The sequence below is a fragment of the Paracoccaceae bacterium genome (assembly GCA_012103375.1).
In the GTDB taxonomy this organism is placed as follows: Bacteria; Pseudomonadota; Alphaproteobacteria; order Rhodobacterales; family Rhodobacteraceae; genus WLWX01.
This window is the reverse complement of record WLWX01000001.1, coordinates 3,015,621-3,130,963: the sequence shown is the minus strand read 5'-3', so window position 1 is coordinate 3,130,963 and position 115,343 is coordinate 3,015,621. Positions and strand designations below refer to the sequence as shown.

General features: G+C 60.3%; 103 protein-coding genes, 1 tRNA gene and 6 pseudogenes (2 of these 110 cut by a window edge). 61 read left to right on the top strand and 49 right to left on the bottom strand.

The features are described 5' to 3' along the window. From GKR99_15960 to GKR99_15945, 4 genes are all read right to left on the bottom strand, one after another. Positions 1–188, bottom strand: the start of a protein-coding gene (locus GKR99_15960; protein NKB28957.1) for an NYN domain-containing protein. 535 nt of this gene lie to the left of the window's left edge; the window shows 188 of its 723 coding nt (coding positions 1–188); its start codon is at positions 186–188; the stop codon falls past the left edge of the window. Beyond that, entirely contained in the window at positions 188–682 is a 495-nt protein-coding gene (locus GKR99_15955) for a GNAT family N-acetyltransferase (GenBank protein ID NKB28956.1), read from the bottom strand. Before GKR99_15955 ends, GKR99_15960 begins: the two co-directional genes overlap by 1 nt. A 116-nt stretch (positions 683–798) precedes the next feature. Beyond that, on the bottom strand, positions 799–1,212 hold the full coding sequence (locus GKR99_15950) for an SRPBCC family protein (GenBank protein NKB28955.1): 414 nt from the start codon (positions 1,210–1,212) through the stop codon (positions 799–801). Between the two features lie 87 nt (positions 1,213–1,299). Then, positions 1,300–2,412 carry an S-(hydroxymethyl)glutathione dehydrogenase/class III alcohol dehydrogenase gene (locus tag GKR99_15945; protein NKB28954.1) on the bottom strand — a complete coding sequence of 371 codons (1,113 nt, stop codon included), beginning with the start codon at positions 2,410–2,412 and terminating at the stop codon, positions 1,300–1,302. A 4-nt stretch (positions 2,413–2,416) separates the two neighbouring features. On the opposite strand from GKR99_15945, the gene GKR99_15940 reads away from it, so the two are divergent. Continuing rightward, a complete protein-coding gene (locus tag GKR99_15940; protein NKB28953.1) occupies positions 2,417–2,776 on the top strand; it encodes a hypothetical protein in 360 nt (119 codons plus the stop codon). 1 nt (position 2,777) lies between these two features. On the opposite strand, the gene GKR99_15935 is transcribed toward GKR99_15940, so the two are convergent. Continuing rightward, the gene (locus GKR99_15935) at positions 2,778–3,203 is read right to left on the bottom strand and encodes a cytochrome c (GenBank protein ID NKB28952.1); all 426 of its coding nucleotides are present in this window, start codon (positions 3,201–3,203) and stop codon (positions 2,778–2,780) included. A 402-nt stretch (positions 3,204–3,605) separates the two neighbouring features. Between GKR99_15935 and GKR99_15930 the strand changes: the two are divergent. Then, positions 3,606–5,206: pseudogene (locus GKR99_15930) on the top strand (DNA polymerase Y family protein). Positions 5,207–5,312: 106 nt separating this feature from the next. On the opposite strand, the gene dnaE reads toward GKR99_15930, so the two are convergent. After that, complete coding sequence (gene dnaE, locus GKR99_15925) at positions 5,313–8,489, bottom strand: DNA polymerase III subunit alpha (GenBank protein NKB28951.1); 3,177 nt, start codon at positions 8,487–8,489, stop codon at positions 5,313–5,315. Positions 8,490–9,082: 593 nt separating this feature from the next. On the opposite strand from dnaE, the gene GKR99_15920 reads away from it, so the two are divergent. After that, positions 9,083–9,784, top strand: coding sequence for a restriction endonuclease (locus GKR99_15920; protein NKB28950.1), 702 nt, complete (start codon positions 9,083–9,085; stop codon positions 9,782–9,784). A gap of 97 nt (positions 9,785–9,881) precedes the next feature. On the opposite strand, the gene GKR99_15915 is transcribed toward GKR99_15920, so the two are convergent. The 3 genes from GKR99_15915 to GKR99_15905 form a co-directional block, all read right to left on the bottom strand. Further along, complete coding sequence (locus tag GKR99_15915) at positions 9,882–15,161, bottom strand: hypothetical protein (GenBank protein NKB28949.1); 5,280 nt, start codon at positions 15,159–15,161, stop codon at positions 9,882–9,884. Then, on the bottom strand, positions 15,161–16,906 hold the full coding sequence (locus GKR99_15910) for a BamA/TamA family outer membrane protein (GenBank protein ID NKB28948.1): 1,746 nt from the start codon (positions 16,904–16,906) through the stop codon (positions 15,161–15,163). The genes GKR99_15915 and GKR99_15910 overlap by 1 nt, the downstream gene beginning before the upstream one ends. Positions 16,907–17,091: 185 nt before the next feature. Next, positions 17,092–18,453 (bottom strand): mechanosensitive ion channel, encoded by a 1,362-nt coding sequence (locus tag GKR99_15905; GenBank protein ID NKB28947.1) that lies wholly within the window; start codon positions 18,451–18,453, stop codon positions 17,092–17,094. 281 nt (positions 18,454–18,734) lie between these two features. Between GKR99_15905 and GKR99_15900 the strand changes: the two genes are divergently transcribed. The 8 genes and pseudogenes from GKR99_15900 to GKR99_15865 all read left to right on the top strand — a co-directional run bounded on the left by GKR99_15900 (position 18,735) and on the right by GKR99_15865 (position 25,662). Next, entirely contained in the window at positions 18,735–18,821 is an 87-nt protein-coding gene (locus GKR99_15900; protein NKB28946.1) for a hypothetical protein, read from the top strand. A 56-nt stretch (positions 18,822–18,877) separates the two neighbouring features. Continuing rightward, the gene (gene leuC, locus GKR99_15895; GenBank protein ID NKB28945.1) at positions 18,878–20,281 is read left to right on the top strand and encodes a 3-isopropylmalate dehydratase large subunit; all 1,404 of its coding nucleotides are present in this window, start codon (positions 18,878–18,880) and stop codon (positions 20,279–20,281) included. Positions 20,282–20,371: 90 nt separating this feature from the next. Next, positions 20,372–20,977 carry a 3-isopropylmalate dehydratase small subunit gene (gene leuD, locus GKR99_15890; protein ID NKB28944.1) on the top strand — a complete coding sequence of 202 codons (606 nt, stop codon included), beginning with the start codon at positions 20,372–20,374 and terminating at the stop codon, positions 20,975–20,977. A 266-nt stretch (positions 20,978–21,243) separates the two neighbouring features. Then, positions 21,244–22,041: pseudogene (locus GKR99_15885) on the top strand (hypothetical protein). After that, positions 21,957–23,189: an endonuclease/exonuclease/phosphatase family protein gene (locus GKR99_15880; GenBank protein NKB28943.1), complete on the top strand. Its 1,233-nt coding sequence runs from the start codon at positions 21,957–21,959 to the stop codon at positions 23,187–23,189. Before GKR99_15885 ends, GKR99_15880 begins: the two are co-directional and overlap by 85 nt. A 136-nt stretch (positions 23,190–23,325) precedes the next feature. Next, complete coding sequence (leuB, locus tag GKR99_15875) at positions 23,326–24,435, top strand: 3-isopropylmalate dehydrogenase (protein NKB28942.1); 1,110 nt, start codon at positions 23,326–23,328, stop codon at positions 24,433–24,435. Between the two features lie 103 nt (positions 24,436–24,538). Further along, complete coding sequence (locus GKR99_15870) at positions 24,539–25,570, top strand: EamA family transporter (protein ID NKB28941.1); 1,032 nt, start codon at positions 24,539–24,541, stop codon at positions 25,568–25,570. 15 nt (positions 25,571–25,585) lie between these two features. Next, positions 25,586–25,662, top strand: a tRNA-Pro gene (locus GKR99_15865). Positions 25,663–26,108: 446 nt separating this feature from the next. On the opposite strand, the gene GKR99_15860 is transcribed toward GKR99_15865, so the two are convergent. Beyond that, entirely contained in the window at positions 26,109–26,807 is a 699-nt protein-coding gene (locus GKR99_15860) for a hypothetical protein (protein NKB28940.1), read from the bottom strand. 374 nt (positions 26,808–27,181) lie between these two features. Continuing rightward, a complete protein-coding gene (locus GKR99_15855) occupies positions 27,182–27,409 on the bottom strand; it encodes a hypothetical protein (protein ID NKB28939.1) in 228 nt (75 codons plus the stop codon). On the opposite strand from GKR99_15855, the gene GKR99_15850 reads away from it, so the two are divergent. Beyond that, a complete protein-coding gene (locus tag GKR99_15850; protein NKB28938.1) occupies positions 27,373–28,386 on the top strand; it encodes an alpha/beta fold hydrolase in 1,014 nt (337 codons plus the stop codon). The genes GKR99_15855 and GKR99_15850 overlap by 37 nt on opposite strands. 96 nt (positions 28,387–28,482) lie before the next feature. On the opposite strand, the gene GKR99_15845 is transcribed toward GKR99_15850, so the two are convergent. Then, positions 28,483–28,626, bottom strand: coding sequence for a hypothetical protein (locus tag GKR99_15845; protein ID NKB28937.1), 144 nt, complete (start codon positions 28,624–28,626; stop codon positions 28,483–28,485). A gap of 180 nt (positions 28,627–28,806) precedes the next feature. Between GKR99_15845 and GKR99_15840 the strand changes: the two genes are divergently transcribed. After that, entirely contained in the window at positions 28,807–29,142 is a 336-nt protein-coding gene (locus GKR99_15840; protein NKB28936.1) for an AMP-binding protein, read from the top strand. A gap of 39 nt (positions 29,143–29,181) precedes the next feature. Continuing rightward, complete coding sequence (locus GKR99_15835; protein NKB28935.1) at positions 29,182–30,192, top strand: AMP-binding protein; 1,011 nt, start codon at positions 29,182–29,184, stop codon at positions 30,190–30,192. Positions 30,193–30,204: 12 nt separating this feature from the next. On the opposite strand, the gene GKR99_15830 is transcribed toward GKR99_15835, so the two are convergent. Continuing rightward, positions 30,205–31,163, bottom strand: a protein-coding gene (locus GKR99_15830) for an IS630 family transposase (GenBank protein NKB28934.1) whose coding sequence is annotated in 2 segments (ribosomal slippage) — positions 30,205–30,819 and positions 30,822–31,163 — 957 coding nt in all. Because the reading frame shifts where the segments join, the coding sequence is not laid out codon by codon here. Here GKR99_15830 and GKR99_15825 point away from each other — a divergent pair. Beyond that, a complete protein-coding gene (locus tag GKR99_15825) occupies positions 31,162–31,323 on the top strand; it encodes a hypothetical protein (GenBank protein NKB28933.1) in 162 nt (53 codons plus the stop codon). The genes GKR99_15830 and GKR99_15825 overlap by 2 nt on opposite strands. Positions 31,324–31,607: 284 nt before the next feature. On the opposite strand, the gene GKR99_15820 is transcribed toward GKR99_15825, so the two are convergent. Further along, positions 31,608–32,141, bottom strand: coding sequence for a hypothetical protein (locus GKR99_15820; protein NKB28932.1), 534 nt, complete (start codon positions 32,139–32,141; stop codon positions 31,608–31,610). Between the two features lie 221 nt (positions 32,142–32,362). On the opposite strand from GKR99_15820, the gene GKR99_15815 reads away from it, so the two are divergent. The 6 genes from GKR99_15815 (at position 32,363) to GKR99_15790 (ending at position 42,537) form a co-directional block, all read left to right on the top strand. Beyond that, positions 32,363–33,055 carry a hypothetical protein gene (locus GKR99_15815; protein NKB28931.1) on the top strand — a complete coding sequence of 231 codons (693 nt, stop codon included), beginning with the start codon at positions 32,363–32,365 and terminating at the stop codon, positions 33,053–33,055. 66 nt (positions 33,056–33,121) lie between these two features. Next, the gene (locus GKR99_15810; GenBank protein NKB28930.1) at positions 33,122–34,507 is read left to right on the top strand and encodes an IS1182 family transposase; all 1,386 of its coding nucleotides are present in this window, start codon (positions 33,122–33,124) and stop codon (positions 34,505–34,507) included. 261 nt (positions 34,508–34,768) lie between these two features. After that, positions 34,769–36,034 carry a hypothetical protein gene (locus GKR99_15805; GenBank protein NKB28929.1) on the top strand — a complete coding sequence of 422 codons (1,266 nt, stop codon included), beginning with the start codon at positions 34,769–34,771 and terminating at the stop codon, positions 36,032–36,034. A 24-nt stretch (positions 36,035–36,058) separates the two neighbouring features. Further along, positions 36,059–37,063, top strand: a complete 1,005-nt coding sequence (locus tag GKR99_15800; GenBank protein NKB28928.1) for a hypothetical protein — start codon at positions 36,059–36,061, stop codon at positions 37,061–37,063. A 267-nt stretch (positions 37,064–37,330) separates the two neighbouring features. After that, positions 37,331–41,641, top strand: a complete 4,311-nt coding sequence (locus GKR99_15795) for a hypothetical protein (GenBank protein ID NKB28927.1) — start codon at positions 37,331–37,333, stop codon at positions 41,639–41,641. Then, positions 41,641–42,537, top strand: a complete 897-nt coding sequence (locus GKR99_15790; GenBank protein NKB28926.1) for a hypothetical protein — start codon at positions 41,641–41,643, stop codon at positions 42,535–42,537. Before GKR99_15795 ends, GKR99_15790 begins: the two co-directional genes overlap by 1 nt. Before the next feature lie 87 nt (positions 42,538–42,624). Here the strand turns inward: GKR99_15790 and GKR99_15785 are convergent, their stop codons facing one another. After that, positions 42,625–42,858 carry a hypothetical protein gene (locus GKR99_15785; GenBank protein ID NKB28925.1) on the bottom strand — a complete coding sequence of 78 codons (234 nt, stop codon included), beginning with the start codon at positions 42,856–42,858 and terminating at the stop codon, positions 42,625–42,627. Between the two features lie 443 nt (positions 42,859–43,301). On the opposite strand from GKR99_15785, the pseudogene GKR99_15780 reads away from it, so the two are divergent. Both GKR99_15780 and GKR99_15775 read left to right on the top strand, forming a co-directional pair. Continuing rightward, a pseudogene (locus GKR99_15780) lies at positions 43,302–44,448 on the top strand (IS3 family transposase). Positions 44,449–44,605: 157 nt separating this feature from the next. Further along, positions 44,606–45,688: a hypothetical protein gene (locus tag GKR99_15775; protein ID NKB28924.1), complete on the top strand. Its 1,083-nt coding sequence runs from the start codon at positions 44,606–44,608 to the stop codon at positions 45,686–45,688. A 201-nt stretch (positions 45,689–45,889) separates the two neighbouring features. Here GKR99_15775 and rhmD read toward each other — a convergent pair whose 3' ends face one another. The 5 genes from rhmD to GKR99_15750 are packed head-to-tail and all read right to left on the bottom strand — an operon-like array spanning position 45,890 to position 50,268. Continuing rightward, positions 45,890–47,077 carry an L-rhamnonate dehydratase gene (rhmD, locus tag GKR99_15770; GenBank protein ID NKB28923.1) on the bottom strand — a complete coding sequence of 396 codons (1,188 nt, stop codon included), beginning with the start codon at positions 47,075–47,077 and terminating at the stop codon, positions 45,890–45,892. Next, entirely contained in the window at positions 47,074–47,391 is a 318-nt protein-coding gene (gene rhaM / locus GKR99_15765; GenBank protein ID NKB28922.1) for an L-rhamnose mutarotase, read from the bottom strand. The genes rhmD and rhaM overlap by 4 nt, the downstream gene beginning before the upstream one ends. 4 nt (positions 47,392–47,395) lie before the next feature. Further along, positions 47,396–48,199 carry an FCD domain-containing protein gene (locus GKR99_15760; protein NKB28921.1) on the bottom strand — a complete coding sequence of 268 codons (804 nt, stop codon included), beginning with the start codon at positions 48,197–48,199 and terminating at the stop codon, positions 47,396–47,398. Between the two features lie 15 nt (positions 48,200–48,214). Next, on the bottom strand, positions 48,215–49,090 hold the full coding sequence (locus GKR99_15755) for an amidohydrolase family protein (GenBank protein ID NKB28920.1): 876 nt from the start codon (positions 49,088–49,090) through the stop codon (positions 48,215–48,217). A 5-nt stretch (positions 49,091–49,095) separates the two neighbouring features. Further along, positions 49,096–50,268 (bottom strand): L-rhamnonate dehydratase, encoded by a 1,173-nt coding sequence (locus GKR99_15750; protein ID NKB28919.1) that lies wholly within the window; start codon positions 50,266–50,268, stop codon positions 49,096–49,098. Between the two features lie 269 nt (positions 50,269–50,537). On the opposite strand from GKR99_15750, the gene GKR99_15745 reads away from it, so the two are divergent. The 6 genes from GKR99_15745 to GKR99_15720 all read left to right on the top strand — a co-directional run bounded on the left by GKR99_15745 (position 50,538) and on the right by GKR99_15720 (position 56,853). Then, positions 50,538–51,509 (top strand): aldo/keto reductase, encoded by a 972-nt coding sequence (locus GKR99_15745; protein ID NKB28918.1) that lies wholly within the window; start codon positions 50,538–50,540, stop codon positions 51,507–51,509. Then, the gene (locus GKR99_15740; GenBank protein NKB28917.1) at positions 51,506–53,017 is read left to right on the top strand and encodes an ATP-binding cassette domain-containing protein; all 1,512 of its coding nucleotides are present in this window, start codon (positions 51,506–51,508) and stop codon (positions 53,015–53,017) included. Before GKR99_15745 ends, GKR99_15740 begins: the two co-directional genes overlap by 4 nt. Further along, on the top strand, positions 53,014–54,000 hold the full coding sequence (locus GKR99_15735) for an ABC transporter permease (protein ID NKB28916.1): 987 nt from the start codon (positions 53,014–53,016) through the stop codon (positions 53,998–54,000). The genes GKR99_15740 and GKR99_15735 overlap by 4 nt, the downstream gene beginning before the upstream one ends. Continuing rightward, entirely contained in the window at positions 53,997–54,986 is a 990-nt protein-coding gene (locus GKR99_15730) for an ABC transporter permease (GenBank protein ID NKB28915.1), read from the top strand. Before GKR99_15735 ends, GKR99_15730 begins: the two co-directional genes overlap by 4 nt. Positions 54,987–55,039: 53 nt before the next feature. Continuing rightward, positions 55,040–56,035, top strand: coding sequence for a substrate-binding domain-containing protein (locus GKR99_15725; protein ID NKB28914.1), 996 nt, complete (start codon positions 55,040–55,042; stop codon positions 56,033–56,035). Positions 56,036–56,097: 62 nt separating this feature from the next. Next, positions 56,098–56,853: an SDR family NAD(P)-dependent oxidoreductase gene (locus GKR99_15720; GenBank protein ID NKB28913.1), complete on the top strand. Its 756-nt coding sequence runs from the start codon at positions 56,098–56,100 to the stop codon at positions 56,851–56,853. A 198-nt stretch (positions 56,854–57,051) separates the two neighbouring features. On the opposite strand, the gene GKR99_15715 is transcribed toward GKR99_15720, so the two are convergent. After that, positions 57,052–58,266: a 2-isopropylmalate synthase gene (locus tag GKR99_15715; protein NKB28912.1), complete on the bottom strand. Its 1,215-nt coding sequence runs from the start codon at positions 58,264–58,266 to the stop codon at positions 57,052–57,054. A 128-nt stretch (positions 58,267–58,394) separates the two neighbouring features. On the opposite strand from GKR99_15715, the gene GKR99_15710 reads away from it, so the two are divergent. Next, a complete protein-coding gene (locus GKR99_15710) occupies positions 58,395–59,060 on the top strand; it encodes an FCD domain-containing protein (protein NKB28911.1) in 666 nt (221 codons plus the stop codon). A 72-nt stretch (positions 59,061–59,132) separates the two neighbouring features. Here GKR99_15710 and GKR99_15705 read toward each other — a convergent pair whose 3' ends face one another. From GKR99_15705 to GKR99_15680, 6 genes are read right to left on the bottom strand one after another with little or no spacing between them, the layout of a single operon-like run. Then, positions 59,133–60,002: a hydroxyquinol 1,2-dioxygenase gene (locus GKR99_15705; protein ID NKB28910.1), complete on the bottom strand. Its 870-nt coding sequence runs from the start codon at positions 60,000–60,002 to the stop codon at positions 59,133–59,135. Between the two features lie 10 nt (positions 60,003–60,012). Beyond that, positions 60,013–61,320 carry a TRAP transporter large permease subunit gene (locus tag GKR99_15700; protein ID NKB28909.1) on the bottom strand — a complete coding sequence of 436 codons (1,308 nt, stop codon included), beginning with the start codon at positions 61,318–61,320 and terminating at the stop codon, positions 60,013–60,015. Beyond that, positions 61,317–61,874 (bottom strand): TRAP transporter small permease subunit, encoded by a 558-nt coding sequence (locus GKR99_15695; GenBank protein NKB28908.1) that lies wholly within the window; start codon positions 61,872–61,874, stop codon positions 61,317–61,319. Before GKR99_15695 ends, GKR99_15700 begins: the two co-directional genes overlap by 4 nt. A 16-nt stretch (positions 61,875–61,890) precedes the next feature. Next, complete coding sequence (locus tag GKR99_15690; GenBank protein NKB28907.1) at positions 61,891–62,970, bottom strand: C4-dicarboxylate ABC transporter; 1,080 nt, start codon at positions 62,968–62,970, stop codon at positions 61,891–61,893. A 29-nt stretch (positions 62,971–62,999) separates the two neighbouring features. Continuing rightward, the gene (locus GKR99_15685) at positions 63,000–63,455 is read right to left on the bottom strand and encodes an OsmC family peroxiredoxin (protein NKB28906.1); all 456 of its coding nucleotides are present in this window, start codon (positions 63,453–63,455) and stop codon (positions 63,000–63,002) included. A gap of 8 nt (positions 63,456–63,463) precedes the next feature. Beyond that, positions 63,464–64,123 (bottom strand): malonic semialdehyde reductase, encoded by a 660-nt coding sequence (locus GKR99_15680; GenBank protein NKB28905.1) that lies wholly within the window; start codon positions 64,121–64,123, stop codon positions 63,464–63,466. Between the two features lie 170 nt (positions 64,124–64,293). On the opposite strand from GKR99_15680, the gene GKR99_15675 reads away from it, so the two are divergent. After that, positions 64,294–64,680 carry a hypothetical protein gene (locus GKR99_15675; protein NKB28904.1) on the top strand — a complete coding sequence of 129 codons (387 nt, stop codon included), beginning with the start codon at positions 64,294–64,296 and terminating at the stop codon, positions 64,678–64,680. A gap of 12 nt (positions 64,681–64,692) precedes the next feature. Then, positions 64,693–65,970, top strand: a complete 1,278-nt coding sequence (locus tag GKR99_15670) for a decarboxylase (protein ID NKB28903.1) — start codon at positions 64,693–64,695, stop codon at positions 65,968–65,970. A 196-nt stretch (positions 65,971–66,166) separates the two neighbouring features. Here GKR99_15670 and GKR99_15665 read toward each other — a convergent pair whose 3' ends face one another. From GKR99_15665 to rplK, 7 genes are all read right to left on the bottom strand, one after another. Continuing rightward, positions 66,167–66,979, bottom strand: coding sequence for a substrate-binding domain-containing protein (locus tag GKR99_15665; GenBank protein NKB28902.1), 813 nt, complete (start codon positions 66,977–66,979; stop codon positions 66,167–66,169). 135 nt (positions 66,980–67,114) lie between these two features. After that, on the bottom strand, positions 67,115–68,500 hold the full coding sequence (locus GKR99_15660; protein NKB28901.1) for an IS1182 family transposase: 1,386 nt from the start codon (positions 68,498–68,500) through the stop codon (positions 67,115–67,117). 97 nt (positions 68,501–68,597) lie between these two features. Next, positions 68,598–69,170, bottom strand: coding sequence for a peroxidase-related enzyme (locus GKR99_15655; GenBank protein ID NKB28900.1), 573 nt, complete (start codon positions 69,168–69,170; stop codon positions 68,598–68,600). Positions 69,171–69,384: 214 nt separating this feature from the next. After that, positions 69,385–69,741 carry a hypothetical protein gene (locus GKR99_15650; protein ID NKB28899.1) on the bottom strand — a complete coding sequence of 119 codons (357 nt, stop codon included), beginning with the start codon at positions 69,739–69,741 and terminating at the stop codon, positions 69,385–69,387. An 18-nt stretch (positions 69,742–69,759) separates the two neighbouring features. Next, a complete protein-coding gene (locus tag GKR99_15645) occupies positions 69,760–70,266 on the bottom strand; it encodes a hypothetical protein (protein ID NKB28898.1) in 507 nt (168 codons plus the stop codon). Positions 70,267–70,444: 178 nt separating this feature from the next. Then, complete coding sequence (gene rplA, locus GKR99_15640) at positions 70,445–71,146, bottom strand: 50S ribosomal protein L1 (protein ID NKB28897.1); 702 nt, start codon at positions 71,144–71,146, stop codon at positions 70,445–70,447. Between the two features lie 3 nt (positions 71,147–71,149). Beyond that, a complete protein-coding gene (rplK, locus tag GKR99_15635) occupies positions 71,150–71,578 on the bottom strand; it encodes a 50S ribosomal protein L11 (protein ID NKB28896.1) in 429 nt (142 codons plus the stop codon). Between the two features lie 289 nt (positions 71,579–71,867). Here rplK and GKR99_15630 point away from each other — a divergent pair, with 289 nt between their 5' ends. The 4 genes and pseudogenes from GKR99_15630 to GKR99_15615 all read left to right on the top strand — a co-directional run bounded on the left by GKR99_15630 (position 71,868) and on the right by GKR99_15615 (position 73,988). Further along, on the top strand, positions 71,868–72,341 hold the full coding sequence (locus GKR99_15630; GenBank protein NKB28895.1) for a hypothetical protein: 474 nt from the start codon (positions 71,868–71,870) through the stop codon (positions 72,339–72,341). A gap of 207 nt (positions 72,342–72,548) precedes the next feature. Beyond that, positions 72,549–72,803, top strand: a pseudogene (locus tag GKR99_15625) (IS5/IS1182 family transposase). 55 nt (positions 72,804–72,858) lie between these two features. Beyond that, entirely contained in the window at positions 72,859–73,146 is a 288-nt protein-coding gene (locus GKR99_15620; protein ID NKB28894.1) for a transposase, read from the top strand. After that, entirely contained in the window at positions 73,092–73,988 is an 897-nt protein-coding gene (locus GKR99_15615; protein NKB28893.1) for an IS3 family transposase, read from the top strand. Before GKR99_15620 ends, GKR99_15615 begins: the two co-directional genes overlap by 55 nt. On the opposite strand, the gene GKR99_15610 is transcribed toward GKR99_15615, so the two are convergent. Continuing rightward, positions 73,985–75,775: an STAS domain-containing protein gene (locus tag GKR99_15610; GenBank protein NKB28892.1), complete on the bottom strand. Its 1,791-nt coding sequence runs from the start codon at positions 75,773–75,775 to the stop codon at positions 73,985–73,987. The genes GKR99_15615 and GKR99_15610 overlap by 4 nt on opposite strands. 302 nt (positions 75,776–76,077) lie before the next feature. Here GKR99_15610 and GKR99_15605 point away from each other — a divergent pair, with 302 nt between their 5' ends. Beyond that, complete coding sequence (locus GKR99_15605) at positions 76,078–76,917, top strand: hypothetical protein (GenBank protein ID NKB28891.1); 840 nt, start codon at positions 76,078–76,080, stop codon at positions 76,915–76,917. A 72-nt stretch (positions 76,918–76,989) separates the two neighbouring features. Here the strand turns inward: GKR99_15605 and GKR99_15600 are convergent, their stop codons facing one another. From GKR99_15600 to GKR99_15555, 10 genes are all read right to left on the bottom strand, one after another. Continuing rightward, on the bottom strand, positions 76,990–77,427 hold the full coding sequence (locus tag GKR99_15600) for a molybdenum cofactor biosynthesis protein MoaE (GenBank protein NKB28890.1): 438 nt from the start codon (positions 77,425–77,427) through the stop codon (positions 76,990–76,992). 1 nt (position 77,428) lies between these two features. Beyond that, positions 77,429–77,677 (bottom strand): molybdopterin converting factor subunit 1, encoded by a 249-nt coding sequence (gene moaD / locus GKR99_15595; protein ID NKB28889.1) that lies wholly within the window; start codon positions 77,675–77,677, stop codon positions 77,429–77,431. Further along, positions 77,677–78,366: a CDP-diacylglycerol--glycerol-3-phosphate 3-phosphatidyltransferase gene (gene pgsA, locus GKR99_15590; GenBank protein ID NKB28888.1), complete on the bottom strand. Its 690-nt coding sequence runs from the start codon at positions 78,364–78,366 to the stop codon at positions 77,677–77,679. The genes moaD and pgsA overlap by 1 nt, the downstream gene beginning before the upstream one ends. 18 nt (positions 78,367–78,384) lie before the next feature. Beyond that, the gene (gene uvrC, locus GKR99_15585; protein ID NKB28887.1) at positions 78,385–80,259 is read right to left on the bottom strand and encodes an excinuclease ABC subunit UvrC; all 1,875 of its coding nucleotides are present in this window, start codon (positions 80,257–80,259) and stop codon (positions 78,385–78,387) included. 295 nt (positions 80,260–80,554) lie between these two features. Beyond that, entirely contained in the window at positions 80,555–81,334 is a 780-nt protein-coding gene (locus GKR99_15580) for an SDR family oxidoreductase (GenBank protein ID NKB28886.1), read from the bottom strand. After that, the gene (locus GKR99_15575; protein NKB28885.1) at positions 81,331–82,266 is read right to left on the bottom strand and encodes a calcium/sodium antiporter; all 936 of its coding nucleotides are present in this window, start codon (positions 82,264–82,266) and stop codon (positions 81,331–81,333) included. Before GKR99_15575 ends, GKR99_15580 begins: the two co-directional genes overlap by 4 nt. A gap of 172 nt (positions 82,267–82,438) precedes the next feature. Further along, positions 82,439–83,239 carry a S49 family peptidase gene (locus tag GKR99_15570; protein ID NKB28884.1) on the bottom strand — a complete coding sequence of 267 codons (801 nt, stop codon included), beginning with the start codon at positions 83,237–83,239 and terminating at the stop codon, positions 82,439–82,441. Positions 83,240–83,287: 48 nt separating this feature from the next. Beyond that, a complete protein-coding gene (locus tag GKR99_15565; protein ID NKB28883.1) occupies positions 83,288–84,049 on the bottom strand; it encodes an ABC transporter permease in 762 nt (253 codons plus the stop codon). Continuing rightward, complete coding sequence (locus GKR99_15560) at positions 84,046–84,975, bottom strand: ATP-binding cassette domain-containing protein (protein NKB28882.1); 930 nt, start codon at positions 84,973–84,975, stop codon at positions 84,046–84,048. Before GKR99_15560 ends, GKR99_15565 begins: the two co-directional genes overlap by 4 nt. Before the next feature lie 115 nt (positions 84,976–85,090). Next, positions 85,091–86,215, bottom strand: coding sequence for a cycloisomerase (locus tag GKR99_15555; GenBank protein ID NKB28881.1), 1,125 nt, complete (start codon positions 86,213–86,215; stop codon positions 85,091–85,093). Between the two features lie 184 nt (positions 86,216–86,399). Between GKR99_15555 and GKR99_15550 the strand changes: the two genes are divergently transcribed. The 18 genes and pseudogenes from GKR99_15550 to GKR99_15465 all read left to right on the top strand — a co-directional run bounded on the left by GKR99_15550 (position 86,400) and on the right by GKR99_15465 (position 104,327). After that, positions 86,400–86,732 (top strand): hypothetical protein, encoded by a 333-nt coding sequence (locus GKR99_15550; protein NKB28880.1) that lies wholly within the window; start codon positions 86,400–86,402, stop codon positions 86,730–86,732. A gap of 105 nt (positions 86,733–86,837) precedes the next feature. After that, positions 86,838–87,878 carry an NAD-dependent epimerase/dehydratase family protein gene (locus GKR99_15545; protein ID NKB28879.1) on the top strand — a complete coding sequence of 347 codons (1,041 nt, stop codon included), beginning with the start codon at positions 86,838–86,840 and terminating at the stop codon, positions 87,876–87,878. A 117-nt stretch (positions 87,879–87,995) separates the two neighbouring features. After that, positions 87,996–89,450 carry a nucleotide sugar dehydrogenase gene (locus GKR99_15540; GenBank protein ID NKB28878.1) on the top strand — a complete coding sequence of 485 codons (1,455 nt, stop codon included), beginning with the start codon at positions 87,996–87,998 and terminating at the stop codon, positions 89,448–89,450. Between the two features lie 19 nt (positions 89,451–89,469). After that, the gene (locus GKR99_15535) at positions 89,470–90,456 is read left to right on the top strand and encodes a glycosyltransferase (GenBank protein NKB28877.1); all 987 of its coding nucleotides are present in this window, start codon (positions 89,470–89,472) and stop codon (positions 90,454–90,456) included. Beyond that, positions 90,453–91,598: an aminotransferase class I/II-fold pyridoxal phosphate-dependent enzyme gene (locus GKR99_15530; protein NKB28876.1), complete on the top strand. Its 1,146-nt coding sequence runs from the start codon at positions 90,453–90,455 to the stop codon at positions 91,596–91,598. Before GKR99_15535 ends, GKR99_15530 begins: the two co-directional genes overlap by 4 nt. Next, positions 91,591–92,937 (top strand): O-antigen polysaccharide polymerase Wzy, encoded by a 1,347-nt coding sequence (locus tag GKR99_15525; protein NKB28875.1) that lies wholly within the window; start codon positions 91,591–91,593, stop codon positions 92,935–92,937. Before GKR99_15530 ends, GKR99_15525 begins: the two co-directional genes overlap by 8 nt. Further along, positions 92,937–94,058, top strand: a complete 1,122-nt coding sequence (locus tag GKR99_15520; GenBank protein ID NKB28874.1) for a glycosyltransferase — start codon at positions 92,937–92,939, stop codon at positions 94,056–94,058. The genes GKR99_15525 and GKR99_15520 overlap by 1 nt, the downstream gene beginning before the upstream one ends. Beyond that, the gene (locus GKR99_15515) at positions 94,055–95,179 is read left to right on the top strand and encodes a glycosyltransferase (GenBank protein NKB28873.1); all 1,125 of its coding nucleotides are present in this window, start codon (positions 94,055–94,057) and stop codon (positions 95,177–95,179) included. Before GKR99_15520 ends, GKR99_15515 begins: the two co-directional genes overlap by 4 nt. Then, a complete protein-coding gene (locus GKR99_15510) occupies positions 95,176–96,378 on the top strand; it encodes a glycosyltransferase (protein NKB28872.1) in 1,203 nt (400 codons plus the stop codon). The genes GKR99_15515 and GKR99_15510 overlap by 4 nt, the downstream gene beginning before the upstream one ends. Then, the gene (locus GKR99_15505; protein NKB28871.1) at positions 96,375–97,469 is read left to right on the top strand and encodes an oligosaccharide flippase family protein; all 1,095 of its coding nucleotides are present in this window, start codon (positions 96,375–96,377) and stop codon (positions 97,467–97,469) included. Before GKR99_15510 ends, GKR99_15505 begins: the two co-directional genes overlap by 4 nt. 45 nt (positions 97,470–97,514) lie before the next feature. After that, positions 97,515–97,838, top strand: coding sequence for a hypothetical protein (locus GKR99_15500; GenBank protein NKB28870.1), 324 nt, complete (start codon positions 97,515–97,517; stop codon positions 97,836–97,838). After that, positions 97,835–98,488 (top strand): hypothetical protein, encoded by a 654-nt coding sequence (locus GKR99_15495; GenBank protein ID NKB28869.1) that lies wholly within the window; start codon positions 97,835–97,837, stop codon positions 98,486–98,488. The genes GKR99_15500 and GKR99_15495 overlap by 4 nt, the downstream gene beginning before the upstream one ends. A gap of 1 nt (position 98,489) precedes the next feature. Continuing rightward, entirely contained in the window at positions 98,490–98,642 is a 153-nt protein-coding gene (locus GKR99_15490; GenBank protein ID NKB28868.1) for a hypothetical protein, read from the top strand. Positions 98,643–98,775: 133 nt separating this feature from the next. After that, positions 98,776–99,801 (top strand): hypothetical protein, encoded by a 1,026-nt coding sequence (locus GKR99_15485; protein ID NKB28867.1) that lies wholly within the window; start codon positions 98,776–98,778, stop codon positions 99,799–99,801. Then, positions 99,798–101,504: a carbamoyltransferase gene (locus GKR99_15480; protein ID NKB28866.1), complete on the top strand. Its 1,707-nt coding sequence runs from the start codon at positions 99,798–99,800 to the stop codon at positions 101,502–101,504. Before GKR99_15485 ends, GKR99_15480 begins: the two co-directional genes overlap by 4 nt. Continuing rightward, a pseudogene (locus GKR99_15475) lies at positions 101,501–102,243 on the top strand (glycosyltransferase). Before GKR99_15480 ends, GKR99_15475 begins: the two are co-directional and overlap by 4 nt. 15 nt (positions 102,244–102,258) lie before the next feature. Next, positions 102,259–103,380: a GDP-mannose 4,6-dehydratase gene (gene gmd / locus GKR99_15470; GenBank protein ID NKB28865.1), complete on the top strand. Its 1,122-nt coding sequence runs from the start codon at positions 102,259–102,261 to the stop codon at positions 103,378–103,380. A gap of 2 nt (positions 103,381–103,382) precedes the next feature. Next, complete coding sequence (locus GKR99_15465; protein ID NKB28864.1) at positions 103,383–104,327, top strand: NAD-dependent epimerase/dehydratase family protein; 945 nt, start codon at positions 103,383–103,385, stop codon at positions 104,325–104,327. Here the strand turns inward: GKR99_15465 and GKR99_15460 are convergent. The 3 genes from GKR99_15460 to GKR99_15450 all read right to left on the bottom strand — a co-directional run bounded on the left by GKR99_15460 (position 104,309) and on the right by GKR99_15450 (position 107,554). Then, on the bottom strand, positions 104,309–105,769 hold the full coding sequence (locus GKR99_15460; protein NKB28863.1) for a hypothetical protein: 1,461 nt from the start codon (positions 105,767–105,769) through the stop codon (positions 104,309–104,311). The two genes, GKR99_15465 and GKR99_15460, sit on opposite strands and share 19 nt — an antisense overlap. After that, complete coding sequence (locus tag GKR99_15455; protein NKB28862.1) at positions 105,769–106,032, bottom strand: hypothetical protein; 264 nt, start codon at positions 106,030–106,032, stop codon at positions 105,769–105,771. The genes GKR99_15460 and GKR99_15455 overlap by 1 nt, the downstream gene beginning before the upstream one ends. Before the next feature lie 109 nt (positions 106,033–106,141). Further along, entirely contained in the window at positions 106,142–107,554 is a 1,413-nt protein-coding gene (locus GKR99_15450; GenBank protein ID NKB28861.1) for a mannose-1-phosphate guanylyltransferase/mannose-6-phosphate isomerase, read from the bottom strand. A 226-nt stretch (positions 107,555–107,780) separates the two neighbouring features. Here GKR99_15450 and GKR99_15445 point away from each other — a divergent pair. Next, a pseudogene (locus tag GKR99_15445) lies at positions 107,781–109,126 on the top strand (sugar transporter). Positions 109,127–109,150: 24 nt separating this feature from the next. On the opposite strand, the gene GKR99_15440 reads toward GKR99_15445, so the two are convergent. Next, positions 109,151–111,277 (bottom strand): polysaccharide biosynthesis tyrosine autokinase, encoded by a 2,127-nt coding sequence (locus tag GKR99_15440; GenBank protein NKB28860.1) that lies wholly within the window; start codon positions 111,275–111,277, stop codon positions 109,151–109,153. Between the two features lie 191 nt (positions 111,278–111,468). On the opposite strand from GKR99_15440, the gene GKR99_15435 reads away from it, so the two are divergent. The 5 genes from GKR99_15435 to GKR99_15415 form a co-directional block, all read left to right on the top strand. Continuing rightward, entirely contained in the window at positions 111,469–112,299 is an 831-nt protein-coding gene (locus GKR99_15435; protein NKB28859.1) for a serine/threonine protein phosphatase, read from the top strand. A gap of 155 nt (positions 112,300–112,454) precedes the next feature. Next, the gene (locus GKR99_15430; GenBank protein ID NKB28858.1) at positions 112,455–113,216 is read left to right on the top strand and encodes a glycosyltransferase; all 762 of its coding nucleotides are present in this window, start codon (positions 112,455–112,457) and stop codon (positions 113,214–113,216) included. After that, on the top strand, positions 113,213–113,524 hold the full coding sequence (locus GKR99_15425) for a lipid A biosynthesis protein (GenBank protein NKB28857.1): 312 nt from the start codon (positions 113,213–113,215) through the stop codon (positions 113,522–113,524). The genes GKR99_15430 and GKR99_15425 overlap by 4 nt, the downstream gene beginning before the upstream one ends. Continuing rightward, the gene (locus GKR99_15420; protein NKB28856.1) at positions 113,493–115,013 is read left to right on the top strand and encodes a hypothetical protein; all 1,521 of its coding nucleotides are present in this window, start codon (positions 113,493–113,495) and stop codon (positions 115,011–115,013) included. The genes GKR99_15425 and GKR99_15420 overlap by 32 nt, the downstream gene beginning before the upstream one ends. After that, positions 115,006–115,343, top strand: partial view of a phosphatase PAP2 family protein gene (locus GKR99_15415; GenBank protein NKB28855.1) — the start only. Its footprint extends 358 nt past the window's final position; 338 of the gene's 696 nt are visible here — the first part of the coding sequence; its start codon is at positions 115,006–115,008; the stop codon falls past the right edge of the window. The genes GKR99_15420 and GKR99_15415 overlap by 8 nt, the downstream gene beginning before the upstream one ends.

Here is a 115,343-nt window from a genome sequence, read left to right as displayed (position 1 = left end):
ACAAGCCCCAGATCGCGCACCACCTTGGTCCAGTTGTTCAGCCGCCCAGACGACCAGTCCCCATAAACCCGGCGCAGCGCCGGTTCCCCGAACGAGGTGATTTCCTTCAGGATCGCCCCGGCGTATTTCGCCGGAATGTTGTCTGCGTCGATAAGGACGGCAAATAGGCGGCGGGGGGCGTCAGGCATCAGGCCTCCAAAAGCGATTTGTGCAGGATCAACGCATCGACATAGCCCTGTTCGGGGTGCAGGAACACCCCCGGCAGACGCCCGGCCTCGACAAATCCGGCGCGCTTCCACAGACGGATTGCGCCTTCGTTGGTGACAAGGACCAGATTGAACTGCATCGCCCGGAACCCCAGCACCCGCGCGGTGTCCTGCGAATGGGCCAGCATCGCGCTGGCCACCCCCATGCCGGGCGCCGCACTGGCCGTTGCATAGCCGCAGTTACATACATGGGCCCCACCGCCGCGTTGGTTGGGGCGAAGGTAATAGGTGCCGACAATCTCGCCGCCCACCTCTGCCACGAAGCAGTGGCTTTGCGTCCAATAAGCCAGCGCCTCGTCCCCGCTGATTTCGGGTTCAATGGCATAGGTATCCCCAGCCCGGAACACCGGGCGCAGGATGTCCCAGATGGCGGCGTGATCGCCCGTGGTTGCTTTGCGAATAGTCAGCGCACTCATGCAGCATCATCCGGGTGGCCACCAGGATCGCGCAGTACACACACGATCCCGGCGGCAGGGATAACAGAAATTGCGGCGCAATCAGAAATGGTTGCCTGATTGCGCCGCCTCAGAGGTCAGCCTCCGAATTTTTCGGTCAGGGCCGCAAAACCGGCCTCATAGATGCCAGAGACGGCCCCTTTTGCATCCGGTTCCGGTGCGCCCGCTGCATCGAAATTCGAGCTCCAGGTAACCATGCAGCCCTTTGCGCAGGGTGCAACACCTATGGTTGCCCTGTAGTTGGCAATAGGCAATGGCCCAACTTCAAGGATTTCATATCCATAAGACATGCCATCCCCGCCGAGCGATTTCTCAAGGATTTCGGCGCCTCCACCAAGATCTAGCCGCCTAAGCTCGGCCCCGTCTTGCATTTCCTGAGCAGAGCCCTGAACCGCCGGATGCCAGTCCGGCAGGGCCTGAAATCCTCCAATCAGCCCCCAGACGTCTTCCGGTGACGCGGCAAGCTCAAGACTTCGCGTTACATGTGCCATTGTAGATTCCTTTTCAGTTTTTCTGCGGCATTACTTCCGCCAGGAACACTCATGAACAAACCTGCGAGTCTGGCCCTGCCGATCAGGTCAATAGACCACCACGCTGCGAATACTCTCACCCGCGTGCATCAGATCGAACCCCTTGTTGATGTCGTCCAGGCCCATCGTGTGGGTGATCATCGGATCAATCTCGATCTTGCCGTCCATGTACCAGTCGACGATCTTCGGTACATCGGTGCGCCTGCGGGCACCGCCAAAGGCCGTGCCGCGCCAGACCCGGCCGGTGACCAGTTGGAACGGACGGGTCGAGATTTCGGCACCCGCCGGCGCGACGCCGATGATAACCGACTCACCCCAACCCTTATGCGCGGATTCCAGCGCGGTGCGCATCACGCCGACGTTGCCGGTTGCATCAAAGGTGTAATCCCCGCCGCCGCCGGTCAGTTCGACCAGATGGCCGACCAGATCACCGTCGACCTCGGAGGGGTTCACGAAATCGGTCATGCCGAAAGCCTCGGCCATGGATTTCTTGTCGTCGTTCAGATCAACGCCGACAATCTGATCCGCCCCGGCCAGCCGCAAACCCTGCACCACGTTCAGGCCAATGCCGCCCAGGCCGAAGACAATCGCGCGGCTGCCAATCTCGACCTTGGCGGTGTTCATCACCGCCCCGATGCCGGTGGTCACGCCGCAGCCGATGTAACAGATCTTGTCGAACGGCGCGTCCTTGCGCACCTTGGCCAGAGCAATCTCGGGCAGAACTGTGTGGTTCGCGAAGGTCGAACAGCCCATGTAATGCAGGATCGGATCACCATCGAGCGTTGTGAACTGGCTGGTCCCGTCGGGCATCACGCCCGCACCCTGGGTCGAGCGGATCGCCTGGCACAGGTTGGTCTTCGGGTTCAGACAATACTCACACGTCCGGCATTCCGGCGTGTACAGCGGGATCACGTGATCACCCTTCTTCAGCGTCGTCACACCCGCGCCAACCTCGACAACCACCCCGGCGCCCTCATGTCCCAGAATGGCGGGGAACATCCCCTCAGGATCGGCACCTGACAGGGTGAATTCATCCGTATGGCAAATGCCGGTGGCCTTGATCTCGACCATCACCTCTCCGGCCTTCGGGCCATCAAGGTTCACTTCCATGATCTCCAGCGGTTTGCCTGCCTCGATCGCAACTGCTGCACGTGTCCGCATCTGAATGCCCTCCGGTAATTGTTCGCTTGGCGAACCTGATGTATCAGGGACAATATTGCAACGGGTCCTAACAAGGGGAAGTCTGGTGAAAACAGCGTGGTGTGGGTTGATTGTGGCGGCAACGGTTCTGGCCGGTTGCGCGCGTGACGAAGCGATCGAGATTGTCGAGGATAATACCCCCGACACATGCGGGGCCGATCTGTTCCCGCTTGGTATCCACATCGACAATGCCGGCGACGCCGAACGCAGCAATGAAACGCGCGTGATCCGCCCCGGTGATGCCGTGACAACCGATTTCAGCCCGGCGCGATTGAACCTTGTGGTTGATGGCCAAGGTCTGCTGACCGAAGCCTATTGCGGCTGAATTATTCGCGATACGCCTTGTGACAGGCGGTACAGGTCGCACCCACGGCGCGGAAGGCGGCGATTTGCTCGGCCCGGGTGTCTGCGCCCTGCACCATCGCGGCCGCGTCGGCCAGCGCCTCTGACATGGCGACAAAATCGCGCCAATTGGCCCAGATGATCGAGCGTGCCTCGGAAACCGGGTCATCCTCGGGCGCTTCGAACAGCCCGGCAATGGCGGCGGCTTCCTGACGCATTTTGGCGGCGGTCTGGGCGATGGATCCCGGGGCCGCACCGGCCTTCAACCCGGTTCCGATGGATTTGGCCTGTGCCGCCAGCCGTGTCATCCCGTCCATTCGCGCCTTGACGGTTGGGTTTTTTACATTGGTATGCGCCAGCGCTGCGGTCGCAATCCCGATGCCCAGAACCAGTGTCAAAATGCGCTTCATGCCTTATCCCCGCCATACCGCCAGCCCACCCCTTCTAGAGCAGACTCGACTCGTGGTGAATTCACGGTTACGTATGAGAACGTTTCAGGAACATCTGCTGCCGCGATGCCAAACCGTCGTATCCTTTCGCTGTGGTTCCCGCGTCTGGGGGCCGAACGCCTGCTCAGGGCGGATTGTGTTGAAAAACTCCGTTTTAGGGCCTGAACGATGATTTTTCTTTCCATGCAGCCCGATCCTAAATTTTTGGCGCGGGGGTCGGCCCAAATCGCCTACATGCGCTCACGCGCAGCCATGCGCTGTCTCGTGGTCAAAGCTTTCCGACTATTTCGCTTCATAGGTTTTCGCAAGAAATCCGCGACGCTCTGATTTCGGAGTTTTTCAACACAATCGGCGGAACGCGGCATGCGCGATGCCCCCTTTGCCGTGGTGGGCGAACGTAAGAATGCGCAGGTACTGACCTCAGTTTCCGCCATCGGCGCGGGCGAGGGGTTGCAGCCGGGCCAGCCGCTGCGTGATGCGCTGGCGGTCTGCCCGTCGCTGGTCACCCGGTTGGAAAATCCCGCGGCCGAGGCAGCGTTCCTGACCGGCCTCAGGCGCTGGGCGGGCAAGTTCTCGCCCTGGGTCGGGGTCGCGCCGCCCGCCGGGCTGGTCATCGACCTGACCGGAAGCGCGCATCTGTTCGGGGGTGAGGTCGCGCTGCTGGAGCTGTTGGAAAATGACTGCGCCGCCCTCGGCCTCAGCCTGCAGGCCGGGATCGCCGATACCGTGGGCGCGGCCTGGGCGCTGGCGCGGTTTGCCGGGCAGCCGGGACAAACCGCCCGCAATGGCGACGCCATTGATATCGAAGCCCCGGCCACCCGCGCCCGTGCCGTCAAGCGACGCAACTGGGAACGCGGCGGCCCCGCGCCGCGCCCTGCCGCCCCGACCAACCGGCAGGCCCGGATCGCGTCCCCCGGCCAGACCCGCGCCGCCCTCGGGCCGCTGCCGGTGGCGGCGCTCCGGCTGGAAGAAGACGCGGTGATCCAGCTGACCCGCCTTGGCCTGCGCCGGATCGACGACCTGATCGGCCAGCCCCGCGCCCCGCTGGCGCGCCGCTTCGGCACCCATATGGTGCGCCGCCTGGATCAGGCGCTGGGGGTGGAACCCGAACCCGTCAGCCCGGCAAAACCACCGCAGCATTTCGCCGTCCGCCTGACCCTGCCGGACCCCATCGGGCTGGAATCCGACATCATGGCCGGGATTGACCGGATGCTGCCCCAGCTTGCCAAACGTCTGCGCGACAAGGGCCGCGGCGCGCGCCGGGTCCGCCTGCAGGCATTCCGCTCTGACCAGTCGATGCAATGGGTCGAGGTCGGCCTCGCCCGCCCGGCCAGCGCGCCCGACCGTCTGCGTCCGCTCTTGATGCTGAAACTGGGCGAGATCGACGCCGGTTTCGGCATCGACATGCTGCGGATTGAGGCGACACAAACCGAACCGCTCCACGACGACCAGCACAGCGGCCATATGGACGCCGCCAACCGCGCCAGCGCACGGCTGACCCGGGACACCGCGATTGACGACGTGGTGGGCCGGATCGGCGCGCGGGTGGGGCTCGAGGCGATCACCCGCCGCCACCCCGGCGACAGCAACATCCCCGAAAAGTCCAGCCAGACCCTGGCCGCCGCCTGGTCCGAACCCGCCACCAACTGGAACAAACCCAAGGTGGCGCGCCCGCTGATGATGTGGCGCGCCCGCTGATGATGTGGCGCCCCGAACCGGTGATGGCCGAGGCGACCCCCGCCCCGCCAATCGCCTTCCGCTGGCGCGGGCGCGACCACCACATGCGCGCCGCCATCGGCCTCGAACGCATCGCACCCGAATGGTGGCTGGATGATCCCGACTGGCGCAGCGGCGTGCGCGATTACTGGCGCGTCACGACCGAAGGCGGCGACCGCCTGTGGCTCTACTACGCCCACGGCGCTACGATGTCGGCGGGCTGGTTCTGCCAGGGCAGCTTTGCCTGAAGCCCCGGATGTCTTTTCGCCAAAAATACTCCCGCCGGAGGCATAAAAGCTCTTTTGCGCAACAGCAGCAGAACAAGCTGAAATCGGCGGTGCCGGCGCCCTCAGCTCATCTGACTGGCCGAACTCTTGCCGCCCTCCGCCCCATCTCCCAATAATCGTTGCGGGTCAGGGCGACGTCGCGCAGGGATCGCGCGCCGGGGGCAGACGGGGCCGTGGCGGTCGCGTCCAGCTTTGGCGCGCCCGGCGTCAGCAGATGCCGCAGGAAGGCCATCGGGTGGGCGCGCAAACTCAGCCGCATGGCGACGTAATCCTCGACCACCTCCTCGCCCAGCGTCATCGCGGGCAAATGGGCGGCGGGCTCAATAATCCCCTCTCCATCCATATCGCCCGCAAACAGCGGCAGCGGTCTTTCCGCGCCAATCGCGCGCGCCTCCCACAGCGCCTCACGCCGGTTCAGGCCCAGCGGCGCGAAGGCGTCCGCCTCGGCCAGCAGGCGCAGCAGGCGGGGCGGGGTTCCGGCGCGCCGCCACAGGTCTTCGACCGTCAGATAGCCATTGCCACGGGCGGCAGAGATCCAGTTCGCCTCATCCTCCGCAATCCCCTTGATCTGGCGAAACCCCAGCCGCACCGCCAGCCCACCCTGCCCGTCGGGTTCCATCACGTTGTCCCAGAAACTGTCATTGACCGACACCGGGCGCACCGTGACCCCATGTTCGCGCATGTCGCGCACGATCTGCGCCGGGGCGTAAAACCCCATCGGTTGCGAATTCAGCAGCGCACAGCCGAAGACGCCGGGATGATGGCGCTTGATCCAGCCGCTGGCATAGACCAGATGCGCGAAGCTGGCCGCGTGGGATTCCGGGAAGCCGTAGCTGCCGAACCCCTCGATCTGCGAAAAACAGCGCGCCGCGAAATCCTCGTCATAACCATTCGCCTTCATGCCATCCATGAACCGGCCCTGAAACTCACTGACGTTCCCATGCTTCTTGAACGTCGCCAGCGACCGGCGCAGGCGGTCCGCTTCCTCGGGCGAGAACCCCGCGCCGATGATCGCGATCTGCATCGCCTGTTCCTGAAACAGCGGCACGCCCAGCGTCTTGCCCAGAACCTGGCCGAGCGCGTCCGAGGGGAAGCTGACCTCCTCCTCCCCGTTCCTTCTGCGGATATAGGGGTGCACCATGTCCCCTTGAATCGGCCCCGGTCGAATGATCGCCACCTCGATCACCAGATCATAGAAACAGCGCGGCTTCATCCGGGGCAGAAAGTTCATCTGCGCCCGGCTTTCGATCTGGAACACCCCAATCGTGTCCGCCGCGCACATCATGTCGTAAACCGCCGGATCCTCGGGCGGCAGGTTGGCCAGCGTGTGGGCCGCGCCGTGATGTCGTTCCAGCAGGTCGAAGGCCTTGCGGATACAGGTCAGCATGCCAAGGCCCAGCACATCGACCTTCAGGATGCCAAGCGAGTCGATATCATCCTTGTCCCAGGGGATGACGGTGCGATCCTCCATGGTGGCGTTTTCAATCGGCACCAGTTCGTCCAAACGCCCCTCGGTGATGATGAACCCACCGACATGCTGGCTCAGATGGCGCGGAAACCCCTGAATTTCATAGATCAGCGCCATGGTCTGCTGCAGCCGCCGGTCGGCGGGGTCGAGGCCGATTTCACGCAACCGTTCATCCTGCAACCCGTCCGCCCCGAAGAACCCCCACAACTGCGAGGATAGCGCCGACAGCGTGTCATCGCTCAGGCCCATGGCGCGCCCGACCTCTCGTATCGCCCGCTTACCGCGATAATGGATGACGGTCGCGCACAGCCCCGCCCGGTGGCGGCCATAGCGTTCATAGATGTGCTGGATCACCTCTTCGCGGCGCTCATGCTCGAAATCCACATCGATGTCGGGGGGTTCGTCGCGTGCCTCAGACACGAAGCGCTCGAACACCATGGTGCCAATCTCGGGGGAAACACTGGTGACCCCAAGGCAATAGCAGACCACCGAATTCGCCGCCGAGCCGCGCCCCTGGCACAGGATGTTGCGGGACCGGGCGAAGGCGACGATATCGTGGACGGTCAGGAAATAGGGTTCGTATTCCAGCTTGCCGATCAGGGTCAGCTCATGCTCCAGCATCGCCTTGACCCGGTCCGGCGCGCCACCGGGATAGCGCCATTTCAGCCCCGCCCGCGCCAGCCGGTCCAGCCGGTCGGACGGTGTTTCCCCGTCGCTGATCTCCGAGGGGTATTCATAACGCAGCTCATCCAGTGAAAACGTACAGCGGGCGGCGATCTGGCCGCTGCGATGGACGGCAGCTTCGTGGGTTTTGAACAGCCGCAGCATCTCGGATTCCGAGCGCAACCGGCGTTCGCCATTGGCCAGCGCGGCGCGGCCAAGCTGATCCACCTTCACACCCTGACGGATCGCACTCAGCACATCGGTCAGGCGGCGCCGCGCCGCGCGGTGCATCAGCGGCGCGGATGAGGCGACTGTGGGGATGCCAAGCGTTTCGGCCAGCGCCGCCAGCCGATCGAACCGCGCCCCATCCTGCCCGTCATACCCCGGCGCCATCAGCAGTGTGGTGCTGCCCGCAAAGCGGCGCGTCATCCGGCGCGCTTGCCCCAGCCAGTCGTGCGCGCCGGGTTTCGGGCCGGTCGCCTGTGGCGGATGCAGCAGAAGTTCCGACCCCGCGCCCCAGTCCAGCAGATCGGCGACGCGCAGGGCGCACGACCCCTTCTCGGCCCGCAATCGCCCGAGTGAAAGCAACCGGCACAGCCGCCCCCAGGCGGCGCGGTCGCGCGGGATCATCGTGACGCTCAAGCCATCCTCGGTCACAATCCGCGCCGCCGGGATCAGGCGCGGGGCCGTGGTCAAGGGCTGGGGCGTGGTTGAGGGCGGGGGCGTGGTTGAGGGCCGAACCGGCGGGGCAACGGGGGCCGCAACCTGTGTCGTGCCCAACCCCGGCACCAGCGTCGCCCCATCCGGTTGCGCCCCCGGCTGCGGCAGGCTGCCCCCACCGGGATAGCGTTCCTGCGGCACCGGCGGCGTCCAGGGCGCAGGGGCCGGCAGCGCCGGAGTGTCCTGCGCCGCCTCCTCAGCCTCCAGCCGCAAGCGCCGCGCCACCTCGCGCGCTTGCGTATGGGCGCGCACGATGCCCGAGACGCTGTTGACATCCGCAACCGCCAGCGCGGCCATCCCTATGGCGGCGGCGGCTTCGATATATTCCTCAGGATGCGCACCCCCGGTCAGGAAGGTGAAGTTCGAGGTGGCGCTGAGTTCGACAAAAGCCATATCAGCCCCCCCGCCCGGTCGGGCGGTTCCAGCGCGCACGCCCCCACCGGGCCCGCGCCCCCCGCGCGCCCCGAAGCATGTCATGCCCTGCCGGACCCAAGCCAGGAATTGATGCGGGCCGCGCCGCCCCCGTGGGGCGGGTCCGCGCAGTCTGGCGGTGCCGTCGGGCAGAAGGGGTGGTCTGACGCAGATCACTGAAAAACGAACATGCCCCGCGGCCCCCGCCCGGCCGGGGGCTGTGGTGCGCGTCATTGGCCCTGGCACGCACCACACCTGGCCCGCAGGTCCGAACCCGCGCGCCCAGCTCCGCCCCATCCGGATCACGCCCGGCAGGGGTTCGCAACAAACAGCCCCCCGCAGCACATTGACCGGGGCGCGCGTCATCCGCCCCACCCCACGGCCGCCCCCCAAAGCCAGCGCGTCCGACAGCATCCCCGGCCATCGACCCGGCGCATCCTGCCACAGGGCACCGGACGCCGCTCGGCGCGCATGACCGGGTGCAGAACCCGCACCGCCCGACGCGCCGCCTTGCTGACAGAACCGGCCCGCTGCCACTGCTTGCACAGGATATGCCCGCGTTCCAGCCTGGCCCGATGGCCAACGCCGTGTTCACCCATGCCGACGGGTCGATCTATGACGATCTGCCCGAACAGCAGTACCATTTTCCGCAAACCTACCTGCGTGCCGTGACGGCGGCGGTGGGCGACTGGATTGTCTATTACGAACCCCGCCGGGTGCAGGCCGGATCGGACCGCGCCGGCGGGCGGCAGGCCTATTTCGCCACCGCCCGCGTGACTGGCATCGACCGGGATGTTACCCGCGACGGGCATTACTATGCCCGCATCGCCGATTATCTGCCGTTCCCGAACCCGGTGCCGTTTCGTGACGGCGCGCAGTTCCACGAAAGCCTTCTGCGCCGCCCGGACGGGCAAACCAGCAAGGGCGCCTTCGGACGTTCGGTCAGGCACGTCCCCGCGCCCGAATTCGCCGCGATCCTGACCGCCGGTTTCGCAGGCCGCCCCGAGGTTCAGGCCGCCCATATCCGCCCCGTGGCCGATGGCGGCCCGGATGTGGTGCGCAATGGCATCGCGCTCAGTGCCACGGCGCACTGGATGTTCGACCGGGGGTTGATCTCGGTCGATGACGATCTGCGCATTCTGGTGGCCGACGACCACCTGCCCGAAGCCGCCCGCGCCCGGATCCTGCCGGATCGACGATTGCGGGTGCCAGACGCGGCCTTCCTGCGCCCGCACCGCGCCTATCTGGCCCATCACAGGGCACGTTTCAAAGGCTGACGGGCCGGACACGTATGAAGAATCAACTGACATGCATGTCAGCATATTCCCTTTTTGTTCTCATTTCGAGTCCGCACAGAAAACGCCCGAAAGCTTCTCAGTAATCCTTTTCGAAGAACACGCCCAAACGCGACTCACCGCCGGTATCCACCGAACCTTTCAGCGTCAGATCATCGGACAGGTTCAGCCGGATGCTGAGGTCGGTGGCCTTTTCGCCAACCGTCACCTCGGCATAGGCACCATCGGCAACATACTTGCCAGCCCGCACCGCCGCACCGCCTTCGACGTCTTCGGCGATATCCAGGTAATCGACCCCAAGACCTTGACGCAGCCCTGCAATAATGCCCGATCCCGCCTCCGGTCCGCCCAGTTGCATTGCCGAGGTTCCGATCCGCGCGGCCTGAAGCAGGGTCAGGCTTTCTGCGCCATCACGATACAGAAGCCGTGCGATGATCTGGTTCTCCGGCAAGTCCGGGACCGAGGCGAAGCGAATGCGTGGCGCGCTCACCGGGCCCTCCAGCACCGCGCTGAGGTCGGCGTCACCGTCGCGGATATGCGCCGACATCCGCACCACCGGCAGAAAACTACCCTCCAGCCGCAGCGCCCCCTGCGTCAGCGTCAACTGCCGCCCCAGCAGATCGAACCGCCCGCTGATCAGACCCAATTGCCCCACCGGCGTCACTGCCAGCGTGTGACCTGTCAGCCGCACCTGCCCGCCGAACTCGGTATCCAGCCCAAGGCCCCGCACACGCACATCCCCCGGTGCATTCAGCAGAATATTGAGGTCGAACGGAGGCCGCCGACCAACCCCGGAGCCATCGCCGCGCGGGTCAATCTGCAAAAGGCCCGCCGCCGCGCGCGTTCGCCGCACCGCTGCCAGTTCGTTCAGATGCCCGATCACGGGGATCGGCCCGCGTACGCCCAGCGAACTGGTCGGAAACCGGATCTCCGTCGGCCCCAGATCAACCGCGCCGTCGATACGCCCGCCATTCAGCAATGGACCGCTCAGCGTCACGGATCCGCTCAGCGTCGTATCAAACAGCGTCGGGTCGCGCAGGCGCGCCTTGTCCAGCGCCAGTTCCAGCCGTGCCGGAAATGGTGCTGTCAAAGCTACCGGCCCACTTGCCCGCACCGTCCCGCCGCCGCGCACCGCGCCCGTCGCCTCGACCCAGGCACGCCCGCCGCCAATATCGGCGCGATAAGTGCCGTCAAACACCTCGAAATGCAGCTTTGGTGCAAACACCCTGAGGCCGTCGCCGAACACAGTCCCGGACACGCCCGAAATGCCGCTGTGGTCATCAAATGCCAGATCGAAATTGGCCAGCCCGGTCACGGACCGCGTCCCGATGAACCGTTCGGCGAAATCCAGCGGGCCACGCCCGCGCGCCTGGAATGTCGACCCATCGCGCAACAACCGCCCGTTGATCCGCGCATTGATCCCGCCCGGACCCTGCGCCTGAAGATCGGCCAGCCAGATGCCGCCGTCCAGCTCGCTCAGCGTGCCATTGGCCGTGGCCGGGCCAGACAGGGCCGACAGGAACGGGGCGATGTCCTTCAGGCGCGCCTCGACCTGCAAAGCCTGCCCTTCGCCCCGCGATTGCCCACTGGCCGAAGCGGTCAGCATCGGCGTTTCGACCTCGGCCGCGCGGATTGAAGTGCGCCCATCCGCGCGCGCCGCGTCGATGCGGAACACCGCACGCCCCGCGACCAGCCGGTCCAGCAACCCACTGTCCAGTTGCAGGTTGTGCCCTGCCCCGCTGGCCTGGATATCAAACTTTGACAGGTCCAGCGCCACATCACCGCGCGCTGTTGCTGCCAGATCACCGAGCAGGGGGCGCCCGACAAGGTCGGCATACACCGACAGATCTTCGACGCTCAGCGCGGCTTCGCCCGACAAGGTCGGATTGTCCTGGCGGTCTGTCAGCTGCCCCGAAGCTTGCAGCGTTGCCCCCGGACCAGTTCCCGCAACCTCCAGCCCGACGCTACCGTCTGTCGCCCCTTCGAACCGCCCGGCCAGCGCCAGCGGCGGCAACGCTGCGCGATCCGTGAAGGCACGCGGATCAATCTCTGCTGCAAACCGCAAATCACTGTCGGCCCCGTCAAGCGTGCCCTGCGCATCCGCCGTCAGGCGATCCGACGCGATGTCTAATTTGCGCACGACGAACCCGTCCGCCCCGCGTTCCAGCGATGCCAGCACATCCGCCCGCCCCGCCAGCATCCGGTCCAGAGGCGCAATACCGACGGCAAGATTGGTCGTGGTGCCGTCCAGATCGACGGCAAACGCCGCCCCATCAAGACGTGTGCGCCCCGAAGCGTTCAGTGCCACTGATCCGCTGAGCGGTCGTCCGGCAATGCGCGCGAAGGCCGCCAGCGACCGGGCCACGATCCGTGCCTGACCGGCAAACGCGGCGTTCCCTTCCGGGGTTTCAAGGCTGCCCTCGGCCGAAATCTCGGCCCCGGCCCCGTTGCCGGTCACGTTCAGATCATAGGTGTCCCGCGCCGTCTGAACTGCCGTGCCGCGCAGCTGCAGCGGCCCGGACACATTGCGCAGCAACAACGCTGCCTCTTTCACGGTCGCATCAAAGCTGAGGTCTGTCGCCTCGGGCGCGATCAGGCCCGCGCCTGTCATCGCGACCGCGTCACTGGCCAGCAGGGCGTCCTGAAACCGCAGATTATCGCCATCGCGCTGCACGCGGGCGTCAAGCCGCACGCGCCCTTTGAGCAGTCGATCCGCCACACCCAGCCCCACGTGCAGGTCCGCGCCAATCGCCCCGACGTCCAGATCAAAAGCGCTCAGATCAACACGCACCCGACCTTCGGCTGTCACGTCAGCCTCGCCCGAGATCGGGCGTTTGGCCAGCGCCGAAAAGACCGAGATGTCGGCGCTGTCAACCTCGGCCGTGCCAACGAACAACGGCACGTCGTCCAACTCGGTCAGCGCACCAACCGCGATCAGCCCGAATGAGTCTCCGCCACCCGATACGTTGACGTCCAGCCGGTCCGGTTCGGTCTGCGTGACATGGCCGCGCAAATTCACGGGCCCCGCCAGCGATTCAACGACCAGCCCCGCATCCTGCAATCGCGCATCCAGCGTCACCTCACGGCGGTCCCCTTCCAGCACGCCGACGGCACTGGCGGTCAGGATCGGCGTGATCACCGCGAAACTGTTCAGCTCGGTCCGCCCCGGCGCAAGCGACAGCCGCGCCGACACCGTCGCATCGCCCGCCAGCATCGGGTCGATCCGGTTGTTGCCGACCCCGACATTGCGCCCGGTTCCGTTTAGCGTGACGGAACCTGAATAATCCTCGGTCTCGATCCGGGTTTGAACCGAAAGCTCGGCCGCGCCGGTCAGGTCCAATCCGCTGAGCGGGGCAAGGACCGACAGATCGCTGGCCACCAGTACCGAATTGGCCGTCAACATCGTCGGCGTTCCCGGCCCGCCAAACGTGCCCACAGTCGTCAGTGTCGATTCCGGCCCGGTTCCGGTGATGTTGAAGCGGACCTGCTCCAACTCTTCAACCAGCACCCCCTCAAGAACCACAGGCCCGCTGAGGCCGGTCACCAGCCGCCCCGCATCATCCAGATTGGCCGTCAGATTGATCTCGGTCGCATCGGTGCGCAACACGCCGGTGCCTTCGGCGCGGATTGCGTCGGTTTCGACCAGAAACTCATCAATCGTGGTTCCGGTCTCGTCACGGACGGAATGCAGGCGCAGCGCGGCGCCGCCAACCAGCAACTGATCGGCCAGCTTCTGGTTCACCGTCAGATCCTGCGCCTCTCCGGTCATCAGGATATCGAAACGCCCGCCCAGCAGATCGCCATTGCCAATGATGCTCAGGTCCGCCGCCCCGCCGATCGGCCGTCCTGCCAATCCCGAAAACGCCGCCAGATCGCGCGCGGCCAGCGTGGCGGCGCCATTCACCTGCAAATCGCGCCCGACACCGGCCACTTGACCAACAATATCCAACGTATAGCTTTCCCCGTCGATCCTGAGTTTCTGAAGTTCGACGGGCTGACCTTGCTGCCAGGCCACATCCATGTGGCCCGTCACATTCTGCCCCAGCGCCTGCTGCACATTCGCACTACCCAGGTTGAGCGCGGTCGCCTCAAAATCGAACGCGCCGGTGACGCGGTTGCGCAGGGTCTGTTCGACCAGCACATCGCTGATCGTCCCACCGCCAATCAGCGCTAGACGCTCGGCAGTAAAACTGGGGCGCGAAAAGCCGGTCATCACCGCCTCGCCCGACCAGGCCTCGCCCCGCGTGGCGTCGAAGTCGACGTCCAGCCGCATATCCTCGACCATCGTCGGACGGCCCGGCAAAGGCAGCAGTACGGATGAGCCATCAGCCGAGGCAATCCGCCCCTGCAACACCATTTTCGTCGGGATCCGCTCCGGATCCAGTTCCAGTGATCCGCCCAGCGCAATCTCGCCCGCGTTGATCTGCATCCGGTCGATGTTGAGCGATCCATCCAGCCGCGTGGTTCCCGCAAATGACAGGATCACGTCGTCGCCGAAGAAATCCCGGAACTGGGGCGCGAAGATCGGCGCGACGTCGCCGGCGATATCGGCGCCAAAACGACGCTTGGCCTCATTGTCGGCGACGTCGTCGCTGGCGAAGGTCTTGAATGTTCCTGCAAGCCGCTCAACCCCGTCTGTTTCCAGCCCGATCCGGGCGGTGAAATCATCCCAGGGCGCGTTGCCCTGCAACGCCAGCCGCACCGATGGACGCTCCGGGATCCTCAGCGCGTTTGCGGCCACGCCGTTGGCATCCTCGGTCAGCAGGAAGTCGAGGTTCAGGATCCCGCTTTCCTTGGAGTACTCCGCTTCAAGCGTCATTGCCCCGACGCCATCGGTACGCAGAACCTGCAAATCAGCCGAGCCGTTGCCACCAACCAGCGAGACAGATCCGTTGATGCTGACCGTCGCGGCGGTGCCGTAAAACGCCTCCTGCAAGACAACCCGTTGCGTCGCAATCCTGTCGATCTGCATCGACACTGGCAGGTCCGGCAGCCCCAGCCCCGAGGCTTCGGGCGGAATCGTCCCGTCGCCCTTGCCGGGGCGGCGCATCAGCACGATCTCATCCGCGGCCAGTTCCTGAATGATAAGCTGCCCGGTCAGCAACGCCGAGCGATCCCAGTCGATCACTGCATTGCGCACGGTCACCCAGTCGCCAACCTCATCAGCAATGGTGATCTCGCGCACCGTGGCGCGGGTGCTCAGCGCGCCTTGAAACCCTCGGATGCGGACCTGACGCGCATCTTCGGACAAGACATTTTGCAGGAACCGCGCCAATAGGCCCGGACCGTCATCATCGACCTGCGCGATCAAGCCCATCGGCCAGAGCGCAACAATCAAAAGGGCCAGCAGCCGGCGCATCAGAACGCCTGCCCGAAGCCGAGGTAGAAGAACAGATCGCCACTGTCGCCACCGCTGACCGGCGTGGCGATATCCAGACGCACAGGGCCAAAGCGCGTTTCATAACGCGCGCCGATCCCGGCCCCGGCGTGGTCCTTGCCCGCGCCGTCCAGCCAGCCCTCGCGATAGATTGCGCCGTAGTCGGCGAATCCGACCAGTTGCAATTTGTCGGTAACCTGTACCCGTGCCTCACCCGAAACGGTCGCGAATGACGCGCCGCCACTGCTGACGCCGCCGCCCAGATCGAAATCCAGCGATTGATAGCCCTGCCCGCGCACCGTTTCCTGCCCGCCGGAATAAAACCGGTCGTCGTTTGGAACCTCTGGCAAATCCGCCCCGGCGATGGTCCCGAACTGTACCCGCCCGGCCAGCACGACACGATCCGCTGCGCCGACACCGCGATAGCTGCGCCCATCAAACTCCAGCCGCGCGCCACTGGCTGATCCGTCCAGACCGACAAATGGCGTCGCCTCGGCATAGACATAATGCCCGGCGGTCGGGCTCAGCGGATCGCTGCGGGTGTCATAGGTGGCCGTGATCGGAAACCGCAGATGCGTGTAATCAATATCGCCCGAACCATCCTCGACCGAGACCCAGCGCAACCCGGCCCCAGCCGACACCGTCAACTCGGGCGAGATGATGCGGTCCAGCCCGAAGGTGACCTCGGCACTGTTGGCCGTGAAGTCCGGCTCTTCCAGATGCTCCAGCTCGGCCGTGGTGAAAAACGTCATATCCGGGTGATAGGTGCCGGGGCGGCGGAAATCGCCGCGCAGCACCCAATCGGTGCCACCGGTCGCGCCGTCGATGCTGGATACCTCGCCCTCGATCCGCAACCGTTCGGCGCCGCCAAACAGGTTCCGGTGCATCCAGAACGCCGACATCATTGCGCCATCGCTTGACGATACTTCGGCCCCAAAGCCCAATCGGCGCGGTTTCGCGTCGATAAGTTGCAATTCATGGTCCAGCGTGTTGCCGGGGCCAAGGCTGTCGGCCTCCTGAAAGCGCACCGCCCGAAATGCGCCGGTGCGGCGCAAGCGCGCGGCGGCAACTTCGGTTTCGGCTGGGCTGAACACTTGCCCGGTCGGAAAACCGGCAATCTGGGCAATGCGTTCGGCGCGCACGTAGGACGGCGCGCTCAGGTGAAAGGTACCGAACCGGACCAGCGGCCCCGGCGCCATGGTCAAGTCGACCGCAACCGTGTCACCATCATGCTGCGCCATGATCCGCTGATCGGCCACATCCGCCTTGGCGTGGCCCTGATCGCGCCAACCATCAATGGCCGCGCGCGCCGACAGACGAATGGCCCGCCAACCCGCTGGCGCGCCGACACGAAACCCCGCGTCCAGATCCGTAGCCGGTGCCACAGGCGAAACCTCGGTTCGGCTGAATGTATAAAGCGGGCCGGGATCGACCGAGACGTCGATGCGTTCAATCGCGCCAATCCGCTGCGCCGGGGATATCGTTGACACCTCGACCCCGTTCAGTCTGATCGAGATCACGCCACCGTAAAACCCGTGCTCATAAAGCGCCGCGATCAGGCGCTGATAATCGGCCCGTGCGGTTGCCAGCAACGCATCGGGATCAGTCGCCCCCTCGGCCTTGGCCACCAGCAATACGCTTGAGGCGCGCAGCGCAACCTCCAGGTCATCCGGCGCGCCCGCAGTGTCAAACGTCAGCTGTTCAAACGCGCCGCTGGGCGGGGCCACCAGAATGCCAAGCGAACAGGCACCGGCAAGGAGCGTTCGGCCCCACCGGTGTTTTTTCTTCCCAGCGATAGGACCCGTGGTTGCCCCCACGGTCGCACTCGTCACGCCAGATCGTCCTCCTGTCACCGGACGTTTCTATACGACTGGCAGATTTGCGCCACAGATCAATGCTGTCACAGGCGAAATCAGGCCGGGTTTTTCCCAGCGCCCGAAGACGTGGCCAGCGTGCTGCCCTCCAGCACTTTGACCTCGCGCTGCGGGAAGGGGATCGAAATACCGTGTTCCTGAAACGCATCCCAAAGCGCCAGATAGACATTGCCGCGAATATTGGTCAGCCCGCCGGTCGGATCGGTGATCCAGAACCGCAGGATGTAGTCAACGGAACTGTCGCCAAACCCGACGATATGACAAACTGTTGGCCTATGGCTGAGCACCCGGTCGCATTTCTGCGCCGCCTCGATCGCGATCCGGCGCACCGCGTGCGGATCGTCGTCATAGGCGGTCCCGAAATAAATATCGAGGCGCACGAACTGGTTCGAATGGGACCAGTTGACCACCTGCCCGGTGATCAGATCCTCGTTCGGGATCAGGTATTCCTTGCCGTCGCGGGTGACCACGCTGACATAGCGCGCGCCCAGCGCATTGATCCAGCCGAAAGTTTCGCCCAGCGAAATCACGTCGCCCGGCTTGATCGACTTGTCCAGCAGGATGATGATGCCAGACACCAGGTTCGACACCACCTTCTGCAATCCGAAACCCAGCCCCAGGCCGATGGCACCAGACAGCACCGCCAGCCCGGTCAGATCGAACCCGACCGCCTTCAAGCCAATGAAGAACGCACCACCATAAAGCGAGATTTGCAACGCCTTGGTGGTCAGAACCTGCATCGAGGGCGAGATTTCCTCGACCTGTTTGATGCGCCCTGACAAACTTTGCGAGACCAGCCGCGCCCCGACAAACAGCACGCCGGTCACCACCAGCGCTTTCAGAATTGCCAGCGCTGTCAGGCGAAAATCGCCGAATTTGATGGCGGCGCTGTCCAGTACGGCCGCCGCATCCTCGGTCAGGCCCAGGATATAAAGCGTGACCCAGATCCACAGCCCCCAGCGTACCATGGTCCGCAGCGCGCTGTTGCGGATCAACCGCGCCGCCAGCACCACGCCCAGCCAGCCCAGCGCCAAAGAGGCGGCGATGCCGATCAGATAACTGCGTGACGGCCAGGTCACCTCGCGCATCGCGGTGACAACGGCCCAGAGGACGATCACCAGGAAAATCAACCGCAGCCGGCGGTGAATGGTCAAAAGCACCCGCAGCCGCCACTTTGGCCAACCCTCCAGCGTGCGCATCCACGCGTGCATTTTCGGGCCAACCCAGCGGCGCAGCAATTCGGCGATCACAAAGCAGACGACAATGATGGCCAGCTGATACAACTGCCACGGCCGCAGCAGGCCTTGCGCGAACCCTTCAGCATCGCCTGCAAGGTCCATCAGCCGATCCAGAATTGGCGTCAGTGCCGGTTGCGCCTGTGCCTCGGTTGTCGGTTCCATTCTCGCGCTCCAGTGCCTGATGCCAATCTGCACGGGCTGGGGGCTGCGAACAAGGCATTCACCATGACATCGACGCGGCCTTGCGCGAATTTCTTTGAACCATCCGGCAACCCGGCGCGACCTATTCCCGAACAGCGCGCGCAAAGGAAGCAGAGCCTGCGCGCGCCAAAGACCCGGTTTCCACCTCCCACTCTGCCACCTTGCCCCGGACGCGCCCAGCGCCCGGGGCTTTTTTCTTCCCGGCTTGAGGTTGCGCAGCCACCGCTGTACACCTGCGCCCCATGACAGCGATATTCGATATGGATGACCGCGCCCGCCTGCCCTGGCGGTTTTTCGGCGCGACCTGTTCAGTCCTTGCACGGGGCTGACCTGCGCACGCCCGACGACACCTGATTTTTCGACATTCTGAACGGGAGTGGACCAAATGTCCCCCAAGACGCTCTATGATAAAATCTGGGACGACCATGTCGCCCATGAAGCCGACGACGGCACCTGCCTGTTGTATATTGACCGCCATCTGGTTCACGAAGTGACCAGCCCGCAGGCGTTCGAAGGGTTGCGGATGACGGGGCGCAAAGTGCGCGCTCCGGAAAAGACCATTGCCGTGCCGGACCACAACGTGCCCACAACGCCGGGGCGCGATGACCCCAAGAACATGACCGAAGACAGCGCCATTCAGGTTGCCGCGCTCGACAAGAACGCGCGTGATTTCGGCATCCATTACTACCCTGTCAGCGACGTCCGTCAGGGCATCGTCCACATCGTCGGGCCGGAACAGGGCTGGACCCTGCCGGGTACGACCGTGGTCTGCGGAGACAGCCACACGGCGACCCACGGGGCCTTTGGCGCACTGGCCCACGGCATCGGCACGTCCGAGGTGGAACACGTCCTGGCCACCCAGACGCTGATCCAGAAGAAATCGAAGAACATGAAGGTCGAGATCACCGGCAAACTGCGCCCCGGTGTAACGGCCAAGGACATCACGCTTTCGGTGATCGGTGAAACCGGTACCGCCGGCGGCACCGGATACGTGATCGAATATTGTGGCGAGGCGATCCGTGATCTGTCCATGGAAGGGCGGATGACAGTCTGCAACATGGCGATCGAAGGCGGGGCACGCGCCGGGCTGATCGCGCCGGACGAAAAGACGTTCGACTACGTCAAAGGTCGCCCGCACGCCCCGAAGGGCGCCGCGTGGGAGGCTGCGCTGACCTATTGGAAGACCCTGTTCACCGACGAAGGCGCGCATTTCGACAAGGTGCTGACGATCAAGGGCGAAGATATCGCCCCCGTCGTCACCTGGGGCACCAGCCCGGAAGATGTCCTGCCGATCACCGCGACAGTCCCCGCCCCGGGTGATTTCGAAGGTGGCAAGGTTGAGGCGGTGCAACGCTCGCTCGACTACATGGGGCTGACGCCTGGCACCCCGCTGAGTGAGATCGAGATCGACACCGTCTTTATCGGGTCGTGCACCAACGGTCGGATCGAAGACCTGCGCGCCGCCGCCGAGATCATGAAGGGCAAGAAGATCGCGGTGAAACGCGCCATGGTCGTGCCCGGTTCCGGCCTCGTGCGCGCCCAGGCTGAAGAAGAGGGTCTGGCCGATATCTTCAAAGAGGCCGGGTTCGAATGGCGGCTGGCAGGCTGTTCCATGTGCCTGGCGATGAACCCCGACCAACTGGCCCCGCAGGAACGCTGTGCGGCGACCTCCAACCGCAATTTCGAAGGCCGTCAGGGCCGGGGTGGGAGGACGCACCTCGTCTCACCGGGAATGGCCGCAGCGGCGGCGATTACCGGGCGGCTGACCGATGTACGCGAGGTGATGTGATGCGCGCGACACACACGCAAAACTCATATGCCGTTCATATGGCGATCATATGCCATTCACATCGCCAATTCCGGGCCGGAGGCCACTGACATGCAAAAATTCACAACCCTCACGGGCATCGCAGCCCCGATGCCCCTGATCAACGTCGACACCGACATGATCATCCCCAAGCAATTCCTGAAGACCATCAAACGCTCGGGCCTTGGGGCGAACCTGTTTGACGAGATGCGGTTTGACGATGACGGCAAAGAAATCCCCGGCTTCGTCCTCAATCAGCCCGCCTATCGCGAGGCCGAGATTCTGGTGGCAGGCGACAACTTCGGCTGTGGCTCATCCCGCGAACATGCGCCCTGGGCGCTGCTCGACTTCGGGATTCGCTGTGTCATCGCGCCCAGCTTTGCCGACATCTTCTACAACAACTGTTTCAAGAACGGGATTCTGCCGATCGCGCTGCCGCAGGACGTGGTCGACGTGTTGATGAAGGACGCAGAAAAGGGCGCGAACGCACGGATATCGGTCGATCTGGAGGCGCAGACCGTCACAACCTCGGACGGCGAGGTGGCGACCTTCGAGCTCGACTCGTTCAAAAAACACTGCCTTCTGAACGGCTTGGACGATATCGGCCTGACGATGGAAAAGGCGGCCTCGATCGATGCGTTTGAGGCACAGGCGCAGGCCGCCCGTCCCTGGGCCTGACCACAATATCTATCTCTGGTTGAAAAGGCGGCTACCAGGCCGCCTTTTTTCTGCTTTGTTGTTGATGCAAAGCCGCACCAGTTTTTCCCTCAAAGCGCCCCGATAAAAGGGGATAGATATCAGGTTGTTGCGTTTCGAAGTGAATGTTGGCAAGAATGTGGCAGGATTGAGGCAAGCTGTTGGCCGCCCTGCCCAGGCCAGCGGATTCATCTCGGAACAAGGGGACGGCATCGTATCGTCTTCGACCGGCATGAGGGGTGTAGGTGGTGATTATTCGGCTATTCGGGGCACTGGTCCGTGCGGCGTTCGTGATCTTGCTGATCGCGATGCCCTCGCTCTTGCTGACGAATTCTTCCGGTGAAGGCGCGGAAATCGTGGCGCTGGTGGCCATTTTCGGCGCGGCGCTGACACTGTTTGAATACGCGCCGGTCTATCCCTGCCTGATCGAGTTCCGTGACGCGCCTCCGTTCAACCGCATCCGCTTCTTGTGCCTGTTTGCGACCGTCCTGTTCCTGGCGCTGATCGTGCGTGGCTATAGCGATCCAACGCCGCTGACGGATCTGGTTCATGCAGTTGGCGCAGTCATCGGGCACAGCGTTGACTTCCCTTACAGTCCGGTGCGCCTGGTCACATTGCTGCTGCCTGAAAACGCAGACGCGGGACAAATCGCACTGGTGCGCAGTGCCGCTGGACTGAGCTTTCTTATCGGACTGCTATCGCTTGCGTTCTTTATCCTGTCGCTGCGCATCTATGGCTGGCCTGCGCGTTCCGGCAGCTTCAACGTCTGGATCAACCTGCCAACCTTCGACCCGACCGCTGGTGGCGATGTCGTCGAACGGTTGGAGCGTGACGCAAGATTCAACATCGCTGCCGGTTTTCTGCTACCATTCCTGATGCCGGCCATCATGCGCTCGGCCGCCGATCTGTTTGGTTCGGTGTCACTGGACAATCCGCAGTCATTGATTTGGATTATTGCTGCATGGGCCTTTTTTCCGGTTTCTCTGTTCATGCGCGGCATCGCGATGGGGCGCATTGCGGCAATGATCGAGGGCAAACGCCGCCAGACAAGCCTTGCCGAAGAAAGCATCATGCAAGCCGCCTGATCGCTGTTGCAGCGCTGGTCGTCTGGCCCGGTGTCGCGGCTGCAGAAACGCTGCGATTTGCAACTTTCAATACCGACCTGAGCCGCCGTGGCCCCGGCCTGCTTCTGCGAGACATTGAGCGCAAAGACGATCCGCAGATCGACGCCGTAGTCGCAATCATCGCGGACGTATCCCCCGATGTGCTGCTTCTGACGGGGCTTGATTGGGATCTGGACGGATTGGCGCTGGCGGCCCTGGCCGAGGCCCTGGCAACCGCCGGAACGAATTATCCGCATCGCTTTGCGCCGCGTCCCAATTCCGGCCTGATGACGGACGTCGATCTGGATGGAGATGGCCGTTATGGCGGCCCGCGCGATGCGCAGGGATTCGGGCGTTTCACCGGCGAAGGCGCAATGGCCCTGCTGTCGCGCTGGCCAATCGACAACGGTGCAGTCCGGAATTTCTCGGGTCTTTTGTGGCAGGATCTGCCCGGCGCCACGCTGCCTGTGCGGGGTGGAAAACCATTCCCCTCGGCTCGGGCGCAATCGGTTCAACGCCTGTCATCGGTGGGTCACTGGGGCGTGCCGGTGGCGGTGCCGGGCGGGCCGGTCTGGGTTCTGGGGTTTCACGCCACGCCACCCGTTTTTGACGGCGCTGAGGATCGCAACGGGTTGCGTAACCGGGATGAGGCTGCCCTGTGGCTGCGCTGGCTTGACGGCACATTGGCACCGCCGCCACCGCAGGGGCCGCTTGTACTGATGGGCGATGCGAACCTTGACCCCGTTGATGGCGACGGTCTGCCCGGGGCTTTGAACGCATTGTTGAACCATGACCGCTTGTACGACCCGAAGCCCGCATCGACCGGCGGCGCTGAAGCCGCGCGGCGACAAGGCGGCGCAAACACGGATCATGCCGGTGACCCGGCACTGGACACGGTGGACTGGCCCGATGCCTCGGACTCTGGCCGTAATGCCCCGGGAAATCTGCGCGTTGATTATGTGCTGCCGTCGCGCGACCTGACAGTACGCGACGCCGGAGTTTTTTGGCCCGAGGATCCGACGGCATTGGCCCGGGCCGATGCAGCCTCGCGCCACCGCCTGGTCTGGGTTGACGTTGAAATCCCCGACTGACCTGCCGCCTGCTGTGGACCGAGCGCCGCTCGCAGGGTTCGACCACTCCACCTGCCCCCAGATCGCACACGCGCTTGACCCTCAACAGCCCGCGCGCTAGGCCGCGACAAACCTCAACCCGCCCGGAGAATGCCCCATGTCGACCCCGTCCCTGTTGATCCTTGCCGGTGACGGCATCGGCCCCGAAGTCATGACGCAGGTGCGTCGCGTGATCGACTGGATGGGCGACAAGCGCGGGTTGAAATTCAACGTCTCGGAAGACCTGGTCGGCGGGGCCGCCTATGACGCGCATGGCACGCCGCTAACCGACGACACAATGGCCCGCGCGCAGGCTGCCGATGCGGTTCTTCTGGGCGCAGTTGGTGGCCCGAAATATGACGATCTGGATTTTTCGGTCAAACCGGAACGCGGCCTCCTGCGCCTGCGCAAAGAAATGGACCTTTATGCCAACCTGCGCCCGGCACAGTGTTTCGATGCGCTGGCGGATGCCTCCAGCCTGAAGCGCGAGGTTGTCGCGGGCCTCGACATCATGATCGTGCGTGAGTTGACCAGCGGCATCTATTTCGGCGAACCACGCGGCATTATCGACGATAACGAAGGGGGCCGGATCGGCATCAACACCCAGCGTTACACCACCGACGAAATTCGCCGCGTCGCACGTTCGGCTTTTGAGCTGGCGCGGCGGCGTGGCAACAAAGTCTGCTCGATGGAGAAGGCCAATGTGATGGAATCGGGCATCCTGTGGCGCGAAGAAGTCACCTGGGTCCACGAAAACGAATATCAGGACGTCGAACTGTCCCATATGTATGCCGACGCGGGCGCAATGCAGCTTTGCCGCTGGCCCAAGCAATTCGATGTCATCGTCACCGACAACCTGTTCGGCGACTTGCTGAGCGACGCCGCCGCGATGCTGACCGGCAGCCTTGGCATGTTGCCATCTGCCAGCCTGGGCGCACCGAACGAAGCGGGTCGGCCCAAGGCGCTTTATGAACCGGTGCATGGCTCGGCCCCCGATATCGCCGGGACCGGCAAGGCCAACCCGATTGCCTGTATCCTCAGCTATGCCATGTCGCTGCGCTATTCCTTCGACCAGGGCGACGAAGCAGCGCGGATCGAAAAGGCGGTCGAGGCGGTTCTGGCAAGCGGCGCCCGCACGGCAGACCTGCTTGGACCAGAGGGCGGCGAGGCGGTGTCCACGACAGAAATGGGCGACCGGATTCTGGCCGCGCTGGATGCCAGCCTCTGAGCGTTGCAAAGCGCGCACGTCGGCATTGCAGGCTTATGCGTTGAATCCGGTGCCGGACCTGCGCCACATGGGGTGATCTTTGCCACCGCATGGGAATGCCCGAATGCCGTCGCCTGAGAAATCCAACGGAAAAGCCGCGTTGATGGCGCTGGCCGGATTCGCGTTCTTTGCCAGCCATGATGTGCTGGTCAAACTGCTTGGCGGTACTTATTCGCCATTTCAGATCGTGTTTTTCAGCGGGCTTCTGTCCTTTCCACTGGTCACGATCATGCTGATGCGCGACGCCACGCCCGGCACGCTGCGCCCGGTTCACCCATGGTGGACGGCATTGCGAACCGGGGCGCCAGTCATCACAGGCGTCTGCGCTTTCTACGCCTTTTCGGTCCTGCCGTTGGCGCAGGCCTATGCGATCCTGTTCGCCGCACCGCTTCTGATCACGATTCTGGCGATCCCGATCCTGGGCGAAACCGTGCGGTTGCGGCGATGGCTGGCGGTGCTGGCGGGTCTGACCGGCGTTCTGATCGTCCTGCGCCCGGGCCAGACCGACCTGACCCTGGGCCATCTGGCAGCGCTGACTGCCGCGGTAACTAGTGCGCTAGCCTCGGTCATCATGCGCCGGATCGGCAATGATGAGCGTAGCGCTGTGCTGCTGATCTATCCCATGGTCGCCACGTTCTTCGTCATGGCCGGGGCACTGCCGGTGGTCTATCAGCCGATGCCGGTTGCGCACCTCGGCATACTCGGGCTGATCGCCGCACTGGCCCATATCGCCATGCGCTTCATGATCCGTGCCTACCAGTTGGGCGAAGCCGCCATCGTCGCGCCGATGCAATATTCCCAGATCATCTGGGCGACAGGCTTTGGCATCCTGTTCTTCAACGAGGTTCCCGACCTGCCCACCGCAATCGGAGCCGGAGTTATCATCGCCAGCGGCCTCTACATCGTATTCCGCGAAAGCCGCCCGGGCCGTTCGCAAACCACACCGGTCCTGCGCACGCGGGGCCGCCTTGAAACCGGCACGATGCCGCGTGTGTCATCGATCCTCAGAATGCGCGGCATCCTGGCCACCCGCCCGATGGCCCCACCAGCGCCCCACCCAAACGGGGGCCTTGCAAAGCCCCCGACGAACCAGTAACCCGCCCGTCACGGTCGGAGTGTAGCTCAGCTTGGTAGAGCACTGCCTTCGGGAGGCAGGGGTCGGAGGTTCGAATCCTCTCACTCCGACCAATGGTTTCAGATAGTTATGAAGCATTCTGGCAAAAAACTATCCTCGCTATGTCCTCCTCGTTTCAAAGCGCCTTTGGTCTTGTGAGAGCCACAATAGAATCTCAGAATTCCTAATTGGCTGAATGTTGCGGGTCTCGCCTTGGCAGGGATTACTGTTCTGGAGGCCGACCTGACACATCACAGTCCAAAGTTGAAACGCGGATGCCACCGGCATCGGCCGTCAATGCCGGAAGCACGGGACAGAGCTGCCGTTTCTTGTGATTTCGCCAGCCGCAGCCACGTGCGCGCTTGAAAATCTGGCCCAAAAAACCGTGTTTGAACGTTGTCGCTCAAGACGGTGCACTTTGCGCTTGATCCCTCCTTCGAACGAAAGCTCAAGATGATCGTCAAATCACAGAGAAAATCCAATAGAATGGGCTCATTAAACTGACTGAGAAAGACAGCCCTTAGTCAAATGTGAATTGGAAAAGATCGATCTCGCGGGCGTTGCGTTTGCGCACTAATTCTATGGTTTCATCTGAATATAGTTCACGGTAATCCCGCGTCGTTGGCTTGCGATACGCACCCTTTGCCCTTGGCAATGTTGGCAGGTTCGGAACCTTCAGGGTGTTTACAAATGCCCGAAAATCTTCTTCCAGGGTCTCATACCGCATCATGATATCAAACACTGGTACACCATTGATCGAATAAATCTCGAATGTTTTCCGTTCGGGGCGGCGCACAGATCGCCGTACGAATTTGTCAAAGTTGGGTGGGGTCGGGTCGTTTCGTGTAGCCCAATAATATAGGGAAACTTCGCGATCCCACGGGTTTCTCACTATCGAGACCTTTGTGTACGCATCGAATTTCCCTGGATTCATGGATTTGCGCACCCAGGTGGCGTTCATGTGCTGGTGGTAAGCCAGCCCAACGCGCGACGGTCTTCTACCCAACCGCGCCTGAACGCGGGCATGCAAAGGTACATAAGCTTCTGGAACTTCAATGTTTCGGGGTCCGCTGCCACGTCCGAAATCCATGTCCTCCGCAGGTAACGCCGTGACTACATCCTCTGGGCCACAGATTTCCGACAACGCGAGCTGGACACTGGACCCTCCCGTTTTTTGCGTCTTGAGGAAGATGAATTTATGCGCGTGGGAGATGATCATAGCGTCTTTGTCTTCGTTAGCGCCTCGCGCCTACCAGAATCCTGCTTCGCTGCACAGTCGAAGTTTCTGGATTCAATGCGCATTCCGGTGTCTTATGAGGGTACAACAAGGCAAAAAACTCCTTGTCGCGCGGGCTTCGTTGACAGACGCGACTCGGGCTTGTTAGGCCACCGCTGACCACCAAATAGAAGAGGCGTAGTTCGTGAATCGCATGTCAGAAATCGAAGGGTCTGAACACGGCGGCGATCCACGGCAAACTCTGCTCCGGGCAGAGCCGATTGTGTTGAAAAACTCCGTTTTAGGGCCTGAACGATGATTTTTCTTTCCATGCAGCCCGATCCTAAATTTTTGGCGCGGGGGTCGGCCCAAATCGCCTACATGCGCTCACGCGCAGCCATGCGCTGTCTCGTGGTCAAAGCTTTCCGACTATTTCGCTTCATAGGTTTTCGCAAGAAATCCGCGACGCTCTGATTTCGGAGTTTTTCAACACAATCAGCCGGAATCGGCGCTCCAGCGCAATTTGTGCACAGCGTTTTGCCAGGCTCTGTCCCTCTCCGAAGTCGGGATGGATGATGATTTTTTCGACCTGGGTGGAGATTCACTTAACGGTGAGACGCTGGCGCTGCTGCTGACGCAAGTGCTTGGCACAAACTTTCCGATTGCTTCCCTTTTGGAGTGTTCCACACCGCGTTTGATCGAAAGACAGTTCGCCGCTTCCGCGCCACAGGAACCAAAGACAGTTGCCGACACAGTGCCGTTCTTCCTGGTCCATGGGAAGGGCGGATATACGTTCCTGCGCCCTGACTTTTTGAACGGCCTCGCCAAGGGTCGCAAAATGGTTGTGTTCGAGCTGCCAGGGCTACGCGATCAACGCAAGACACCACACCGGATAGAAGGCATCGCCAAGGCCTATGTCACGCAGCTGCTGGAAGCGTATCCCGCAGGCCCAATTTTCCTGGCTTCGTTTTGTGCGGGTGGTTTGGTGGCAATAGAGATGGCACATCAACTGCGTGCACTTGGGCGACCTGCTGAACATATTGTTTTGGTGGATCCGGGAACGCCAAACGAAATGATCCTGCGACACGAAGGAAAGACGGATTCGATCCTCCGCCGCATCACACTCGCACCAGTCACCGGGCGTTTTTCAGGGCGCGTTGCGCCAGCGGATTTCGAAGATGACAGACTATTTGAATATCGTGTCAAAGCGTCGACGCGCCGCAGGCGGATCAGGCTGGCGATGCAGAAACTTCGTCGCACTTCGACGAAAAGATCACCGCTGAGGGCTTTCAGTATCGACGCGAAAGCACGTTTGTCGGCAAGTTACCGGCATTATTGGACCAGGCCGCTTGCCCAGCGTGTCGATGTGATCTGCTCTCGCCGCAGGATGCCGGGATTCACAATCCCCGGTGGCCTCTGGTCATGGATGATACCGGAATGTTCTTTTCATCCGATGTTTGAAGAGCACAAGAATATCGCATCGCGCGATACAGCGGAACTACTTGAGGACATCTTCGCAAGGGCATCCGTCGCACCATCGTCGACGCCGTCATCGGGTCAGGCCGTAAGCCAAGTGGGCTGATTGTGTTGAAAAACTCCGTTTTAGGGCCTGAACGATGATTTTTCTTTCCATGCAGCCCGATCCTAAATTTTTGGCGCGGGGGTCGGCCCAAATCGCCTACATGCGCTCACGCGCAGCCATGCGCTGTCTCGTGGTCAAAGCTTTCCGACTATTTCGCTTCATAGGTTTTCGCAAGAAATCCGCGACGCTCTGATTTCGGAGTTTTTCAACACAATCGGCTGAATGGAGATTTTCACGCAATTGATCCCGGTTGGGGCCTGACGTTGACTGCGTCAAACTGCGCCTTTGATGCCGTCTGTTCGTAGTGTTCCGGCGTTCAAAGAACCCTCTGACCACCGCCAAATGGCATTGGCCGAAATCTAAAATGGACGCCGGTACTAAATGATCGCTCTTCGCCCGAACGAGACCATGGGTCATTAAATCTTCCGCCAGCTTCTGGCCCATGATGATCGTGTGTTGATCTTTGCCGGATCCGAAACCTTGTCGGGGGCTGAGATTGCGACACAGGCGGCTTCGGTCGCGGGCGCGCTCACAGACCTTGGGGTGCGTGCGGGTGATGTGGTGTTGATTTCGCGCCGCGACCCTGTCGAAACTCTACTAGCCTTTCTTGCGACATGGTACATTGGGGCATCGCCCATTGTTTCAGACTTTAGAACACCCGCACCCGAAATTGTGCGCCTGGCGCAAGCAGCAGGAGCGCATCTGAGCGTTGTTCAACGCAACCTCGGCTCGGATGCGGTGGCGCATTCACTTTGAGAGGAAAGCTGGCGGTCTGGCCCAGCGCCAGCCAACGGTATTGGAAGCGATCCTTCGGCGCTGAACGCACCTGCGATATTGGGACAAACCTCGGGAACGACCGGTCAGCCCAAAATCGTACCGCATCATCAGCACCTTTACGCAGAGCGGTTGCGCATTCGCGCCGCTGCGCAGGCGCGAGGGGCCGGCAAGCTGTTGATTGCCACGTCGTTGCAATTTCACCCGACTTTGGCGGCGGCGATAATCAATTTGATTATTGGTGACCCGGTGCAGTTCCACCCGATTCTGTTTACACCAGACAGCCTGACCGAGATTATCCTGTCCAGTCGCGCAAGAACCATTTTGCTGCCTCCGCCGATCATTCGTCGGCTGGTGCACCACGTCGGGCCGCGTGACACGCCATTGTTTGCAGACTTGAAAGTCCTTCGGAGTGTCGGTGGCCCGGCATCGCCAGAGGATAAGATCGCCGCCTACAAACATCTTTCGCCAGGTTATACAATGGCTTATTCCAGCAATCAGTCCGGCATGGTCGCTGTTCTGCAGGGCCCGGATGTGTTGGCCCGCCCCGAGACCACCGGGCGCATACTTGATAGTGTTTTGGTCGAAGCGCTTGACGATGAGGGCCAGGTCCTTCCAATCGGTGTTCCAGGCCAGTTGCGCATTTCGTCCAGAACTGTCGCTCAAACCAATTATCAACAGTTGGGCACGACCACGGGCAATGTTGAGGCTCTCAGAACAGGAATGTCCATGCCCGGCGATGTCGGATTTGTCGACTCCCAGGGATTCCTGACCATCCAAGGTCGCCAGGACGACGTAATTCTGCGTGGCGGTGTGAACGTATCCGTCGAACAGCTGGAAAGGATGATCATGCAATGCCAGGTTGTCGAGGATGTCGCCGCTGTGGTGGGATCGGTGAGTGGTGATCAGGTTCTGCGGCACTGCGTCGCCACGATCCCGGTTGAGAAGCGGCCGCGTAAGGTACCGTCTTTGCCCTACAGCATCGTCGGCAAATTGTTACGGCGCAAGATAGACCCCGCGGTATTTGACTAAAGCGTTTCGACATTAACCTGAGACATATCCGGCGGCCTTAAAGTAGTTCCAGCATTCTACTGGGTCGTAGAGATCGCAGATTGCTCCGATTGCTTCGAAGACCTGGGTAAAGGACCTGGCCCCGATCCGTCGCAAATGGGCTTTCAGTTTAGAGAAGGCCTGCTCGATGGGATTCAGGTCGGGCGAGTACGGTGGCAGGTAAAGGAACCAGCAGCCGTGATTGCGTAAAGCCTGCGTCGCCTCCTTATTCCGGTGGGTTGCCAGGTTGTCGAGAATGACGACAGTGCCGGGGTTGATCTCGGGGACCAGCACTTCGCGGATGTAGGCCGCGAAGGCGGGGCCATCTATCGCTCCCTTGATGACCCAAGGTGCGATCAGCGCGCCTTGGGTCAGGCCCGCGATCAAGGTTTGGGTTCCCCAGCTTCCGAAGGGCGCATCCATCGTCAGGCGCTTACCGCGCTTGGCTCTGCCGCGTAGGCGCGTGAGGTTTGTCTTCACTGCGGTTTCGTCAATAAAGACAACGCGCTCAGGAAAGGTCGCAATGGCTGGCGAGCGGTATCTGAACCAGTCGGCCCGTTGCTGCCTTACCTTGGCGCGGCGGCGCTCGGTTGCGACCAGCGACTTTTTTTGTACGTGAAGCCGAGCCGGGACAGAAGGTTGGCGATGGAGGAGTGATGCACCCGCACACCCTCTGCATCGGCCAGCGCATTACGCAACTCAAAGAGCGTGATGTCAGGGTCTTGTGCGATCAACTCCTCAAAGAATTCCCGATGCGGAGCCAGCTTTCCCTTGCCGCGCGGCGGTCCCTGCCGGGCAGGTTCCGCATGACCCTTCATCCTCACCTGACGCGCCCACCGCGCGCCTGTGGCAGGCGACAGCTTCAACCGCAACGCCGCCGCGCGCCCGCTCAACCCTTCTTCAATGTATCTCTGAAACCGTATCCGAAGCGCAGATGGCAAAGGTGCTGACATGATCCATCCTCCCAAACAGGATGAATCACAGATCAGGTCTGATTGTGTTGAAAAACTCCGAAATCAGAGCGTCGCGGATTTCTTGCGAAAACCTATGAAGCGAAATAGTCGGAAAGCTTTGACCACGAGACAGCGCATGGCTGCGCGTGAGCGCATGTAGGCGATTTGGGCCGACCCCCGCGCCAAAAATTTAGGATCGGGCTGCATGGAAAGAAAAATCATCGTTCAGGCCCTAAAACGGAGTTTTTCAACACAATCGTCTCAAGGGAATCCCTCGCGATTCAGGTTCAAGCCGAAACGCTTTAGCTTCCAAGCTCGCCCATTGCACAGTCTCAGCGGCAGACGCGCGAAAAGCCAGGTGACTGCGTCGGGTTGGCCGTCTCGGTTTTGCGAATAAGTAGCGAAAGCGGATAGGTCAGGTGCAAAGGTCTCTGGTTTAATGGATCAGAGCAAGATCGGCGACGGCCACGCAACATGTATCAGGCGATCAAAAATAATATGAACCAGCCCTGCGACGACCGCCGAGGTTAACAAAGACGTGCGGAACCGAATCCGACCGATCATCCGCATGACCCCGAAAACAAGCAGAAAAGACGACGGGATCGCGCCGATCAGATAGAGGCCCGCACAAAGCGCCACGGCCAGGCCGAAGAATTGTGCCATTTCGGTCCATCGACGTGGATCGCGCAGCTCGGGCTCAGTCGGTGTTTTGCGCAAGGTCCACAACACGCCCAAAGATACGATAAGCAGCCCGCATCCGGCGATCTGTGGCAGGATTGCGGCAATTGGTTTGCGGTCAAGGGCGGAATGTGGACGCCATTGATTGTAGGATACGAACCACTCGCCATTACCAGCCTTGGCCTTGGGGCCGTGATGGTGCACGCGGGCACGCCGTTGGCACGCATGGCCTGCGCCAATAATTGAAACGAATCGCCCTCTGATTGTATCTCGGATATCCGCCAGCGGCCACGAATGAATGACCCGCTCTGATTACGTGTTTGGACACAGGCAGGTATTTTAACAGTCGGACCAGCGAGTTTTTGCCGTATGTATCCGATTGTCATTGCACAACTTTAGCGTGTATTTGTATTCTTTCGATCTGCTCGACGACGGCGGTCAATTCAGGAATTGCGGGAAATATGATAACCTCAGTTATCTTTCAGAATATGATTTTTGCTCTCAGATAGTGAGGTTCCGCCATGTCCGCTGCATTCAAGCTCAGTCTGCCTGTCGACATTCCTTGGGAGCGTATTTGTGTCTCTCGGGACATGATGGATCGCAAACCCTGCGACCTGAAATTCCCGGCAAAATGGCAATCGTCGATGGCCGTCTACAAATACGTTCCGGACGATGATTATCAGAATTATCCGGGCCGAAAAATTACATATGTCAAAGTTACCGCAACGATAACTGGGTATCAGCCTCGGGACGAAGAAATTCAGGGCTCCCTCGATTGGGGCAGCCTCGACACAACGACCCTCACAGGCGTCACAGAACTTCTGGAAAGCTATTTTCCCTGCCACGGCGCGATCCTTCAAGTCATTGTCGGACCTAAAGATCCTGAGCAAACCAGATTAAACGATTACCCCTATATTCTTGATTTTGAACCAAAAAAGAGAGAACTTTTCGAAATGGCGACAGACACCCATGAGCGCACGTCGCGGTCATTGGAGTCGCTCAACATCTCAAATTCGGCCGGCACCACCCGCTCATTAGAGACAATGGACATTGATATGGGCGGCAGCACTTCTTTCGGCATGCAGGGCAGCTATGCCGGGACCGGAGGTGGCTTTGATGTCAGCACTTCGAATACGGGTCAGTGGGGAACCCGATCCATAAATACCGATGGTTCGCAGACCGCCAGAACAACCGATCTGGGCCAATTTTGTTGAAAAACTCCTGCTTGATCGAGGGCTATGGCGCTGATTCAATCCTCTCAACAAGCGGGAGGATCAGCCATGATGGGACCGAGGCAGGAAGCACAGGCGGCGCTGTTCTATGAGTTCTCGCTGGAAGACCATGTCCCGCAAGATCACCTGCTGCGATCGATTGATCGTTTCGTCGATCTGAGCAGCATCCGCGCCCATCTTGCCGATTTCTACAGCCACACCGGTCGTCCTTCGATCGATCCTGAACTGCTGATCCGGATGCTGATCGTCGGTTACTGCTTCGGCATCCGGTCCGAGCGGCGGCTCTGTGAAGAGGTACACTTGAACCTCGCGTACAGGTGGTTTTGTCGGCTCGACCTGGCCGATCGGGTGCCGGATCACTCGACCTTTTCAAAGAACCGGCATGGTCGGTTCCGCGAGAGTGAGCTGCTGCGCCATCTCTTCGAGACCACGGTCGCGCGATGCATCGCCGAAGGTCTCGTCAGCGGTCAGCGCCTGGCCGTCGATGCCAGCTTGATCGAGGCGGATGCCAACAAGCAGTACTCTGCGCCAAAGGAAGAATGGGACATTGCGCGGATCGATGCAGACGCTGCACCCCGCGCGGTCCGCGAGTATCTCGACACTCTGGATGAGGCCGCATTCGGAGCAGCGACACCGGTCGAGCCAAAGTTCACGTCCTATTCCGACCCAGCCAGCCAGTGGACGGCGGCGCGTAAGGGTCCCGCATTTTTTGCCTACTCCGACAACTATCTCATCGATACCGATCATGGTGTCATCGTCGACGTGGAAGCGACACGGTCGATCCGTCAAGCCGAGGTGGGGTCAACCAAGACGATGCTGAAGCGGGCCAAAGAGCGCTTCGATCTTCATCCCGAACGGCTGATCGCCGACACCGCCTACGGATCGGGACCCATGCTCGGATGGCTGGTGGGTGAAAAGATCGCACCGCACATCCCGGTCTTCGACAAAGCCGGGCGCACCGATGGCACCTGGTCCCGAGCTGACTTCGAATGGGATGCCGAGAACAATCAATACATCTGCCCGGAAGGCGAGGCTCTGAAGCAGTTCCGCCGAAACTACTCCGACCCCAATCGCGGCCCAACCGGCAAGGGCGTGGCCAAGTACCAAGCGCTGAAGCACACCTGCCAATCCTGTCCTTCCAAGCCGAAGTGCTGCCCGAATGCCGACGCCCGTAAGATCACCCGTGAGGAACATGAGGACGCTCGCGACATCGCCCGCGCAATCGCCAAAACGCCGCAATACAAGATCTCGGTGAAGCTCCGGAAGAAGGTCGAAATGCTCTTTGCCCACCTCAAGCGCATTCTCGGCCTGGGACGGCTCCGATTACGTGGACCATGCGGCGCAAATGACGAATTCCTGCTCGCCGCCACTGCCCAAAACCTTCGCAAACTGGCAAAGATCTTTCCTGCACCGCAGCAAACGCGCAAAGCCTGATCAGAAAGGCGCTCGCGCTATGTTCAAATCGCTACTTTCTGCGCCCGCAACACGTTGTTTTTCCACAGAATCGGCCAAGAAAAGCGCGAGACATTTTCGCATTCGACCCAATTGTCACAAATGTACCACTTGCTTGACAGTTACCACCTTGGCACAAATCGCGCGGTCTTTTTTGTACAGCCCCGACCCCATGTTCTGGAAGAACCTTCAGGCTTCGTCCGCGGCCCTCGCCCGGTCGAGGGTATTCAGGAATTTTTCCTTGTGGTTTCACAACCCGAGGATGCAGACGATTTCTGTGTCTCTGCGCGCCTCGACACCAGTCACCTGGTGACGACGGACATTCTGGATTACACTTACCGCACCGATATTTCAAATCTCGCCGATGCAGTCGGTAGAATTCCCAATAAGAATGACGAATACATCGGCAACACGACGCGCGAAGCGTGTTTCCTTTGGGAATGCTGGGATATCACCTACAAATGCTACCGCGCCCGCGATGTCGATGACCAGATCTATACGGCCCCGACCGGTTTTAATATCGAGGGGTACAATAACCTCATCAATGAATCGCGGCACGGATCGACGTCCGTTCAGATCGCTCCGGGAAACAAAACGCTTACCGTTCACGCCGAAGCTGAAGGACACATTTGTTTCGAACACAAAGGGGTCTGCGTCGATTGCCCTGATGAGATCGAGAAATACTCGGGCTATGCGCGCCGCCAGGTTCAGGTGAATCTGCGCTCCGAAGAACGAGATCGGAAGATCGGCGAGGAAGAATACCTGTTGCTGACCACCCGCGGGATCTGTTGCTGTCCGAAAGATGGGCCGAAATGGACTGATCCCCGCGTTACCGGAACATTTGCAATTCCCGGTCGCTATAACCCCCGCCATGTTGATCCTGCGAAGAACCGCCCCGGCAAATTTGACGATTATGCGGGTTCGTTCCATCACATGGCCGATCAGCCCGCGAGTGTGGCCAAAGACCTTGCGGGTGCCAGAAAAGGCAGCATGCAAACCTCCGATAATGATCCTGCGCAGCCGGATTGCAATTGCCGCGATGACGCGGGCAAGGGCGACCAGCAGGCTGCATCGCAGGGCCGCATGACAATCCGCCAGGCCAATGGCATGCTTGGTTTCATTAAAGAGCGGATGGTGAAATCCATCGAGTCCGCTGATCCGCGCAGCCAGCCCAAACCCTATTACCAGACGGATCTTTTTGCCAAGCAGTTGCGCTCGATCATGGTGCGCACGCGCCGGTCCCGCGAAATGTCGGGCAAGCCGCTGAAGGAAGTCACGAAGAACCGCTATTTCGGAGAGGCGATCGCCAAAGAGCTGGAGATCAAACCCGACAAGGTAATGGTCCGCGACGTGTTCTCTTATCGCAACGATGAACTGGCCCGAATGACTGGGCAGGCGACCGACGACGTGGTTGAGTTAAAACTGCGCCTGATGGGCGTGCCTCTGACGAAAAAGCCGGGTGGCGGCGGAGGGAAAGCCGACAAGAAACCATCCAAGAAATCCCGCTAGACGGGATGCAAAGGAGGTTCGGCGATGGCCTTGCACCACCTGCCCCATATCTTCCATGGCCCTGAGAGAGTTCCGCTGGAACCTGAAACTCTGGCGCTTCGCGACCCAGCAAACGCACGGCCCATCTTTGGGATCGCGCCGCTGGGTTGGGTGGCACACCGCTGGGATAACCCGGTGGAGGCATCACGGGTTTGGGCAGATCATGCGGGCACATTCGATGCCGCACTATTGCCCGGCGCGTCCCCTATCGATACCGCCCTGTCCCCCTATCTGAAGGTGTTGCGTGCGGCCAAAACACTGCCGTTCACAACTGCGGTCGCCCAGGCTGCGCGGGCCGCAAGCAAATTTGCCAGCTCCGAAGGGTTGTCGGCCGATGACGTGCTCTCGCTGTGGTGCATCAAGGAAGGCCAGGTATCCTCGGTCTGGCATTGCCGTTTGTCGGATGGCCACAAGGGTTTTCGAAGCGTCGCGATAAATGTGGCCCGCGACAAGGTCGCCGCCGCGCATCTTGCGAATTCGGCGCAAGTCCTTTCCGACTGCGCAGACGGGCCGGTTGCGCGCGTCCGGGCAGTCTTTGGCACAGATGAGCAGGACGACACTGCAACTGTTTGCACCGTGCAGGACTGGATCGCAGACTCCCGAGAGCTGGGCGTTTGGCGTGACGCCACGTCCAGGCGCATGGACGGCCTGGTCGCGATTGAACGGTTCCTGCCCGACAATCATGTCCCCGCCGGAGTGGCCGGTGTTGTCGCCGAGCGTCTGACCGACAAGCACTGGCGCGCGCTGATCGGCGCTGTCGGGAAGCTCCGGCACGTTGGCTCCGACTCGATCGAGATACCCGATTTTACGCTCTCCAACGGCGATTTTGTCCTGTCCCCCGACGGACCCTGCCTGGTCGCCTGTTCGGGCCGCTGGACAGTCCTGCCAGGCTTGAAACCGGACGCCAGCAAGGGCGCGATCCGCCGAAAAATCACTGCGCATCTGAACGACGTCACCCGTGAATGTGTTGCCTACACCATCGCCAGCTAAGGCGGTGACGCGATTTGCGAGCCATTGCGCAGGCCTAGTTCTGCTGCTCTGAACCCGGAGAAATTCTCAGATGAGCGAATATACTTTGACGCTGCCGGACGGGATCAACTCCTTTGAGCACAACGGCCAGGAGTATGGGTCCGGAGAGACTTACGAAGCGAGTTCCGCTTGCGATGCAATCGCGTTCTACAATGCGGCGCGAAGCACAAATGCTGAATTGGGCCGGGCGAACAACACCAGCAATTTCTGGCAGAATACCGAAGCCGAATGCGCCAGTTCGCCTGCCCCGTCGACCCGGATGCCCCGCCAACAGGAACGACCCCGCCGGTCAACGATGCGCCCCCGACCGAGGATGGCGACGACGCTGATCAGCAGCCAGCGCCACAGCTGGACCCGCCCATTGAAGGCGAGCGCCAGACACCGCCACCACAATCGCCGGATGTTGAAGAACCGCCGCGACGCCCGCCGCCAGGCGAGGTTGAACCCGACAACAGCGATGAAACGCCACAGGAACAAACCGGCGGTGGCGACCCGGTTGACCTCTTCTCTGGGCGGTTCACCCTGCGGGAGGTTGATCTGCAACTTAATACCAGTGTTCTGCCGCTGGAAATGGTCCGCACCTATCAGAGCGGGCAGTCATATTTCGGCCCATTTGGATGGGGCTGGGATCACAATCACAACAGATACCTGCGCGAGCTGATCAACGGCGGCGTCGCGCATTGGACCGGAGACCTGAACGAGGAAATCCATATGCCCGAAGGGGGCGGCTGGCGTGCGGCCCCCGGCGTTTTCCATGTTCTTGAACGTCTTGGCGGCCCGGCGACGCGTTATGTTCTCAAAGCGCCGGAAGGTCTGGAATCCACCTTCGAACAACCGCCAGGATGGACCGACGGCGAACGCATCCCGCTTGTCAAAGTCGCGGACCGGTTCGGCAACACGCTCGTCTATACTTATGATGCCCGGTCCCGGTTGAGCATGGTCACCGACGACGATGGCCGGTTCCTGGCCTTTCACTACGGCGACTGCGATCTGCTGGAGGCAGTCGAGGATCAGGCCGGTCGGCGCGTTGTCTACGAACACCACAACGATCTGGAGCACCTCGCCTGTGTGCGCCTGCCCGCAACGGATGATCACCCGGATGGCCTGCGCCGCACCTTTGAATACGCGCCCGCCTCTTTGCCACAACCGCTCCGCCACGCCATTACGCGAATACGCGATGGCGACGGATTGGTATTCCTGGAAAACCGATACGAACAGGATCCATCCAGCTTCTCGTATGGGCGGGTGATCGAACAGTTGGCCGCGGATTACCTTTATCAGTTCCGGTATACCCAGCTTCAGTATGTGCCTGCGCATGCGGACTTTCTGAACATTCCCAGCGTGCGGGTCGAACTCATGACGCCCGATTTCGCGCTCTACACCCATACATACAATTATCGGGGTGATCTGCTGGATTATCGGTTCCGGCTGGTCGCCGATAAGTCATTTCGTGTCGTCGCGTCCAGCTTTGGCTACGACACCGAAGGGAACCGGATTCGCACGACGCTGCCAGATGGCAGCGGAGAATTGCGCAGGTTTTCGCATACCGATCCTGATCCGCGCATGCGGGGCAAATTGCGGCAGATCGAGTTGCGCGCAAGGGCGGGCTTTCCATCGCCCAGCCGCATGACTCTGCGGATCGACTACGAACCGAACTTTCAACTGGTCAAACGAATTCGGGATGAACGGGGCGGCAGTACGGACTATGTCTACGACCTGGACACGGCCCCGGTGCCGGGGGCCGTCGGCAAGCTTGAACGGATCATCCTGCCGGATGCCGTCTTGCCGGACGGTTCTGTTCAGAACAGTGACATCCGCCTGAAGATAGACGCGCGCGGGCGATTGGAAGAACTCACCTCGGCCCTTGGCCACACCCAGCGCTATATCTATGGCGGTCCCGGGCCAGAGGCCGGGCTGCCCGTGCAGACGATCCGCGATGTCGGAGGCCTCGACATAACCGAGACGATCAGTCGCGATGCCAATGGCAACGTCGCATCGACCGAAGACGGTATGGGCGAAAGAACCGAACTGATTCACGATGCGCTGGACCGGTTGGTACAGATCGCGATGCCTGACGTTGCCGGCAAGCGTGGCATAGTCAGGCTGAACTACGACACCCAGGGCGATCTGGTTGCGCTATGGCGACCGCGTGGAGATTATGACGATGCGGTTCTGGCCGGTGCACCAATCACCGATACGCTTACGCGCAACGTCCAGGGCCATATCGTTTCCACAACTTTCGGGGCCAACACCGCAAACCCCATCACCCAGACCCAGAAAACGGACTACCGTGGCCTCGTCCTGTGCGCGACCGGGCCGGAAGGCACGGTGACGCAGCAGTGCTTTGACGAACGCGGGTTGCTGTTGGAGCGGACCGAAACCGGGGCTGACGGCAGCACGACAAAACAACAATGGGTATATGATCGCGCTGGTCGCCTGCAGGTGATGCGCAGCGGACAGGATAGCCCGACCGAGACCCGCTATGACTATGACGCCTTCGGGCGCCTGGCAAAGGTCACATTACCCGACGGCGCCGAGCAGAGCTATGAGTACGGACCCGGCGACAGCATCCTGGATGAGCAGCTGCGGGGGAATGACGGCACCGGAATGGTGCGGCTGCTGGCGCGCAAATCCCAAACCTATGATGCACGCGGGCGTGTTGTGACCGAGACCCGCCATGCCTTCGAGGATGACCCGACCACGGCACAGCTGTTGACCGTCAGCAACACATTCGACGGCGATGACCGGCTGATTGAAACCGAAGATCATCGCGGCGTAATCACGCGGATGGACTATGACCGGGCGAACCGGCTGACCGCGCTGACGGATGCAGCGGGCAATCGAACCGAGCATCAGTATGACGCCGCCGGGCGTCGCACCCGAACAAGGACCATAGATCTGGAAGACGGCGGCAGTGTGCAGCGGGACACGCTGTTCACCTACGACGGGCGCGGGCGACTTTCGCGCATGACATTGCCGGGCGGCGAAGTCACCGACTATGACTATGACGACCGCAATACGCAGGTCCGAATCCTGGCGCCACTGGGATTCGAGCAGCGGCAGCGGTTTGGTCAGTTGGGCGAGCTTTTGGAGCGCACCGTCGACCCGTCTGGCGTCAACGCATCGCACCGCTGGACCTATGACAAATCTCTCCGGCCGCTCAGCTATTCTGACCCTGTCGGCGATGTCACCCGATTTTTCCATGACGGATTGGGGCGTATGGTCCGCACCACCCTGCCCAATGGATTCGAAAGCAAACGGTCATATTCGCAGGATGGCCGGGTTGCGACCGAAACGGTCTCGGGCGGTGGAGTCATCAAACTGGGTTATGACGCCGCCGGGCGTCTGTCGCAGATGCAGGGCGGCGCCTCGCCGATATCCGCCAATATTGCCGACCACAGCTTTGCCTACGATGCACGTGGGCACATCACCCGGGCCAGCGCCGACGGCCTGATAACACGGCGCAAGTTCGACAGTCTTGGGCGGCTCGTCGAGGACAGCACGGATGGGCTGACGCATCGCAACAGTTTCGATGATCTTTCGGGCACAATAGACAGGCACTGGTCCGATGGGCGCCATGAGCGCATCGAAAGCGACGTAATGGGCCGGCCCACGAAGATCGAACAGCTCGCGCCCGGTACGGTTGCCAGCGACGTGGCGGATCTGGCGCAGTTTTCTCTGGCCGGGCCGATGTCGGTCGAGCAGCGGACACTCTTCGGTTCTATCACCACGGCCACACGATTCGACGCCAGCCGCAGGGTTCTGGATCAGGAAGTCACGGCAGGCGGAGGGGCGATAGAAACGCAAGCATATCGCTATGATGCGCTTGGTCGCACCAATATCGCGCAATCTGCGCTGCAGGGGTGGACCCGCGTGGCCGAGCATGATGGACCGAGCCGGTTGCGCCGCACTGCCGAGGGGTTCGTCGCCCCGCCGCTTTCCGCGGGCGCAAGTTCGGTCGCAGAACAGGCCACCGATATTGGCGCGGTTCAGGCCGCCGCCGCAGGCGCAGCGCGCACCCGGGAATTCACCTACGACCGCTCAGATGCACGGCTAACCCGCAGCGAAAACGGAGCCGCCCCTGACGTTTACACCTACGCAGCTGGCAAAATGATGACAGCCGCAGCGGCCGAGGTGATGAGCAATGACGCCAACGCGCGGCGCACAGGGGATGGTCGCAACCGTTATGAATACGACGCTTTCGGTCGCGTTACGCGCATTCTGACGCAGAATGGCGCGGCGGAACGCATGCGGATGACATATGATGCCCTCGGTCGGTTGCAGCAATCTCAGACAGATGGTGGCCCGATACATCGTCACGGCCATTTTGGGCAAGTCGAGGTCGAAGAACACGCGGGCGGCGCGCTTTTGCGTCAGTTCAGCGCCGATCCGTATCTTCCACTGCCGCTGGCAGTACACCAAGGCGGAAGCAGTTTTGCGGCCCTGAACGATCAGCGGCTAAACCGTGTCGGCCTTGCCGATACCACCGGCAATGTCGTTGAACGCTATAGCTTTGCCCGTTCGGAACCCCACGGGTGATGGCACCGGACGGATCGGCGCGGCCGGCCTCGCAGTTTGGTCTCGACCCGGTGTTTGGCGGGATGCGCTACCTGCCGGGTCCCGGCCTGTACCATACACGCTACCGAGTGGCGGACCCGCGCCACGGCGTGTTCCTGACCAGCGATCCCTTTGGGCCGCTCGACAGTCCGAACGTATACGCTTACGCGCGCCAGAACCCTGCCGATTTTGTCGACCCCGAGGGCGATCTGGCGTTCCTCGCCGGTCTGCTGATTGCCGCTGTCGCTGGTGCCGCTATCGGAGGGCTTTTTAACGGGGTGCGACAGGCGATTGCGATCGGCGAGGGGTCGCAGAAAGAATGGGAGTGGGGACAATTCGGCCTTGCTGTCGGCATGGGGGCGGTGATTGCGCCTGCAATGGTTGTCGCGCCGGAACTTGTAATCCCGCTGGCCGCTTACGGTGTTGTCAATGGTGGTGCCGAAATCGCGCGCGGGAATTATTACACCGGCGCATTTGACGTCGTCACATCAGTGCTTCCATTCGGGTTCAAAGGGGTGCGGACCGGGGCTGTCGGGCGCGGCTCGGCGATCGGCCAGGCGCGCGGCCTTGGACCACGCACACCGATGTCGACCCGCGTTGGGCGGTTCCGGCTGATCGGCGACAATGCCCGACATATGCTTCCGCGATTGCGCGGACGTCGTATCGGCCTTGGTTTCAGTCAGGCGCGCAACAGCCCCGAGGGCCACGTCGCGGTCATTCTTGAAAACGGCGAACGCGGAATGTGGTTTGTCGAAAAAAACGCAATGCGCGACCCTTATACACGGGAATTGCGTGCGTCGTTCTTCGAGACCGAGCCGCCGCCGGATGCCTATGTTCACGACCCGACCCGACCGTTTGTTTATCGCGGATTGTGTTGAAAAACTCCGTTTTAGGGCCTGAACGATGATTTTTCTTTCCATGCAGCCCGATCCTAAATTTTTGGCGCGGGGGTCGGCCCAAATCGCCTACATGCGCTCACGCGCAGCCATGCGCTGTCTCGTGGTCAAAGCTTTCCGACTATTTCGCTTCATAGGTTTTCGCAAGAAATCCGCGACGCTCTGATTTCGGAGTTTTTCAACACAATCCGCGGTATGCGGGTCTCTGAACAGGCCGTGCGGACCGCAACCGAACACGCACGCGGTCGCCTGGCCGAGAACGGTGTCGAGCCTTTCGACTTCAAGACCGCCAATTGTTCGCATTTTGGATGTGATGTGTTGTCCGCCGCAGGGTTCTGCGGCCTTGGCAACGGGCGTGGCAGCGGTCTGTGGAGCGATTTCTCCAATCTGAGCCTGGCGCGCACGATGATGCGCTCGGCGACGTTCGGCCCGCCACAGGTGGGCGACGATGAGGCCGCTTCCGAAGACGTCCCGCCACCGCCAAAGAAGCAATAGAACCCACCGAAATTGCCACCGCTTCTGACGGGACCAAGGCCGGGTGAGCCCTGGCACCCGCAACTCGGCCAGTTCGTCTTTTGGCAAGCGAATGGCGCCTCACCCATTCGCGCAAGTGTCTTAGCCCCCTAAAACTGTGCCACTATATTGGTCGCGAGAGGGGGACATGGAATGGCACGGAAAAGGCGTTCTGGCCTGCTGCCGGTCTCGTGGACATCGAGATAAGGTGTTCATGAAACTGGAGAATCCACATGACGAGAAGAGCATTCAGCCGCGAGTTCAAGCAGGAAGCGGTGGAGTTGATAACGAAGCGTGGCGTCAGCACGGCGCAGGCTTCAAGAGATCTTGGAATACACGCGACTGTGCTGCGCCGGTGGGTGCTGGCATCTGAGACAAACGGGGCAACTGCGTTCCCCGGTCACGGCAAGTAACTCCAGAACAAGAAGAGCTCAGGAACCTGCGGCGCGAATTGTCGAAATTGAAGGCGGAGCGGGATATCCTAAAAAAGGCCACGGCCTACTTTGCCAAGGACCAGCTGTGATGTTTGCGTTTGTGGCGAAACACCGAGGGGTCTGGCCAGTCAGTTGGATGTGTGACGCGCTCGGTGTGTCACGGAGCGGTTTCCATGCCTGGCTGACGCGACCACGCAGCGACCGGTCGATCCGCTACGAAGAGTTATCGGCGGCGATCCGTGCGAGCTTTCTGCGATCGGACCGAACCTATGGTGTTCGACGGGTCTGGCACGATCTTCTTAAAGAGGGCTATTCCTGCGGGTTGCATTGCGTCGAGCGACAGATGCGGCAAGCGGCCTTCAGAGCTCATCCAAAGCGTCGGCAACCACCGAAAGACGATGGCGCGAGGTCGATCATAGCCGCCAACGTGCTCAAGCGAGAGTTCGATGCAAACGGCCCGAACCAGAAATGGGTGGCTGACTTCACCTAAGTCTGGACGGCTGAGGGCTGGCTCTACGTCGCCGACGTCATCGATCTGTTCTCGCGGCGTGTCGTCGGTTGGCCCATGAGCGATCAGATGACGTCCCAGATGGTCACGGACGCCTTGATCATGGCGATCTGGCGCAGAGGTCGACCAAAGGAGCTGCTACATCATTCCGACCAGGGCAGCCAGTATGCCAGCGAGCCGTTCCAAAGGCTGATGGCTGATCAAGTCATCACCTGTTCGATGAGCCGATCCGGAAATGTCTGGGACAACGCAGCGATGGAGAGCTTCTTCTCTTCGCTGAAAACCGAAAGGGTCATGCGAAAAACCTACCGGACCAGGAAACAGGCGCGCGCAGACGTCTTCGATGACATCGAGCGGTTTTACAATCCGCAGCGTCGGCACTCGACCATCGGGTATCTAAGCCCTATCACATTTGAGGAGCGAGCTATGAAAGCATAAGTTGCCGTCCACGAAACCGGCAGCAGGCCACATTTCCTGAAGGCGCAGGGCGTCGATCTTCTGGCTGACCTGCAGAAAGGACACTGACGTGAGCGAGTTCACAAAGACGCGCACCCGGACATCGTTCCACCCCGCTGCCCCGCTGACGCGGGCGCATATGCCTTCGGGTTTTGATATCTCGCTGGATCGCTATACCGGCGGCCGCACGATGCGCATTCCCGACGATTTCGGGCCGCGCCAGCGTCTTGGCGGCTTCGACCCTGATTTTCACAACATTGTCGACTATATCGTGCGCATCACCCACCGCATCTGGGAAACTGACGCCAGCGGTGTTGAATATATTGCCGACTGCTATGCGCCCGACAGCCTTGTCTACGACGACTATGGGCTGCAGACCGGCAGCACGAAGATCGTCGCCGACACCCATCACACCACCGGTGCCTTCCCCGGCATCGTTCTGGACGCGGAAGAGGTGATCTGGGCGGGTGACGACAAGATCGGATTTCACACGTCACACCTGACGCGGATCAAGGGCACAAACGCCGGCCCAAGCCGCTATGGACCGGCGACGAATGCCGACATAGACGTGATGGTCATCGCCAATTGCGTTGCCCTGGGCAATGACATCTTCCTTGAACATGTCCTCTACAACACATCGGCCATGCTTCAGCAGCTTGGCATAGATTTGTGGGAGGAAGCCGAACGCCTGGCCGCCAATCCCCCGCCCGGATGGCCGCGCAGCGATGCGGTCTGGAACGACCTGCGCACAGCCGCTGCCCTCGCGCGCCCGATCAGCAAGGACGAGCCGAAAGATGGTTTCGATCCCGACGCATTTGCGCGTCATGTCCACGATTCGATCTGGAACGGCGATGGGGCCGCGATCGACGAAAGTTATGCTGCCGATCTGCCGTTTGAAGGCACGACCGACCGGGCCTTCACGGGCCGCGACGCCTACCGCGCCTATATCCAGGAACTGCGATCAGCCTTCCCCGATCTGACCCTGCAAGTGGACGAGGTTTACTGGATGGGCAACGATACCGACGGCTGGCTTGTCTCGACCCGTTGGAGCGCCGAGGGCACCCATACCGGCGCCGGCCTGTACCGGTCGCCGACCGGCGCCGCTTGTCAGATCTGGGGAATAACCCAGTGGGCGGTTTCGGATGGCAAGGTCACGAAGGAATGGCAGCTGTTTAACGAGCTTGACCTGATGATGCAGATTGCTGCGGCACGCCGCCCGTAGCCGCATCTTCAGCAGGCCGAATTGCCGACACACTTCACGCAGCCAAGCCCCGCTTTTGTGCCATTCCGGGGGGGGATGCGTATCCAATCCAAACAGATTGCCTGGTTGCATTATCGGGGCGGGCACCCTCGGCTTAGGTCAATTTGCCGGTGTCGGTATCGTGGTGGTCGGGCGCACTGGTGTTCTGACACCATGTGACATTCACTGCGGAATGGATTTCAGCACGCTTCTGTCCTTGATCGTCATTCCGAATCCGGGTGCCGACGACAGCTTGAGTTTGCCATCCACCGGGACATTCTCGCCTTCGAATAGATCACCAAATACCGGAAGAATTGACTGGCCGTCTGCGCTTGAGGCGACATATTCGCACAACGGCGCACCCGTTTGACTGGCGATGAAATGAAATGAATACGGCCCACTTCCATGTGGGATAACCGGGATGTCCAACGTCGAGGCATGGGCCGCGATCCGCAATAACTCGGTCAGGCCACCGACCCACATGACGTCGGGCTGTAACACGTCGATCAAGCGCTGTTCGATCAAGGGGCGGAAGCCATAGCGCGTGTACTCATGCTCTCCGGTTGTCCATTTCGCCTTGGGATGCGCTTGTCGGATGTGGCGGTAGCCGTCGACATCTTCCGGCGAAAGAACCTCCTCCCACCAATAGATATTCAGGTCTTTGCAGGCTTCGGCCAGTTCGATTGCATAAGGCACCGTCAGCGACATGTAGCAATCGACCATCAGGGGGTATCCGGGACCAATTGCGTCGCGATGGGCGCGCAGAAATGCGACGTTTTTCTCTAGCCCCTCATCACGATCTGCGGGGCCGTGGGGCAATGGAACCTTCGCGCCCCAAAACCCCATTTTCTTGATCGCGCCCGCATCCGGGCCGGTGCAATAGAAAGAGATTTCGTCGCGGGTCAGCCCGCCGGTCAGATTATAAACAGGTTCTTCCCGGATTTTTCCCAGAAGATCCCATAGCGCCAGATCGACCACGCTGATCGCCATCACGGTGATGCCCTTGCGCCCGTAAGGAAGTGAGGCACGGTACATCTGGTCCCACATCAGATTGATGTTTCGGGCATCCTGATCGACCAAAAATCGCGCAAAATGATTGGCGATCAGCCACGCCGCCGGGACGCCGCCGGTGCCGGTGGCGATGCCGACCGTGCCATCTTCGGCCTCAATCTCGACCAGAATCGACCCCAGCACTCCGATCCCCCAGGAGGTTCGTTTGTCGCGATACTGCGGATACGAAGACATCGGGTTCGAGATCAGGCTGTCCACCAGCCAGTGATCGCCCGCACCCTGATTGAAATAATCGCCGCCCTTGCTGGATTTGGACACTGTCCAGACACGGATATCCTTGATGCGGATAGCCCGGTTCATGACAGCAGGAATACCCGTTTCAATGGCACCTGGGTCGGGACGTTGTTGGCGTCTGTCTCCATCACGTCGGCCATATGTGCCCACCAGCGCTTCATCACCTCGGTATCGGGCAGCGCGTCCAGCGTATGGTCATCGGCGCGCGTCAGAATGCCGAACAGATGGTTCGATTCCGGATCGTGCCATATCGTGTAATCGGACACGCCCGCATCTTTAAGGGCCTCGGCAAGTTCGGGGAAAATCTCGTCATGCCGTTTTTCGTATTCTGCGGCCTGTCCCGGAAACAGGTTCATGCGAAATGCAATACGTTCGGGCATGGGATTACTCCGATAATTCGTGAATGGCTTGGATTGTCGTGCTCAGCACGTGGTCCAGATGTTCCTGATACGCCTGCACTGCAGCCGTGGCGTCATGCGCCCCAATCGCCTCGGCGACGCGGATATGCTGATCGACCGAAATGTCGATCACACCCTGCGTCGCGCTGGCAAGGCGGCGGGCATCAATCGCGACGTTGTAGAGCCCTTCCGATATGGTCGAGAGGATCGTATTGTTCGCACCCTCGTTGATCGCCTGATGATACTCGGCATCCAGCAGGCGAAACCCGACCGGGTCCTCGTAAAACGTGCGACCATCTTTCGCGAGTGCCAGAATGCGCGCGCGTTGTTCGTCATTCGCGCGTTCGACACAGAACCGGACCAATTCCAACTCAACAACGGCGCGGGCCTCAAACTGAACCTGAATGTCGTGATCAGGAACTGACAACAGCACATTAAATGGTGTCACCAGGCGTGTCGGCGACAGGTCAGTGACCATATAACGGCCACCCTGACGACTTTCCAGAATTCCCATTAGCGTCAGCGCCTTAAGCGCTTCGCGCAGCGGCGGACGACTGATGCCGAAGGCCAGGCACATCTGCTGTTCGGTCGGCAACCTGTCTTCGGCTTTGAGGTTGCCGGATTTGATCATCGCCAGAATTCGGTTCGAAACCTGTTCGGATATCGACGGGCGCACCAAGGTGCCGCCCGCAAAGCCCAAATCGGCCTCAGCAGCCTTCTGGGCCTTCACAATGGCTGCGAATGTATCGCCGCCGCCTACAAGGTTTTTGGGGTCCGCAAGGTCAGCCACTTCGGTTCCAGTCCGCTACAGTCCAAGTCGATAGAAGTCATTTGCGTTGTCGCGATAGAATTTACGCAGGTCGGTGTCTGACGCGCCTTCGAACGCCCTGTCGAGGGTTTCAACCCACCGCGTCAGGCTGGTCGCCAACAGACAGATCGGCCAGTCACCGGCATAGATCGTCCGCTCAAATCCAAAAGCCTCGATCGTGGCGTCGATATAGGGGCGCAGGTCGTCGTCGGTCCAGTTGTCGGGATCAGCATAGGGCGGTAAATCTGACAGCTTGATCCACATATTCGAATGTTGTGCCAGGTCGCGAATGTCGGCGCGGTATTGATCGATCGCCCCTTCTTTGATCCCGGGTTTGCCGCAATGATCCAGGATCATCGGCACGTCGGGGATGTGCTGCACAAATTCGCGGATGATGTCCATCTGGGTGAAGTTGACGTTGATTTCAAAGTGCCAGCCAAACTTGTGCAGCAGGTTGACGCCTTCGATAAACGCCGGCGACAGGGTCAGCGCGCGCGGGTCTTCGTCGAATTCCATGATCCGGCGGATACCCTTCACCGTCGGGTGGTCGGTCTGCATCTGCCGCAACATCGGTTCCACCCGCGCACCCCATTCCAACGGCGCCATCGGCACGATGCCCTTGATGCGCGGATCGCGTTTGGCGCTGTCTTCGACGAACCTGATCTCATCGATATATTGCCCGCCAGTGGCCGTGAAATCCGCGAAACATTCCAGGAAAACCATGGCTTCGACTTCAATATCGCCACAGGCCTTCTGATAATCCTCGATCTGGTAGGACTTGCCGAACAGCGGGTGACCTTCGAACGCCGAATACTTCAGGCGCTCCATGTCCCAGATGTGCAAATGCGTGTCGATGATCGCGAAATCGGGCATGGCCTTTAACTCGTCAGCCGGAAGTTTTTGGGATCCGGGGATTGCAACGTCAGCCCAAAGCCCGGTCTTTCGTCGGACAGGTTGATAAAGCCATCCTCGGCGACGGCTTCACCGTCAAAGATATACCAGAACAACTCGTTCCCAACCTCGACCGGGACCTTTGGAAAGTATTCGGAAATCGGCGCAGCATAGGACGACATGCTGATGTGATAATTGTGCATTTGCCCGGCATGCGGAATGACGGCGACGTCATTGGCTTCACACAGCGCCGCGATTTTCCTGGCGGCGGTGATGCCCCCGACCCGGTTTACATCGAATTGGGCGATGTCAAAGGCGCCCATGTCCAGCGCCTGTCGGAACCCATGCAACGTATATTCATGCTCACCGCCCGAAATCGCGACCTTGTTCATGGCCCGAAGTTCGGCATATCCGGCCAGGTTGTCCGAGATTACGGGTTCTTCCACCCAGCGCATGTTCAGCGGTTCCAGCAGCCGCAGCATCCGCTTGGTAAATTCGACATTCCACCCCATATAGGCGTCGCCCATGATATCCACATCCGGGCCGACAGCTTCGCGCACCGTTCTGACCAGATCGAGGTTCTTGTTGATCCCCTCAAGTCCGTCCTTCGGCCCCCAGCCAAAACGCATTTTGACGGCTGTAAACCCCTCATCCGCATAGGCTTTGGCTTCGGAAAACAACGTCTCAAGCGGTTGGCTGTAAAGCCGGCTGGCATAGACCGGGATCTTGGGTTTTGTGCGTCCGCCCAGCAGCTTGAACACCGGTTGTGACAGCAATTTACCCTTGGCATCCCAAAGCGCCAGATCGACGGCCGAGATCGCCGTCATACCGATGCCTTTGCGCCCGAAAGGCAGGGTGCGGCGATACATTGATTCCCAAAGGTATTCCGTATCAAGCGGGTCCGCGCCGATCAGCAGCGGTTTCAGATAAGTATCGATGGTTGCCTTACAGGCATGCGGCGCAAGGGCGGCATTGCCGATCCCGATTGTGCCATCGTCACATTCAATTTCGACAACCAGCCAGCCCAGAAACCGAAAGCCTGCGATTGACCCCGACACGTCTGAAACGAGGTCTCCGGCGGTGGTGCAGAAATGTGGCGGCATCGGCGCAACCGGGCCGATCCATTCCCAAATTGTCGTTCTGACGTCGGTAATCCGCACCATCCGAAACCGTTCCCTTTTTACCTGTCGCAACTTGTTTACGTCACACGCCCACGAAGCGATCCGCGACCAATGGTGCGTATTCAGCGTGCAAAAACCTGGCTCTGGTTTGGCGCTTACAATAATACTTGTCAAACAAATTTTTGTCTGACAAATATACAAAACAGAGTCGAATTGACCCGACAAGGGGGAGGGATGGTGTAGTGGCCGGACTGTTTCACAGTCGCCGCAAAGTGGCAGATACGTCACTGCGACTTCCCACATTTGGAATGGGTACAGCCCACGTTGGTGAGCTGTACGGAACGGTTGAAGAGGCTGTCTCGCAAGCCACTTTCAATGCCGCATGGGACGGTGGCGTGCGCTATTACGACACCGCCGCCTGGTATGGGCGCGGCTTGGCCGAACATCGGTTGGGCGGCTTTCTGCGCACCAAACCGCGCGACGAATTTCTGATCAGTACGAAAGTAGGCCGGACGCTTCATCGCCCTGCCGACCCGCGCGCCTTTGACCGTGGTCCCTGGGTTGGCGGGCTGAACTTCGAGGTGAAATTCGACTATTCCTATGACGGGATCATGCGGTCCTATGAACAGGCGTTGCAGCGCCTTGCACTTGATACTGTGGACGCATTGGTGATCCACGACCTCGACAGTCTGTTCCATGATCCGCCAACCATCGCCGCGCACACCAAAGACCTGGCTTCAACCGGGATGAAAGCCTTGGACGAGCTGAAGTCAGCAGGCGATATCACGGCGTTTGGCATGGGTATCAACATGAAAGAACAGCTTGCCGATCTTGCGCAAGCGGTCGACCTGGATTTTGCTCTGGTCGCAATGCCTTACACCTTAATTGATCAGGACAGCCTGCATAGCGGAATGAAGGCCTGCGTTGACCGCAATGTCAGTGTGATTGTCGGGGCGCCGTTCGCCTCGGGCATTCTTGCAACCGGATCGGCAGGTGCTGCGCACTATAACTATGGTGCCGCCGATGCTGAGGTGATTGAGAAGGTCCGCCGCATCGAAGCTGTCTGCGCTGCGCACAAGGTTTCCTTGCAGGCAGCTGCGCTTCAATTTCCGATGGCGCACCCGGCTGCCGTCGCCATCATTCCCGGTGCCGCAAAACCCGAGGAGCTGGTCGCCAATATCGCGTCGCTGGATGTCGGTATTCCGGCGCAGTTCTGGAGTGATTTGAAGTCCGAAGGTCTGATCGATTCGGATGCCCCAGTGCCAGGATCAGCCCCGTGACAGACGATTCCCCTATCCTGATCGAAGCGCGCGGCGTGTCGAAGCAGTTCGGCGGGGTCGAAGTGCTCAGCGATGTTGATCTTGACCTGCATGCGGGTGAAATCCACGCACTGTTGGGGGAAAACGGTGCGGGAAAGTCAACATTTGCGAAAATTCTGGCCGGAGTTCACCGCCCGACCCGTGGCACGCTGCGCCTGAACGGTGCCCCGGTCGAGGTGCCCAACCCGATTGCGGCACAAAAACTGGGCATCGCCCTAATTCATCAGGAACCTGTGTCATTTCCCGACCTGTCCGTCGCCGAAAACATCGTCATGGGTCGCCAGGGCAAGGCGCTTTTGTCGCGGGTCCCCTGGGCCACGATCATTGCCGATGCGCGGCGCTATATGGACCTGCTGGGCGTTTCGATCGACGTCAATCGTCCGATGCGCGGGCTGTCCATTGCCAATCAGCAGATGGTGGAAATCGCGCGGGCGCTGGCATCTGACAGTCGCCTGATCATCATGGACGAACCGACCGCGCCCCTGACCCCGCGCGAGGTCGACACGCTTTTCACCATTGCCCGGCAATTGCGCGACGAAGGCCGCACCATCATCTTTATTTCGCACCGCCTGGAAGAGGTTCGGATGTTGTGCGACCGTTTGACGATCTTCCGCGATGGCGCCCATATCGCGACCCAGACCATCGACAGCATTTCGGACGATGAGATTGTGCGCCTGATGATCGGGCGCACGTTGAAGAAATATATGCGCAAGCACACCGCCACGATTGGCGACACGGCGCTGGAGGTTTCGAACCTCAGCCTGGCCGGAGCGTTCGAAGACGTCAGTTTCACACTCCGCAAGGGTGAAATCATTGGCTTGGGCGGTCTGGTTGGGGCCGGGCGAACCGATGTCGCACGTGCGCTGTTCGGGATCGCTCCTGTGTCGTCGGGGCATGTTCACGTCAATGGTTCAGAGGCGCGTATCACCAAACCAGCCGATGCTATCGATCTGGGTATTGCTTTCGTTCCCGAAGATCGCGCCGGCGACGGTATCTTCGCGACGCTGCCGGTTGAACACAATCTGACCGCGGCAATTCCCGGCAAGATTGCACCAAGTGGCGTTATCAAGCGTGGGCTTGAACGCGGGTTCTCGAACAAATCGGTTGATGATCTGTCGATCAGGCTCGCCTCGCTCAACCAGCCTATTGTCGAACTTTCGGGCGGCAATCAGCAAAAGGTCATACTGGCCCGCTGGTTACTGACCGAGCCGGACATCCTGATCCTTGATGAACCGACGCGCGGCATCGACATCGGCGTAAAGGCCGAATTTTACGACATGATTGGTGATCTGTCCGAAGCGGGTCGGGCGATTTTGCTGATCTCATCCGAGCTGCCGGAACTGTTGTCGCTGTGTGACCGCATCCTGGTTATGTCCGAAGGGCGTCTGACCGCCGAAATCCCGCGGGCCGAGGCCACGCAGGAAAACGTCATGCAGGCAGCTGTGCCGCGCCGGGGCGTTGCCGCGTGAACGCGCTGCGCTTTATCTTCCTGCGCCGCGAGGCTGGCATCCTGGTGATGATCGTCCTGTTTTGCGCAGCCGTAGGGCTCTACAAGCCGCAATTCCTGACCGGCCAGAGCCTGCGGATTGTGCTGCTTTTGACGCCATTGATCATGATCGGCGCCATGGCGCAGATGCTGGTGCTGGTTGCACGCCATGTTGATCTTTCAATCGGGTCGATGCTTGGATTTTCAGCGATGGTCGTCGGCCTGATGTACCGCGATTTGCCGGACGTTTACTGGCTGATCGGATTTCCGGTTGCAATGGCGACCGGCGCTGCGCTGGGGCTGGTCAACGGGTTGCTTGTTACGGTGTTCCGGCTGCCGTCGATCATTGTGACGCTGGGCACGCTCAGCCTGTACCGCGGGTTGACGTTTATCATTTCAGACGCGCGCCAGATCAACCGAGCCAACATCCCGACCGAGTTGAAGGCGATGTCGCGAACCTCGCCCATATTCGACATTCCCTGGATCATCTTGATCGCATTCGCGATTGCATTTGCGACCTATGTGATCGCGCGCCACACGCAGCTTGGTCGCCAGATTTATGCTTTGGGATCCAACCCAGAGGCCGCACCCCTGCGCGGCATCAACGTCACCAAAGTCACGCTGATTGTCTTCGCACTTGCCGGCGCACTCAGCGGGTTGGCTGGCATTCTTTACGTAAGTCGCTGGGGCTTTGTGAATCCATCAAACACCGGCGCAGGGTTCGAATTTCAGGTGATCGCCGCCGTGGTAATCGGGGGCGTGTCGATCAACGGCGGCGTTGGAACGGTCATGGGCACCGTGCTCGGCGTTCTGTTGCTGGGCTGCGTCGCGGCGGCGCTGCCGTTGTTGGGCATACCCGGCTCGACCCAGAATGCCATTTACGGCGCTGTGATCCTGATTGCGCTGCTTATTGACCGCACAGTGCGCCAACGCGGCATATTGGCGATGAACCGGGGGGCCGCATGACCGAAACCGCCGCCGCACCAACCCGCGAAATGGCCCCGGCACGCCCGACATGGCACGTTGTTCTGGTGCGCCCGGAAACCATGACGCTGTTCCTTCTGATCGCCGGAGTGATCGGGGCCAGCATCCTGTCGCCGTTCTTTCTGGACGCGAATTACATTCTGCGCAGCTTTACCCTGACGGCCGAAATGTCGATCGTCGCGCTGGTGCTGACGATGGTTGTGATCTCGGGCGAGATCGACCTGTCGCCTGCCGCAAATATGGCGCTGTCGGCGTGCATCTTTGCCTGGGTGCTCGACGCCGGTGTCTATCTGCCTTTGGCCGTTCTGGTTGGTTTGCTCGCCGGATTGGTCATGGGCGCAATCAACGCGTTCATGTCGATCCGCATGCAGCTTCCGTCGATCATCGTCACCATCGGAACCCTGATCTTTTATCGGGGATTGGCGCAGGTCATTGCTGGCGACCGCTCGATCCGGGTTCCGGACAGTTTCATCGGCATCAACACGATCATGGTGTTCGGTGTGCCGCTGCCAGTGGTCATCTTTTTCGTGGTCGCGCTGGCGCTGGGGCTGGTTCTGGGCACCACGGTGATTGGCCGCCAGATCTACCAGATCGGTACAAATCAACAGGCGGCCTTGCACGCGGGCATCAATGCCAAGCGGATCAAAGTGGGTCTGTTCCTGACGCTTGGCGTGGTCAGCGCAGCGGCAGGGATCATGGCCGCATCCCGGCTTGGATCAGTTCGCTATGACCTGGTGTTGGGCGGAGAGCTTCAGATGGTGCTGATGGCCATGCTGGGCGGCACTTATATCTTCGGCGGGCGCGGCACAATTCTGGGGACGTTCCTTGCCGCCTGGTTGCTGGTGATAGTGTCCACCGGGATGACGGTCGCAAACCTGCTGCCTGCCATCCAACTGACGGTGCTGGGTATACTGCTGATCGTCGCAATCATCGCCACCAATTTCATCTACGCCCGAACGCAACGCTGACGGGTGCGCCAAGGGGGCTTGCCCCAATTCCATAACGTCAACAGGAGGTTACTATGCTAAAGAAGACACTCACCGCCGCGACAGCCGCGCTGGTCATTTCGACCGGCGGGGCCATCGCGCAGGACATCGATATCGTGTTTGTCGGCAAGAACACCGGCAATCCGTATTTCGATTCACTGACCCAGGGCTTTGTTGAGGCTTGCGAAGTCATCGCCTGCAACTTCGAATTCGTGGCTCCGGCAACCGCCGAAGCGACATCGCAGATCCCGTTCCTGGAGGCACAGATCCAGCGCGGCGTTGATGTGATCGCAATCTCGCCAAACTCACCCGATGCATTGAACCAGGTGTTCGATTCGGCGCGTGAACAGGGCATCATCGTCCTGACCGTCAACGGCGACATCACCGGCAATGAAAGCCATCGCGATGCCACGATCCTGCCGACAGACTTTACCAAAGTCGGCGCGGATCAGATCGAAATGGTCGGCTCTTTGATTGGTTATGAGGGTGAGATTGCGATTCTTTCGGCAACCACGGAAGCGCCGGACCAGAACTTCTGGATCGAGGGCATGAACGAGACCATCGCGAATGACCCGAAATACGCCAACATGACATTGGTGGCCACCGTCTACGGTGACGACCAGCCCGAGAAGTCGACAACCGAGATGGAGGCACTGCTTGCCAACTTCCCGAACCTGAAAGGCGTCATTGCGCCAACGACGGTCGGCATCGCTGCTGGCGCCCAGGTCGTGCAAAGCCGTGGCATTGCCGATCAGGTGAAGGTCACCGGTTTGGGGCTGCCCTCGGAAATGCGTGAGTTCGTCAAAGACGGCACGGTTGAGGGGTTCCAGCTTTGGTCCCCATACAACGAAGGCTGGCTGGCGGCGCATTTTGCGGTTGGCTTGAAAAACGGCTCGATGAGTAATGAGGTCGGCGGGACATTCGACGTGCCGAACCTTGGGACCATTACCATCAACGAAGGCAACTCGATCAACACACAGTCAGCGCTGACAACTTTCAACGCCGACAACATCGACGACTTCGACTTCTGAATACTGAATTAAGAGCGGGCGCCGGTCTGGCGCCCGCTTTCCAACACTGAAAGCACCCCCCCATGAACCGTTATGATTTTGAAAATCGCGTCGCAATTGTTACCGGCGGCGGGCAAGGCATCGGCCATACGGTCGCCAAGCGCATTCTGGACAGCGGCGGCAAAGTGTCGATCTGGGAGGTGGACCAGACGCTGCTGGATGATCTTGGCGAAAGCCTTGGTGGCAATTCGGACAATATTCAGGCGCTGAATGTCGATATCAGCGATCTGAAAGGTGTTCGCGCCGCAACGCAGAGCGTCGTCGAGCACTTCGGCAAAATCGACATTCTGATCAACAATGCAGCGATCGTGGGCCCCAATGCGCCCACCTGGGAATATCCAGATGGCGCGTTCGAGGATGTTGTTCGCATCGGCCTGGTCGGAGCCTATTACGTCAGCCGTGCAGTTGTGCCGCATATGATTTCCGCGGGCTATGGGCGGATCGTCAACCTAAGCTCGGTAGCCGGCAAAGAAGGAAACCCCGGCGCGCCGGCTTATTCGTCAACAAAAGCCGCCGTTCTGGCATTGACCAAATCGATGGGTAAGGAACTGGCAGGGCACGATATTTCGGTGAATGCGGTGACCCCGGCCGTTGCCAAAACCAAAATGGCCCTCAGCCAGGACCCGGAATTTCTGAATATGATCCTGTCAAAAATACCGCGCGGACGCATGTTAGAGCTTGCCGAAGCCGCATCCATGATTTGTTGGCTGGCGAGCGCGGAAAACTCGTTCACAACTGGCGCTGTATTTGATCTGTCCGGTGGCCGCGCGACCTATTGAACCAGTATCGCCTTTGATGGCCTTCCCGGAGCGATCTGATCCTTCCTGTTCACTTTTGCGCAGAGAGTACGATCAGACCCCATCCTGCCGTTGACAGGTCACACGGGCCTCCCCGATGCCCTGCCCCCAGGGCAAAGCGGGTACGGGGTGTCGCAAACATAGCGTGATACGCGGGAACGGAACCCGCGGGCGTTGACGTCAGGCAGCGCCGCGCACGGCCCCGACGATATCCTGGAATTCCGCATCGCTGAGTATGTCGCGTTTTTCGATGCCCTTGGCTTTGACAGCGGCCAGAACCTCGGCGGATTGCTCATCGTCCAACGCCCCCAGGCCCAGCGCCTCCATCTTATAGGTGACCGAAGCCTTGCCGCTTTTCTTGCCCAGAACGACCTCACCCGTGCGCCCGGTAAGGGCGGGATGGGTGCCGAACATGACCAGCGGGTCGTGCATGACATATTGGATGCCGATACCGCTTTCGCGGATGAAGTTGCCGTCGCCCAGAACCGGTTTGTTGCGTGCGATCGGGATGTTGGAAAGGTCGCTCAGCAGCGCCCCAAGCTCTGGCAGTTTGTCCAGACGATAGCCGGTGTCGTACCCATAAAGCAGGTCGAGGCCCAGCATCAGCTCTTCCAGCGCGGCGTTGCCGGTGCGCTCTCCCAATCCGTTGCCGCAGGAGTGGACGCATTCAGCGCCCGCGGTCACGGCGGCAAGTTCAGTGGCAACGCCCATGCCAAAGTCATTATGCGTGTGAATCTCGATCGGCAGGCCGGTCATTTCTTTCACCCAGCGCACCATATATTTGATCGCCTCTGGTGTTGCGCACCCCATTGTATCAACGATTCCAATGGCATCCGGGGGCGACTCGGCCATGATCGCCTTGCACAGGTTGGTCAGATCATCTGGACGCGCGCGGGTGGTGTCATACGGAAAATAGACCGCGTGAAGGCCGCTTTCGCGGGCATAGTTGATGACGTCGCGGGACTTCTTGAACACGTCCTCCCAGGTCCAGCCGAACTGGGTGACCAGCTTGGGATAACCGATTGGCACTTCGATGATGACGCCCTGCGCGCCGCATTCCAGGGCCATGTCGATATCGGCTTTCATGGCGCGCGCGAAGGTATAAACCTTTGATTTCAGACCAAGTTTCGAGATTTCTTTTATTGCCTCGGCGTCCATGGGCGATACTGCAGGCATCCCGGCTTCAATCCGTTCGATGCCGATCTCATCCATTTTGGTGGCGATGCGGATCTTGTCGTCGATCGAAAACACCACACCGGGGGTCTGTTCACCGTCGCGCAGCGTTGCATCGTGGATTTCGACTTTTGGCGGCAAGTTCAGTGACTTGCGAACCTCGGGGACAAAGTTGTAGGGGCTGACCCACCATTTGCCGTCTTCGAAATGGGATTCGCGCATCGAGGTGCCTCCGGGCTGTTTTCACTTTTGATTTTTCGCCTATATTTCGATGCACCTCAACAAAAAAACTACTTTTTTGCGAATGGATAGTGTTTGTTATTTGTGTTTGCAGATGTCAGTTTTGTCGCATGAAACAATCCGCCAATGATCCGAAGTCGACGCAGTCTTCAACGCAGCGTGTTTATCTAAGACTACGCGATGACATCATAACCGGGCGGCTGGTTCCGGGCGAGAGATTGAAGATCGAATCTCTGAAAAACTCTTTGGATACAGGGTCTTCGCCTGTTCGCGAAGCGTTGAGCCTGCTGACCTCGGATCAATTGGTCGAACGGTTGGACCAGCGCGGATTTCGCGTGGCCGAAACCAGCAACGCCCAATTCCGAGAGATTCTGGACCTGCGATGCAATCTTGAAGAGCTGGCGGTACGAGAATCCCTGGCACATGCCGATGCCGGCTGGGAGGATCACCTGGTTCTGGCCCATCACCATATGGCGCAGGCCAGCCGGCGTGACGCAGAAGCCTATGAAAAACTTCACAAAAACTTTCACATGGCGATGTTGGCTGCCTGCCCGTCGCCGATCCTGTTGCGGTTTTGCAGCCAGCTTTATGATCTGAATGTGCGCTATCGGTATCTTGCGGCACGCTCTGAAGGATATGGGCGCCGCAATGTCGAGGCCGAGCATCGCGCAATACTGGACGCGGCGGTGGCGCGGGACGTCGATGCCGTTTGCGAAAATCTGCTTGATCACTACCGCAAGACCGGCGCGTTTTTGGCGGAATTGCTTGGCCTGTAAATACTGCAACTTGCGGGTCGGCACTGCGTCGGCAAACCGTATGCAAATCGTATGGCACTTGTCGGACCGATGTCAGGCGGGCGTCAGCACCAGATCGAAGTCGACTTTCAGCCAGGGACCATCGACTTTGCCGGACAGGTCAAACCCTTCTGACGGAAATGATCCCGCGGGTTGTTCGACGTAGCGCATGACCAGATCTTCGCGCACGCCAAACACCGTGTCCTGATCCAGATAGGGATCGTCGTCGGCGAACACTTCGGAAACCAGCGTTTTGAAGCCATCGGCCTTGGCGATGAAATGCAGATGGCTTGGGCGCCACGGATGGCGCCCGGTGGCGTTCAGGATTTCACCAACCGGGCCATCGGTCGGCACCGTATAGCTGACTGGCTTTACGGTCGTGAATCCATAGCGGCCATCGGCCCCGGTCGTCTGAATACCATGGAAGGAATAGGTATCCTGTTCGTCGTCCTGGCTGGAATAAAGACCATTTGGCGCAGTCTGCCAGATATCGAGGCTGGCGCCTTCGATCGGATTGCCGTGCATGTCTTGCACCACGCCAGTGGCCATCAACACGGCACCCTCATAATGGCGCTTCATGTCGTGACCCATCGGAATCGCCGGGGCATCGGTGATATGAAACGGGCCAAGGACCGAGGATGAGGTTCCACCTTCGACGGTATTGACCATATCGACCAGCGACGACACCCCAAGCACATCGGACAGTAGCACGAATTCATGCCGCTCCTTGTCGGAAATCTCGCCCGCCCATTCCAGCAGCTGGATGCCCTTTTCCCATTCGGCGTGGGTCAGCCCCGTATCTTTGACGAAAGCATGCAGATGGGTCGCCAAAGAGGTCATGATCTCCATCAGGCGCGGGTCGGTGTCTTTGCCGAAATAGCCGAGGAACACCTCGGTGATGTTGTCCTTTGTGACGTTGCGCATCTGTGACCTTTTAGTTCAGGATTGCCAGGCTGAGCGCCGGGAACCGGATCAGCAGGATCAGTACAATCAGCATGACGCCTGCAAACGGCAATGCGCCCATGAACACATCTTTGAGGCTAATGCGCGGGTCGTCCAGTGTTGATTTGATGACGAAGCAAGAGATGCCGAGCGGCGGCGTGAGCAACCCGATTTCGGCACCTACGACTGTGATAATGCCAAACCAAACAAGGCTGAGGCCCATCGGTTCGATCAGTGGCAGGAACAGCGGCACGACAATCAGGATGATCGAGGCGGTGTCCAGAAGCGTGCCCAGGAACAGCATCAGGATCACGTAAAGGACCATGATCGTGAAGAAACTGCTCTGGTTGCCCGCAAGCATGTCGGCCAGTTGGTTCGGCACCCCGGCCAGCCCCAGCATCCGCGAATAGATCGAGGCGGCGGTGATCAGGAACAGCAGGAAGGCGGTGATGTGGCCGGTTTCAAGAAGCGCGTGCCAGAAATCGCGCCAGGACATCGAACGGCGGACGATGGCGATGCCAAGGGCGACCAAAGCTCCAGCTGCGCCTGCCTCAACCGGGGTCAGCCAGCCGGTGTAGATGCCGCCGAGTACGACAAGGATCAGCCCCACCACGGGCAGGGTTTTGGAGGCGATTTCGCCGGCTGGCATACGCTCGTAATCCGTCGCGGGGCGTCCGCCGACAAATCCGGGTGTCAGACGGCCCATGGCCCAGATCGCGCCGATATAGGCGACGGCCAGCATGATGCCGGGGACGACCCCGGCCAGGAACATTTCGCCCACGGATTGTTCGGCGACGAAAGAATAGATGATCAGCATCGCCGAGGGCGGGATGATCATGCCAAGCACGCTGGATCCTGCGACGACGCCCACCGCGAAACGCGGGTTATAGTCATGGCCCAGCATCTGCGGGACTGAGACCTTGGAAAACACCGAGGCCGAAGCGATGGATGATCCTGTGACGGCGGCAAACACCGCGTTTGCCCCGACCGTGGCCATGCCGATGCCGCCTTTTACCCGGCGGAATCCGGTGGACATAACCTCATATACATCCGCGCCCAGCCCGGCCTTGGAGACGATCAGCCCCATGAATGTAAACAGCGGAATGGTGGCGAATGTGTATTCCATCGCAGAATCGCCGATGGCGATTTTCAGCAGGTTCATTGCCAGCGTGAAGTTGTCACGCATCAGCCAGATCGACACGAAGCTGACCGCACCCAGGGCGATGGGGATATAGACGCCCAGATAGATCAGCAGGACGATGGCCCCGACCGAGGCGAAGCCGATTTCGACCGGACTCATTCCGGGGCGCTTTGCGGTTCGGGCGCGCGGGCGATTTGGGTTCTTGCCATGGGCAGGACAACTTTCAGCACGAACAACAGTGTGCAGAGGGCGGCGCTGAGCAAGATGACCAGTTTGATCGGCCACCATGGCGCGGTAAAGACGCCGGGAACGCCAAAGTAATCCTTGGTGTGCCACATCTCGGTGAATTCGGGGAAAATGGCGACGGCAACCAGCGCCATGAACACCGCCGACAGCGTGTCGATGGCGCGTTGCAGGGCGCGCGCCAGTCGCGGATAGCGCGGGCCGATCACGGTCAGGAAACCGTCCGAGCGGGTCAAGCGGTTCACCCGCACCACATCAGGCAATTGCAGGAACACGATCAGCACCATCGAGAATTGCACCACTTCGACAGCGCCCAGAAACGGGGCGTTGAACAGCCCGCGCGCGACGATGTCAAAGCTGACGACGCCGACCAGGGCCAATACGACCAGGGTACCCACCGCGTTTGCCGCGATGGCCACCCCGCCGCCCAGCCTCCAAAGGCTGGTTGCGGCCGATATCAGGGACTGCATATCAGCCGCCCTGGGTTCAGTTGGTCACTGCGGACCAGTCGCGCACGCCGGTATAGCCAGCGTCCTTCAACTTGCCGAGATAGGCGTTCAGCATGTCTGTGCCGGGTTCGCCCTTGCCGTCCAGATCGGCGGCCCATTCAGCTGCAATATTCGGGATCGCGGCCGCCCAGGCAGCACGTTCAGCCGGGTCCAGATCGACGATTGTTCCGCCAGCGGCAACATAGGCTTCGCGGCTGGCAGCTGCGCGGTCCATGGCGATACCCGCGACGTGATCGCGATAGGCGATGGCAACGTCTTTCAACACGCCCTGAACTTCTTCCGGCAGGCCATCCCAGTAATCTTTGTTGACGGTGATGGTCTTGGAATTCACCGCGCCAAGGTCCGCCTTCAGCATGTAAGGCGCGACTTCTGCGATCTTGAAGGTCTTGGCGGCTTCCGGCCAGAGCATTGCGTGATCCACAAGACCCGTTTGCAACATGTTGTAGAAATCCGTCAGACCGCCGCGCACACCGGCGGCACCTTCAATACCTTCGAGGTAACGCAGATTCATGCCCGCGCCAGCGACCTTGCCGCCTTCGATGTCTTTCAGACCACTGACCGGGTTTTTCGAGAACACCTGATAAGTATCCAGAACCACGCCGGTCGCCAGATAGACCTGGTTCTGGGCGGCCATCTCGTTCTGCATGGTCGGGTATTCGCGGGCTATTTCGTCCACGGCCTTGGCCACAGCGCGGGAATCGGCGGCGACGAAGGGGGTCACTGCGGAAATCGCCTGGCTGGGCAGTTTCGAGGAATGGAAGATGGTGGTGACAATGCCGATATCGCCCAGGCCCAGCTTGACGCCTTCCAGCACGCTTTTGGGTTTGACGATCGCGCCGCCATAGCTTTCCTGCCACTCCATCACGTAATTGCCGTTTGCGGCCAGGCGTTTGTCGACCTCGGGAATGAAGAAATTGGTGAACTCAGCAACCCAGAGCGCGCGCGCTGGATAGCCGTCGATGACAACTGCCTTGATAGTCTCGGCAGCGAAGGCCGGGGCAGTGGTCAGCGCTATGGCAAGGCCAAGGGCCGTGCGGCGTGTGAATGTTGCGATCATGGTGTCTCCTCCCAGAGTGTGGCGCGGGTTCAGCCCTTGCGCCAGGTTACAGTCAGGTCCGTTCCGGCCTGCTGATAGAGTTTGCCGATAGGGCAGTATTTGTCGGTTTCGAGCCCGACACGCCTGATATCTTCTTCCGAGGCCGGGCCGTCGGCGGTCACGTCCAGCCGCACGGCCTTGAAGGGCACGTCGACTTCTTCCATCAGCAGAACGCCGCGACGGTCAAAGTCGATCTCCATCTCGAAAGTCAGGTGGCCGATGTCGACGCCCAGCTTGTCGGCGCATTTGTTACCGATGACGTTGGTGCAACCGATCAGCGCCGCATAGGCGGTTTCGGTCGGCGAAAACCCGGTGTTGGTGCCGCCGCGCGCGACGGGTTCGTCAATCGCGACAGTCAGGTCGGGCGAATAGACTTCGGACCGGGCATGGCTTGTGCCTTTGCCGGACATTTTCACTGTGATGGTGGTTTTCTGTCGGATGGCCATTCAGGTCCTCATACAAATTTGCAGGCGTCTTCGAACGCGAGGCGGGGCAAGCGCTGGAACAGGGCGGATTCGTCTGCGTAGCCCATATTTATCAGAAAATTGGACCTCATGCTGGTCCCGGCGAAAAATTCCGCATCGACGATGGCATTGTCGAAGCCTGACATAGCGCCGATGTCCAACCCCAGCGCGCGCGCCGCCACCATGAAATAACCGCCTTGCAGGGTAGAGTTGCGAAAAGCGGTTTCCTGCGTGAACTCTGGCTTGTCACGAAAAAAATGCGTCCGATCTTCGTGCGGGAACAGGACCGGCAGATGGGTCCAGAACTCCAGATCATAGGCGAGGATGATTGTGATCGGTGCCGCCTGCATCTTGGGAACGTTCAGCGGTTTCAATGACTTCGCCAGCTTGTCTTTCCCGGCCTGGCTGGTCACGAAGATGAATCGCGCCGGGCAACTGTTCATGCTGGTCGGACCACGCGCCGCAATCTGATACGCCTGTTCGATAATCCCGGCGGGCACCGGGCGATCCGTCCATTTATAGTGATTGCGTGCGTCCCGCAGGATCAGGTCGATCGCATCGTCATCCAGGCGTTCAATCCGCCCGCGCAAATCACGAACCGCTTGTTGCGCCAGCGCGCGCGCATCCTGAGCGTCGACTGCCGGGTGCAGCGTCAATCTGATGCTCCGCACGTCGTCAGCAGCCCACAGGTGATGCCGGTCAATTCGTGAATGGCTGATGTGGGGCGTGTTCTCCGCATTCTGAATTTTTGACGATGTTTTCTTGCGTTGTCAATTAATATCGATATTTTATGGTCAGATCAGCTCTTGTGGAGAATCCGATGGTTCAGTGGAATGACTATAAGGCAATCGCAAAGGAACGCGGCGCCCTGGCGTTGGAACTGTATGTTGTTGAAACGAAACCGCAAAAAGAGGCCGATGAGGTCAAGAAAAACCTTCCCGCACATCTTGATTACCAAGGCGATCTTGAGCGGCGCGGCGTGCTGGTTCTTGCGGGTCCCACATCAGATTCTTCCGGCGAAGAGATGCAGGGCGCGGGTCTGATCATTTACCGCGCCGGATCGATGAGCGAAGCGAAGGCGTTGGCCGATGCCGATCCAATGCACCAGAGTGGTGCGCGAAGTTACTCTTTGCGAAAGTGGCTGGTGAACGAGGGCAATATTTCCTTGAATGTCGGGCTTTCCACAGGAAAAGCGTCACTTCATTGAGGAAACAGGGCGATGTTGAAAACCAGTGCGCTCGGCGATCTCTTGACAACGCTCATAGACCGACCTGTCTTTGGCCGGCGTGTGAAAGACGGGCGCGACATCCGCGACATCTGCCGCGCGCTGCTGTCCGAGGGGGCAGAATCGACCGTGCGCCAACTGGCCACCACCATACTTGGTCGCTACATCGAATTGGACAGCACTGAAAAATACGCGTTCTTCGAATTTTTGAATGAAGAACTGGACCTGGACCCGAGCAAAATCGCGGAATGCGCGCGCCTGTACGGCGATGATCCGTCATTGGAATACTTTCGGGCCCTGTCTGACGCGTCAGAGCCGCAAAGGCAGACACTGTTTCGCAAATTGAACGAGGCACCCGGTGCCACCGCCGGGATTGTGCGGCTGCGGCAGGATCTTCTGGAGCTGATGAAGGAACGGCCACAGCTTGCCCGAACCGATCATGATCTGGTGTCCCTGCTGCGCAGCTGGTTCAATCGCGGCTTTCTGGTGATGCGGCAGATCAATTGGGACAGCCCGGCATCGATACTGGAAAAAATTATCGCTTACGAAGCCGTGCATGAGATCGGCACCTGGGACGATTTACGCCGAAGGCTTCAGCCGACCGACCGGCGGTGCTTTGGCTTTTTTCACCCCTCGATGCCGGATGAACCGCTGATATTCGTCGAAGTTGCGCTGAACCACGGGATTCCAAAATCAATCGAATCCGTCCTGGCAGATACACGCAAAGAGATCGGCGCCGAAGACGCCAATACAGCGGTATTTTATTCCATTTCCAACTGCCAGAAAGGGTTGGCTGGTGTTTCGTTTGGCAATTCACTGATCAAACAGGTCGCGCGTGATCTTTCACATGACTTCCCCAATATCAAAACCTTCGTGACGCTGTCGCCAATTCCCGGGCTGATGTGTTGGTTGCAGAAATTGGGCCTGCCAAAGGACGAAGGCGATCCGCGCCATATTGAACGGCTGGCGGCGCGTTACCTGCTGACCGCGAAGGCAGCGGATGGGCTTCCGCTGGATCCCGTCGCCAGATTTCACCTTGCCAATGGCGCCCTTGTGCATGCCATTCACACAGACGCCAACAGATCGGAAATTGGCAAGGCACAATCCGCGGGCGCGATGGTGAATTATCGCTATGATCTTTCGAGAATTGCCAAATACTCGGCGCAATTCTCCAAGCGCAAACAGATCGCTGCCGCGCCGGCTGTCAAAAACCTGGCAAAACAGGCCGCGACGGAATCGCGGCGTCAGGATGCTGGTAAGTTATTGGAATAGAACGTATTTAGGCGATGCGATAGTCAATTAGGAATGGGCTGTTCAATCGGGCAGAATTTGGGCGATGCCAATACGCCCGTCCGCCGCAACTGGTTTCAATTGTAAAATAGCGGAGCAAAATCGGGTGCTGTATTCGCACGACGGTGATGCGAAATACACAGCTTACTCATGGGCAGGTTTCAGGCGTTTGGCTGTGTCACCTTGTGCTATCGCGAACCACAAGCTGAAATCCGATGTCATCTTGAATTCGGGCCCTGCTCGGGTCTTTCAGATGTTCCAGCACCACCTCGGCAGAGCGTTCGCCAATTCTTCTGCCCAGAATTCGAATGGTGGTCAGGCCGGGGTGGACCAATCCGGCGATATTGGCATCACCGATACCGGCAATGCTGATCTGACTGGGGATTTTCCAGCCGCGGTGTTGCAACTCCTTTATGGCGCCGACGCCGATAACCTCGCTCGAGCAGATGATGGCGTCCAATTCCTTTTGCGAGGCAACGAAATCTGCCGCGATCACACCGCATTCATCGATATTCAGGGGATCGTCCACGTTGCGGCGAAGGGGCGCAGACCGGCCGGCGTTTTCAAAGGCAGCATAGATGCCGGCGCTACGCTTTGCGGCGCGGCTTTCATGTGCTTCGTGGCTGAGCGTCGGGGCAACATAGCCGATATTGGAAAATCCGCATTCCAGCATATAGCGCGCAATCTCATACCCAGCCTGAAAATTGTCGAAGCCGACGCCATTGTCTATCTGGTTGTCGGACAGGTCCCACATTTCGACAATGGGAATGTCCGCATTTTCAAGGAGTTTCCTAGTTTTGTCGGAATGAGACGTGCCCGTTAAGATGACACCGTCCGGCCGACGCCCCAGGAACGCGCGGGTCAGTTTTTCTTCTTTCTTCAGATCGTAGGACGTACAGCCCAAAAGCAACTGATATCCAGCCCTTTCAAGTACGTCTGAAATTCCCTGGATCGTGTCGCTGAAGATCGAATTCTCAATTGTCGGGACCATTGCAACGATGATCCCGCTTCGCTTGCGTCTGAGTGTGTTTGCAGCAAGGTTCGGAACATAGCCGATTCTGTGGAAAAACAACGTGTTGCGGGCGCAGAAAGTAGCGATTTGAACATAGCGCGAGCGCCTTTCTGATCAGGCTTTGCGCGTTTGCTGCGGTGCAGGAAAGATCTTTGCCAGTTTGCGAAGGTTTTGGGCAGTGGCGGCGAGCAGGAATTCGTCATTTGCGCCGCATGGTCCACGTAATCGGAGCCGTCCCAGGCCGAGAATGCGCTTGAGGTGGGCAAAGAGCATTTCGACCTTCTTCCGGAGCTTCACCGAGATCTTGTATTGCGGCGTTTTGGCGATTGCGCGGGCGATGTCGCGAGCGTCCTCATGTTCCTCACGGGTGATCTTACGGGCGTCGGCATTCGGGCAGCACTTCGGCTTGGAAGGACAGGATTGGCAGGTGTGCTTCAGCGCTTGGTACTTGGCCACGCCCTTGCCGGTTGGGCCGCGATTGGGGTCGGAGTAGTTTCGGCGGAACTGCTTCAGAGCCTCGCCTTCCGGGCAGATGTATTGATTGTTCTCGGCATCCCATTCGAAGTCAGCTCGGGACCAGGTGCCATCGGTGCGCCCGGCTTTGTCGAAGACCGGGATGTGCGGTGCGATCTTTTCACCCACCAGCCATCCGAGCATGGGTCCCGATCCGTAGGCGGTGTCGGCGATCAGCCGTTCGGGATGAAGATCGAAGCGCTCTTTGGCCCGCTTCAGCATCGTCTTGGTTGACCCCACCTCGGCTTGACGGATCGACCGTGTCGCTTCCACGTCGACGATGACACCATGATCGGTATCGATGAGATAGTTGTCGGAGTAGGCAAAAAATGCGGGACCCTTACGCGCCGCCGTCCACTGGCTGGCTGGGTCGGAATAGGACGTGAACTTTGGCTCGACCGGTGTCGCTGCTCCGAATGCGGCCTCATCCAGAGTGTCGAGATACTCGCGGACCGCGCGGGGTGCAGCGTCTGCATCGATCCGCGCAATGTCCCATTCTTCCTTTGGCGCAGAGTACTGCTTGTTGGCATCCGCCTCGATCAAGCTGGCATCGACGGCCAGGCGCTGACCGCTGACGAGACCTTCGGCGATGCATCGCGCGACCGTGGTCTCGAAGAGATGGCGCAGCAGCTCACTCTCGCGGAACCGACCATGCCGGTTCTTTGAAAAGGTCGAGTGATCCGGCACCCGATCGGCCAGGTCGAGCCGACAAAACCACCTGTACGCGAGGTTCAAGTGTACCTCTTCACAGAGCCGCCGCTCGGACCGGATGCCGAAGCAGTAACCGACGATCAGCATCCGGATCAGCAGTTCAGGATCGATCGAAGGACGACCGGTGTGGCTGTAGAAATCGGCAAGATGGGCGCGGATGCTGCTCAGATCGACGAAACGATCAATCGATCGCAGCAGGTGATCTTGCGGGACATGGTCTTCCAGCGAGAACTCATAGAACAGCGCCGCCTGTGCTTCCTGCCTCGGTCCCATCATGGCTGATCCTCCCGCTTGTTGAGAGGATTGAATCAGCGCCATAGCCCTCGATCAAGCAGGAGTTTTTCAACAAAATTGGCCCATAGCGGATCGGGTGCTATTTTACGTCAAGACCATTGGATCTGCCAAAATCAGTATAGAACGAATTGCTGGTGAACTTTTCCACGGCCTGTTCATCAAGCGTTGCCGGGCCGCGGGCAACATTTGCAATACCGGTTCCCTCGATAAGGCGGTTCACCAAATTGAACACGCCACAAACCTGTATGGCATCGAACAAAGCGCGTTCGGACCATCCAGCATCATAGACAGCCTGTGCGTCCGCTTCTGTCATACGCGAAGGCGACAAAGTGAGCTTTGCAACATACGCAAGAACAGGCTTCATCCGGTGATCAACCTGTGCTGAATCTGGGTCGTCTATCAGCGCCTCAATCACGCTTGGCTCAATACCATATGCGTGGGCAAAGATAGTGTGTGCATCGTGACAATAAGAGCAGGCGTTCAATCCGGAAACATAGGCGGCAATTAATTCGCGTTCGGCGGCAGAAAGCTCACTCTCTCCGCGCATCACAAGACTCTCATATTGGCACCAGGGCGCGAGTTTTTCCCCAAACATCTGGAACAGACTACCGAGCGACGCATCCTCGGGAAGCGAAGGAAACAGCTTCTTCATTCGGTGGCCTCCGTGAACATTTGCTGCGCTGGCATAGGCATTGTCCTGAATGCCTCACGATCAGAAGGCTAACAGAAATTTCCTGTCAGACAATCGGCAGCAAAGCTTCAGACATCCGCCGCGCGGACCCACAAGGGGCAGCCGTGTCTCGATTAGAGTCGACGGATGACTTCACTTAAGTACGAGGTGACCGAAGCAGCGCCCGGCGCCGAGATCATCTGCGAACTGTGATTTTGCCCTTCATCATCGGATAGATCTGGCAATGATAGGAGAACTCTCCGCTGCCGTTATCACCTGTAAACGTGTGTGACTTGGAGCGCCCGGTCCTGATGATCTTTGTGTCAAATCGACCTTCTTCATCTCTTGTTGCAGTGTGAATAAAGCCGTCAAGGTTCTTCCATTCGACGGTGTCGCCAATCTTGGCGTCCAACATCGGCGGGTCAAATGTGAAGTCTTTAATGGTGACAATATGCGTCGTCGCAGACGTAGCAGCGCTTGCAAAGCGCGTCAGCGCAGCGGTGATAGGTGCAAGGGCCGCATTTTTCAGAATTGACCGGCGTGTAATCCGCATGATGCGATACCTTATCTGTTATTCCGTTGCGTAATTCCTGATTTTCTTTATGAGTTCGCGTCGCAGCGGATGCAATAATTCCTCGGCGCCCTCTGGCAGCGTCAGGTTCACATTGTAGTTCGGCAGCACATCGCACCAGGGTTCTGGCGGGTATCGAAGTTGCTGGGGATCACACCAGAAATCCCTCAAACCCTGATATTGCGGTTTGCAGTGATTCCAGCCAGCATAATTGTAGATACGAATGTCTTCATCGACCAAAGCCACAACGCCTGAGTCATGATCCAGCAACGAAGGTCGGTGATACCAATTCAATGGACGCGATAATGTCATTGATCTGCCCGTCCCTTGAATGCCCGCAATAACCTTGCATTGATGTTGGGCAATTCTCATGCAGACGTCTCGGTTCGTCCCAATTTCCTTGAGATAGTCGTTGTCGTAGCATTCGTTAAGCGCGCTTTCCTCTCCGAGAACGCATTCATAGTATTCGTAGCATTGAGAATTGGACAAATGGTCCGCTTTTGCCACGGACGTAATCAGTATTGAAGCGATGATGAATACACAGGCGGCGTCAAACGCGTGACGCAGCGTTGACGCCAAAGTCATAGATGTTCGAAAATCAATTTCACTCTCCAATATTGGCCAACAACAAAAAAAGCGCGCCCAACGGGCGCGCCTTTCTCATCTCAAACCGGGGCGATCCGCCTCAGTCATTGCCAGTGGCGCTCGCCACGTCAATCGTCACCCCCGGGCCCATGGTCGAGGTCAGGCTGACCTTCTTCATGTATGTCCCCTTGGAGCCACTCGGCTTGGCTTTGCTGACCGCGTCGACGAAGGCCTGAACATTCTCGTTCAGCGCTTTTTCATCGAACGAGGCTTTGCCGACGCCTGCATGCACAACGCCGTTCTTTTCGGCCTTGAACTGCACTTGGCCGCCTTTGGCTGCCTCGACCGCCTCTTTGACGTCCATCGTCACCGTGCCGACCCGTGGGTTCGGCATCAGATTGCGCGGGCCCAGAACTTTGCCCAGACGACCCACAATCGGCATCATGTCCGGCGTTGCGATGCAGCGGTCGAACTCTATCTTGCCGCCCTGGACGATTTCCATCAGGTCCTCGGCCCCGACGATATCCGCCCCGGCCTCTTTCGCCTCATCCGCTTTCGGACCACGGGCGAACACCGCCACGCGGACCGTCTTGCCGGTGCCGTTGGGCAGGTTGACCGAGCCACGGACCATCTGGTCGGCGTGGCGCGGGTCGACGCCCAGGTTCATTGCAATCTCGATCGTCTCATCGAATTTCGCGGTCGCATTGGCCTTCACGGCGGCGACGGCGTCTGCGACGCTCATGTCGCCCTTGCCAGCGATGGCTTCACGGGCGGCGCGGGTGCGTTTTCCTAGCTTTGCCATGATTTACCCTTTCACCTCGATGCCCATCGACCCGGCCGAGCCGATGATGATCTTCATCGCGCCTTCGATGCTGGTCGCGTTCAGGTCTTTCATCTTTGCCTCGGCAATCTCACGCACCTGCTTGGTGGTGACCGAACCGACAACCTCGCGGCTGGGGGTCTTGGCGCCGGACTTCAGCTTGGCCGCTTTTTTCAGGAAGTAGGACGCAGGCGGCGTCTTGATATCCATCGAGAACGATTTGTCCTGATAATAGGTGATCACGGTCGGGCATGGGGCGCCCGCTTCAAGTTCCTGCGTTTTGGCGTTGAATGCCTTGCAGAATTCCATGATGTTGATGCCGCGCTGACCCAATGCCGGCCCGACGGGCGGGGATGGGTTGGCTTGTCCGGCAGGCACCTGAAGCTTCATGGTGCCAGCGATTTTCTTGGCCATCTGGCCTCTCCTTCGTCTCAACTCCGAACGGGACGCGACCCGCCGGATGGGTTGATGTGGTCCGGTCCGGGACGCGCGCGCCCCCTCGCCTTCCACAGGGATGTCCCCATGCGGGAACCGGCGCAGGATAGCGGAGGTCGCGGCGCTTGGCAAGCGGGATGCTTGGAGGTCGGCATGGAGCGCATTCTTGACATAGCATCGGCGCCTTCCCCCGCACACCATACGTCGATGGCCACCAACATCTTTGCAATTGCAAAAGTTTCAACGGCCCTTAGGGTGAGAGGTATTCATGGAAAACAAAATGCAAACCTTTCGGATCACCCTACTTTTGGCGATACTCGCTGCACCAGTTAGTGCAGGAGAACAACGCATCGAAATCAACAATGTCTACCCTCTGAACCAAGAGAACTTTGGCCTTGGTGATCGCATTTTTCACCTGACGGACAACACTGGCGGCTTCGAAGTAATTGAGGGTCCCATGGATGATGGGCCCGCCAGATGTCTGGGTTCTGGATTTGGATTCGAAGACGGAACAAACTCGATCACTGGAATATGCGTGTTCGGTGACGGCGATGACACTTTCACCATGCGATGGAAGGCAGGTGAAAAAGGCGCGGCAAACACCTGGGAAATCATCACCGGGACGGGGCGCTACGAAGGAATGACTGGTAGCGGAATCGCGACAACCGACATCGCGTCAGCATACCGGGCGCTTCCCCTGAGGAAAACTCACATTGTCGGAACAGTTGAAATCCCTGACTAGGATCGCTGCGATCTGGCATTAGTACAGTTTCGACTGATCTTGAGAATTTTCGGATTTAAGTTGCTTTGGCTGCTCGGTCGCAATCGCTCCGGGATCACTTGATATAGCGGGCGAAAGCCCGCTTTGGCCTAATTTTGTTGAAAAACTCCTGCTTGATCGAGGGCTATGGCGCTGATTCAATCCTCTCAACAAGCGGGAGGATCAGCCATGATGGGACCGAGGCAGGAAGCACAGGCGGCGCTGTTCTATGAGTTCTCGCTGGAAGACCATGTCCCGCAAGATCACCTGCTGCGATCGATTGATCGTTTCGTCGATCTGAGCAGCATCCGCGCCCATCTTGCCGATTTCTACAGCCACACCGGTCGTCCTTCGATCGATCCTGAACTGCTGATCCGGATGCTGATCGTCGGTTACTGCTTCGGCATCCGGTCCGAGCGGCGGCTCTGTGAAGAGGTACACTTGTGTCCTTCCCCCCTAAAACTGGGCCACTACATTGGTCTTGAGAGGGGAATATGTAATGGCACGGAAACGGCATTCGGACGAAGATGTATTGAAGCTGCTGCGTGAGATTGAGCTGAAGCTGACGGGAGGAAGTGACGTTGCATCGGCGTGTCGTAGCGTCGGCATCAGCGATGCGACATATTACAACTGGCGGAAACGGTTTGGTGGTATGGGACGGTCGCAGTTGTCGGAGATGCGCAGCCTGGAAAAGGAGAATGGGCGTCTCAAGAAGATCGTCGCTGAGCTTGAATTGGACAAGCTGATCCTCAAAGAAAGCCTGAACTACTTAAAGCCCAGGGCCTGACGACTGGGGAGCTCCGTCAGGCCGTTATTCATACGCGCCAAAAGCTCGCGACCTCGGAGCGGAGGACCTGCCGGGTCGTCGGTCTGGCGCGAAGCTCTCTGCAATATCGACCCGCGCCAAAAGACGATGATGCTCTACGGCTCGCTTTGATCCGCCTGGCCAAGCAATATGGGCGCTACGGCTATCGTAAAGTTTCGGAACTCCTGCGCATCGAGGGCTGGCGGGTCAATCATAAGAAGGTTGAGCGTCTCTGGCAGGAAGAAGGACTGCAACTCCCGCAGCGGCACAGGAAGCGCAGACGGCTTTATCACAAGGACAGCTCGATCATTCGCCTCAGGCCGACGCATCCGAACCACATCTGGAGCATCGACTTCGTTCACGACAAGCTCAGCAATGGCCGGAGCTACAAGATGCTGACCGTTCTGGATGAGTACACCCGGCAGGCCCTGGCCGTGGAAGTTCGCAGCAGGATGGGCGCCGAAGATGTTCTGGAGGCGCTATATCCGCTGCTCCTCTGCCATGGCACGCCGGAGTATATCCGCTCCGACAACGGCCCAGAGTTCGTAGCCAAGGCGATGCAGGAGTGGTTGGTTCGCGTTGGTGTTCGACCAATTAGAATCTATCCGGGGTCCCCTTGGGAAAACGGATACAACGAGAGGTTCAACGGCACTCTCCGGCACGAGATCCTCAACGCTGAATGGTTCACAACAACGAAACAGGCACAGATCGTCATCAATCATTGGCTTAAGCAGTACAACCACACACGTCCGCACCAGGCTCTGAACATGCGACCACCAATGCCAGAAACTCTAATCAGAAATGGCCCAGAACTTGGGGGCTAGACATATCCCGGGCTTCTGCTGACCAGGGTCTTGTAAAATGAACTGCTGTATTTCTCATCTCCGGCGTCGGGGGCCGAGTCGAGCAACGATTGCTCTGCGGCCTGAAGCGCCTTGTCCAAGCTGTCATAGCTGATTGCCGAAACGGGGTTCTTGGCGCCATAGAATTTTTCGAGCTTTTCTTTGGAACTGCCGGACAGGCCGCTGATAAGCATCGATACACCGCGCAACTCGCAACCCCGGATGATCTGATCAAGGCTGTTGGCCGCCGAGGCGTCGATCCCCTGCACGCGCGAGAAGTCGAGGATCATTCTGTCCGGCAGGGACGCAGCCTCGGCCAGTTCGGCGTCAATGTCCTCACGCATGCGCGCCGCAGTCCCGAAGAAAAGATAGCCCGAGTATTCGATAATGCGGACCGAGTCCCCAACCCGGGCGAAAAAATCCAGCTCGGCAAGGTCACGTTCGATGGTCGAACGTCGGGTGTTCAATGTGGTTCTGAGATGGACAAAGTTTTGGGTGGAATAAGAAACCACAAACAGCACGATCGATAGAAACAATCCCAGTACGAGCGCTTCGAGAAATCCGAATGCGGCCGAGGTGGCCAGGATGAACAGAACGATCGAAAAATCGCTGGCCATAAGGCGCTTACGTTCAATCCAAAGCCAGGTCACCAGCAATTCAAGTCCAAGATACATGATCGTGGCGGCAAACAGACCACGGGGCAGCACCTCCAGCAGGCCGGCGCCAAACAGGGCCGTGGTCAGGCTGAAACCTGCGATCAACAGACCGGATGCAATGGTGCGAAGCCCCAGGCGATGACCCAGGATTGTCGTAGAGATTCCGGGGAATCCCAGCAATCCGCCCGTGGGCGCCATGACCGCATTTGCAAGGCCAAGCACCACGAAATCCCGGTCGCGTTTGATGGGCTGACCTATGGCAATTTCGATGCCCGAAAGGTTCAGCGCCGCACCCAGAAGCATCATCGCGATCACGGCCAGGATGGTTGGTATCTGACCGGCAATCAGGCTCCAGTCTGCCTGTGTGACCGTTGCTGCGTCAAACCCGGCAAGAAAACTTCCGGAACCAAACGGCCCAAGAAGCAGCCCGTTCAGAGATGCCGTTTCAAGGCTGATGCCCACTGCGCCGAGGACAACATAAAATCTGATGCAGGTCAGTGCGATGGCGACCGGAAGCGTATGCAGCGATCGCAGCCGCTTGGTCGCCCAAAGCACCACAGCGGCGACCGCCAGCCAGGGAAGCCACAGCCAAACGACGTCAGGTTTGGCCAGCCGCCCAAGGGTCCACAGATCAATCGGTTCCCCGACCAGCATGCTGCATGCGCCCAGCACCAGCACCAGCAGATATCCGGTCGCGGCCAGAAAGCCACCCATGACCGGATAGGGGATGAAACGCACAATGAAGGTCAGGCGCAACCTGCCCGACAGCATTGCAAAAATTCCACCGGCAAACGCGGTCACTGCAATCATCATCAATACAGTGGCAAAAAGCTGATCTGGCGGCGCCAGGGCGCCCTGTGCTGCAATATTGGCGGCGGCTCCGGCCAACAGAATGGCCGTCAGATCCTGCGGGTTCATCACGGTGACGCGCCAGGAAAACAGCAAAGTTCCTACGAACATCATGATCGAGGCACCAAGCAGCGTCGTCCCGATGCCGCGATCCAGAAATTGTTCCAGCGGGCCGGTATAGACGATTGAAACAAACGAGATCGTCATGATCACGACCATCGCGCCGACAATTGATGCGCCAAAGAGTTCGCTTACAAAGCGCATGTTGGTCCCGTATCGTCCGTAATCCCGCGTCAGATTGACAGATTCCGGCCAAGCGCGACAGAAATAAGTTAACGATTGCTGGCAGTGCCTCTGCCAAAGGTTTGCAACCCAATACCGGTGCCGGGATCATGACCGGGACCGGGATTCGAATTTTGCGTCGTCACGGGCAACCGTGTCGATGTAACGATTCAATATTCCAGCCCGCAACATATCCACGCCTGTTCCCGATGTTCCCTTGACTGCAAGGTTTGGACCCATATCCTTCCGGTTAACGAACAGACACGGGGTAAGGAGCGGACTTGATGGCATACTCAATACGCAGCATCTTCTTGTGTCTGGCCGTCATCTCGGCGGCCTGGGTAAGCCCCGCATTCGCACAATCCGTGGGCAAGGTGGTCAATGTGACCCCGGGCGCAAGCTTCCTGCGCAGCGGCAGCCGGGTCGCGATTGCGGCGGGCGTCGCGGTCGAGCGTGGCGACACCGTGGTCACAAACCGTACCGGACTGGTCAAGATCATTTTTGACGACAGCACCAAACTGGCGGTTGGTCCGCGATCAAAACTGGTGGTTTCGGATGTGTTGATCGGCGCATCAAACCGGGCCGAACGTTTCACGCTGCGCGCGGTCAGCGGTACCTATCGCTTTCTTTCGGGAAAAAGCCGCAAAGAGGTCTACGACATACAGACCCCCTCGGCGACGCTTGGCATCCGCGGAACCGAGTTTGATTTCACGATCGTCACAACCACGCTGACCGATCTGGTTTCATTTGGCGGCATCATTTTCATGTGTAACGAGCTGAGCTCCTGCGCCTTTGTCTCGGGCAGTTGTTCGGTCGGTCAGGCGCCCAGTTTCTCACCCGTTCGGGCACCGAATGACAGGGCAGAGCGTGACGCCATACTCCGCAGCGATATGCCGTTTGTCGTGGATCAATCACCGTTGTCACAGCCGTTCCAGCTCAACATCGCGTCCTGCGGTCAAATTGGTCCGATCCCGGCAGGGTACGTCCCGTTCCGCGAAGACCCCAAGGCCGGACCACAACCGCTGGGTGAAGATCGCAGGACGGACGAGTCGGATGACGAAGACGATGACGACTATGACGATGATTATTACGACGACGACTACGATTATTCCGAAACGGATTGATCCGGCAAACAGGACCCTGTTCCTGTAACATTGTTCAACCCGGCGCGCCCGCAGCAACCATTCGCGCCGGGTTCACCACCGGTTCAAATCATCCTCATCGCTGTCCTTGGCCGCGACCCAGGCCGCGCCTTCCGGGCCTATTTCCTTTTTCCAGAACGGCGCGCGGGATTTGAGGTAATCCATCAGGAAATCCGCAGCCTCGAAAGCCGCGCGACGATGCGGCGCGGCAGTGGCGACCATCATGATTGCTTCGCCCACCGCCAGCGTCCCATGGCGGTGGATTACCAGACACCCGCTCAGCGACCAGCGGCTGCGCGCCTCGGCAACCATTGCCTCGATCGCCGATTGCGTCATGGCCGGATAATGCTCGATCTCCAGCGCCGCCAGATCATTGTCACCGCGAACGATACCAGTGAACGAGACGACGGCCCCCGCGCCGGGAACCGTGCCTGAAAACGCTGTCAGCTCGGCCCCGGCATCAAACGGGTCGCTTTGCACCCGAACCGACATCTCAACCGCCGGTCATCGGGGGAAAGAAGGCCACTTCGCGCACGCCCTTCAGCGGCGCATCGAATTCCGCAAGTTCCTGATCCAGCGCAACGCGTATTGCTGTGGTGTCAGCGAAGGCCGCTTCGTACCGGGCTTCGCGTGCAATCAGTTCGGCGACAAGATCGGCAACGGTGGTGGCCCCGGTTTCGACCGTTTCACGCGGAATCCCGATCCGTTCACGCACCCAGGCGAAATAGACAACCTCAACCATCAATCTTCCTGCAAATAGGGCAGCGCCTTGCGGAAATAATCTGCACCCGACAGAAGCGTCAGTATCGCTGCCAGCCAGAGCAGCATTAGCCCGCCCCAGGCGAAGATCAGGTTCGCGTAGTACATCAGGCGGATGCCCAGCGTATCTTCAACCTCGCCCGCCAGAACGGCCTGCGCCATGTCAACGTCCATGCCCCAGGTCCACATGCCAAGGTAATGCGCCGCGATCCCCTGCGCCAGAAGCACCGAGATCGCGATCATCTGCATCGCGGTTTTCCATTTGGCGATCCGGGTGACCTTCAGCGTCCCGGCCGTGTCGCCAAGGAACTCTCGCAAGCCTGAAACGAAGACCTCGCGAAACACGATCAGCGTGGCGGGGATGATGATCAGCGCATCGAACCCGGCAATGCCGGGCACCGGGTCGATACCCGTCAGAACCGAAATGACCAGCAGCGCGATCACGACCATCGCCTTGTCTGCGATCGGGTCCAGCATTGTTCCAAGCTTTGTCACCTGCGCCCAGCGGCGCGCAAGATGCCCGTCGATCCAATCGGTCAGGGCGGCAAAGCCGAACAGCACCAGTGCAGCCATATCGGCCCAGGGGCGCGGCAGCCACAGGAACAGAAACACGATGCCGGGCGCGGCAATCAGGCGCAGAATTGTCAGTATATTCGGGATCGTCAGCCGCATGGCCCCACCCTTATCCCGTCAGCCCCGCGCATGGAAGAAGTCATAGATTGTTTCGGCAAGTGTCCCCGATACCCCCTCGACCGCTTTGAGATCCGCCAGCCCGGCGCGCGCCACCGCCTTGGCGGATCCGAAATGCGCCAGCAGGGCGCGTTTGCGGGTCGCGCCGACGCCGGGAACCTCATCCAGCGGGGTGGCACCGATGGCTTTGGCGCGTTTGGCGCGGTGGGTGCCGATGGCAAAGCGGTGCGCCTCATCCCGTAGTCGCTGCAGGAAATAGAGGACCGGATCACCGCGCCTGAGGGCGAATGGCCGTTTGCCGGTGCGGTGGAATTCTTCCTTGCCCGCATCGCGGTCCTCGCCCTTGGCAACACCGATCATCGCGATGTCGGTCACGCCCATTTCGGTCATGATCTGCTGTACGGCGCTGACCTGCCCGGCGCCGCCATCGATCAGCAGCAGGTCGGGCCAGGTGCCCGCCTTGCGATCCGGGTCTTCCTTTAGCAGGCGTTTGAAGCGGCGGGTCAGAACCTCTTTCATCATCCCGAAATCGTCGCCGGGGGTCAGGGTTTCGTCCTTGATGTTGAATTTGCGGTACTGGCCCTTCTCGAACCCCTCGGCCCCCGCCACAATCATCGCCCCGACCGCGTGACTGCCGGAAATGTGGGAGTTGTCGTAAACCTCGATCCGGCGCGGTGGATCGCCCAGATCGAAGGCCTCGGCCAGACCTTTCAGCAACCTGCCTTGGGTCGCGGTTTCGGACATCTTGCGCGCCAGGCTTTCGCGGGCATTCCTGAGTGCGCCCGCCACCAGCTCGGCCTTCTCGCCGCGTTGGGGGAGGAGCAATTCGACCTTGCGCCCGGCCTTTTCGGTCAGCGCCGCGGCCATCAGCTCCATGTCGTCGAAACCGTCTGACAGGATGATCTGTCGCGGCGGATCCTTGTTTTCGTAGAACTGACCGACGAAGCCTTCCATGATCTCGGCCTTGGAGGCCCCAGACCCGGTGCGCGGATAATAATCGCGGTTGCCCCAATTCTGGTTGGCGCGGATGAAGAACACCTGCACGCAGGCTTGCCCGCCGTCGGTGTGCAACCCGATCACGTCAGCCTCAGTCACGTTGGCCGGGTTGATCCCCTGCGCCTGCTGCACCTGTGTCAGCGCCTTGATCCGGTCACGCAGTGCGGCGGCGCGTTCGAATTCCAGATCGGCGCTGGCGGCCTCCATCTGCTTGGCCAGATCGCCCTGCACGCGGGTGGTGCGCCCTTGCAGAAACTGCTCGGCATCGCGGACCAGCGCGCCATAGGCGGCTTCGTCGATATGGCCGACACAGGGTGCGCTGCAGCGTTTGATTTGGTACAGCAGGCAAGGCCGGGTGCGCCCTTCGTAATCCGCATCAGAACAGGACCGCAGCAGGAACACCTTCTGCAGCTGGTTCAGTGTCCGGTTCACCGCCCCGGCGCTGGCGAAGGGACCGTAGTAATCGCCCTTCTGCTTCTTTGCGCCGCGATGCTTTTTGATCTGTGGAAAGGCGTGATCCTTGGCGACAACGATGTTCGGGAACGACTTGTCGTCGCGCAGCAGCACGTTGTAGCGCGGTTTCAGCTGCTTGATCAGGTTCTGTTCCAGCAACAGCGCCTCGGTTTCCGTGCGCGTCGTCAGGAACATCATGCTGGCGGTGTCGCGGATCATCCGCGCAATCCGGGGGCTGTGTCCGGTCGGGCGGGCATAGCTGCTGACCCGCGCCTTCAGGTTGCGCGCCTTGCCGACATAAAGCACCGCACCCTTGGTATCGAGCATCCGGTACACCCCGGGCGAACCATCAAGCGTGCGCAAATACCCCGCGATAAGCCGGTGGCCGGTAACCTTCTGGTCGCTGCTGTTTGCCTCGGTCGTCATGGCCTGCCTGATTCTGTCGCCTGCTGCATCTGATCACGAATAAGAGCAAGCAAAAACCTGTCCCCGCAACTTGGGGATAACTCTGCGGACAACTTCCCGCCATCCAGGAAATTTCGTTGTTTTCAGCCTGCTTCGACGATCTGCCCAAAAAATAGGCAGTATTGTAACGCTTTGATATAAAACGGTAAAATATAGAGCTGTCGGCAAGACCCTGAAATCCTTGCAGGTTTTATGCCAGAAAGGTGAAACTTCGCCGCCCGGTGTACAAATCGAACCGGACGGGTCTGAATCGGCCCTATTTCCGCGCCTCGATATCGGGGGTTTTCCAGGCCAGATGCTGGCCCCCATCGGTGCAGATCAGCTGCCCGGTGACCGATTTCGCGCCTATCAGATAATGCATCGCGCCTGTCACATCCTCAACATCCGAGCCCCTCTCAAGCACGGTTCCGGCCCGTTGAAGGGCAAAGTGGCTGTCACTTTCCCGCGATCCGATCAGGGTCGGGCCCGGGCCGATTGCGTTCACCCGGATGTCCGGGGCCAGCCCCTGTGCGGCGGTCTGGGTCAGTGTCCACAGTGCGGATTTTGCCAGCGTGTAGGTCATGAAGTGGGGTGTCAGTTTTCGAACCCGCTGGTCGATGATGTTGATGATTGCGGCCTGGGCGACCGGTTCATCCTGCGCATCAAGTACCGCTTTCGGGGCCTGTTCGGCAAAGTTCTGGCACAGAACGAACGGCGCGTGCAGGTTGATACCCATGTGTTTGGTCCAGCTGTCCAGATCAGCCGTCCGGATCGTGTCGTGATCGAAGGCCGCCGCATTGTTGATCAGCAAGCTTAGCGGCCCGCCCAGACCGTCCGTGGCGCGGTTGATCAGCGATTGAACCTGCGCTTCATCCGACAGGTCCGCCTTCATGGTGACGGCGTGCTGGCCCTGTTCGTCCACCTCAGCGGCGACGGCACGCGCCTGCGCCTCGGACGAGGCATAATGCACGGCCACGTCCCAGCCTGCCTTGGCCAGCGACAAGGTCATGGCACGACCCAGACGGGCCGAAGCCCCGGTGACCAATGCACGTTTCATACAACAACCAGTATCAGGTACGCGACATAGAGGCCAAGAAACAGCGTGCCCCAGCGCCGCGTCAGGTTGCGCCAGCCGAAGACGAACGGGGCCAGCGCAAGTGAGGCTGCCAGCATCACCCACAGATCAAAGCGCACGAAAGACGGGTCCACCGGGATCGGCCCGATCATTGCCGTCACGCCGATGATCGCAAGCAGGTTGAACAGGTTCGATCCGATCACATTGCCCAGCGCGACATCCGCCTGTCGGCGCAGGGCCGCAACCACGGTGGTCGCTAGTTCGGGCAACGAGGTGCCGATGGCGATCAGGGTCAGGCCGATGATGCGGTCGGTGACGCCGAAAGCTTCTGCCAGTGTGACCGCACCTTCGACCAGCAAATGCGCACCCAGTGGCAGACCGATCAACCCGAGGATCAGGAACAGCCAGATTTTTGGCCAGGGCATATGCGTGTCACCCAGTTCGATATCATCGGGCGCAGCGTCGGCATGGGCGCGGGCGGCGCGGAACTGCCCTGTCAGAATTACGGCCAGAACCGCCAACAGGACCAGCCCGGCCACCCAGGTGATCGGCCCGAAGAAACAGACCGCGATGAACAACACCGATACCGCCAGCATGATCAGATAGCTGTGGCGCGTTTCCGGATCGCCGGTGGCCAGCCGCGACACCAGCGCTGGAACACCCAGCACCAGCAGAACGTTGGCAATGTTCGAACCAACAACATTGCCCAGGGCCAGCCCTCCTGCCCCTTGAAGGACCGAATCGACCGAAATCAGAAGCTCAGGCGCCGAGGTTCCGAATGCCACAATCGTCAGGCTGACAATCAGCGCCGGAACGCCCAGCCGCAGCGCCAGGTTGACCGCACCGCGCACCAGAAGATCTCCGCCGATCAGCAAGATCACCAATCCGGCGACGACAGACAGAATAGCCAACATCCTAGCTGGATTTCCTGCAAGAACAGGGGCCCTTGCCGATGCGATAGCGCCCGCAGCGGCTGCATTTCATCGACTGAAGCCGCTTTTGGCCCGGATAGCGCAGCCTGCCGAACATGGCCAGAACGACCATGCCGACAAGAAACAGGGTGACGATCTTGACGATGCTCATCGGTTAGAGGCCGAAACGCGCATAGGCGGCACGATCTTCAATCGACGCGCTGACATCACCCACAACCTGCGCCGTCAGACGCCCCAACAAAGGGCGGCGGCGTTGGTAGGTTGCAAATCGGACATCGTCGCCAAAGCGGGACTTCATCACCGGCACCAGATGGCCGATACCGTCGATCAGGCCAACCTCGCGCGCCGCATCGCCGACCCAGATCTCGCCGGTGAAAAGCTCGGGATCGTCGGCCAGCCGGGTACCGCGCCGGGTCTTCACCTGCGCAATAAATCCCTGATGGATCTGTTCCTGCAGCGCCTTCAGCCGCTTCACGTCTGCCGGTTTCTCGGCACGGAACGGATCCAGCATGGTCTTGGACTTGCCCGCCGTGTGCACGCGCCGCTCGATACCATGGCGCGACAGAAACTCGGGGAAGCCGAACCCGGCCGACACGACGCCGATTGACCCGAGGATCGAGTTGCTGTCGGCAAATATCTCATCCGCAGCCGTGGCCAGCCAATAGCCGCCCGAGGCGGCGACGTCTTCGACGAAGGCCACCACCGGCACGCCTTTTTCGGCCGCCAACCGCCGGATACGTGCCGCAATCAGAGACGATTGCGCCGGAGAGCCGCCGGGCGAGTTGATGACCAGCGCCACGGCCTTTGGCTTGCCGCGTTTGAAGGCCCGTTCAATCATGGCCGACGTGCCTGCATCATTCAGCGCGTTCGGCGCGCCACTGGCTGCGATCGTGCCTTGCAGCCGGATCACAGCGACAAGGGGCGGTTTTTTGGTGAAAGGTATCAGGTGTTTCATGGATGCTGACATAGGGCCCAGCCGGTCATGGAACAAGGTGAAAGCCTTCTACGACCGAATGCGCCAGCCGGTGCGGAAGATCCAGGCGATCACCGTCAGGCACAAGGCAAAGAAACCCAGGATTGCCAGCAGGCTGATCCAGATTGCCACATCGGCTTGCCCGAAGAAGCTCCAACGGAACCCCGAGATCAGGTAAACCACCGGGTTGAACAGGGTCACGTTCTGCCAGAATGGCGGCAACATGGTGATCGAATAGAACGAACCGCCCAGGAAGACCAAAGGCGTGATTACCAGCATCGGGATAAGGTTCAACTGCTCGAAGGACTTCGCCCAGATGCCAACGATAAAGCCGAACAGGCTGAAGGTCAGACAGGTCAGCACCAGAAACGTCAGCATCCAGACCGGATGCAGAATCTCGATCGGAACAAACAGGAACGAGGTTCCCAGGATGATCAGCCCGATAATCAGGCTTTTGGTGGCCGCTGCCCCGACATAGCCGATGCAGATCTCTACGAAAGACACTGGGGCCGACAACAATTCATAAATCGTGCCGATGAACTTGGGAAAATAGATGCCAAGGCTGGCGTTGGTCATGCTGAGGGTCAGGACCGACAGCATAATCAGACCGGGCACTATGAAGGCGCCATAGGATATCCCCTCAACCTCCTGAATGCGGCTGCCGATGGCGGCGCCGAAGACCACGAAATAGAGCGAGGTCGAGATCACAGGCGACACCATGCTTTGCCAGATGGTGCGGAAAAAACGGGCCATTTCGAAGCGGTAGATGGCGATGATGGCATAAAGGTTCATGGGCTTTCCTCGCGCACAAGATCGACGAATATTTCTTCAAGGCTCGACTGTTTGGTCTGCACGTCGCGCAAGGCGATCCCGGCGGATTGCAGGTCGGCCAGCAGGCGGGTGATGCCGGTCCGTTCCCCCCGTGTGTCGTAGGAATAGGTCAGCGCGCTGCCATCATCGCTGCGGTCCAGCGCATATTCTGCGAGCGCATCGGGAATTGCGTCCAGCGGTGATTGCACCTCGATCCGCATTTCCTTCTTGCCCATCCGGTTCATCAGGGCGGCGGTGTCTTCGACCAGCAGGATCTCTCCCTTAGCGATGACGCCGATGCGGTCGGCCATTGCTTCGGCCTCTTCGATGTAATGGGTGGTCAGGATGATAGTGACACCGTCGGCTTGCAATTCGCGCACCGTGTTCCACATTTCTTTCCTAAGCTCGACATCGACACCGGCGGTGGGCTCGTCCAGGAACAGCACCCGCGGTTCATGTGCCAGCGCCTTGGCGATCAGCACCCGGCGCTTCATGCCGCCAGACAACTCCATAATCTTCGCGTCGCGCTTGTCCCACAGGGACAGCTGCCGCAGCACTTTTTCAAGATGTGCGGGATCCGGCGCCCGTCCAAACAGCCCGCGCGAAAACCGCACGGTGTTGATCACCTTCTCGAATGGTTCAAGGTTCACCTCTTGCGGGACAAGTCCGATCATCCGCCGCGCCGCGCGAAAATCGCTGCGCGTGTCATGCCCGCCGAACGAGATTGTCCCGCCCGTCGCATTCACGATCCCACAGATGATCGAGATCAGCGTCGTCTTGCCGGCCCCGTTGGGCCCCAGAAGCGCCAGGATTTCGCCCTGCGCAATATCAAGGCTGACGCCTTTCAACGCCTGATGACCGCCGTCATAGGTCTTGGTCACCTGTTCAATTTTCACGATGGGGGTCATGGGATGCTCCGTCTGGAAGCGCGGGTTTAACGACAGATCGGGGCGGGGTGAAGGGGGGCTGTGTTGAACAGTGCCGTCTGCTGACAGGTGGTCGGCGCGGCATCAGCGCACCGCTTCAGGTCAGATGATCCGTCCGATACGCCGCCAGTTTGTCGCGATCCACCACCACCCCCAGCCCGGGGCCGGTCGGCACCTGCACCTGCCCCTTGTGAACCGGAAACGGATCAGCCAGCAGATCGTCAGCGGCATAATACGTCGGCATATAAAATTCGCAGCCCAGTTTCAGGTCAGGCACGGCAGCCATCAGATGCGCGCCCGCGGCATGGGCGATCCCGGTTTCGAACATGCAGCCGCCATAAACCTCGATCCCGGCGGCACGGGCAATCGCCGCAACCTCCTGCGCGCGCCGGATGCCGCCCGATTTCATGATCTTGAGCGAGAATATGTCGGCAATCCGCATCGCCGCGCCTTCGACGGCCTGGACGGGGTTGAACACCGATTCATCTGCCATGATCGGCACGTCCACCGCCGCCGTGATCGCCGCCAGCGCGGCGCGTTCGTGCATCTTGACGGGCTGTTCGACGAACGTGGGGCGGAACGCCTCCAGATCGCGGATGCAACGGATCGCATCATAGGCTGGCAGGCCTTGATTGTAGTCGATTCTGAGGCTGAGTTTATCGCCGTAAATGTCGCGCAGCGCCTCAAGCCGCATCAGATCGAAGGCGTGATCGCTGAAGCCGGTTTTTAGTTTCAGAATGCGTACATCGTCCGCGACCAAAGCCTCGATATCCGCAAGATCGGCGTCGAAATCAGGGTTGGCGACGGAAAAACTCATGGGGATCGCGTCCCGGTGCCTGCCACCGACAAGTTCGGCAATCGGCAGGCCGCAGATTTGCCCGGTCAGGTCCAGCAAGGCGCATTCCAATGCGGCCTTGGCCTCAGGATGGCCGATCAGTACCCTGTCTGCCATCGCCATGTGACGCTCAACCAGGATCGGGTCGGCCCCGATCAGATGGGGGCGCAAATGGGTGTGCAGCGCGGCGGCGGCGCCTTCAAGCGTGCCGGTAAACACAGGCCACGGCGACGCTTCGCCCCAGCCCGTCAACCCGGTATCGGTCGTCAGCTCCAACACCGCGACGTTGATCCCGGACACATCGCCCGACCCGTGCGAATGCACGGCACGCGCCGGGATGTGGACGCAATGAACCACAAGATCGCTGATCACCTGCGTGCCGAACATGTGCGGGCCCTCGGGTCGATGTCAAGCAACCCTAGCTGGTTCCTGAGTGGTGACAATTGGCATTTTGCGAAACAACTACACCGCAAGTCGATTCAAATCCCACATAGATTGCCCTCCCGGCCGGGCGTTTTGTTAACCCGCTGCCCGCAAGGATCCGTCGACCGCAATAACCTGTGAGGCGACTATGAAATACCGCGCCATTCGTCACCCCTGTAATTACCTGTCGGAACTGAAGGTCGGAACAACGCGCGCGAAGGTCATGCTGCGCGATGTCACGCCCGCCGGTGCGCGTGTCGAATGTGGCCGGTCTGATCTGCAGACCGGGGAAACGATCACGCTGTGGATCATGGAAAAGCCGCTGATTGCCACCGTTCGCTGGACCCGGGGAGAGATGATCGGTGTAAAATTCACCCGCAGTCTCTATGAAAAGGAACTGTCAATTCTGCGCCATATGAAGGCATGGAACAAACCCGGACAGCCAGCCAAGCGGCAGGTCCACGCCTTTGCCGAGCTGTGACATCGGTTTGGATCGCGCCGGATTGCAATTGAAATGATGGTGTTCTTGGCGATCCGCGCAGGATAAGAACCGGGCAGATTTTCCGATCTGCGGACGCCTGTCTTGATGCGAAAGCCTCCATTTCCGCCCGGTACACGGGTTCTTGTCACCGGTACTGCCGGATTTATCGGATATCACCTTGCCCGGACCCTGCTGGACGATGGGTTTCGGGTGCACGGGTATGACGGGATGACGGATTACTATGACGTCGCCCTGAAACGGCGCCGCCATGCCATGTTGCTGCAATCCGAAGGGTTTTCGGCCACGGAAGCGATGCTGGAAGACGCCGACAGCCTGCGGAATATCGTGGCCGAGTTTGCCCCCGATGTGATCGTCCACCTCGCCGCGCAAGCCGGGGTTCGTTACAGCCTTGAAAACCCGCGCGCCTATGTCGATGCCAATCTGGTCGGCACTTTCAATGTGATGGAGGTCGCGCGGGAACTGAAAGTGGCGCACCTCCTCATGGCGTCAACCAGCAGTATTTACGGCGCGAATACCGAAATGCCCTACGGCGAAACGCATAAGGCCGACCTGCCGCTGACGCTGTATGCGGCGACCAAGAAAGCGGCCGAGGGGATGAGTCATTCTTATGCCCACCTGTGGAACATTCCGACCACGATGTTCCGGTTTTTCACCGTCTACGGCCCTTGGGGCCGGCCCGACATGGCCCTGTTCAAATTTGTCGACGCGATCAGCAAGGGCCAGCCGATCGACGTCTACAATCACGGCGAGATGTGGCGCGATTTCACTTATGTTGACGATCTAGCACGCGCGATCCGTCTGCTGATTGATGTCGTGCCAGTGCGCCTTGATGATGCCACGCAGATCGACCCGGGTGAAAGCCTCAGCCCGGTTGCGCCCTGGCGGGTCGTGAACATCGGCAATTCCGACAAGGTGCGCCTGTCCGACTTCATCGACGCGATCGAGGCCGAGCTTGGCTGCAAGGCCCAGCGAAACCTTATGGAGATGCAGATGGGCGATGTCCCGGCCACATGGGCCGATGCCAGTCTGTTGCAGCACCTTACCGGGTATCGCCCGAATACGGACATCGCCACAGGCATCGCCCAATTCGTTGCATGGTACCGCGACTGGTCTGCGCACAGCTGATCCGATCCGGCGGCCCCCCGGCCACAACCCTGGTGCAACCCCGCCGTGATCGGGCTGCGCTAAGATTCAATTAACGGATGTTAACCGTCTGTTAACTCAATGGCCCCACCACAGAAGATGGCAGCGTCGAATACGTGGCGCGGACCGGAGGATTTCCGATGGCCCGCAGTCGCCGCGTGTTCGCCGAAACCCCCGTGGGGGCGGGGTGCCGACGGGGGGGAAGGGGAAGATGTGGGACAGGAAGGGATTGCCAATGCGGCCCTGCCGCAGCGGATCGCGCAATCAGGTCTGCCAGCACTGAAAGACCTGTGCCCGGCTGTCATCGGGCTGGGCTATGTCGGTTTGCCGCTGGCGATGGCACTTGCACAAACGCGGCCCACGATCGGGTACGACCTGTCGCGTGGTCGGATCGCCGCGCTGCGCGACGGAACCGATACCACGGGTGAGGTTGCGCCCGACCGGCTGAGCGCGGCGCGCAAACTGCCAATTCGGCTGACCGATCAATCCGGCAAGCTGACGGCTGCGAATTGTTACATCGTCACGGTTCCAACCCCGATTGACGCCCACAAGCGCCCCGATCTGGCCCCGCTGCTGAAGGCCTGCGCGCAGGTCGGCGCGGTGCTGTCGCCGGGAAATCTGGTGATCTTTGAAAGCACCGTTTATCCCGGCGCGACCGAAGATGATTGTGTCCCGGCGCTGGAACGCGCCTCGGGCCTGCGGCTGAACCGGGATTTCTGGGTCGGCTATTCGCCCGAACGCACCAACCCCGGCGATCCCGCCCATCGGTTGCAGGATGTCGTAAAGGTCACTTCGGGCTCGACCCCGGATGCGGCCGGGCTGGTCGACGCGCTCTATCGGCAAATCATCACCGCAGGCACGCATCCGGCCCCCAGCATCCGCGTGGCCGAAGCGGCCAAAGTGATTGAGAATACGCAGCGCGACCTCAACATCGCGCTGGTCAATGAACTGGCGATGATCTTTGACCGTCTTGATCTGGATACCGAGGCTGTACTTGAAGCCGCCGGGACCAAGTGGAATTTTCTGCCGTTCAGGCCGGGGCTGGTCGGGGGCCACTGCATTGGCGTGGATCCCTACTACCTGACCCACAAGGCCCGCGCCGCCGGGCATGAGCCCGAGGTCATCCTGGCCGGTCGCCGTCTGAATGACCGGATGGGGGCGTGGTGCGCCGCGCGGCTGGTCAGGGCGATGTCGGCGCCGGGGCGTGACCTGACCGCCGCGCGGGTTCTGATCATGGGGCTGACGTTCAAGGAAAACTGCCCTGACCTGCGCAATACCGGCGTGCTGGGCCTGATCGAGGCGCTATGCGAACACGGGCTTCGCGTCGATGTCCATGACCCGCTGGCAGACCCGGATGTCGCGCTGGCCGACTGTGATGTTGACCTGATCGCGCACCCCGTACCCGGTCTTTACGATGCGGTCGTGCTGGCCGTCGCGCATCAGGCTTTTCGCGCCCTCGGCCCGGAGCGATTGCGCGCCTTGGGCAAACCCGGGGCGCTGATCTACGATCTGAAGGGGATGCTGCCGCCTGAATGCTCGGACTTGCGGCTGTGATGCGCCTGTGGTCCCGGGGATGAGTGGTGCGGCGCTGCATATTCTTATTCCGAATTTCCCGTCACCGGACGGGTTTGTCGACAATGTCGCCCATTGCCTGCAACAGATGGGGCATCGCGTGACCTGCGCGCCGCGTCCGTTCGGACGATCCCGGCGTCCGATCCTCGATGGTGCAGGACGTGCGGCGCAATCCGCGTTCCCGCAGTTCTGGACACGGGCTGAGCGCTGGGCCGTGGCAGCCGCCCGCGCGCTGCGGCCCGATGTGCTGTTGTGCATGACGCAGGCCCTGCGCGACGACGCTTTGGCCGAGGTTGGTCGTCTGGGCATCCGACGCATCGCCTGGTGGGGCGATCCCCCCGCCAACATGCGCACCATGGGCCTGCTGAGCGATGAATGGGACGCGATCCATCTGAAAGACCGGGCCGCCGTGGGACGGTTCCGCGCGCTGGGCCTGCCAGCACAACTGACCCATGAAGCGATGAACCCGGATTGGCATTGCCCGCAGGGGGCGCAGTCAGTGCCAGACGTTGCCGTGGTCGGCAACTTCTATGGATACCGGCAGGCGCTGGCCGCTCGATTGGCCGCGAAGGGTGTGCCGCAGGCGCTTTATGGCCCGCCACTTCCCCGCTGGGGGGACCGGTCGCTTCGCGACCTGCATCGCGGAACATATCTGGTAAAGCAGCAGAAATCGCAGGTCTTCGAAGGCGCACTGGCCTGCCTGAATTCGACATCACTGGCCGAGGGCGACTCGCTCAATTGCCGCGCATTTGAAATCTGCGGCGCGGGTGGTCTGCAACTTATCGAAGATCGCGCCATTGTTGCGGATTGCTTCGCGCCCGATCACGAAGTCCTGACCTATCGCTCGATCGACGACATTCTGGGCCATCTGGACCACGCGCGCAGCAATCCGGGATGGGCCCGAAACATCCGCGCCGCAGGTCTGGCCCGGGCCAGCGCCGAACACACCTATCAACACCGCCTGACCCGCATTCTGGAGGCCGCATGAGTGGTGAACCGGAATACCCCGTCTCTCGCCCCTCGCTGGGCTCGCTGGAGATGGCATACGTGTTTGAGGCCGTATCCTCTGGCTGGATCTCGTCCCTGGGCAGCTTCGTAACCCGATTCGAGGCCGAGTTCGCCGAATTCTGCGGCACCGATCATGCCGTGTCCGTCAGCAGCGGAACCGCAGCGCTGCATCTGGCATTGCATGCATTGGGCATCGGTCGTGGCGACGAAGTTATTGTGCCCGATCTGTCGTTCATTGCGACCGCGAACGCGGTACTGATGACCGGGGCAACACCCGTTTGCGCAGAGATCGAGCCGCACTCCCTGTGCCTGGACCCGGCGGCCCTTGCCCCACTGATCACCACGAAGACCCGCGCGATCATTCCGGTGCATCTGTACGGTCAGCGCGCCGACATGGTGGCGATCAACCGGATTGCCCGGGACCATGGTTTGGTGGTGATCGAAGACGCGGCCGAGGCGCATGGCGCGGCAATTGGCACCCGGCGGGTCGGTGGTTGGGGCACCTGCGCAGCCTTCAGTTTCTATACGAACAAATGCCTGACCACCGGTGAAGGCGGGATGATCACCACGAACGACAGCGCGCTTGCCGCCCGCCTGCGGCATTTGCGCGATCATGCAATGTCACCTGATCGGCGCTATTGGCATGATGAACCGGGCTTCAACTATCGGATGACCAATCTTCAGGCCGCCATTGGCTGTGGCCAGATGGCCCGCGCCGAACAGATGAAGGGCGCGCGCCGTCGTGTCGTGCGCAGCTATCGTCGGTATCTGGGCAAGCGGCCCGGGCTGACGCTCAACCGTTCGGTTGCCGGAACCAGCCCAGCCTGCTGGATGGTCTGCCTGGAGGTTGACGGGTTTGCCGCACCGGATCGGGATCGGCTTGCGGACCGGCTGCGCGCGCGCGGTGTGGACACCCGGCCCTATTTCAACCCGATGTCGGCGATGCCGTTCCTGCCCACGGCGGACACACCGGTTGCCCACGCCATTTCGGGGCGCGGTCTGAACCTGCCGACCTATGCCGACCTTCAGGACGCAGACATTGCCCGCATCTGCGCCATCGTGACCGAAGAGGTCGCCCGATGCACAGCCTCCGCACAGCACGCGAGCGTGGGTCATGTCTGAACCGATGCTGTTCACAATTTGCGCGCTCGGCTGGGTCTGGTTGGTGGCGCGTGTCGTGTCGCGCACAATTGGCGCCGGCAGCGTCGGATTGCCTGCTGCCTGGCTGTTTGCGGTCAGCTTCATGTATGGCGGAGCCTTCGTATACGCCCTGCCCGCATACGATCACCTGCGCCCTGATGGTCATTGGTACCTGCGCACACTGGATTTCACCGGATCGACAGTCCTGACCGGGCTGATGGCCAGCTTGCTGGGGCTGGCTGGGTTTGCGCTGGGCTGTGGTGCTTTCGCGCCGCGGCGCGTTGCGGCAAAGCCGCTGCCCACCCGAACCAACACGGCACATGCCTCTCAGCTGCTGTGGTTCATGGGCGGGATCGCGGCAATCGGGTTGGTTCTGCATGCATCGCGCGTCAGCTTTCCGATGTCGGCGGCCATCCTGCAGGTCACCCGCAACATGGCGGTCGCTTGTGTCTGCCTTGGGGCGGCAATCGCGGTGGCGCGTGGGCGGCCCCTGTGGACCTGGGCAATGATTGGTGGATTGCTGCCCGCGTATTTCCTGTTGGTCTGGGGGTTCGTGTCCTACGGTTTCGTTGTCCTGACAATCTATGCCGGATTTTGTATCAGCGTTCTGCGTCCCAGGCGATTGGCGCGCTGGAAACTTGTCCTGTTAGGGGTGGCGACGCTTTACCTTCTGTTGATGCTGTTCGTCGCCTGGATGTCGTTCCGGTCCGAAATTCGCGGCGTCATCTGGACAGGCGGAACCTGGTCAGCGCGCTGGGCAGTCCTGGCACAGGCGCTGGCTGGCATCGAATGGGCCTGGCCTGCCAGCCCCGCAGCATTGGACTGGATCAACATCCGGCTGAACCAGACCATGATGGTCGGCAAAGTGATCGAACGGCACGGCCACCACCCGGAGTTACGCCAACACGGCGCAACGCTGTGGGTCGTCCTGCTGGCCTGGGTGCCGCGCGTCCTGTGGCCCGGCAAGCCCGAGATGGGCGGCAGCACCTTCATGGCCGAGCACACCGGGCGCGTCTTCTCGGAAAGCTCAACGTTCGGGGTCGGTCCGATCATCGAGTTCTACGTGAATTTCGGCTATTCCGGCATCTTCTTGGGATGCGTGATCCTGGGGTTCTGCCTGCGCTGGCTGGACCGCCGCGCCGCGATGTCACTGGCAGGGTGTGATCTGTTCGGATTTCTCAAGTGGTTCACGATCGGCGTCGCGCTGATTGCGCCTTCGTCGATGATGATCTTCGTCGCGGCGTCGGCTGCGATGGCCTATATCGGGATGACGGCGCTTGGCGCGATGCTGCGTCGCCCCCGCAGAATGCGCACAATCTGATGCGGCGCCCGCTGCTGATCTCTCCACCGCCGGTGGATGGTTATCCACCCGTACAAGCGCAGGCCCGGCTTCTGGCGCGGGAGGGGTATTCCGTAACTCTGGTGACGACGGCACGCCGACACACGGGCCAGGTGAGGTTTAACGAACCGGGGGTAACGGTCGTCACATTGTGCGAACCGAAAACCGGATTTGGGCAAGTTGCGCGGATTCAGAGACTGATTTCATTCGTTCGCGCGATCACGAACGCACGCCGCAATCGCAAGCTTGACGTTGAAATCGCCTATGACCCGCTGGCGATGCTCTACAGCGATCTGGCGCCGCAAAAGCCGCCTCAGCGTATAGCGCATTTCCATGAATCGCTTTCGTCCGGGCGATGGATTGAACGGCGGATGCGAACCGCGATCAAAGGGTTCAGCCGCGTCGTCGTTCCCGATGAAGGGCGCGGCCAGGCGTTGTTGCAACAACTGGACCTGCGCGCGGCACCGCTGGTGGTGCCGAACTATCCGCTTTTGTGCGCGCCGCCGCGCAAACCGACCACACGCCCCGGGTTGGAGGTGTTGTATTGCGGCGTGCTGGGAAGGGGTCAGAATCTGCCGCTGATCCTTGCATCTGTGCCTTTGTGGCCTGCCGACACCCGGCTGACGCTGATCGGGGAATGCGAGACCGGGTTGGGACGCGCGCTGCAGGCGCAGGTACGGGACGCGGGGCTTTCCCGGCGTATCCGCTTTACCGGCTGGGTTGATCTTGCAGAACTTCCCGAAAGGCTGGCGCAGGCCGATCTGGGGCTGTGCCTTCTGGATGACGCGCCGGTGCAGTTTCGCACCGCGCTGGGGGCCAGCAACAAGCGCTATCAATATATGCAGGTCGGGTTGGCGCAGATCGGAGATCGCAATCCGGGCGTTGCGGATTTGCTGGAAGGCCAGCGCATCGGGCGATGCCTTGAAACCTATTCAGCCGCGGCGCTTGCGCGATTGGTGCACCACTATGCGCAAGACCCTGACGCGCTGCGGTCCGAAGGCGCGCGCGCAGCGAACCTGCACCGGACAGCGTACAATTATGAAGCGGCATTCGCACCGCTGTTGGTAGGTATCCGCAATGATGACCTGCGGGACGCGGCATGAGCGCGCGCATCCTCTACCTAACCCCCGGAGTTTTCGATAAGGGCGGGATCAGCCGGTATGGCCGTTATCAGATCAAGGCAATGGCGGAGTTTGCGGATCTGCGTGTCCTGTCCCTCGCCGGGCCGGATGCTGACAGTTTCGAGGATCCCTTCGATGTGTTCTGGCACAGCACCCGGCCAAACCTGTGCAGCCGGGCCGCCATGGTCGCCCAGGCCATTCGCCAAGCGCTGACCTGGCGTCCCAATGTGATTCACGCCGCCCACGTGAACCTCGGCCCGCTGGCCGCACATCTGGCCCGTTTCACCGGGGCGCGGACGATTCTGAATGTTTATGGGCGCGAGGTCTGGGGGGATCTCAGCCACCGGCGACGTCGCGCGCTTTATTGCAGCAACCATGTCATCGCCGATTGCTATTCGACAGCCGATCATCTGCAGCGTGGGGCGATGCATCCTGAACCGGCCACCGTGATCTGGGATTGTGTCGACCTTGCGCGGTTCTCCCCGGGGGCGGCGGACCCGAAGGTTCTGTCGCGCTATGGACTCGCGTCCAGCTTTGACAGGCCGATCATCCTGTCGTTGGGGCGATTGGCGCAGGATTCGCGCCACAAAGGGTTCGACCGGATGATCTCGGCGTTTTCGACCCTGAATCACCCAGATGCGCGCCTTGTCATCGCTGGTGATGGCACAGATCGCGCCCGGCTTGAGGGGGTGGCCAATCAGCACGGGCTAAACGGATGCTGCCGCTTTATTGGATCCGTGGACGAGGCTGATCTGCCGGACATCTATCGCGCCGCGCGGGTTTTCGCGCTTGTATCTGACAAGGGCTATAACCGGGGCGAAGGGTTGCCCCTGACCCCGATCGAGGCATTGGCCTGCGGAGTCCCGGCAATCGTGGGAAACGAAGATGGCTCTTGTGAGGCGGTGGATGCGGACCGCAACGGGCGCGTAATCTCACCCCGGGATCCGTGCGCCTATGTCGCCGCTTTGGCCGAAGTCCTGAACCAGCCCGTCAAAGCGGCGCGCCGCGCGGCCCGACACGTCGCCGAAGAACGCTTCGGCTTTGAGGCCTTTGCCGCCAAGCATCGCGTGTTTTATGAGCAGGCGATCGGGCATCGGTCATGAATATCCTGCTCTATATGCCGAACTATCTGCCCGCCACCCGCTATGGCGGCCCAATCCGATCGGGGCATGGTCTGGCAAAGGCGCTGGTGAAGGCAGGCCACAGGGTGCAGGTGTTCACCACCGATGTTGACGGGCCGGATCGGTCGGATGTGCCGTTGGATACTCCGCTGGATGTGGATGGCGTGACAGTTCGCTATTTCGCGACACGCCCGCCGCATCGGCTGTATTTTTGCCCGGCAATGGCCAAATCAGTTTCTGCGGCATTGGCCGATGCCGATGTGCTGCATCTGAATGGCTGCTACCTCTGGCCCGGGCCTGCGCTGGCACGATTGGCGCGGCGCGCGGGCGTGCCTTATGTGACCTCGCCGCGCGGGATGCTGCAACGCGATCTGATCGCCGGAAAATCGGCGCTGGCGAAACGCCTGTGGATCGCGGGGTTCGAACGGCGTCTGCTGGCGACTGCCGGGGCGATCCACGCAACGTCGGAGGGCGAGGCGTGCGGTATACGCTCACTCGCCCTCGATCTTCGCCCGGTTCACGTGATCGGAAATGGCATCGACCCACCTGCGTTGCCGCTGTCGGCCAGTCCGATCTGGAAGGGTGTTCCGCAGGGGCGGCGCGTGGCGTTTCTTGGGCGGCTGGACCGGATGAAAGGCGTCGATCTTGTGCTTCAGGCGGCAGCGCTGGTGGGAGGCACCCAGTTGCGAATCGCCGGGCCGGATCCCATCGGGCTGCGCGCGGCCTTGACCAATGCGGGTCTGGTCGGGCCGGGGGTGCAGTTTGTCGGACCGCTGGATGATGCGGCGAAATGGGCATTTCTGGCAGGCGCGGATGTTCTGGTCGCGCCGTCGCTGCACGAAAGCTTTGGCATCGCAGTGGCCGAGGCGCTGGACGTTGGAACGCCGGTCATCACGACGCCCGGCGTCGGAATCTCGCCTGTTGTTGCGGAACTCGTTGCGAGCTGCGTTGTTGATCGAACGCCGGACGCCCTGGCCCATGCGTTGCGCGGGCTGCTGTCCGATCCTGCGCGGTGTCGGCGTATTGCGGACCGCACACCGGGCCGGATCGCGCGGGAATTCGGATGGCCCCGGATCGCCGGGAAATTCACGAGAGTTTATCGTTCCATTGCCTCTGATCACGCCAGAAATCAACGGTTTTTCGGCGATTCAGAGCCTGAACTTAAGCGAGCGATCCGTTGAGCGTGCCACTGATTGCCCGGCCGCAACGGGCGTTCATTGGCAATGTCGCGCGGCTTGGCACCGGGCAGGCGGTGGCGCTGGTGTTGCCGATCCTGGCGGCACCACTGCTGGGGCGGCTTTACTCCCCGGCGGATTATGGCGCGCTGGCATTGTTTATGGCCGCGACCGGAATACTGAGCGTTGTGGCCGCGCTGCAGATGCACCATGGGATCATTGCGGCGCGCTCAGAACAGGCGGCGCGGGCGCTGGTCTGGCTCTGCTTTGGTCTGGCGATCTGTCTGGCCCTGGGCCTTCTTGTCGCGCTGAGTCTTGCCTCACTTATCAATGTGGCGGTTGGCTGGTTGTGGCTGCTGCCGATCACCGTCGCGATCGCAGGCGCGATGGCGGCGCTGACCACCCTGGCGAACCGCGCGCGCCGATACGGATTTCTGGCACGCCTGCAGGTGAGCAGCACAGCGGGGATTGTCGTGGTTTCCCTCCTGTGCGGTATCTTGGGGTGGGGGCAGGCCGGGCTTTTCGCTGGCTATCTGACGGGTCAGCTTGTCACCCTTGGTTTTGGGATGCATCTTTGGCGGACAGAGCTACCGGGTAAGCGGCCATCGCTTCGACGCATGCATGTGGTCGCCGTGCGACATCGCCGCTTTGCCCAGTTCACCTTGCCGTCCGAGTTGGTCGGCAGCTGGAACCAGCACCTGCCCGTTTTCGCATTGGCGACCCTTGGCGCGGGGCCAGCGCTGGGCGCATTTTCCCGGGCGCGGCGACTTGCAGGCCTGCCTATAACACTGATCGGCGCGTCCGTCGGGCAAGTGTTTCGCGCCGAAGCAGCGGTGGCTTGGCGCAACACTGGAAGTTGCCGGACCCTGTACCTGAACACGGCTGTCGGGGTGTTTCTGGTCGGGCTGCTTCCCTGCGCCGCTTTAATCTGGGCGGCGCCTGCGGTCTTCACGCTCTACCTCGGGCCGCAATGGGCCGATTGTGTTGAAAAACTCCGAAATCAGAGCGTCGCGGATTTCTTGCGAAAACCTATGAAGCGAAATAGTCGGAAAGCTTTGACCACGAGACAGCGCATGGCTGCGCGTGAGCGCATGTAGGCGATTTGGGCCGACCCCCGCGCCAAAAATTTAGGATCGGGCTGCATGGAAAGAAAAATCATCGTTCAGGCCCTAAAACGGAGTTTTTCAACACAATCGGCCGAGGCCGGGCAATTCGCGCGGATCCTCGCGCCGATGCTGTTGCTGCGGCTTGCAGTCTCGCCCGTGTCGTCGGTTTTTCAGATCACCGGGCGGCAGAAAATGGCGTTCGCGCTGTCGCTAGGGGCGGCTGCACTGATCGGAGGCTGCGTCGTCGCAGCGATGCTTTCAGGGGCGACGGCGCTGGGCGTGATCGCCGGATTCAGCTTCGCCTATTCCCTGGTCTATTGCGTTTACTTCGTCGCCGGACTGCGGGTTTGCGGGCCATGACCGGGCAAAATGCACCTATCGCGCGGCGCATCTGGCGTTCACCGCTGCGACTGGCCGAGGTTGTCTGCACGCGCCTGCCCCGGTTTCGCTTCATCGCCGAAACTGCGGACAGCGCGACGCCGATCAGCTTTGGCATGTGGTTCGATCAAGAAGTGCGCGGCATTAACCGCGGACCCTATTGGCCGGTGCATCGCAGCAGCCGTGTGACCCGGTGGCGCAATGTGCTGTGCGGGGCCGAGGTCGCGCCGGGCTATATGCCGGGATGTTACATTCAGGCGCTGTCACCAATCCGCATCGGTGATTACACCCGGATCGGGCCGAACGTCTGCCTGATATCCGAGAATCATGTGCCAACCGATCTGGCACAGCATGAGCCTGGCGGGATCACCATCGGACGCGGTTGCTGGATCGGGGCCGGGGCTGTGGTTCTGCCTGGAGTGGCTCTGGGCGATTTCACCACGGTCGGTGCGGGTGCGATCGTCACGAAAAATGTCCCGGATGGCCATGCTGTCATCGCGGGCAACCCCGCGCGAATCATCCGCCGATTGGACCCCGCAGATTGCAGGATACGCCCCGCCACGCATATCTATCACGGCTATATCCCGCAGGCCGAGTTTGCCGCTTTCCGCGCCGCCGAGTTGAACTTGTGAGTTGCCTGTTCAAACCCGGTGCCCGCATCTGGCTGATTGTGTTGAAAAACTCCGAAATCAGAGCGTCGCGGATTTCTTGCGAAAACCTATGAAGCGAAATAGTCGGAAAGCTTTGACCACGAGACAGCGCATGGCTGCGCGTGAGCGCATGTAGGCGATTTGGGCCGACCCCCGCGCCAAAAATTTAGGATCGGGCTGCATGGAAAGAAAAATCATCGTTCAGGCCCTAAAACGGAGTTTTTCAACACAATCGGCTGATCTCACCTCAGCACTGGGACGGCCTGCCGGTGTCGAAACATTACTACGCGCGCGAACTTGCCGCGCGGGGCTGTCGTGTGTCCTTCATCGGGCCGCCGGGCGGTGGCAGGGGCATTCGCCGTATTGCAACGGGCGTCAGCGGTATCGAGTGTGTTCGCTATGGCACGTGGTTTCCCTATCGCATGAAGTTTCACGCGCCGCGCCTGTTCGATATCGCCATGCATCGGCAGGCCCGGCTGATTGCCAGAGCGTTGGGTGGCCCTGCCGATCTGATCTGGGATTTCGACAACACCGGGCAATTTTCGGATCTGCGCGCGTTTGGGGCAAAACAGTCTCTGTTTCATCTGGTCGATGCGCCGTCGCGCCCCTCGGTTGGGACCAAACACGCCACAAGGCTGGCCGCGCTGCATGCTGATTTCATGGCAAAATCCGGTGCACGGTGCGCGGTACCTGTGATTGGCCATGGTCTGTCCCCGGTCCATGCGCGCGCGGCGCAGCGGCGATTGCGAAATGGAACGACCGCTACGGGCGGCGAAGTGGCGATGGTTGGAAACCTCTGCGCCATCTGGATCGACTGGCCGGTTATTCTGGACTTGGTAAGGCGATTTCCGGATGTGACCTTCCGCTTAATCGGCCCGCTGCCCCGGCTTGCGCCGTCACCCGCGTTCGCAGCACTCCAGAACGCGCTAAACTGCATCTTCACCGGGCGGCTTTTGCCCGAACAGATTGCCGCGCTGGGCGACAAGGTTGCGGTCTGGCTGATTGCATTCAACGAACAGGTACAGGGCGGGCCAACCGACACCCACAAGATGCTGGAGTATCTGTCGACCGGCGCGCCGATCCTGACATCGTGGCTGGCAAACTGGGCCGAAAACGATCTGGTCACGATGGCCGAACGAGGCAGTAATTCAGCGATGCCGGATATGCTGGGCCAGTTGCTGACCGCACCTGGGTCCGAATGCCTGTACAAACGCCGGATCGAAACCGCATTGGCGGCCAGCTATGCCGCCCGCCTTGACCAGATCGAAGCGCTTTTGGCTGGGCCGGGCAGTTGAGCGTCATTCTTGGCCTCAACGCGCATCACCCGGATGCTGCCGCCTGCCTGCTGATCGACGGTCAGCTTGTCGGTGCCGTGGCCGAGGAACGACTGGGCCCCCGGATCAAACATAGTGATGCCTTCCCGGAACACGCGATCCTATGGCTACTGTCGGAGAATGGCCTGCGGTTGCGCGATGTCGGGCATGTGGCGGTCGCGCGCGACCCCTGGGCCAACGCAGCCGCAAAGCTGCGCCATGGGCTGCGCCACCCATCGGCGGCGTGGCGATTTCTGGGGCGGCAGCGTGCCGGTCGCGTCGGTCTTGGTGGGCTGGCCCGGATGTGCGGCGAAGACCCGGCGCGCGTGACGTTTCGCATTCACCGGGTCGAACATCATCTGGCCCATATCGCCAGCGCCTATTTCGCCTCGGACTTCGACGCGGTGACAGCGGGGGTATCCTATGACGGATCGGGCGATTTCGCCTCTGCCATGGTGGCGCGCTGCGAAGGGAACAGGATCGAGGTATGTCAGCGGGCTATGCTGCCCCACTCTCTGGGGCACTTCTATACCGCGCTCAGCCAGTTCATCGGATTTGACCGGTTTGGCGAGGAATATAAGGTGATGGGTCTTGCCCCATATGGCGAAGATCGGTTTGCCCGCGAGATTGAGCAGATCCTGCCCTGCGGGGGAAGGGAGCTTGTGCAGGTCGCAGAGGGGGCGCTCAAACCCGCCGCCAACCTAAATGCAAGTCTCTATTTCACCAGGATTTCCGATCTGTTTGGTCCGCCGCGCCATCGCAATGACCCGATTACCCAGCGTGAAAAGGACATTGCGCGGTCGGTTCAACTGCGGTTTGAGGCGGCGGCGTTGCACCTGTTTGGCCGCGCCCACGATCTGATCCCAACCGCCCGACTGGCCCTTGCCGGGGGGTGCGGGCTGAACGGGGTTATGAACGCGCGTATACCGCGCGACACGGAATTCACGGCAGTCTTCCACCAACCGGCAAGCGCTGATGACGGCACCGCACTTGGCGCGGCGCTGCACTGCTGGCATGTCGGGTTGGGGCGGACCGAACGGTTCCGAATGCAACACGCGTTCTGGGGGCCGGAATACTCCGATGCCGAAATTCGCGCCGCAATTGATCAGGCCGGTCTGCGCGCGGAACAGATGCCAAGCCCGGCCGCAGCGGCCGAAAGGGCCGCCGATCTGATCGCGGATGGTGCGGTGATTGGCTGGTATCAGGGGCGCAGCGAATGGGGGCCGCGGGCGTTGGGCAATCGGTCAATCCTGGCAAACCCCGCCGCCGCGGACATGAAAGCGACAATCAACGCGCGCATCAAACGGCGCGAATCCTTCCGCCCCTTCGCCCCCTCTGTCCTGGCCGAAGATGCGGCGGAGTATTTCGAACAACCCACAACCAGCCCCTTCATGATGCATGTCGTGCGGTTCCGGCGGAAATGGCGCGACCGCTTTCCGGCGGTGACCCATGTGGACGGAACCGGACGCCTGCACACGGTTGATGCCACGACGAACCCGCTGTTTCATCATCTGATTCGCGCGGTGAAATCGCGCACAGGTCACGGTATGGTCCTGAACACCAGTTTTAATGAGAACGAGCCGATCGTCGACCGCCCGGAGCAGGCCATTGCCTGCTATCTGCGAACCGACCTCGACGCGCTGGTGCTTGGGCGCCATGTGCTGGTCAAACGGGCCGCGCCATGAAGATCTCCATTTTGACAGCCACGCGGGACCGCGCGGATGTGCTGGGCGCGGCGCTGGATTGCCTGGATGCGCAGACATTCACCGATTGGGAACATCTGATTCAGGATGGCGGAACCGACGATGCCACGGCAAACCTGCTGGCAGCGCGCGCCGATCCGGCAGAACGGTCAGCCGGTCGCCCGACGCCGGTGTCTACGACGCGCTGAACACAGCAACCCGGCGGGCCACTGGCGAGGTTGTCGGCATCCTCCATTCAGATGATGTCTTTGCCAGCGCCGATGTGCTGCAACAGGTCGCAACAGTGTTCGAGGATCGGGCGGTCGCGGTGGTTTACGGTGATCTGGACTATGTTTCCCGGCACGACCCCACTCGTATTGTCCGCAGATGGCGCAGCCACGCTTTTGATGCGCGAAGGCTACGGCGCGGGTGGATGCCGCCGCATCCAACGCTGTTTGTGCGACGCAGCGCGCTGCCGGAAGTCGGGCCATATGACAGCAGCTTCCAGATCTCGGCAGATTACGATCTGATGATACGTCTGTTGCGCAGCGACGGCGGCGCGGTTCGATACATCCCTCAGGTTCTGGTCCGGATGCGAAGCGGCGGCCTCAGCAACGGTTCGGTTCGTAAACTGATCCGCCGCACCCGAGAGGATTTGCAGGTTCTGCGAAAAAACGGCATGGGGGGGTATGGGGCGCTGGCGTTGAAATCCCTGCGCAAGTTGCCCCAGATACATATATGATTACAGGGCCAGCAGATGACCAAACGCGCGCTAATCACCGGCATCACGGGCCAGGACGGATCGTTTCTGGCCGAGCTGTTGCTGGAAAAAGGGTATGAAGTTCACGGCATCAAGCGGCGCGCGTCATCGCTGAACACGTCACGCATCGACCATATCTATCAGGATCCCCATGAAGCGAACCCACAGTTGTATCTGCATTATGGCGATCTGTCGGACACATCAAACCTGACGCGGCTGGTTTCGGACATTCGCCCTGACGAGGTCTATAATCTGGGGGCGCAGTCCCATGTCGCCGTCAGCTTTGAATCGCCCGAATATACCGCGGACGTCGATGCCATTGGCACGCTGCGCCTGTTGGAGGCGATCCGGTTCCTTGGCCTGGAAAAGACAACGCGATTCTATCAGGCGTCAACGTCCGAGCTCTATGGAAAAGTGGTCGAGACACCGCAGTCGGAATCCACTCCATTCTATCCGCGCAGCCCCTATGCGGTTGCCAAGCTCTATGCCTATTGGGCCTGCGTGAACTTCCGCGAGGCCTATGGGATGTTCGCCTGCAACGGCATCCTGTTCAATCATGAAAGCCCGCGACGGGGCGAAACTTTCGTGACCCGGAAGATCACGCGCGGGTTGTCCATGATCGCGCAGGGGCTGGAAAAGTGTCTGTTTATGGGAAATATCGACGCTTTGCGCGATTGGGGTCATGCGCGCGACTATGTCCAGGCGCAATGGCTGATGCTGCAACAGGACGACCCGAAAGATTACGTCATCGCCTCGGGCGTTCAGCATTCCGTGCGCGATTTCATCCGATGGGCAGGCGAAGACCTGGGCCTGACGCTGGTGTTCCGCGGCGATGGCCTGGATGAGCATGCCGTGGTCGCAGGGATCATTGGCGATGCCGCCCCTGCGCTGAGTGTTGGTGACGTGGTCATGCGGATCGACCCGCGTTATTTCCGCCCGGCCGAGGTTGAGACTCTGTTGGGCGATCCATCGCGCGCAAAACGCGATCTGGGTTGGTCTGCGACGACCACGGCGCGTGAGATGTGCACCGAAATGGTTGCCACCGATCTGGCCGATGCGCGTCGCCACGCCTTCCTGCGCGAACACGGCTATGATCTGCCAGTTGCTGCGGGGGAATGAGCATGCGGATCTTCCTCGCTGGGCATCGCGGCATGGTCGGCGGCGCCATCGCACGACAGTTGAAAGGTCGAACCGGTGTCAGCGTGATCACCCGAAGCCACGCGGAACTTGACCTAAAGGATCAGGCCGCGACAGCTGCGTTCTTTGCCGATCAGCGCCCGGATGTCGTTATTCTGGCCGCCGCCCGTGTCGGCGGTATTCTGGCAAACAATGATTACCCCGCCGATTTCATCTATGACAACCTGATGATCGAGGCGAATGTGATCCATCAGGCCTATGCCCATGGGGTCACGCGCCTTCTGAACCTCGGGTCGTCCTGCATCTATCCGCGCGATGCGGCGCAACCGATGCGCGAAGACGCGCTGCTGACCGGCCCGTTGGAGCTGACCAACGAACCCTATGCCATCGCCAAGATCGCGGGGATCAAGCTTTGCGAAAGCTACAATCTTCAGCACGGCGTCGATTATCGAAGTGTGATGCCGACGAACCTCTACGGTCCCGGCGACAACTTCGATCCGGTCAAAAGCCATGTGTTGCCCGGGCTGATGCAGCGGTTTCACCACGCCGCACAGGCGGGTGATGACGTGGTTGAGGTTTGGGGCAGCGGCGCCCCGAAGCGCGAGTTTCTGCATGTCGACGATATGGCGGCGGCGTCACTGCATGTTCTGGACCTGCCGAAATCCGATTGGAACAGCGCCACCCACCCACGCAGCAGGTTTCTGAATGTGGGCACCGGGCAGGATATCTCGATCGGCGAGCTGGCCACGATGCTGGCCAAGGTGACTGGGTACAAAGGGCAGATCGCGTTTGACGGCAGCAAACCTGACGGGACACCGCGAAAACTGCTCGACGTGGCGCGGCTGGCCGATCTGGGCTGGAGCGCGAAAATCGGCCTGCGCGAAGGGATCGCGCAGACCTATGACTGGTATCAGAACAACGTCGCATAGATGCTTGCGGCCAGACCCTCCATGCCGGTCGCATTCAGATGCAGGCCATCACCGCCCACCCCATAGCCCGAGGCGTCGATCAACGTCGCGCGCGCGCCAAGCGCACTGACGACAGATGATTGTGCCGTGCGCACCGTTGTTTCCGCGCTGGCGTTCGTTGGCGGTGTTTCTTTGGTCTGCACAATCACCCAAGGCACGCTGTCCAGCCCGGTATGGGCATCGAAAGAGGCGACCATCGCCGTCAGCTCTGCCTGATGGACATCAGCGGTCGAGGTGAACATCGCGTCCTGTTCGCCCTGCCACCAGCCCACGCCGCGCCAGTTCAGTCCGACGCCCGCCTCCAAAGCATCCGCGATCGCCAGATAGTGGTTGTGCAATGCGGACCGCCACCAGCCCGCATTCGTCTCTAACTCACCTTCGGACCACGACGCACCATTGGCGACATTGGCGTCCGAGGACGGCGCCAGAAACGACGACCCGCGCGCTGTCTCTTCAATATAGAGATCGCGGCCCGTCGGTGTGTCCTGCCGCAGATTCGCCCAGATCACTTCGGCCCCGAAATAGGCCGAACCGCCATCACAGTGATTTGTCCCAAGGTCGAGCGTCGCAAACGCCGTTGTCGCATTCAGGAACTCATTCTGCAGAATATAGGCCTCTGTGTAGGTGCGGGCCTGATTGGACGCGGACAGATCAGCGATCAGCGCACGTCCATCAGCATTCGACTGCCCCCAAAGGATCAGCGCGTCTGCCTGGACCGCGCAATCCGCAAAGGCGACGTAATTTCCCCCGCCACGCGCGCGCAAAAGGCTGCGGCAGAAGGCAAATATCCTGGCGCGATCCGTGTCATCCAGCGCCCGGTCATAGACCCCGGCCCAGCCCAGATCGAACGAGGTATTTCGGTTGGTCGTGGTCCCGCCGCGCCCGCCGAATGTCAGATTGCCGCTGGCCGAGTTCGCCATCTCGCGGAACACCACTTGCCAGCCGCCGGTGTTGAGCGTGAACGCGCCCGATCCGGTATCGTCGCGCCGATACGCCCGTGCGATCCCTGCGCCCTTCGCGATATGGATCGTATCGGTCAATTGCAACGACGCGCCGTTTGCAGCGCTGCCCAATATACCCTTATTGGTCGCCACCGGCCCCGAGTGGTGGAACCCGCCGGTGCCAGCATTGGCCCGATAAAGCATCGCGACGGTTCGCACGCCCGTGATTACGGGTGTCTGCACCGCGCCGTTGTCCGCGCTCAGACCATAGGCTTGCCAGGCGGTGTTCGGGCTGGCTGCTGCTGTCAGGTCGATGGCGTGACTGCCGGTCTGATCGGCAACGGTGGAGCCGCTGCCCTCCTCAAACCGCCAATCCGCCAGCAATCCGATGTCGGGCAGGGCGATCGGACCGCTGCGGCCCATCGCCACCAGACCGGTGACGCTGACATCCAGCCCCAGCATCAGCCGATCACCAGCGCGTGGATACCGCTGGCCGTGGTGCCGGTTGCGTTGACGCGGGCAACGCCGACAGGAAGCACGGCGTTGTCGGCAACATTCACCGTCCGGCTGCCGCCGCCAACGGTTTCCAGCGACAATGCACCGCCGGTTTCGATGTAAAGCGCGACGGCCACATCGTCGAGGTTGGTCACGTCGCTGGGGGTGACGGCAATGATATCACTGGCCGGCCCGCTTAACGGGATGGCGCGATTGGCGAAAGGGTTCATAGGTTTCTCCGCGAAAGGACCCGAGCGTGGGCCGGAACGGTCGCGGTAGCTGCAATCGCAAGGTTATCAGATGGTTAGCGCACCGCCCGTAGGGCCGCCCGCCCGTGCGTCAGTCGCGTTGATAGACATCTTCATAGCGTTTGATGTCATCCTCGCCCAGGTATGTGCCAGTCTGAACTTCTATCAAAACCATGTTGACGTGGCCGGGGTTCTCCATCCGGTGTTTTGCGCCCAGCGGGACATAGATCGACTCGTTCTCGGCAACCAGCTTTTCCGTGTCATCCACTGTCACCCGCGCGGTGCCTTGCACGACGATCCAGTGTTCGGCCCGGTGCATATGCGATTGCAGGCTCAGTGCCGCGCCCGGCTTGACCACGATCCGCTTGACCTGAAACCTGTCCGACAATGCCAGCGTTTCAAACCAGCCCCAGGGACGGTGATCGATCGGAAATGTCTCGGCCTGGCGCGTGCCGCGTTCTTTCAGCGCGGCGACGGCTTGCTTGACCTCTTGCACGTGGTTTCGGTTGGCCACCAGAACCGCGTCCGGTGTTGCCACCACCACGGTATCGGTCAGTCCGATACCAACCACGGTCTGACCACTGTCTTCTGCACGCACAAGCGTGTTTGTGCACCCCAGCGCCAGGCCCTGATCGCTGACCGTGTTGCCGTCCGCATCCTGATCCATCTCGCGCCAGACGGCATCCCAACCGCCAAGGTCTGACCAGCGTCCCGTGAACGGAACGACCGACAGGTTATCGGCCTTCTCCATCACCGCATAGTCGATGGAAATCGACTCGGCCCCGGCCCAGCTTGCCGGGTCCAGGCGATGGAAATTCAAGTCGGGTTTCGCCCGATCAACAGCATCCCCAACCGGCGCAAGCAAGTCAGGCGCATGCGCGCGGAATGCCCTGAGTATGCCCGCGACCGAGAACAGGAAAACACCCGCGTTCCACAGATATCGCGGATCGGCCAGCATTGCCTCGGCCGTTTTGGCGTCCGGCTTCTCGACAAACCGGATCAGCGATTGCGCGCCGGTGTTGTCGGCGTCTTCGCGCTCCAGCCAGCCATATCCGGTCTCGGCCCGGTCCGGGGCGACGCCAAAAGTCACAAGCCCGCCAGCCTGGGCCGTGGCGCGCCCGGCATCGACCGAGGCGGCAAATGGGTTTGCATCCGGAACAACATGATCGCTTGGTGCGACCAGCATCAGCGCGTCGGGGTCCGATTTTTCAAGCCACAAAGCTGCGGCAAGGATGGCGGCCGCTGTATTTTTCGCCTCAGGCTCGATCAAGATCGTGGCTTCGTCTATTCCCGCTTCCGTTAGCTGATCGGTAACCAGAAACCGGAAATCCGAACCGGTCAGCACCAGTGGCGGGCCATAGGCTGGCCGGGAAAGGCGCTGGGCCGTCGCCTGAAACAGGCTCTGATTACCCAAGAAATTGCTGAATTGCTTGGGATAGCTTTTCCTTGAAAGCGGCCAAAGCCGCGTGCCGGATCCACCACATAGAATTACCGGAATGATCATCTTTGCCCTGCTACCCAATTCACTGCACATGTATGAAATTCTTTAGCGCAGCAATTGCCTGCGCACCACTGTTCCCGCAATCAGCGCGCTCGAAAACGTGCCACCCGCAAGCCCGGGTTGACCGAAGCACGGTGTCAGAGGGGGAAGTTAACTATCGTTAACCAAATCCTAATTTAGTTGGCGCATTGTGGGGCTATTAGGGGCGTATTTTGATTGGGGAATTGGAATGGTGCGGATTGTTCTGGCGCTAGCTGTGTTGGGCCTTGTGGGTTGCGACGCAATTTATTCAGCGCCAAAGGTCCTCAGGGGCGCATCGGCTGGGCAGGATGTTTTGGTGCAACCAATTACCTTGCGGTCGCTTGAGGTGGCAAACAGCACCCCATACCAACCCAGACAACTGTCTGACGCATTTTTTGCAACCTCTGGCGGGCCGGGCAGTCTGGGGCGCATCGGCGCGTTGCCCACGCCGCCGCTTGGTCCGAATGGCAATCCCGTGCGCCCAACCATCAGCCTGCCACCGGACATGCCGAAGACGGCCTATGAAATCGGCATCGGCGACATCGTACAACTGGCCACGCGCGCCAGTAGCAGCCTCCAAAGTATCGGGGGCAATACCGCTGATAACCTGCGCCAGACCTACGCGGTTCAGGATGACGGCACGATCGGCATCCCCGACGCCGGGCGTGTTGCCGTGGCGGGCATGACCATTGATGAAGCCGAAGGCGCGGTGTTTCAGGCGTTGGTGCGCGCCAACATCGATCCCTCGGTCAGTTTGGAGATTGCCGAGTATCGCTCGCAGCGGGTTGCCATTGGGGGCGCGGTTCGCACCTCCAGGGTTGTTCCCGTGACACAGAAAGGTCTGACGCTGGTCGAAGCGATCGGTGCCGCCGGCGGGGTCACCGCAAAGGATCGCGAATACACGGCTATCCGCATTTATCGGGACGGCGCGATCTATCAGGTTCCATTGTCTGAGTTTGATCGGCGCGCCGAACTTCAGCGCTTGGAGCTGTTCGGCAGTGACAGTGTCTTTGTCGACGAAAACTACGATTACGAACGTGCGCAGGCCTTCTTCGCCCAGCAGATCCAATTGATCGGCCTGCGCCGCGCAGCGCGTGCCGACGCGCTGAGCGCGTTGAACTCGGCCGTCCAGATCCGCCGAACCGCCTTGATCGAAGCACAGGGGAATTTTCGCGCGCAGGAAGAATTCGGGGCAGTGCGGCGCGACTATGTCTATCTTGCGGGCGAAGTTTCGCGTCAGTCGCGCCTGGCGATGCCCTTCGCCATGGCCTGTCACTGGCCGACGCGCTGTTTGGCGAAGGCGGATACGATCAAATCTCAGGCGACAGCAGCCAGATTTATGTTCTGCGGGGCACTGCTGGTGCGGATACGGTGACCGCTTGGCACCTTGATGCGTCGAACGCGGTCAATTTTGTTATTGCCACCCGGTTCGAACTGCGCCCCAGCGATATTGTGTTTGTCAGCCAGCAGCCCGTGACCCGCTGGAACCGCGCCATCGCGCAGATCTTGCCGACGCTGGGCCTTGGGCGACAGACGCAGGCCCTGGCGAACTAGGAGCGTGTGGCCCCCCGAAAACACTCAAGACTCGTAGTAGGCCCGGCCATAAGCCGCGTAGGTCCCATTGCGATGGGCAAGCCCCAGCGCACGCATGCGTTTTGGATCGACGCGCGCAAGAATCAATCCATCACACCGCCGATCCGGTGTCTCAAGCTGGCGCAGCCCGTCCAGCACCTGCGCCGGAGACGTGCGATCCCACCGAACAACGTAAAGCAGCGTATCGCATCGCGCGGCGATCACGCGCGCATCCGGAACAACCAGCACCGGCGGCGTGTCGATTATCACAACGTCAAAGGCCCCGCGCGCCCAGGCAATCAGGCGGTCAAAAGCCTCGGACGTGAACAGATCCGCAGCGTTCCCCTGCCCGGCAGCGCCGGCAATAACCGCCATGCCGGGCACAACCTCGTGAAATACGGCTGCCTCGGGCAGGGTCGAACCGGACAGGATGTCGGACAGGCACGTGCCCGTGCCAGGCCCGAAATAGTCACGAAATGACGGACGCCGGACATCGCATTCGATCAGCATGACCTTTCGGCCCATGGCTGCAATATTCTGTGCAAGCGCGATTGCCTGGGTCGTTTTGCCTTCTGCAGGCACCGAAGAGGTTACCATGATCACCTGCGCCGCGTCCGTTTGGGTCAAGACAGAGGTTCGCAGATTGCGCACAGCCTCCGCCGCCGCCGAATTCGGTTTTTCGATCAGGTATCGCAATTTCTGCGCCGGGGATGCGCCGGGCACCAGCGGCACCTGTCCGACAACCGGATATCCGGTCGTCGCCTCAAGCGCTTCGGGCGATCGAAATCCTTTCTGCGCCAATTCCCATAAAATGACGAGCGCTCCCGCCAACAATGCGGCCAGCGCCGAAGCATTCAGGACCATCTGCCTTTTTCGGGGGGTCGCCGCGTAATTCGGACGCGTCGCTTGCGACAGAATGCGGCTGTCCGCGCTCTGAATGCCTTGCTGCACGCTGGTTTCCTTGAGGCGGGCAAGAAAAGATTCATAGATCGCGCGGCTGGCGTCAGCCTCTCGCTGCAGTTGCTGTAGTTCGACCAGGTCGAGCGATTGTTCCGCCACGCTGATCTCTACCCCTTCGAGGGTTGAAAGGATCGCGTCAACCTGTGCCAGGATGGCATCGTAGCGTGCCGAAAATTGCGCTGTGGTTTCTGTGTGGCCGTCCGCACCCAACTTCGTCAGGGCAGGATCATCGGCGGCGCGTTGCATTGCAACCGGATCACCGATGGCGGCCTCTAGCAGGGCCAAACGCCCGGTCGAAGTGGCAAGCGCCTGTTGCAAGGCATCGGCCCTGTCACGCAGATCCTTTATCTGCAGGTTCCGCATCTCAAAATCGCGCGCACTGACCAGATCGGAGGCGGCGGTTAATGCCTTCACGGCGGCTTCGTCCGCCTCAAGCTCAACCCTCAGATCGGCGACCCGGCGGCTGAGCCATTCGGTCGCTTTCTGGGTGCCCTGAAATTTGGTCTCCAACTGGTCGAGGATATAGATCTCGGCCAGGGTATTCGCCAATACGGCGGCGCGATTCCGATCTGTCGAACTGGCGGTGATCGTGAATACCGATGTTCGGTTCAGGTTGCCCGTGGCAATCCTGGCCCGAACCGCGTTAACGACAATGTCGTGCAATTGATCGGGTTCAGGCGGCGAGGTCGCGCGCGGCTGACTGGCAAATACCCAGGATTTGACGCCGTCCTTGATCGATTGCCACCCCAATGCAGGCGGATCAGGCGCCAGCCAGGGGTTGTATTCCGGCACCTCGGTCAGGCCCAGACGGTCAACCAGTAAGCCGATCAATCTGCGCGACCGAATAACCTCCAGTTCGGTATTGATCGTGATCTGATCGGTCGACAGTGCCGAAACCACGCTGTCCAGACCGGTGACGGTCTGCTGTCGCCCGTCCAGAACTATCTGCGCCGTTGCCGAATAGACCGGCGTTGCAAAGCGATAGGCGTAAAGGCCGGATGCCACGAAAGCCAGCAGTGCAACCGCAGCGATCAGCCACTTGCCCCGCCAGAGTGCATTCGCCAAACGCGTAAAGTCCGGATCGCTGGCTTGCGGGTCGGAATGGCCACCCTCACCGGGCGCGGGCACGCGGACTGAAATCGGTCCCTTCAAGTTGCCAGAACGTTGTAACATGGCGGAATCCGCCCCTAAAAGAATTGCCCTGACTGTCACATGAATACCCGAAAAACGCAAACATGGCGTGGGTTTGCCGGGTTCGAATGCGGGGTCGCCAAAGCCTTGTTATTCTGCGTGCAAACAGATTATGCACGCTTACCCACCCATGGCACGCAGATGCGGCCGTCAATTGACCGGAAAGCGGGCCGATGCTTGGAAAGTTGTTCAAACGCAAATCTTCGCCAGTGGCGGGTGATTTGCCCCCAGAAGCGGGCCCCGAGGCGCCCTCTGATGGCGATCCGATGCCCGATCGTCCGATCTATGCAATCGGCGATGTGCATGGCTGCAGCGATCTGCTTGCCCATATGCTGGATGTCATCGATGCGGATGCCGACACGCACGGGCCCGGCGCAAAGACCACGCTGGTGCTGTTAGGCGATTACGTCGACCGGGGCGAAGACTCGGCAGGGGTGCTGACACAGTTGCTTGGCCTAGCGCGTAGCGTACCGGGAAATGTTGCCATGCTGATGGGCAACCACGAACGCATAATGCTGGATTTCATGGACGATCCGTCGGCGAATGGCGCCTTGTGGCTGTCCAACGGCGGATTGCAGACATTGGCCAGTTTCCGCATTGGCGGCCTGACCGAGAATGCCAGCGAAGGCGCGCTTCACAACGCTGCGGATGATTTGCGCCGGGCGATGCACGCGCTGGATCCATCGCTGGAAACCTGGTTGCGTGGCCTGCCATTGTCATGGGTCAGCGGCAATGTCGCATTTGTTCATGCGGCCGCCGATCCGGCCAAGGATATCGCAGATCAATCGGCTGAAAGCCTGTTGTGGGGCAACGCGGATTTCGCCCGCCGCGCCCGTTCCGACGGGCTGTGGTGTGTTCATGGGCACACTGTCGTTGCCCGGCCCGAGGTTTCGGGCCGTCGTATCAACATTGACACTGGTGCATGCTATTCCGGTGCGCTGAGTGCGATTGCCCTGACGCCTGGCCAGACACCGCGCTTTCTGCGCGCCGGCACCCCATCCTGACGGCGCGTTCGCAGGTCTGCTGAACCCGCCGGATCATCAGGACTTCCGGAATACAATTGGCCCTGTCCCATCTCAGTCCAGCGCGATAAAGTGCGACCGCAACGGTACAACAGATGCCGAACATCAGCAGTAATACAGGAAAGACCGCGCCGCCGATGGCAGAGATTTCGATTGTAGTTCCGGCGCGTAACGAGGCCGGGAACATTCCCGCCCTGTTGGACGGCATTCTGACCGCCTGTGAAAGCGGCCTGGAAGGGCGGTCATTCGAAGTCATCATTGTTGACGATGCCTCGGACGATGACACCGCCAGCGTCGTGCTCAAAACCGCCAAGGATGATCCTCGCGTCCGATTGCTGTCCAATCCGGTCAACGCCGGGCAGAGCGCGTCGGTACACTCGGGCGTGCTGGCCGCAAGCGGGCGATGGATCGCAACACTGGACGGCGATGGCCAGAACCCGCCCGGAGAACTGCCGCGCCTGATTGCACCGCTGCTGGCGCCGGATTGCGACCCGGCGCTTGGCCTGGTCGCGGGCCAACGCCTGAAGCGCCGCGACAGTTGGTCAAAACGCGCCGCATCCAGATTTGCCAATGGCCTGCGATTCTTCGTTCTGAAAGACGGCACCCGCGACACGGGGTGCGGGTTGAAGGCGTTTCGTCGGGACGCATTTGTCGCGCTCCCTTATTTCGACCATATGCACCGCTATTTGCCCGCCCTGTTTGCGCGCAACGGCTGGCAGGTGGCGCACATTGATGTCGCCCATCAGCCACGCGGGTCCGGGTCGTCGAATTATTCAAATCTGCAACGCGGTTTGGTGGGATTGGTTGACCTTTTCGGCGTCTTCTGGCTGATCCGGCGCAAGAAGAAATCGACTGCAGTGGAGCGCTTTCTGGACGCCGGGAAGGCGGATTCGAAATGAGCGCAATCTTCGGCTTCCTCAATGTGCAGAACTGGTTTGAATTCTGGTGGGTCGTCTTCGGCCTTGGCGGACAGTTGATGTTTTCCGGCCGATTTATCGTGCAATGGATCGCCTCGGAAAAAGCAGGTCGGTCCGTCATTCCACTGGCCTTTTGGTATTTCTCCATCGCAGGCGGCGTCATCCTGTTTATGTATGCTTTGTACCGGCGCGATCCGGTGTTCATTCTGGGCCAATCGCTGGGCCTGTTTATCTATTCGCGAAACCTGTGGCTGATCTATCGTGAGAGGCGCAGTGACACCGCAGCCTGAATTATCAACGCACGCAACCGGTTCAGATGGCGCGCGCTGGGTTCGCTATACCTGGTTCGCGATCCTGATCATCACTGGGTTCCGAATCCTGACGCTGGCCTTTGGCAAGACCGAGCTTTACCTGGACGAAGAACAATATTGGCTGTGGGGGCAGTATCCGGACTTTGGGTATTTCTCCAAACCCCCGCTGATCGGTTGGCTGATCGGAGCGGTGACCACGCTTGCGGGGTCTGATTCACCGTTTTGGGTGCGCATGCCTGCCCCGTTGCTGCAAGGTGCGACGGCTGCCATCCTTGCTTTTTGGGCGCGGCCGTCGCTTTTGGCAGGGCGCGCCGACGCACCCGCGACCGCATTCTGGATTGCGCTGGCCTATCTGACATTGCCGATTGCCACGGTCGGCAGTTTTGTCATCTCAACCGACACGGTCATGGCGCCGTTCCTTGCCGGCGCGCTGCTTGCCTATTGGCGGATGCTTGATGCGCCGTCGCTTTCCAAGGCGGTGCTAACTGGTGCCCTGATCGGGATCGCGATGCTTGCAAAATATGCCGGAGTCTATTTCTACGTTTTTGCGGCCATTGCGGCGGTTTTTCAGCCGACGATGCGGCTGGCACCAAGATATGTTGGCGTAATGCTGATCACGACTCTGATCATCCTGGCGCCAAACATTTACTGGAATGCCACGCATGATTTCGCAACACTCGACCATACTGCGGGCAATGCAAGCTGGGTTGGCGGCAATGCGGTCGATTTCGACGCACTGCGCTTTGTCGAATTTCTGGCCGGTCAGGCGATTGTCCTTGGGCCGATCTTTCTGGGTGTTCTTTTGGTCAGTTACGCCCGGCCTTGGCGCGCGGAAAAGCCCGCGCTGATCGCTTTTTCATTACCGGTCTTTCTGGTGGTCGGGGTGCCATCCTTTCTGGCGGATGTGAATCCAAACTGGACATTTTCGGCCTGCCTGGGCGCATCCGCCTTGTCGGTTATCTGGCTGCGCCGAAACGGGCCGCATTGGGTTTTGATTTGCGCGCTTCTTTTGAATGGAATTGCTATGGTTGCCATTCCGCTGATGACTCTCGTGCCAGAGAGAATTGTGATCAATGACAAGCCGCTTCTGGCGCGTTACATCGGCCGGTCGAAAATGGCAGCGCATATGTATTCCGCGGCCGCCGAGAAGAACGTGAATGCCATCCTTTCGGCGGATCGAAGCATTTTGGCGAACTTATTTTACCATCGCAAAAATGCAGGCGATCTGCCGGTTTATTCGGTTGGGTATAGTGATGGCAATCGCAACTATTATGCACAGAAGTTTCCACTGCCTGATACCGTGACCGGGCCGGTCCTTTATGTTTCCCGAAATGCGCCCGACGTTCAGTGCAACGCGCCGCTTGTCACGACATTTGATCCGGCTGGAACCTATTATCAGGGGCGGCCAGCGCCCAAGGCCTTTCTGCTGTCGACCGAATGCTTGGCCGAGGTGACAAAAGATGACTGATCGCGATACCCGGCAGTATTCCATCGTGCTGTGCGTTTTGTTCCTGGTTTGCGCCATAGTGTTTTCTGCATTTCCCGGGATCGATCTTTGGGCGTCCGGGTTTTTCTGGACAGCGGAAGACGGGTTCTGGATCAACAATGTCGATTGGGTCCGCTCGCTGCGGTCGGCGCTGAAAAAATTGATGGTTCTCGTATTTATGGCATCGGCCCTGGCCTGGGTGTTGACGCTTTCCTGGCGGCCGGTTCTTGGCGTTCCGGCACGCGCCTGGGCCTATTCAACGCTGTTGTTTGTCATTGGTCCCGGCCTGTTGGTCAACGTCCTTTTGAAGGA

What these genes read in the sequence shown, in the direction of transcription:
- GKR99_15955 (NKB28956.1), bottom strand. Translation starts at nt 682, where the DNA reads ATGAGTGCGCTGACTATTCGCAAAGCAACCACGGGCGATCACGCCGCC.
- GKR99_15950 (NKB28955.1), bottom strand. Translation starts at nt 1,212, where the DNA reads ATGGCACATGTAACGCGAAGTCTTGAGCTTGCCGCGTCACCGGAAGAC.
- GKR99_15945 (NKB28954.1), bottom strand. Translation starts at nt 2,412, where the DNA reads ATGCGGACACGTGCAGCAGTTGCGATCGAGGCAGGCAAACCGCTGGAG.
- GKR99_15940 (NKB28953.1), top strand. Translation starts at nt 2,417, where the DNA reads ATGCCCTCCGGTAATTGTTCGCTTGGCGAACCTGATGTATCAGGGACA.
- GKR99_15935 (NKB28952.1), bottom strand. Translation starts at nt 3,203, where the DNA reads ATGAAGCGCATTTTGACACTGGTTCTGGGCATCGGGATTGCGACCGCA.
- dnaE (NKB28951.1), bottom strand. Translation starts at nt 8,489, where the DNA reads ATGGCTTTTGTCGAACTCAGCGCCACCTCGAACTTCACCTTCCTGACC.
- GKR99_15920 (NKB28950.1), top strand. Translation starts at nt 9,083, where the DNA reads ATGGCCAACGCCGTGTTCACCCATGCCGACGGGTCGATCTATGACGAT.
- GKR99_15915 (NKB28949.1), bottom strand. Translation starts at nt 15,161, where the DNA reads ATGCGCCGGCTGCTGGCCCTTTTGATTGTTGCGCTCTGGCCGATGGGC.
- GKR99_15905 (NKB28947.1), bottom strand. Translation starts at nt 18,453, where the DNA reads ATGGAACCGACAACCGAGGCACAGGCGCAACCGGCACTGACGCCAATT.
- GKR99_15900 (NKB28946.1), top strand. Translation starts at nt 18,735, where the DNA reads ATGACAGCGATATTCGATATGGATGACCGCGCCCGCCTGCCCTGGCGG.
- leuC (NKB28945.1), top strand. Translation starts at nt 18,878, where the DNA reads ATGTCCCCCAAGACGCTCTATGATAAAATCTGGGACGACCATGTCGCC.
- leuD (NKB28944.1), top strand. Translation starts at nt 20,372, where the DNA reads ATGCAAAAATTCACAACCCTCACGGGCATCGCAGCCCCGATGCCCCTG.
- GKR99_15880 (NKB28943.1), top strand. Translation starts at nt 21,957, where the DNA reads ATGGGCCTTTTTTCCGGTTTCTCTGTTCATGCGCGGCATCGCGATGGG.
- leuB (NKB28942.1), top strand. Translation starts at nt 23,326, where the DNA reads ATGTCGACCCCGTCCCTGTTGATCCTTGCCGGTGACGGCATCGGCCCC.
- GKR99_15870 (NKB28941.1), top strand. Translation starts at nt 24,539, where the DNA reads ATGCCGTCGCCTGAGAAATCCAACGGAAAAGCCGCGTTGATGGCGCTG.
- GKR99_15860 (NKB28940.1), bottom strand. Translation starts at nt 26,807, where the DNA reads ATGATCATCTCCCACGCGCATAAATTCATCTTCCTCAAGACGCAAAAA.
- GKR99_15850 (NKB28938.1), top strand. Translation starts at nt 27,373, where the DNA reads ATGGATGATGATTTTTTCGACCTGGGTGGAGATTCACTTAACGGTGAG.
- GKR99_15825 (NKB28933.1), top strand. Translation starts at nt 31,162, where the DNA reads ATGATCCATCCTCCCAAACAGGATGAATCACAGATCAGGTCTGATTGT.
- GKR99_15815 (NKB28931.1), top strand. Translation starts at nt 32,363, where the DNA reads ATGTCCGCTGCATTCAAGCTCAGTCTGCCTGTCGACATTCCTTGGGAG.
- GKR99_15810 (NKB28930.1), top strand. Translation starts at nt 33,122, where the DNA reads ATGATGGGACCGAGGCAGGAAGCACAGGCGGCGCTGTTCTATGAGTTC.
- GKR99_15800 (NKB28928.1), top strand. Translation starts at nt 36,059, where the DNA reads ATGGCCTTGCACCACCTGCCCCATATCTTCCATGGCCCTGAGAGAGTT.
- GKR99_15795 (NKB28927.1), top strand. Translation starts at nt 37,331, where the DNA reads ATGCGCCAGTTCGCCTGCCCCGTCGACCCGGATGCCCCGCCAACAGGA.
- GKR99_15790 (NKB28926.1), top strand. Translation starts at nt 41,641, where the DNA reads ATGGCACCGGACGGATCGGCGCGGCCGGCCTCGCAGTTTGGTCTCGAC.
- GKR99_15785 (NKB28925.1), bottom strand. Translation starts at nt 42,858, where the DNA reads ATGCGAACAATTGGCGGTCTTGAAGTCGAAAGGCTCGACACCGTTCTC.
- GKR99_15775 (NKB28924.1), top strand. Translation starts at nt 44,606, where the DNA reads ATGCCTTCGGGTTTTGATATCTCGCTGGATCGCTATACCGGCGGCCGC.
- rhmD (NKB28923.1), bottom strand. Translation starts at nt 47,077, where the DNA reads ATGAACCGGGCTATCCGCATCAAGGATATCCGTGTCTGGACAGTGTCC.
- rhaM (NKB28922.1), bottom strand. Translation starts at nt 47,391, where the DNA reads ATGCCCGAACGTATTGCATTTCGCATGAACCTGTTTCCGGGACAGGCC.
- GKR99_15755 (NKB28920.1), bottom strand. Translation starts at nt 49,090, where the DNA reads ATGCCCGATTTCGCGATCATCGACACGCATTTGCACATCTGGGACATG.
- GKR99_15745 (NKB28918.1), top strand. Translation starts at nt 50,538, where the DNA reads ATGGGTACAGCCCACGTTGGTGAGCTGTACGGAACGGTTGAAGAGGCT.
- GKR99_15730 (NKB28915.1), top strand. Translation starts at nt 53,997, where the DNA reads ATGACCGAAACCGCCGCCGCACCAACCCGCGAAATGGCCCCGGCACGC.
- GKR99_15725 (NKB28914.1), top strand. Translation starts at nt 55,040, where the DNA reads ATGCTAAAGAAGACACTCACCGCCGCGACAGCCGCGCTGGTCATTTCG.
- GKR99_15720 (NKB28913.1), top strand. Translation starts at nt 56,098, where the DNA reads ATGAACCGTTATGATTTTGAAAATCGCGTCGCAATTGTTACCGGCGGC.
- GKR99_15715 (NKB28912.1), bottom strand. Translation starts at nt 58,266, where the DNA reads ATGCGCGAATCCCATTTCGAAGACGGCAAATGGTGGGTCAGCCCCTAC.
- GKR99_15710 (NKB28911.1), top strand. Translation starts at nt 58,395, where the DNA reads ATGAAACAATCCGCCAATGATCCGAAGTCGACGCAGTCTTCAACGCAG.
- GKR99_15705 (NKB28910.1), bottom strand. Translation starts at nt 60,002, where the DNA reads ATGCGCAACGTCACAAAGGACAACATCACCGAGGTGTTCCTCGGCTAT.
- GKR99_15700 (NKB28909.1), bottom strand. Translation starts at nt 61,320, where the DNA reads ATGAGTCCGGTCGAAATCGGCTTCGCCTCGGTCGGGGCCATCGTCCTG.
- GKR99_15695 (NKB28908.1), bottom strand. Translation starts at nt 61,874, where the DNA reads ATGCAGTCCCTGATATCGGCCGCAACCAGCCTTTGGAGGCTGGGCGGC.
- GKR99_15690 (NKB28907.1), bottom strand. Translation starts at nt 62,970, where the DNA reads ATGATCGCAACATTCACACGCCGCACGGCCCTTGGCCTTGCCATAGCG.
- GKR99_15685 (NKB28906.1), bottom strand. Translation starts at nt 63,455, where the DNA reads ATGGCCATCCGACAGAAAACCACCATCACAGTGAAAATGTCCGGCAAA.
- GKR99_15675 (NKB28904.1), top strand. Translation starts at nt 64,294, where the DNA reads ATGGTTCAGTGGAATGACTATAAGGCAATCGCAAAGGAACGCGGCGCC.
- GKR99_15670 (NKB28903.1), top strand. Translation starts at nt 64,693, where the DNA reads ATGTTGAAAACCAGTGCGCTCGGCGATCTCTTGACAACGCTCATAGAC.
- GKR99_15665 (NKB28902.1), bottom strand. Translation starts at nt 66,979, where the DNA reads ATGGTCCCGACAATTGAGAATTCGATCTTCAGCGACACGATCCAGGGA.
- GKR99_15660 (NKB28901.1), bottom strand. Translation starts at nt 68,500, where the DNA reads ATGATGGGACCGAGGCAGGAAGCACAGGCGGCGCTGTTCTATGAGTTC.
- GKR99_15655 (NKB28900.1), bottom strand. Translation starts at nt 69,170, where the DNA reads ATGAAGAAGCTGTTTCCTTCGCTTCCCGAGGATGCGTCGCTCGGTAGT.
- GKR99_15650 (NKB28899.1), bottom strand. Translation starts at nt 69,741, where the DNA reads ATGCGGATTACACGCCGGTCAATTCTGAAAAATGCGGCCCTTGCACCT.
- rplA (NKB28897.1), bottom strand. Translation starts at nt 71,146, where the DNA reads ATGGCAAAGCTAGGAAAACGCACCCGCGCCGCCCGTGAAGCCATCGCT.
- rplK (NKB28896.1), bottom strand. Translation starts at nt 71,578, where the DNA reads ATGGCCAAGAAAATCGCTGGCACCATGAAGCTTCAGGTGCCTGCCGGA.
- GKR99_15630 (NKB28895.1), top strand. Translation starts at nt 71,868, where the DNA reads ATGGAAAACAAAATGCAAACCTTTCGGATCACCCTACTTTTGGCGATA.
- GKR99_15620 (NKB28894.1), top strand. Translation starts at nt 72,859, where the DNA reads ATGGCACGGAAACGGCATTCGGACGAAGATGTATTGAAGCTGCTGCGT.
- GKR99_15610 (NKB28892.1), bottom strand. Translation starts at nt 75,775, where the DNA reads ATGCGCTTTGTAAGCGAACTCTTTGGCGCATCAATTGTCGGCGCGATG.
- GKR99_15605 (NKB28891.1), top strand. Translation starts at nt 76,078, where the DNA reads ATGGCATACTCAATACGCAGCATCTTCTTGTGTCTGGCCGTCATCTCG.
- GKR99_15600 (NKB28890.1), bottom strand. Translation starts at nt 77,427, where the DNA reads ATGTCGGTTCGGGTGCAAAGCGACCCGTTTGATGCCGGGGCCGAGCTG.
- moaD (NKB28889.1), bottom strand. Translation starts at nt 77,677, where the DNA reads ATGGTTGAGGTTGTCTATTTCGCCTGGGTGCGTGAACGGATCGGGATT.
- pgsA (NKB28888.1), bottom strand. Translation starts at nt 78,366, where the DNA reads ATGCGGCTGACGATCCCGAATATACTGACAATTCTGCGCCTGATTGCC.
- uvrC (NKB28887.1), bottom strand. Translation starts at nt 80,259, where the DNA reads ATGACGACCGAGGCAAACAGCAGCGACCAGAAGGTTACCGGCCACCGG.
- GKR99_15580 (NKB28886.1), bottom strand. Translation starts at nt 81,334, where the DNA reads ATGAAACGTGCATTGGTCACCGGGGCTTCGGCCCGTCTGGGTCGTGCC.
- GKR99_15575 (NKB28885.1), bottom strand. Translation starts at nt 82,266, where the DNA reads ATGTTGGCTATTCTGTCTGTCGTCGCCGGATTGGTGATCTTGCTGATC.
- GKR99_15570 (NKB28884.1), bottom strand. Translation starts at nt 83,239, where the DNA reads ATGAAACACCTGATACCTTTCACCAAAAAACCGCCCCTTGTCGCTGTG.
- GKR99_15565 (NKB28883.1), bottom strand. Translation starts at nt 84,049, where the DNA reads ATGAACCTTTATGCCATCATCGCCATCTACCGCTTCGAAATGGCCCGT.
- GKR99_15560 (NKB28882.1), bottom strand. Translation starts at nt 84,975, where the DNA reads ATGACCCCCATCGTGAAAATTGAACAGGTGACCAAGACCTATGACGGC.
- GKR99_15555 (NKB28881.1), bottom strand. Translation starts at nt 86,215, where the DNA reads ATGTTCGGCACGCAGGTGATCAGCGATCTTGTGGTTCATTGCGTCCAC.
- GKR99_15550 (NKB28880.1), top strand. Translation starts at nt 86,400, where the DNA reads ATGAAATACCGCGCCATTCGTCACCCCTGTAATTACCTGTCGGAACTG.
- GKR99_15545 (NKB28879.1), top strand. Translation starts at nt 86,838, where the DNA reads ATGCGAAAGCCTCCATTTCCGCCCGGTACACGGGTTCTTGTCACCGGT.
- GKR99_15540 (NKB28878.1), top strand. Translation starts at nt 87,996, where the DNA reads ATGGCAGCGTCGAATACGTGGCGCGGACCGGAGGATTTCCGATGGCCC.
- GKR99_15535 (NKB28877.1), top strand. Translation starts at nt 89,470, where the DNA reads ATGAGTGGTGCGGCGCTGCATATTCTTATTCCGAATTTCCCGTCACCG.
- GKR99_15530 (NKB28876.1), top strand. Translation starts at nt 90,453, where the DNA reads ATGAGTGGTGAACCGGAATACCCCGTCTCTCGCCCCTCGCTGGGCTCG.
- GKR99_15525 (NKB28875.1), top strand. Translation starts at nt 91,591, where the DNA reads ATGTCTGAACCGATGCTGTTCACAATTTGCGCGCTCGGCTGGGTCTGG.
- GKR99_15520 (NKB28874.1), top strand. Translation starts at nt 92,937, where the DNA reads ATGCGGCGCCCGCTGCTGATCTCTCCACCGCCGGTGGATGGTTATCCA.
- GKR99_15515 (NKB28873.1), top strand. Translation starts at nt 94,055, where the DNA reads ATGAGCGCGCGCATCCTCTACCTAACCCCCGGAGTTTTCGATAAGGGC.
- GKR99_15510 (NKB28872.1), top strand. Translation starts at nt 95,176, where the DNA reads ATGAATATCCTGCTCTATATGCCGAACTATCTGCCCGCCACCCGCTAT.
- GKR99_15500 (NKB28870.1), top strand. Translation starts at nt 97,515, where the DNA reads ATGGAAAGAAAAATCATCGTTCAGGCCCTAAAACGGAGTTTTTCAACA.
- GKR99_15495 (NKB28869.1), top strand. Translation starts at nt 97,835, where the DNA reads ATGACCGGGCAAAATGCACCTATCGCGCGGCGCATCTGGCGTTCACCG.
- gmd (NKB28865.1), top strand. Translation starts at nt 102,259, where the DNA reads ATGACCAAACGCGCGCTAATCACCGGCATCACGGGCCAGGACGGATCG.
- GKR99_15465 (NKB28864.1), top strand. Translation starts at nt 103,383, where the DNA reads ATGCGGATCTTCCTCGCTGGGCATCGCGGCATGGTCGGCGGCGCCATC.
- GKR99_15460 (NKB28863.1), bottom strand. Translation starts at nt 105,769, where the DNA reads ATGCTGGGGCTGGATGTCAGCGTCACCGGTCTGGTGGCGATGGGCCGC.
- GKR99_15455 (NKB28862.1), bottom strand. Translation starts at nt 106,032, where the DNA reads ATGAACCCTTTCGCCAATCGCGCCATCCCGTTAAGCGGGCCGGCCAGT.
- GKR99_15450 (NKB28861.1), bottom strand. Translation starts at nt 107,554, where the DNA reads ATGATCATTCCGGTAATTCTATGTGGTGGATCCGGCACGCGGCTTTGG.
- GKR99_15440 (NKB28860.1), bottom strand. Translation starts at nt 111,277, where the DNA reads ATGTTACAACGTTCTGGCAACTTGAAGGGACCGATTTCAGTCCGCGTG.
- GKR99_15435 (NKB28859.1), top strand. Translation starts at nt 111,469, where the DNA reads ATGCTTGGAAAGTTGTTCAAACGCAAATCTTCGCCAGTGGCGGGTGAT.
- GKR99_15430 (NKB28858.1), top strand. Translation starts at nt 112,455, where the DNA reads ATGGCAGAGATTTCGATTGTAGTTCCGGCGCGTAACGAGGCCGGGAAC.
- GKR99_15425 (NKB28857.1), top strand. Translation starts at nt 113,213, where the DNA reads ATGAGCGCAATCTTCGGCTTCCTCAATGTGCAGAACTGGTTTGAATTC.